95 protein-coding genes, 4 pseudogenes, 1 riboswitch and 1 other annotated feature (1 of these 101 only partly in view) are annotated in these 115,343 nt (G+C 50.1%); of the genes and pseudogenes, 66 read left to right on the top strand and 33 right to left on the bottom strand.

All coding sequences use genetic code 11. The annotated features are described in order from the left end of the window. Positions 1–5, top strand: the end of a protein-coding gene (locus ACFPYJ_RS03370; protein ID WP_379186625.1) for a hypothetical protein. Its footprint begins 601 nt before the window's first position; only the last 5 of its 606 coding nucleotides appear in the window; its start codon lies off the left edge, out of view; it ends in the stop codon at positions 3–5. Positions 6–124: 119 nt separating this feature from the next. On the opposite strand, the gene ACFPYJ_RS03365 is transcribed toward ACFPYJ_RS03370, so the two are convergent. Then, entirely contained in the window at positions 125–3,043 is a 2,919-nt protein-coding gene (locus ACFPYJ_RS03365) for an MMPL family transporter (protein WP_379186624.1), read from the bottom strand. 277 nt (positions 3,044–3,320) lie between these two features. On the opposite strand from ACFPYJ_RS03365, the gene ACFPYJ_RS03360 reads away from it, so the two are divergent. Next, positions 3,321–3,902 (top strand): TetR/AcrR family transcriptional regulator, encoded by a 582-nt coding sequence (locus ACFPYJ_RS03360; protein WP_379186623.1) that lies wholly within the window; start codon positions 3,321–3,323, stop codon positions 3,900–3,902. A 53-nt stretch (positions 3,903–3,955) separates the two neighbouring features. On the opposite strand, the pseudogene ACFPYJ_RS03355 reads toward ACFPYJ_RS03360, so the two are convergent. Then, positions 3,956–4,186: pseudogene (locus ACFPYJ_RS03355) on the bottom strand (transposase); the annotation flags it as partial. A gap of 159 nt (positions 4,187–4,345) precedes the next feature. Here ACFPYJ_RS03355 and ACFPYJ_RS03350 point away from each other — a divergent pair. Then, complete coding sequence (locus ACFPYJ_RS03350; RefSeq protein ID WP_379186622.1) at positions 4,346–4,657, top strand: hypothetical protein; 312 nt, start codon at positions 4,346–4,348, stop codon at positions 4,655–4,657. 334 nt (positions 4,658–4,991) lie between these two features. Further along, positions 4,992–5,956, top strand: a pseudogene (locus tag ACFPYJ_RS03345) (LacI family DNA-binding transcriptional regulator). Between the two features lie 179 nt (positions 5,957–6,135). Here ACFPYJ_RS03345 and ACFPYJ_RS03340 read toward each other — a convergent pair. From ACFPYJ_RS03340 to ACFPYJ_RS03310, 7 genes are all read right to left on the bottom strand, one after another. Then, positions 6,136–7,608, bottom strand: coding sequence for a methyl-accepting chemotaxis protein (locus tag ACFPYJ_RS03340; RefSeq protein WP_379186621.1), 1,473 nt, complete (start codon positions 7,606–7,608; stop codon positions 6,136–6,138). A 62-nt stretch (positions 7,609–7,670) separates the two neighbouring features. Beyond that, a complete protein-coding gene (locus tag ACFPYJ_RS03335; protein ID WP_379186620.1) occupies positions 7,671–7,973 on the bottom strand; it encodes a hypothetical protein in 303 nt (100 codons plus the stop codon). Positions 7,974–8,149: 176 nt separating this feature from the next. Beyond that, positions 8,150–9,022 carry an ATP-binding cassette domain-containing protein gene (locus tag ACFPYJ_RS03330; protein ID WP_379186619.1) on the bottom strand — a complete coding sequence of 291 codons (873 nt, stop codon included), beginning with the start codon at positions 9,020–9,022 and terminating at the stop codon, positions 8,150–8,152. Positions 9,023–9,039: 17 nt separating this feature from the next. Beyond that, positions 9,040–9,858, bottom strand: a complete 819-nt coding sequence (locus ACFPYJ_RS03325; protein WP_379186618.1) for a hypothetical protein — start codon at positions 9,856–9,858, stop codon at positions 9,040–9,042. Next, positions 9,839–10,429, bottom strand: coding sequence for an RNA polymerase sigma factor (locus ACFPYJ_RS03320; RefSeq protein WP_379186617.1), 591 nt, complete (start codon positions 10,427–10,429; stop codon positions 9,839–9,841). The genes ACFPYJ_RS03325 and ACFPYJ_RS03320 overlap by 20 nt, the downstream gene beginning before the upstream one ends. Further along, complete coding sequence (locus ACFPYJ_RS03315) at positions 10,426–12,663, bottom strand: ABC transporter permease (protein WP_379186616.1); 2,238 nt, start codon at positions 12,661–12,663, stop codon at positions 10,426–10,428. Before ACFPYJ_RS03315 ends, ACFPYJ_RS03320 begins: the two co-directional genes overlap by 4 nt. Further along, entirely contained in the window at positions 12,660–13,535 is an 876-nt protein-coding gene (locus ACFPYJ_RS03310; protein WP_379186615.1) for an ATP-binding cassette domain-containing protein, read from the bottom strand. The genes ACFPYJ_RS03315 and ACFPYJ_RS03310 overlap by 4 nt, the downstream gene beginning before the upstream one ends. 179 nt (positions 13,536–13,714) lie before the next feature. On the opposite strand from ACFPYJ_RS03310, the gene pxpB reads away from it, so the two are divergent. From pxpB to ACFPYJ_RS03285, 5 genes are all read left to right on the top strand, one after another. Next, entirely contained in the window at positions 13,715–14,464 is a 750-nt protein-coding gene (pxpB, locus tag ACFPYJ_RS03305; RefSeq protein WP_379186614.1) for a 5-oxoprolinase subunit PxpB, read from the top strand. After that, positions 14,465–15,547 carry a 5-oxoprolinase subunit C family protein gene (locus tag ACFPYJ_RS03300; RefSeq protein ID WP_379186613.1) on the top strand — a complete coding sequence of 361 codons (1,083 nt, stop codon included), beginning with the start codon at positions 14,465–14,467 and terminating at the stop codon, positions 15,545–15,547. Positions 15,548–15,605: 58 nt separating this feature from the next. Then, a complete protein-coding gene (locus ACFPYJ_RS03295) occupies positions 15,606–16,391 on the top strand; it encodes a LamB/YcsF family protein (protein ID WP_379186612.1) in 786 nt (261 codons plus the stop codon). 72 nt (positions 16,392–16,463) lie between these two features. Continuing rightward, on the top strand, positions 16,464–18,590 hold the full coding sequence (locus tag ACFPYJ_RS03290) for a putative bifunctional diguanylate cyclase/phosphodiesterase (RefSeq protein WP_379186611.1): 2,127 nt from the start codon (positions 16,464–16,466) through the stop codon (positions 18,588–18,590). 24 nt (positions 18,591–18,614) lie between these two features. Then, positions 18,615–19,025, top strand: coding sequence for a gamma-glutamylcyclotransferase family protein (locus ACFPYJ_RS03285; protein WP_379186610.1), 411 nt, complete (start codon positions 18,615–18,617; stop codon positions 19,023–19,025). Between the two features lie 77 nt (positions 19,026–19,102). On the opposite strand, the gene ACFPYJ_RS03280 is transcribed toward ACFPYJ_RS03285, so the two are convergent. The 4 genes from ACFPYJ_RS03280 to ACFPYJ_RS03265 form a co-directional block, all read right to left on the bottom strand. Then, on the bottom strand, positions 19,103–19,888 hold the full coding sequence (locus ACFPYJ_RS03280) for a hypothetical protein (protein ID WP_379186609.1): 786 nt from the start codon (positions 19,886–19,888) through the stop codon (positions 19,103–19,105). A 196-nt stretch (positions 19,889–20,084) separates the two neighbouring features. Continuing rightward, complete coding sequence (locus ACFPYJ_RS03275) at positions 20,085–20,723, bottom strand: metal-dependent hydrolase (protein ID WP_379186816.1); 639 nt, start codon at positions 20,721–20,723, stop codon at positions 20,085–20,087. A gap of 337 nt (positions 20,724–21,060) precedes the next feature. Continuing rightward, complete coding sequence (locus ACFPYJ_RS03270; RefSeq protein ID WP_379186608.1) at positions 21,061–22,098, bottom strand: ribonucleotide-diphosphate reductase subunit beta; 1,038 nt, start codon at positions 22,096–22,098, stop codon at positions 21,061–21,063. Positions 22,099–22,275: 177 nt separating this feature from the next. Continuing rightward, complete coding sequence (locus ACFPYJ_RS03265; protein ID WP_379186607.1) at positions 22,276–24,501, bottom strand: ribonucleoside-diphosphate reductase subunit alpha; 2,226 nt, start codon at positions 24,499–24,501, stop codon at positions 22,276–22,278. Between the two features lie 467 nt (positions 24,502–24,968). On the opposite strand from ACFPYJ_RS03265, the gene ACFPYJ_RS03260 reads away from it, so the two are divergent. The 7 genes from ACFPYJ_RS03260 (at position 24,969) to ACFPYJ_RS03230 (ending at position 36,850) form a co-directional block, all read left to right on the top strand. Continuing rightward, the gene (locus tag ACFPYJ_RS03260; RefSeq protein WP_379186606.1) at positions 24,969–26,558 is read left to right on the top strand and encodes a copper resistance CopC/CopD family protein; all 1,590 of its coding nucleotides are present in this window, start codon (positions 24,969–24,971) and stop codon (positions 26,556–26,558) included. Positions 26,559–26,579: 21 nt separating this feature from the next. Then, positions 26,580–27,437 (top strand): sensor histidine kinase, encoded by an 858-nt coding sequence (locus tag ACFPYJ_RS03255; protein WP_379186605.1) that lies wholly within the window; start codon positions 26,580–26,582, stop codon positions 27,435–27,437. After that, entirely contained in the window at positions 27,437–28,216 is a 780-nt protein-coding gene (locus ACFPYJ_RS03250) for a response regulator (protein WP_379186604.1), read from the top strand. The genes ACFPYJ_RS03255 and ACFPYJ_RS03250 overlap by 1 nt, the downstream gene beginning before the upstream one ends. A 114-nt stretch (positions 28,217–28,330) precedes the next feature. Beyond that, positions 28,331–28,969, top strand: coding sequence for a YcnI family copper-binding membrane protein (locus ACFPYJ_RS03245; RefSeq protein WP_379186603.1), 639 nt, complete (start codon positions 28,331–28,333; stop codon positions 28,967–28,969). A gap of 170 nt (positions 28,970–29,139) precedes the next feature. Beyond that, positions 29,140–29,390: a binding site (T-box leader), on the top strand. Positions 29,391–29,435: 45 nt separating this feature from the next. Further along, complete coding sequence (gene pheS, locus ACFPYJ_RS03240; RefSeq protein WP_379186602.1) at positions 29,436–30,467, top strand: phenylalanine--tRNA ligase subunit alpha; 1,032 nt, start codon at positions 29,436–29,438, stop codon at positions 30,465–30,467. Positions 30,468–30,482: 15 nt separating this feature from the next. After that, positions 30,483–32,927, top strand: coding sequence for a phenylalanine--tRNA ligase subunit beta (gene pheT / locus ACFPYJ_RS03235; RefSeq protein ID WP_379186601.1), 2,445 nt, complete (start codon positions 30,483–30,485; stop codon positions 32,925–32,927). 329 nt (positions 32,928–33,256) lie between these two features. Beyond that, a complete protein-coding gene (locus tag ACFPYJ_RS03230; protein ID WP_379186600.1) occupies positions 33,257–36,850 on the top strand; it encodes a hypothetical protein in 3,594 nt (1,197 codons plus the stop codon). 91 nt (positions 36,851–36,941) lie between these two features. Here ACFPYJ_RS03230 and ACFPYJ_RS03225 read toward each other — a convergent pair whose 3' ends face one another. The 3 genes from ACFPYJ_RS03225 to ACFPYJ_RS03215 all read right to left on the bottom strand — a co-directional run bounded on the left by ACFPYJ_RS03225 (position 36,942) and on the right by ACFPYJ_RS03215 (position 38,980). After that, entirely contained in the window at positions 36,942–37,622 is a 681-nt protein-coding gene (locus ACFPYJ_RS03225) for an SDR family NAD(P)-dependent oxidoreductase (RefSeq protein ID WP_379186599.1), read from the bottom strand. Between the two features lie 209 nt (positions 37,623–37,831). Continuing rightward, entirely contained in the window at positions 37,832–38,227 is a 396-nt protein-coding gene (locus ACFPYJ_RS03220) for a cupredoxin domain-containing protein (RefSeq protein ID WP_379186598.1), read from the bottom strand. 384 nt (positions 38,228–38,611) lie between these two features. Next, the gene (locus ACFPYJ_RS03215; RefSeq protein ID WP_379186597.1) at positions 38,612–38,980 is read right to left on the bottom strand and encodes a phage holin family protein; all 369 of its coding nucleotides are present in this window, start codon (positions 38,978–38,980) and stop codon (positions 38,612–38,614) included. A 249-nt stretch (positions 38,981–39,229) separates the two neighbouring features. Between ACFPYJ_RS03215 and ACFPYJ_RS03210 the strand changes: the two genes are divergently transcribed. The 5 genes from ACFPYJ_RS03210 (at position 39,230) to cysK (ending at position 45,118) form a co-directional block, all read left to right on the top strand. Then, on the top strand, positions 39,230–41,596 hold the full coding sequence (locus tag ACFPYJ_RS03210) for an endonuclease MutS2 (RefSeq protein ID WP_379186596.1): 2,367 nt from the start codon (positions 39,230–39,232) through the stop codon (positions 41,594–41,596). 35 nt (positions 41,597–41,631) lie between these two features. After that, entirely contained in the window at positions 41,632–42,030 is a 399-nt protein-coding gene (locus ACFPYJ_RS03205) for a DUF350 domain-containing protein (RefSeq protein ID WP_379186815.1), read from the top strand. A 167-nt stretch (positions 42,031–42,197) separates the two neighbouring features. Beyond that, entirely contained in the window at positions 42,198–42,746 is a 549-nt protein-coding gene (locus ACFPYJ_RS03200) for a hypothetical protein (RefSeq protein WP_379186595.1), read from the top strand. An 87-nt stretch (positions 42,747–42,833) separates the two neighbouring features. Beyond that, complete coding sequence (locus tag ACFPYJ_RS03195; RefSeq protein ID WP_379186594.1) at positions 42,834–44,156, top strand: MFS transporter; 1,323 nt, start codon at positions 42,834–42,836, stop codon at positions 44,154–44,156. A 44-nt stretch (positions 44,157–44,200) separates the two neighbouring features. Next, on the top strand, positions 44,201–45,118 hold the full coding sequence (cysK, locus tag ACFPYJ_RS03190) for a cysteine synthase A (protein ID WP_379186593.1): 918 nt from the start codon (positions 44,201–44,203) through the stop codon (positions 45,116–45,118). 3 nt (positions 45,119–45,121) lie between these two features. Here the strand turns inward: cysK and ACFPYJ_RS03185 are convergent, their stop codons facing one another. Further along, entirely contained in the window at positions 45,122–46,195 is a 1,074-nt protein-coding gene (locus ACFPYJ_RS03185; RefSeq protein WP_379186592.1) for a CotH kinase family protein, read from the bottom strand. 119 nt (positions 46,196–46,314) lie between these two features. Then, positions 46,315–46,557 carry a hypothetical protein gene (locus ACFPYJ_RS03180; protein ID WP_379186591.1) on the bottom strand — a complete coding sequence of 81 codons (243 nt, stop codon included), beginning with the start codon at positions 46,555–46,557 and terminating at the stop codon, positions 46,315–46,317. Between the two features lie 416 nt (positions 46,558–46,973). On the opposite strand from ACFPYJ_RS03180, the gene ACFPYJ_RS03175 reads away from it, so the two are divergent. From ACFPYJ_RS03175 to ACFPYJ_RS03110, 14 genes are all read left to right on the top strand, one after another. Next, entirely contained in the window at positions 46,974–47,783 is an 810-nt protein-coding gene (locus ACFPYJ_RS03175; protein ID WP_379186590.1) for a hypothetical protein, read from the top strand. Positions 47,784–47,853: 70 nt separating this feature from the next. Beyond that, the gene (locus ACFPYJ_RS03170; RefSeq protein ID WP_379186589.1) at positions 47,854–48,033 is read left to right on the top strand and encodes a hypothetical protein; all 180 of its coding nucleotides are present in this window, start codon (positions 47,854–47,856) and stop codon (positions 48,031–48,033) included. Continuing rightward, positions 48,026–49,384, top strand: a complete 1,359-nt coding sequence (locus ACFPYJ_RS03165; RefSeq protein ID WP_379186588.1) for an arsenic transporter — start codon at positions 48,026–48,028, stop codon at positions 49,382–49,384. The genes ACFPYJ_RS03170 and ACFPYJ_RS03165 overlap by 8 nt, the downstream gene beginning before the upstream one ends. A gap of 15 nt (positions 49,385–49,399) precedes the next feature. Next, positions 49,400–50,065: a DUF2642 domain-containing protein gene (locus tag ACFPYJ_RS03160; protein WP_379186587.1), complete on the top strand. Its 666-nt coding sequence runs from the start codon at positions 49,400–49,402 to the stop codon at positions 50,063–50,065. A 115-nt stretch (positions 50,066–50,180) separates the two neighbouring features. Then, complete coding sequence (locus ACFPYJ_RS03155) at positions 50,181–50,402, top strand: hypothetical protein (RefSeq protein ID WP_379186586.1); 222 nt, start codon at positions 50,181–50,183, stop codon at positions 50,400–50,402. Between the two features lie 176 nt (positions 50,403–50,578). Then, on the top strand, positions 50,579–50,995 hold the full coding sequence (locus ACFPYJ_RS03150) for a spore coat protein (protein ID WP_379186585.1): 417 nt from the start codon (positions 50,579–50,581) through the stop codon (positions 50,993–50,995). Between the two features lie 161 nt (positions 50,996–51,156). Further along, positions 51,157–51,648: an Lrp/AsnC family transcriptional regulator gene (locus ACFPYJ_RS03145; RefSeq protein WP_379186584.1), complete on the top strand. Its 492-nt coding sequence runs from the start codon at positions 51,157–51,159 to the stop codon at positions 51,646–51,648. 18 nt (positions 51,649–51,666) lie between these two features. Then, complete coding sequence (locus ACFPYJ_RS03140; RefSeq protein WP_379186583.1) at positions 51,667–52,884, top strand: aminotransferase class I/II-fold pyridoxal phosphate-dependent enzyme; 1,218 nt, start codon at positions 51,667–51,669, stop codon at positions 52,882–52,884. A gap of 114 nt (positions 52,885–52,998) precedes the next feature. Further along, positions 52,999–53,247, top strand: a complete 249-nt coding sequence (locus tag ACFPYJ_RS03135) for a Spo0E family sporulation regulatory protein-aspartic acid phosphatase (RefSeq protein ID WP_379186582.1) — start codon at positions 52,999–53,001, stop codon at positions 53,245–53,247. 103 nt (positions 53,248–53,350) lie between these two features. Next, positions 53,351–53,926, top strand: coding sequence for a cob(I)yrinic acid a,c-diamide adenosyltransferase (locus ACFPYJ_RS03130; RefSeq protein WP_379186581.1), 576 nt, complete (start codon positions 53,351–53,353; stop codon positions 53,924–53,926). Beyond that, the gene (locus tag ACFPYJ_RS03125; protein WP_379186580.1) at positions 53,923–54,903 is read left to right on the top strand and encodes an RluA family pseudouridine synthase; all 981 of its coding nucleotides are present in this window, start codon (positions 53,923–53,925) and stop codon (positions 54,901–54,903) included. Before ACFPYJ_RS03130 ends, ACFPYJ_RS03125 begins: the two co-directional genes overlap by 4 nt. A gap of 736 nt (positions 54,904–55,639) precedes the next feature. Further along, positions 55,640–55,999, top strand: coding sequence for an arsenate reductase family protein (locus ACFPYJ_RS03120; protein ID WP_379186579.1), 360 nt, complete (start codon positions 55,640–55,642; stop codon positions 55,997–55,999). A gap of 52 nt (positions 56,000–56,051) precedes the next feature. Next, the gene (locus ACFPYJ_RS03115; protein ID WP_379186814.1) at positions 56,052–57,218 is read left to right on the top strand and encodes an aminotransferase class I/II-fold pyridoxal phosphate-dependent enzyme; all 1,167 of its coding nucleotides are present in this window, start codon (positions 56,052–56,054) and stop codon (positions 57,216–57,218) included. Between the two features lie 54 nt (positions 57,219–57,272). Beyond that, positions 57,273–58,151, top strand: a complete 879-nt coding sequence (locus tag ACFPYJ_RS03110; protein WP_379186578.1) for a 5'-3' exonuclease — start codon at positions 57,273–57,275, stop codon at positions 58,149–58,151. 525 nt (positions 58,152–58,676) lie between these two features. Here ACFPYJ_RS03110 and ACFPYJ_RS03105 read toward each other — a convergent pair. From ACFPYJ_RS03105 to ACFPYJ_RS03095, 3 genes are all read right to left on the bottom strand, one after another. After that, entirely contained in the window at positions 58,677–59,927 is a 1,251-nt protein-coding gene (locus ACFPYJ_RS03105; protein ID WP_379186577.1) for an NAD(P)/FAD-dependent oxidoreductase, read from the bottom strand. Between the two features lie 177 nt (positions 59,928–60,104). Further along, complete coding sequence (locus ACFPYJ_RS03100) at positions 60,105–60,383, bottom strand: hypothetical protein (protein WP_379186576.1); 279 nt, start codon at positions 60,381–60,383, stop codon at positions 60,105–60,107. Between the two features lie 52 nt (positions 60,384–60,435). Next, entirely contained in the window at positions 60,436–60,708 is a 273-nt protein-coding gene (locus tag ACFPYJ_RS03095; protein ID WP_379186813.1) for a DUF3055 domain-containing protein, read from the bottom strand. Positions 60,709–61,211: 503 nt separating this feature from the next. Here ACFPYJ_RS03095 and ACFPYJ_RS03090 point away from each other — a divergent pair. Next, positions 61,212–62,204 carry an HRDC domain-containing protein gene (locus tag ACFPYJ_RS03090; RefSeq protein ID WP_379186575.1) on the top strand — a complete coding sequence of 331 codons (993 nt, stop codon included), beginning with the start codon at positions 61,212–61,214 and terminating at the stop codon, positions 62,202–62,204. A gap of 135 nt (positions 62,205–62,339) precedes the next feature. Here the strand turns inward: ACFPYJ_RS03090 and ACFPYJ_RS03085 are convergent, their stop codons facing one another. Next, entirely contained in the window at positions 62,340–63,341 is a 1,002-nt protein-coding gene (locus tag ACFPYJ_RS03085; RefSeq protein WP_379186574.1) for a zinc dependent phospholipase C family protein, read from the bottom strand. 153 nt (positions 63,342–63,494) lie between these two features. Here ACFPYJ_RS03085 and ACFPYJ_RS03080 point away from each other — a divergent pair, with 153 nt between their 5' ends. The 6 genes from ACFPYJ_RS03080 to ACFPYJ_RS03055 all read left to right on the top strand — a co-directional run bounded on the left by ACFPYJ_RS03080 (position 63,495) and on the right by ACFPYJ_RS03055 (position 69,928). Continuing rightward, positions 63,495–63,956: a chemotaxis protein CheX gene (locus tag ACFPYJ_RS03080; RefSeq protein ID WP_379186573.1), complete on the top strand. Its 462-nt coding sequence runs from the start codon at positions 63,495–63,497 to the stop codon at positions 63,954–63,956. Positions 63,957–64,066: 110 nt separating this feature from the next. Further along, complete coding sequence (locus ACFPYJ_RS03075) at positions 64,067–64,840, top strand: SDR family NAD(P)-dependent oxidoreductase (RefSeq protein ID WP_379186572.1); 774 nt, start codon at positions 64,067–64,069, stop codon at positions 64,838–64,840. Between the two features lie 29 nt (positions 64,841–64,869). Then, positions 64,870–66,366, top strand: a complete 1,497-nt coding sequence (locus ACFPYJ_RS03070; RefSeq protein ID WP_379186571.1) for a DEAD/DEAH box helicase — start codon at positions 64,870–64,872, stop codon at positions 66,364–66,366. 212 nt (positions 66,367–66,578) lie between these two features. Further along, positions 66,579–67,817: an S-layer homology domain-containing protein gene (locus ACFPYJ_RS03065; RefSeq protein WP_379186570.1), complete on the top strand. Its 1,239-nt coding sequence runs from the start codon at positions 66,579–66,581 to the stop codon at positions 67,815–67,817. Between the two features lie 108 nt (positions 67,818–67,925). Continuing rightward, entirely contained in the window at positions 67,926–68,681 is a 756-nt protein-coding gene (locus ACFPYJ_RS03060) for an ABC transporter ATP-binding protein (RefSeq protein WP_379186569.1), read from the top strand. After that, positions 68,681–69,928 carry an ABC transporter permease gene (locus ACFPYJ_RS03055; RefSeq protein ID WP_379186568.1) on the top strand — a complete coding sequence of 416 codons (1,248 nt, stop codon included), beginning with the start codon at positions 68,681–68,683 and terminating at the stop codon, positions 69,926–69,928. The genes ACFPYJ_RS03060 and ACFPYJ_RS03055 overlap by 1 nt, the downstream gene beginning before the upstream one ends. Positions 69,929–70,015: 87 nt before the next feature. On the opposite strand, the gene ACFPYJ_RS03050 is transcribed toward ACFPYJ_RS03055, so the two are convergent. Together ACFPYJ_RS03050 and ACFPYJ_RS03045 are read right to left on the bottom strand one after the other, a co-directional pair. Further along, complete coding sequence (locus ACFPYJ_RS03050) at positions 70,016–71,623, bottom strand: response regulator (RefSeq protein ID WP_379186567.1); 1,608 nt, start codon at positions 71,621–71,623, stop codon at positions 70,016–70,018. A gap of 1 nt (position 71,624) precedes the next feature. Next, complete coding sequence (locus ACFPYJ_RS03045) at positions 71,625–73,415, bottom strand: cache domain-containing sensor histidine kinase (RefSeq protein ID WP_379186566.1); 1,791 nt, start codon at positions 73,413–73,415, stop codon at positions 71,625–71,627. Between the two features lie 152 nt (positions 73,416–73,567). On the opposite strand from ACFPYJ_RS03045, the gene ACFPYJ_RS03040 reads away from it, so the two are divergent. The 3 genes from ACFPYJ_RS03040 to ACFPYJ_RS03030 all read left to right on the top strand — a co-directional run bounded on the left by ACFPYJ_RS03040 (position 73,568) and on the right by ACFPYJ_RS03030 (position 76,745). Beyond that, positions 73,568–74,446 (top strand): carbohydrate ABC transporter permease, encoded by an 879-nt coding sequence (locus ACFPYJ_RS03040; RefSeq protein ID WP_379186565.1) that lies wholly within the window; start codon positions 73,568–73,570, stop codon positions 74,444–74,446. Further along, the gene (locus ACFPYJ_RS03035; RefSeq protein ID WP_379186564.1) at positions 74,446–75,282 is read left to right on the top strand and encodes a carbohydrate ABC transporter permease; all 837 of its coding nucleotides are present in this window, start codon (positions 74,446–74,448) and stop codon (positions 75,280–75,282) included. The genes ACFPYJ_RS03040 and ACFPYJ_RS03035 overlap by 1 nt, the downstream gene beginning before the upstream one ends. A 131-nt stretch (positions 75,283–75,413) precedes the next feature. Continuing rightward, positions 75,414–76,745 (top strand): ABC transporter substrate-binding protein, encoded by a 1,332-nt coding sequence (locus ACFPYJ_RS03030; RefSeq protein WP_379186563.1) that lies wholly within the window; start codon positions 75,414–75,416, stop codon positions 76,743–76,745. 112 nt (positions 76,746–76,857) lie between these two features. Here ACFPYJ_RS03030 and ACFPYJ_RS03025 read toward each other — a convergent pair whose 3' ends face one another. From ACFPYJ_RS03025 to ACFPYJ_RS03005, 5 genes are all read right to left on the bottom strand, one after another. Further along, on the bottom strand, positions 76,858–77,163 hold the full coding sequence (locus ACFPYJ_RS03025; RefSeq protein ID WP_379186562.1) for a hypothetical protein: 306 nt from the start codon (positions 77,161–77,163) through the stop codon (positions 76,858–76,860). Between the two features lie 13 nt (positions 77,164–77,176). Continuing rightward, the gene (locus ACFPYJ_RS03020) at positions 77,177–77,638 is read right to left on the bottom strand and encodes a DUF2269 family protein (RefSeq protein ID WP_379186561.1); all 462 of its coding nucleotides are present in this window, start codon (positions 77,636–77,638) and stop codon (positions 77,177–77,179) included. A gap of 27 nt (positions 77,639–77,665) precedes the next feature. Beyond that, on the bottom strand, positions 77,666–78,256 hold the full coding sequence (locus ACFPYJ_RS03015) for a TetR/AcrR family transcriptional regulator (protein ID WP_379186560.1): 591 nt from the start codon (positions 78,254–78,256) through the stop codon (positions 77,666–77,668). Between the two features lie 182 nt (positions 78,257–78,438). Then, positions 78,439–79,227, bottom strand: coding sequence for a L,D-transpeptidase family protein (locus ACFPYJ_RS03010; protein ID WP_379186559.1), 789 nt, complete (start codon positions 79,225–79,227; stop codon positions 78,439–78,441). A gap of 255 nt (positions 79,228–79,482) precedes the next feature. Continuing rightward, a complete protein-coding gene (locus ACFPYJ_RS03005) occupies positions 79,483–80,787 on the bottom strand; it encodes an aminotransferase class I/II-fold pyridoxal phosphate-dependent enzyme (protein WP_379186558.1) in 1,305 nt (434 codons plus the stop codon). A gap of 304 nt (positions 80,788–81,091) precedes the next feature. Between ACFPYJ_RS03005 and ACFPYJ_RS03000 the strand changes: the two genes are divergently transcribed. After that, positions 81,092–81,877, top strand: a complete 786-nt coding sequence (locus ACFPYJ_RS03000; RefSeq protein WP_379186557.1) for a helix-turn-helix domain-containing protein — start codon at positions 81,092–81,094, stop codon at positions 81,875–81,877. Positions 81,878–81,955: 78 nt separating this feature from the next. Here the strand turns inward: ACFPYJ_RS03000 and ACFPYJ_RS02995 are convergent, their stop codons facing one another. Continuing rightward, entirely contained in the window at positions 81,956–82,585 is a 630-nt protein-coding gene (locus tag ACFPYJ_RS02995; RefSeq protein WP_379186556.1) for a pyridoxamine 5'-phosphate oxidase family protein, read from the bottom strand. Between the two features lie 224 nt (positions 82,586–82,809). Here ACFPYJ_RS02995 and ACFPYJ_RS02990 point away from each other — a divergent pair. Both ACFPYJ_RS02990 and ACFPYJ_RS02985 read left to right on the top strand, forming a co-directional pair. Next, positions 82,810–83,850: pseudogene (locus ACFPYJ_RS02990) on the top strand (glycoside hydrolase family 140 protein); the annotation flags it as partial. Further along, complete coding sequence (locus ACFPYJ_RS02985) at positions 83,824–84,153, top strand: putative collagen-binding domain-containing protein (RefSeq protein ID WP_379186812.1); 330 nt, start codon at positions 83,824–83,826, stop codon at positions 84,151–84,153. The pseudogene ACFPYJ_RS02990 and the gene ACFPYJ_RS02985, both read left to right, overlap by 27 nt. 89 nt (positions 84,154–84,242) lie before the next feature. Here ACFPYJ_RS02985 and ACFPYJ_RS02980 read toward each other — a convergent pair whose 3' ends face one another. Further along, the gene (locus ACFPYJ_RS02980; RefSeq protein WP_379186555.1) at positions 84,243–84,971 is read right to left on the bottom strand and encodes a GntR family transcriptional regulator; all 729 of its coding nucleotides are present in this window, start codon (positions 84,969–84,971) and stop codon (positions 84,243–84,245) included. Positions 84,972–85,137: 166 nt separating this feature from the next. Between ACFPYJ_RS02980 and ACFPYJ_RS02975 the strand changes: the two genes are divergently transcribed. The 3 genes from ACFPYJ_RS02975 (at position 85,138) to pdxR (ending at position 87,800) form a co-directional block, all read left to right on the top strand. After that, positions 85,138–85,299, top strand: coding sequence for a hypothetical protein (locus ACFPYJ_RS02975; protein WP_379186554.1), 162 nt, complete (start codon positions 85,138–85,140; stop codon positions 85,297–85,299). Between the two features lie 19 nt (positions 85,300–85,318). Beyond that, a complete protein-coding gene (locus tag ACFPYJ_RS02970) occupies positions 85,319–86,038 on the top strand; it encodes a 6-phosphogluconolactonase (RefSeq protein ID WP_379186553.1) in 720 nt (239 codons plus the stop codon). 259 nt (positions 86,039–86,297) lie between these two features. Continuing rightward, positions 86,298–87,800 (top strand): MocR-like pyridoxine biosynthesis transcription factor PdxR, encoded by a 1,503-nt coding sequence (gene pdxR / locus ACFPYJ_RS02965; protein ID WP_379186552.1) that lies wholly within the window; start codon positions 86,298–86,300, stop codon positions 87,798–87,800. Positions 87,801–87,876: 76 nt separating this feature from the next. On the opposite strand, the gene asd is transcribed toward pdxR, so the two are convergent. Continuing rightward, the gene (asd, locus tag ACFPYJ_RS02960; RefSeq protein ID WP_379186551.1) at positions 87,877–88,665 is read right to left on the bottom strand and encodes an archaetidylserine decarboxylase; all 789 of its coding nucleotides are present in this window, start codon (positions 88,663–88,665) and stop codon (positions 87,877–87,879) included. Between the two features lie 128 nt (positions 88,666–88,793). On the opposite strand from asd, the gene ACFPYJ_RS02955 reads away from it, so the two are divergent. The 4 genes from ACFPYJ_RS02955 (at position 88,794) to ACFPYJ_RS02940 (ending at position 98,194) form a co-directional block, all read left to right on the top strand. Then, positions 88,794–89,102, top strand: a complete 309-nt coding sequence (locus ACFPYJ_RS02955) for a hypothetical protein (RefSeq protein ID WP_379186550.1) — start codon at positions 88,794–88,796, stop codon at positions 89,100–89,102. A 127-nt stretch (positions 89,103–89,229) separates the two neighbouring features. After that, entirely contained in the window at positions 89,230–90,378 is a 1,149-nt protein-coding gene (locus ACFPYJ_RS02950) for a glycosyltransferase family 4 protein (RefSeq protein ID WP_379186549.1), read from the top strand. A 291-nt stretch (positions 90,379–90,669) separates the two neighbouring features. After that, positions 90,670–91,596, top strand: coding sequence for a copper amine oxidase N-terminal domain-containing protein (locus ACFPYJ_RS02945; RefSeq protein WP_379186548.1), 927 nt, complete (start codon positions 90,670–90,672; stop codon positions 91,594–91,596). Positions 91,597–92,272: 676 nt separating this feature from the next. Next, the gene (locus ACFPYJ_RS02940) at positions 92,273–98,194 is read left to right on the top strand and encodes a hypothetical protein (protein ID WP_379186547.1); all 5,922 of its coding nucleotides are present in this window, start codon (positions 92,273–92,275) and stop codon (positions 98,192–98,194) included. A 39-nt stretch (positions 98,195–98,233) separates the two neighbouring features. After that, positions 98,234–98,342, top strand: a riboswitch (TPP riboswitch). A 197-nt stretch (positions 98,343–98,539) separates the two neighbouring features. Here ACFPYJ_RS02940 and ACFPYJ_RS02935 read toward each other — a convergent pair. Beyond that, entirely contained in the window at positions 98,540–98,710 is a 171-nt protein-coding gene (locus ACFPYJ_RS02935) for a hypothetical protein (RefSeq protein WP_379186546.1), read from the bottom strand. 56 nt (positions 98,711–98,766) lie between these two features. Here ACFPYJ_RS02935 and thiC point away from each other — a divergent pair, with 56 nt between their 5' ends. The 11 genes and pseudogenes from thiC to ACFPYJ_RS02880 all read left to right on the top strand — a co-directional run. Beyond that, entirely contained in the window at positions 98,767–100,530 is a 1,764-nt protein-coding gene (gene thiC, locus ACFPYJ_RS02930) for a phosphomethylpyrimidine synthase ThiC (RefSeq protein WP_379186545.1), read from the top strand. After that, complete coding sequence (locus ACFPYJ_RS02925; protein WP_379186544.1) at positions 100,523–101,725, top strand: ThiF family adenylyltransferase; 1,203 nt, start codon at positions 100,523–100,525, stop codon at positions 101,723–101,725. The genes thiC and ACFPYJ_RS02925 overlap by 8 nt, the downstream gene beginning before the upstream one ends. Continuing rightward, positions 101,722–102,573 (top strand): thiamine phosphate synthase, encoded by an 852-nt coding sequence (gene thiE, locus ACFPYJ_RS02920; protein ID WP_379186543.1) that lies wholly within the window; start codon positions 101,722–101,724, stop codon positions 102,571–102,573. The genes ACFPYJ_RS02925 and thiE overlap by 4 nt, the downstream gene beginning before the upstream one ends. Before the next feature lie 5 nt (positions 102,574–102,578). Beyond that, positions 102,579–103,406 carry a thiazole synthase gene (locus tag ACFPYJ_RS02915; RefSeq protein WP_379186542.1) on the top strand — a complete coding sequence of 276 codons (828 nt, stop codon included), beginning with the start codon at positions 102,579–102,581 and terminating at the stop codon, positions 103,404–103,406. 2 nt (positions 103,407–103,408) lie between these two features. Then, the gene (gene thiO / locus ACFPYJ_RS02910; protein WP_379186541.1) at positions 103,409–104,566 is read left to right on the top strand and encodes a glycine oxidase ThiO; all 1,158 of its coding nucleotides are present in this window, start codon (positions 103,409–103,411) and stop codon (positions 104,564–104,566) included. Then, positions 104,563–105,480 carry a bifunctional hydroxymethylpyrimidine kinase/phosphomethylpyrimidine kinase gene (thiD, locus tag ACFPYJ_RS02905; protein WP_379186540.1) on the top strand — a complete coding sequence of 306 codons (918 nt, stop codon included), beginning with the start codon at positions 104,563–104,565 and terminating at the stop codon, positions 105,478–105,480. Before thiO ends, thiD begins: the two co-directional genes overlap by 4 nt. A gap of 201 nt (positions 105,481–105,681) precedes the next feature. After that, positions 105,682–106,701 (top strand): FecCD family ABC transporter permease, encoded by a 1,020-nt coding sequence (locus ACFPYJ_RS02900; protein WP_379186539.1) that lies wholly within the window; start codon positions 105,682–105,684, stop codon positions 106,699–106,701. 59 nt (positions 106,702–106,760) lie between these two features. Then, positions 106,761–107,729, top strand: a complete 969-nt coding sequence (locus tag ACFPYJ_RS02895) for a FecCD family ABC transporter permease (RefSeq protein WP_379186811.1) — start codon at positions 106,761–106,763, stop codon at positions 107,727–107,729. A 44-nt stretch (positions 107,730–107,773) separates the two neighbouring features. Continuing rightward, complete coding sequence (locus ACFPYJ_RS02890) at positions 107,774–109,489, top strand: ABC transporter ATP-binding protein (RefSeq protein WP_379186538.1); 1,716 nt, start codon at positions 107,774–107,776, stop codon at positions 109,487–109,489. A gap of 1,221 nt (positions 109,490–110,710) precedes the next feature. After that, a complete protein-coding gene (locus ACFPYJ_RS02885) occupies positions 110,711–111,532 on the top strand; it encodes a hypothetical protein (RefSeq protein WP_379186537.1) in 822 nt (273 codons plus the stop codon). Between the two features lie 133 nt (positions 111,533–111,665). Next, positions 111,666–115,343, top strand: a pseudogene (locus ACFPYJ_RS02880) (hypothetical protein); the annotation flags it as partial.

Below are 115,343 nucleotides of genomic sequence, written 5' to 3'. Positions count from 1 at the left end.
GTTAACAAGCAATAAAGGCTGTTTCCCTCCGCATCAGATGCTAGAAACGCATCTGTATGGAGTGGAAACAGCCTTTTATTAGGTGTGGGATCTGCTTCTTCTATAAGCAGAATCTCAAGCCGGATTAGGTTTGTTTGGCAAGACGAGGAGACTTCTCTTCCTGGCTGCCCATTGCATCCTGAACCTGAACGGCTTCCCGTTTGCGGAAAGGCCACCAGTTCGCTTCACCGATCAGGTTGGCGAGCGCAGGAACAACGAGTCCCATGAATACGGTGGAGTACAAGACAAGACCGATGACGATACCCGCACCTATCTGAAGCAGTGTATTAACGCCGGATAACATAAGAGCTGCGAATGTGCCTCCCATAATGACCGCAGCTGAGATGATAACGCCGCCCGTCGTAGACATCGCTTTGGACATCGCGTAAGAGATTCCGCCCGGGCGATATTCTTCCTTGAAGCGCGCCATTAAGAAGATGCTGTAGTCAACGCCCAGCGCTACGATGATCAGGAAGACAAAGAAGGAGGCGCTCCAGGATAATCCCGGTTTTCCCGCGAGCTTCACGAAGATAAACTCGACTATTCCCATCGTAACCAGGTAATTAAAGCCTAGTGAAAGCAGCACGTACAGCGGCGCGAGAATCGAACGCAGCAGAATCATCAGTACAATGAATATGCCGATCAGTACGAATGATCCTGTACGGACAAAATCGCTTCGTGATATATCCTTCAATTCTTCGATCTGCGCGCTCGTGCCGCTGACATACACTTTTGGAGCTCGGATCGCCGATCCGTTCAGGCTTTGCTTGAGCATGCTCCGCAGCTGATCAACCGTGACGAGCGCTTCAGGAGAGTAAGGATTGACAGATAGCACGACATCCAGCTTTGCTGTCCTGCCATCTTTGGCAATGTAGTAGTCCAGAGCCTGCTGCAGCTCTGGACTATCCAGTGCAGCCTTCGGCAAATTCCACCCTGGAATTTGGCTGTCCCCGATTGCCTGCTCGGCTTCCTTGACCGAGGTAAGGCCCATCGATATATCAGTAAGTCCTTTGGCTCCATCCTTGAGGCCGGCGGTCAGCCGGGATAAGCCGGTGCCGAGCTTTGCCGTACCGTCGGCTGCTTGCGATTGGCCCTCTGCTAACTGCCCAAGCCCGCCTGACACCTTGGATACGGAAGGATTAATCTGCTTGAAGCTCTGTGCAACAGTTAAAGCCCCCTTGGACAGCTGGCTCAACCCGTCTGTAAGTCCCTGCTGCTTGCCGAGTAATTGCTTCATGGCCGCATCGTCCTTCAGTTCAGGATGAGCCTTCAGGAGCTTCTGCAAATCTGCAGCCATTGAGCTGCTCAGCTGTGAGCTTTGTGAGAGTCCCCCGGCCACCTTCGAAGCGCCATTAGAGGCAGATTGCAGACCTTGATAAACGTGATCCAGACCTTGCTTAGCTTCTTTAGTTCGGGATGCCATCGTGCGCAGGCCTGCCGTCAGCTGATTCATTTCGCTTTGACCATTCACGATCGAATCGCTGGCGGAAGTCAGGCCGTTCCCGATCTTATCCACGCCGTACTTCATCTGACCGATCGCGTCGGCGGTTTTCGTCAGCTGATTCGTGACAGTTAGATCTGCCAGCTTCTCCCCAAGCGGCCTTACAGCACTCCGAACCTCTTTGACGCCGTTAATCTTCGATAAGCTTGCGCTTGCGGATTCCAATGCGGCTAATGCTTCCGGTGTCCGCATCGATTCCGAGGAGGTAAGAGCGATCGATACAGGGAATACTTCGCCGGAACCAAAAGCATGCTCGACCTGGCGGAAGCCCTGCACCGAGCCGAAGCTTGGATTGATTTCCGCCAAATCATCGAATGAGCGTTTGCCATGGAACAGCAGAGTCAGCGGAGCAAGCAGAATAACCGTAACGAGCAGTACGGCTACCGGACGGCGGGCAGCCAGGGATGCCATGCCGCGCCAAAGCTTCGATTCCCCGTGGCCTTGACCGCTTTTCACTTTGGAAGGCCAGAAGGTGTCTTTGCCAAAAATCATCAGCAGTGCGGGTGTGAGCGTTATCCCTGCGATAAGTGTCACGGCAACGCCGATCGATACGCCTACAGCGGACTGATAAAGACCAAATTGGGCGAATCCGATCAAGAAGAAGGCAACGAACACCGTACTGGCCGAGAATGCGACCGTCTTGCCTACAGTGCGCATGGTGCGAACGAGCGCCTCGACTTTATCGTCGGTAAACTTAAGCTCCTCGCGGAATCGCTGAATCAATAGGATGCAGTAGTCGGTCCCGGCCCCGAACAGCACGGCGATGAGAAAGGATTCGGTAAAGGAAGAGACCGTCATGCCGTAGTTCGTAGCGAATGCCACGAGTCCCCTTGTGATGAGCAGAGATATACCGATGGTGATAAGCGGTATGAAGGGGGCGATAGGAGAGCGGAAGACGATAAGCAAAATGACAAGCACGAGACCTACGGTGAGAAGCTCCGTCTTTGCTAATCCTTCTTCTGAGCTTTCTTGAAAGTCCTTTCCGATCGGTGCGCTGCCAGTCAGAGATACTTTGCTGCCAGCGGGAGCGCCTAACACATCATCCGCCAGTTTATCGACCGCTTCCAGAGTCATCGCATCGTTATCTGCACGCTCAAATCCAACGATGACCATTTCAGTCGTTCCATCTTTACTGCGGAATTTCGTGGCCAGCTCCGGCGTCCCGTAAGCGGATTGAACGGATTTGATGCCATCCTTCCCGGCTAGCTCTGACAGCGCCGCCGCTTTGCCCTTCAGCCATTCATGGTCCTGACCGGTTAATCCGGCATCACGGGAATAGACAATAATGGCGCTGGATTTGGTTGTCGTCTTGGGATCGATTTGCGCCATGATCTGTTTGGCTTCAACCGATTCGGAATCAGCTGGTATGAACTTCTGTTCGGTCTTTCTTACAATGGCCTGCAGATCAGGCAGACCCAACATCGCCGCGACCGCTATAGCAAGCCAGGCAATCAGCACAACCCACTTCAGCTTGGCTAAACCGCGAATAAAACGTTCCGTCATCGGTCGTTCCTCCCCTTGCAATAAATGTAATCATCTACGAATAGTTATAGCCGATCGGCAGCAGAAAAGTCAATAATATTGAACTCGTGGTCATAATTATTTATGTGAATTTTTGTTGAACAAACAAAGTAAGTCTTGCGTTCAGGAAATCAGTCTGTCGATTATTGGTTTAATATTATACTGGCGGTCATATTATATTTACGAGCGGGCCGTCCCTATGCTAAAATGAAATTAAAAAGGAACGGCTGACAGCGGAGAAAAGGTGGGAATTATCCGAATGAAGCGCGAGCAGAAGAAGGAACAAACACGAATACGGATCAAAGAAGCCGCGCTCTCTTTGTTTGCCGAGCAGGGCTTCGAGACGACAACCATCGAACAGATTGCGAAGCTCGCGGGCGTTGCCAAAGGAACTTTTTTCAACTATTTCACGTCCAAGGATGAGCTCATCTGTGATCTGCAGGGGGTATTCGTCATGAATGAAATCGTGAAGCTCAAGGACAAGCCGGGACCGCTGATTCCGCGGATGCAGGTGGTTGTATTCTCGCTTGTGCAGCAGTTTCCTCTTAACAAACCGGTGACCCGCGCGCTTTTTCAGGCGATTTTCAGAAGCGGGCCAGCTCTTGAGAGACATAACAAATTACTTAATGAGCTTATGAATGTGCTTATTCCGCTTATTGAGCAGGGACAGGAGAACGGGGAGCTGCGGAAGGATATGCCTGCGGCCATGATCGCACAGCTTTCTCTTCAGACGTATTTCGGAGCCTTGATCGTATGGTCAATGGATGATCAGGATGATCCGATAACCGATCAGATGGCGCTTACTTTTGATCTATTCTTCAAAGGGATTACAGTACAGTAAAGAGTGAGGGAATACCTTAAGTTGAGGGAGCTGCCCTCGAAAGTAAGTTAGGTTTACCTTTGCGCAGTTGAATAAATAAACAAACCCGGGAAGGGGCAGACGTTATTTCTGCTCCTTCCCGTTTGGTCGATTGCTGCTTTTTTCAGCAGACTATAGGCAAGCGAAAGCCACCTGATTTCTTGGCTTACTTTTGGCAACCCGCGAAGCAGGAACCGCTGGAATCCCCGGTTGTTCTTCAGTTGTCCAAATACACTCTCCGGCTCGATCGCCCTCCGAACCGAGAGCCGCGTTCACAACACGAACGAGGTGGCTTTCGGGGATATCTTCCGATAGATCCATCGGCAGAGTAAGTTGGTCCATGGCATATTGAATGTTACATAGAAACCTTCCTTTCTGAGATGGTTGGGTGGAACCTCCATTTTAGCGCAGGGAGGAACTTCAAAATGAATAAACGTTGGGTTTTCACAGGTTTGGGTGTAATTGCCGCAATCATACTGTTAAGCGGATCGTTATTTATCGTTCGGGAAGGCGAGTATAAGGTGGTTTTAAAGTTCGGAGTACCAGGCTGGTTTCTTTGTTTTTACAGATTTTCAAACATTGAGGAGCTAACCCTAAAGCCTTTGGCTTTTGGGACAGCCCCTTTTTTCTTTTTAGCATCTGATACCTGTTACACCCTAGCCTATACTGGAATTCGTACAGTTAAAAAGACTTCCATCCGATTAAAACTGTCTCTATACTGCATTCCATACAGCTAAATCGCCCCAAATGAACCTTTTAGAGCTCAATTCGGCATTTATAACTGGAAATTTCCAGTATAGCGCTGATTCGTACATCTAAAGCCCGAAATAGCTGTAAAAATCCAGTATAGATGTGCATGCATCATGCGGTTGACTGCCGACACCTATCGCCCCGCCACGCGCCGAGGCTCTGTGCAGAAGTAAACCGCGAATGCCGAACACGCAGCAAGTCGTTCACACAAGTGTATTACGAATGTGCCCCCAAATCTCTTTCGTTAAGATTTGGGGTATATAAACAGTAAATTATGCTATATTTATAGGAAATAATTGTCATAGTAAAGGAGCGTGTACCATGGCCAATATCAAAGATATTGCCAAACGAGCGGGTGTTTCAATATCGACGGTCTCTTATGCGCTCAACGGAAGCCCGAAAGTAACAGATGAAACTTCTGCCAGAATATTAGCTATTGCTAAAGAGATGCACTACGTACCGAACGCGGCAGCGCGGAATTTGAAGAAGCAGGAAACGAAAATCATTGGGGCTTTCTTGACCGATTTCAGCGGATCCTTCTATGGCGATCTGCTGCAAGGGATGAAAGAAGGAGTAAATCAGAGCGGTTATGATCTCGTCGTCTGCAGCGGCAGGCAGTCCCATCGGCTGCTTCCGCAGCGCATGTTCGACGGAGCTATCGTCCTGGATCAGACCTTCCCTAGTGATGAGCTGCTGAAGTATGCGAATCTTGGCCATAAATTAGTGCTCATGGACCGCGATCTAAACCACCTGAATATTAATCAAGTGCTGCTTGACAACAAAGCTGGAGCCACTCTTGCAATGGAGCATGTGATTGAACTGGGACATCGCAAGCTGTACGTGGTGACAGGGCCGCAAGGCTCGTTCGATGCAAGGCAGCGTATTCAGGCAGTTAAACAAACGATCGGCCGCCATCCGGACATCGAATATATTGAAATCGAAGGCGACTTTATGAAATCGTCAGGAGCGCTTGCCGTCTCAAAATCGCACAAGAATATTCAGGGCCGGCGGCTGTGTTTTGCTTAAACGACGAAATGGCTATCGGGATGCATGAATATTTGAAGACGACGAATATTCGGCTTGGCGAGGATATTCACCTGATCGGGTTCGATAACATCGGAATTTCCTCCTACATGCAGCCGCCCCTCGCGACGATCAGTTATTCCAAACGAAAATGGGGAGTATTGGCCTCTGAGCAGCTGCTGAAGTTAATTGCCGGGGAGGACGTCGATCACGAGCGTATTTACGTCACTTTGGTTAAAGGCAAATCGATAAACGCCATCTAGTGTTGTGAACATATATATTGCTCTATCATTATCCCCTTAAGGTACACAGCTTATGGATAGATGCCATACTGTCGACCGCAGGGGATTTTTTTTTTGCCAAGAAAGGCTGACGCTTGATCATTAAGTTGAAGATTTGAAAGAGATCAACCCGGGTAGTAAGGGGATTGTATAGGATTCCATCATTCCTTATTCATGGCCTGCAGTTCCTTCGTTAAGGATTCCAAGCGGCCGGCGCTCTCCGCAACCGAGCTGATCTTCGAATCCTGAGTCTCTATACCGGCTAACATTTGCTGAACGGAAGCCATGTTTTTCTCAGTTGCAGCAGCAATTTGAGTCATTTCAGAGGCTACCAGATGACTTATTCCCTGCAGCTCCTGTACAAGTTTGGCTAAACTTTCGGACTGCTCCTGTACCTCAGAGGTGTTACCTGCCGCATTACGGAAAGCATGATTAACCTTGCCTGTTACATCCATGCTGATCAAGGCCGCCTGCTTTCCAAGGGTTACCTGTTTAGTTACCTCCGCTGTACGTTCTTTGATGCTCTCCAATATCGCAGTGATGTCCTCGGCGGCCAAGCGGGATGTATCGGCGAGCTTACGGACCTCACCGGACACGACGGCGAAGCCTTTGCCATGCTCGCCCGCACGTGCTGCCTCGATAGCCGCATTAAGCGCGAGCAGATTGGTTTGGCTGGCAATGCCGGATATCTTGATTACAATTTCACTGATCTGTTCGTTCTGGACATTAAGCTCATCCATACGAGAGGCAGTTTCAGTGATTATGGCTTCTACACGGGACATTTCATCGGTCAGTACGGTCATTTCTGTGCGCCCGGCTGTAATGAGTCCCGAAGTTGATTCCGATAATCCGCGAAGAGCGTCTGCGCTTGCCGCTGCCTGCTCCACATGATGATCCATCTCTTGAACGGCGCCGCTGATGCCGCTGATACTCCGAGTTTGCGATTCAATGCTGACGGTCATTTCGGAGAACGAGGCTGTCATTTCATGCGAAATTTGCTGCGTGGTCTGCGTATTGTCTCTCAGGTCGGAGCTGAACTCATCCAATACGAGAATGGAGGAATGAACTTGCTTCAGCATGCGCCCGGACTTCTCATTAGCGATTGAGGTTTCGTTTTGCTGGCGCAGCACCTCGTTTTGGAGGCGTTGGCCAAATACAGAAGAGGTTAACATCGCAGCAGCTGTAAGGCCGAAGAACATATTAAAGGAAATAATGCTGTCATCTGCAAATCCGCCAAACATTTCTTGGCGGTAGCTGGCCCAGAACCAATTGGTAAAAATGATGCCGAGCACGCTTGAGAGCAGGATAGGGCGGTAATCGTTGTACAGCGAGGCAAGGCCGAGGCTGATATAAACCATCAGATAGGTGGTTAGAATCGGTCCCGTTCCGACGAGTACGTAAGTAATGACAGCGACGCTAATGACAATCAGGTACATGATATAATCGATCAGCCAGCGGCGCAGGACGAGAACCGTCATCGTTCCGGCTGTTGCCAGGCCCGCATACACGAGGGCCATAATCGAATCCATGCTGGTATTCGTTGTCAAATCCCCCACGAGCCCCAATCCCAGAAAGCACCAGATCAGCGTGACTAGCAGTTTATTCCTTTTGTGCAAAATCTCTGTTCTTGTCAAGTTGAGCTTCCCCCCCAATAAACGGATTGCGAACATGAATCAGTTCTCCCATTCTCTGATTCTTAAAATCCTTGCAATTCACCATCTCCGCGAATGGCTGCGGCTTGATGCATGACATTCGGATGAAAGTAGCCGACAGCGGCAAACGATTGACCGTCTCTTGTCAGGCCGGTCAGATCAACGCGGATATCCTCGCTCTCATTAAACATGTGAAGCAATGAAGACTGCGTAATACCATCAATATCTATGTACCAAAGCCGATACCCTGTGTCCGTGACAACGACGAGCTGGGCTTGGGTATAGTCAAGCTTCACGCTAATTCCGTTGTGGGTAACCGTCAGCTCTGCCAGTAAATAAGTATCCAATTGCGCGAACCTCCTTATGAAGTGGATGTCACATAATTTGTCGAAACCAGTCTGTTTCGATTGTAATGTCGAATGCAGTATTTTGCAACAAATACCAAATTAAAAAAACACCCGAGAGGGAAACCGGTATTTACGCGAGCAGCGCCGGTCCGTATCAGGTGTTTATGGATAATGAATCAGATGCTGTTAAGAAGTGTAGGATGGCTCCTGCAGCGAATGAAATAAGCATCTTCAAGGGTAGGTGATTGTCTTATGAACTGTGATCCGGGCGGCTCGCTTCCCAGATACCGCACGACATAGGCAAGATTATCCTCTCTTACATGAAGGACATGTTCCGGATTCAGATGATGATAATCCTTGATATCAATCCTGCCCTCCCATACAGACAGAGGGAGATCCTCACCCCATTCCGCTATCGTGCCATGGAAGAGCGGACGGCCTTCATCGAGCCATAATATCCGATCAGCCCAAGCTTCCCATTCGTTCAATTCATGCGTGGATATGACGACGGTCCGATTTCTCGCATTGGCCGCCACATATCGAATGAAATGAAGACGCTCCAAGGAATCAAGTGCATTTAGCGGCTCATCCATGAAGAGAAAGGACGGGCTGCCGATCCAAGCTTGGGCAAGTGCGATCCGCTGCCTGACCCCCTGCGCAAGCGATTTGATTTTATCGTTCTTGTACGGGGCCAGATGAAAGCTGTCCATAAGCTGATCAAGCTGAGCCGGGTTCGTATTGCCCTTCAGCTCCGCCAAATAACGAAGCAGCTTGGCAGCTTTCATTTCCTCGTATAGTTCCGCGCCGGTAGGCACAAAGCCGATCGACGAGCGAATGACCGCCAGATCGCGGCTTGTCGTCATTCCGTCATAGCGAATATCGCCTTCCAGCGGAAATTGGGCCGTGGCCATCAGCTTAAGCAAAGAGGACTTGCCGGCGCCGTTGCGGCCCACAATTAAAGTAATTCCTGACTTTACGGTCAGGCGGGGAATGAAGAGCCGGAAGTCAGAACCCGCCGACCGCCAAATGACACGCTGCAGCTCCAGCACCGGCTATTTCCTCCTCTCTAAGGCAGCAAACGTCTTCCGAAGCTTTTCTTGTAAGCAAGCATAAGCAGCGCAGCACCGGCAAACAGCGCGCTTATATAGATGATATGGGCATCATTTGAATTCGAAAGCTCTCCTGAAGCCAAATACCGCTGATCGACTCCGTTCCAAATTAGCCATAAGAAAGCGGAGCAGGCAAAGGCGGCTTTAAACCCTTTCCACATCAGCACATAAGCGGTAACTCCGCTGACAAGCAGCAGAATGGACAGCCACTGCAGCATAAATGGCAGAAGCGGGAAGGCGCGAACCTGCATGTTCATGTAAATGGAGCCGACGATACCGAACACTAAATTAAGTCCGATCACAATCATCGTCCGGACGATCAGCAGCAGCGCCGGCGGATAAGGCGTGATGCTCTCGATCATCCGCATTTCTTTGTTCCATGACCTGAAGCTGTAGGCCAGAGAGGCAAGAAGCAGGGCAGGCAGCACGAAGGTGAAAGTCTGTCCGACAGAGGTATAGGGGACATATTCATTCGTCGGCAATAACAGCATCAGCATCCCAAAGATCAACAGGCTCGCGACCCAGTAAACTCTGGAATAGGAGGAGAGCTGCGAATGAATGAGTCGCAGTAAAGAGGGTCGTTTGACAGGAGGCGCCTGTCTGAGCGAGAACCGTTCTTCTTCACCTGCTTCCCGCAGTCCGTCAAAAGCCGGCTGCAGCGCATGAATCAGCACAGCTGTCTGCTGCGATGAAATCGGATTCGTTATCATCTGCGATAACGGCTGGCGAAGCTCTTGTTCAAGCTGCTTTATTTCATCATCGTGGGGAATGCTCATGTTGTTTGCCTCCTTTACGAATATCTGAATCGCCCTTCTCGGGACGGAGCCGTGACTTCAGCTTTCGAAGTCCATTATACAAATGGGTTTTGACAGAGCCTAGGGGCAAGCTGACAATATCCGCAATGTCCTGAAGCTTCAGGTCTTGATAGAAACGCAGGGTGATGATTTCCCGCTGCACCTCAGGGAGCGATTCGAGCGATTGCTGAATTTCTTTGCGCGTTTCCTGACGCTCGGCCAGTTCAACGACCGAGGGGCTGACATCCCTCTGGTCCGGCGGCTCTGCGAGCGGGAATTGATCCGTTCGAAACTGAGCGCTTTTCCAATAATCACGGCACATATTTAATGAAACCCGGTACAGCCATGCCTGAACATTATCCGGGGTGCGCTTATCCCGAAGCTGTTTGATCAGCCGCAGGAATGTTTCCTGTACAAAATCCTCTGCTTTACCGCTGTCGTGCAGCTGTCGTTGTAAGAATCCGGATAAGGGGGCGTGGTATCGGTGAATCAAAGCCTCGAAGCTTGCTTGATCCCCTGCAGCCATTCCTTTCAGCAATTCTTCATCGCTCATTCGTTTTCACCTGCCTTTTCTTCATTCCATACTTGAAGCCAATCCCTCCAGGTGATGACTGGATAGATGTAACGCGCCTGCCTCGAAGCCTCGCCATTCAAATAGATCAGATTTGAATACCGGTCCTTGATGAATAACCCTTGTTTCAGAAAATGAAGCAGGACCCGTTTCACTATATCTCCCTGCCCGTTGATGAAGGCATTGTTGATCATTTTCTGCATCGAAACGGCGGCAGGCGCAGCATCGCTGTTCAGAGGAATCAGGAAAGATGAATCAAAGGGAGCCATTTGTTCGATTTGCGGCAGATTAAGGATGGCCATGCGGATTTCCTGTACCATCGAATAGCTGTCATAGGGATTAGTATAATCATTCCATTCATTAACATGCTCGAAAGAATTGACCGTATCTCCAAACAACAGCTGACTTAGAATTGAAGGCTCGTCACCCGTGATCGTCTGATAACGCATGGAGTTCACGAAGACCGTATGGCCGGATACATACAGGTTCTGACCAGACAACCCGGATAATTGATCGATATTCGAAATATAGGCGATTTGCTTAATCGTATCCAGACGCTGCTTGCTCCAGGACTCGAAGTACAGCCGTTTTTCGTGCAGGCTTTCCAGGAACAGCCGGCTTTCCTTCTTGTTGCCCGGCGTCGTAATGATAGTAATCGGTTCATCAGGACGCGTTACGCTGCTGAATGGACCGCCAAACAGCGTTGGTGCCGCCACCGAATGCCCGATGAAATGACGGATATCTGCTTGATCATCGGGAGCGGCCTCGAGGGATGCATATAAAGGCCCGTCGAAACCTCTTAAGGTAAGATTGAAATCGGCTCGCAAATTCTCGGTAAGATCCGCTCTGGAAACCAGTGCTTCCTTGTCTGTAAGCAGACTATATCCACCGGGAAGAGGGAACCAGCCGGCAAATCCTGGAAGCAAGGCAGAGCCGTCATGTACGAAAGCGGCATAGGATTCTGAGTTATAACGCAGCTTCCATTGGTTAATTACACCTCCATAGATGAAGGCAATGCGATGCCTGTCACTCGTGCTTGAAAGCGAATCTATGGGGAAGGAAATAAAGTCTCCTGAACGCTTCCAAGGAACCGAATTACCATCTACAGTGAGTGAATCCATCTGAAGTCCGGGATCAAGCAGGAAGGAAACTTGACCGGGAAAATGCTCTTTCACCCGCTGAATGCCGGAGGCAGCCGGAATGAGCAGCCCATCCCTGGTAGGAAGAGTGACCTCGGCTTTCATGTAGAGGTTATTATCCGGCAGCCGGGTCATATCCAGTCTCATGCTCTCCATCTTGAAGGTATACAGCTCCTGCTGCTGTGCTGTGTTCGGCTGGGGAGCAGCCGCCTCCATGCGGTGAAGGCTATCGAACCGGTCCAGCCACAGTTTACCGTAAGGTATGTAAGCGGCAGCGGATAGGACCAGGGTAAGACACATCATAACAAGCGGAAGCCGGGGGCTGTTGACCGGTCTTACACGCGCGAGAAGCGCATTGGCTGCGGCAAGCATGAACAAGCTGAACGAAGCGACGAATACCTGCATAAGCAAATATTCATGGTCATTGAGTGAAGATGTCCAGGTAAAGTCATTTATTTCATCTAAGAAGTGATTGAGACTGAACGCCTTGAGCGGATACAACCCCAGGCTCCTGACAAGGAGACCCGGCAGGAACAGCGTGCCGAATACCCATCCGCAGAAGCCGATCGCAAGCGAGAACCGCAGGGGCATTAATGCGCCAAGCACGATTCCAAGCGCTGCCGAAGCGGCAAAGGACATCTCATAAAAGATGGAATAATAGATGACGGTATTCCATATCAAGGAGGCCGGAAATTGGTCCTGCTGCCAAGCGATCAGGACATAAACAGCCTGCAGGAAGATTGTAAATAAACTTGCGTAGAGAAAAGCAGCCGTCCATTTGCTCGCAATAATAACCGCATTCGGGATCGGGAGGCCAAGCATCCATTCATAAGAAGCGTTCAAAGCGTCGCGTCGAATGAGCAGCACCCCGAGCAGGATCGGAACTGCGGGCAGCAGGATCATCAGCATTTTGTGTGCGTCAACAGCGAACAGATTGATGTCCGTGAGCGGAGAGTCGCTGATGCTGATGCACTGCAGCAGCATCCATGCTCCGGCCGGAAGCGGGAGCAGCAGAGGCCAGCGCATTTTATAAAGCAGCCGCAGCTCTAAGAACAGCTGCAAAAAGAACGTTCTCATCGATGTGCACCGCTTGTTAACTGGCTGATTAGAGTCAAATACCCGTCCTCCATCGTGGGGATTACTGCCTGCGCATAGGGATTTGGAGGATGATCCGCAATCATTCTGCAGCGGATACCGTCCTTCGTACGGCGTGCAGTAAGCAGCTGCTCTGCTGCTATGGCCCGCCATTCATGCTCCGAAGCTTCCCACTCCCACAGCTTGCCGGCCGCATACTCAGCGAGTCCGGCAAGCTGTCCCTTATATCGAAGCTTCCCGCCGCCGAGAACAATCACATTATTGCAGCTCATATCCACATCGCTGAGTACATGGGTCGAGAACAGCACAACGCTGGAGTAGGCAAGCTCAGCCAGCACATTGCGAAGGCGGACCCGTTCTTCAGGATCCAGTCCTGCGGCGGGCTCATCGACGATGACAATTTGGGGACTGCCGACAAGCGCCTGTGCGATACCGAGCCGTTTAATCATTCCATTGGAATAGGTACGGGCAGGGAGATCCGCTTTGGCCTCCAGATGAACGGCGCGCAGCAGCCGGGCGGTCTCGGCCTCGCGCTCTTGACGGGTTCCGATCCGTTTAAGGTGGGCGACATGGAGAAGCCATTGTCTTGCTGTAAGCTGAGGGAATAATTGAAAGGTCTGCGGGACGTAGCCGATTTGCCTCCTGACCCCGCTGCCGCTCCGAACGGAACTGCCGTGAAGGGTGGCATCTCCGGTAGTCGGTACGAGCAGGCCTGCGAGTAACCGCATCAGGGTTGACTTGCCAGCGCCGTTAGGTCCGAGCAGCCCGTGCATCCCCCGCTCAAGCTCCAGCTCAAGAGGTTCCAGCGCCCATCTATTTTTATATTTTTTCCCTAATTTGTTGGCGGTTAGCATAGAAATTTATCCTCCTGCTGCAATGACGATTATGGGTCGGGAAAAGTTTTGGAAAAGCGGGATAAAGAGGCTGGACAAGAGGCCTGCAATGGTACAAACTAGTATTGATTCGTTCAGCACGGAATAAGCTTCCATAACATATATTTACATTCGTTTTTGTGTAAAAGAAGGGGAATTTTGTGAATCCAATCCATGGAATAGGCATGTCCATATCCCCTCTGGGTGATCGGGCGCTTTCGATACGATTGTCAGCTTCCCCGGAGAAGTCTCTTTGGCGGTTCACAGCTGATTTGGCCGACAGGCTGCGGGCGGCGGATCAATCATGGATCATCGATGTGATTCCAGCTTACAGCACGGTTACGGTCGTTTATGACCCGCTTAGGCTGCTAAGGTACAGAAGCAGTGAAGAGCTGCAGCAAGGCGGAGATGCTCTTCCTTACGAGAGAGCTGCTGTGTACGTTCAAGCCCTGCTTAATCATTATACAGGAGATCCCGCAATGAACGAAGCGCGGGTCGTTGACGTACCCGTATGTTATGGCGGGGAGTACGGTCCGGATCTTAAGGAAGCCAGTGAACGAGCGGGGCTCAGTGAAGCTGATTTTGCCGCGCGGCATGCAGGCGGTCATTATCTGGTTGCGATGATTGGATTTATGCCGGGATTTCCCTATTTAACCGGCTTGCCTCAGGAGCTGTCCCAGCCCCGCCGATCATCACCCCGCAGTTACGTTCCGGCCGGCTCGGTGGGCATCGCAGGCGGTCAAACCGGCATCTATCCGCTTGCAACGCCAGGGGGATGGCAGATCATCGGTCGAACTCCGATTCTTCTCTTTGATTCACAGCGGGAACAGCCTTCCCTGCTGCAGGCAGGCGACCGTCTGCGATTCGTTCCGATTGATACGCAGCGGATGAAGAAATGGGGAGAGACGTAGATGGGTTTACTGGTGAAGAAGCCGGGCTTGTTCACGACAGTCCAGGACTTAGGACGGCCCGGCTGGCGTAAGGATGGCATTCCCGAGGGGGGAGCCATGGATCGTTATGCACTGCGGACTGCGAATTTGCTTGTCGGCAATGAAGAGGGAGCGGCAGGCCTAGAGCTGACGCTGGTAGGACCGGAACTACGGGCCGAGCGGGATCTGCTCCTTGCAGTGTGCGGGGCTTATATGTCGCCCCTCATCGATGGGGAGGAGCTGCCGATGTGGCGGCCCGTTTGGGTGGCTGCGGGCGCGCAGCTCAGCTTCGGCGCTGCGCTCAGCGGCTGCCGCGCGTATATCGCGGTAGCCGGCGGCATCGCCGCCCTGCCGGCGCTGGGCAGCCGCAGCACGGACACGCGCGCACGCATTGGCGGTGTGGGTGGACGCGCGCTGCAGGCAGGCGATGCGCTGCCCTGCGGCGGCGCATCGGCGCCGGCCGCCGCCGCGCCTGCGCCTAGCGGCGCGGCAGCGGCATGGCCGCCCTGGGCGGCCGCTTGGCGCGCACAGCTCGCCGCGCGTGCCGCCGCGCAGCCCGGGGGCCGCCGCAGCTTTGCGGCCCCGGGCTGGTTCGCACCGCCGCTCGCCTATGGCAGCGGTGCCAGCTCCGGCATCCGGCTTCGCGTGATGCCGGGCGCCGAGTACGGGCAGTTCCGCGAAGCGGCCCGTACGGCGCTGATGCAGGAGCGCTACCGCGTTGCTCCTGCATCCGACCGCATGGGGGTCCGCCTCGATGGCCCCCTGCTTCCAATCAGCGACAGCACAGAACTGCTGTCGCATGGCGTCATCCCCGGCACGATTCAAGTGCCTGCCGGCGGAACGCCCATCATTCTGGCCGCCGATTGCCAAACGACCGGCGGCTACCCCAAGCTCGCGCATGTCATTTCCGCGGACCTGCCGCTGCTTGCTCAGGTGAAGCCGGGCGATACCGTCCGCTTCACCCTCGTGACGCATGCGGAGGCTCAGCGGTTGTACATCGCCCTCGAGCAGCAAATGCGGATGCAGGCAGCCGCTATTTCCATCCGCAAGCCAATCGAACTTTAAGAGTATACGAACTGGATGCAGGACTATATACAACGATAGGAGCGCCAGACTAAACGCTATGATACATACAGGAAACGATGGAATATCCCGTTCAATCGATTTGAACTGTGATTTTGGGGAAGGCTACGGGGCTTATACGTTCGGACAGGATGAGACGCTTCTGAACTATGTGACGTCGGTCAATATTGCCTGCGGCTTCCATGCTGGAGATCCCCATACAATCCGGGAAGCGGTCAGCCGTGCTGTTCAGGCCGGCGTGGCAGTCGGCGCACATCCGGGATTGCCGGATCGGCTGGGGTTCGGCCGGCGTGAGATTGCGCTTAGCCCGTCAGAGGTTTATGAGATCACGCTTTACCAGATTGGTGCGCTCGATGCTTTTGTCAGAGCATCCGGCAGTAAGCTTAAGCATGTAAAACCCCATGGTGCGCTTTATCATATGGCCGGCGGGCAAGCTTCGATCGCCGAAGCCTTCGTTCAAGCTGTCAGAGCCTATGATTCACAGCTAAAAATTTACGGGCAATCCGGAAGTTTGCTGCTTGCTGAAGCGCAGAAGCAGGGCTTGAGTAAAGTATCGGAAGTTTTTGCCGATAGAGCATATATAAGAGGCGGACAGCTGGCGCCTAGAAGGTCACCGGGCGCAGTCTTGTCTTCACCTGAAGCCGCCCTGCAGCAGACGCTTTATATGCTGAAGCATAACAAGGTCAGGACGCTTGAAGGGGAAGAGGCCGCAATCACGGCCGAGACGGTTTGCCTTCATGGAGACGGGGAGCATGCAGGCCAATTCGCTGCCGCGCTGCGAAATGGCCTTGCTGGGGCAGGCATCGTGCTTCAGCCTCCAAGTTAGCATACCTACATCTATGATCCTCACACTAAAGCGCGTGGATATCATACGGCTTTCCTGCTGAAGGGGGACACCATGTCAATTAACAGAGCGGAAAAAATAACGATATGGACAGCCTCCATCGCCATAATCAGCTTTATTTTATCGCGAATTTTTCATGCTCAGCTTTACTATATGATACCGGACATGATTTATCTTTTTTTCCATTCCGGCGTAGAGTTTCTAAGCTTCGCTGTCAGTTTTACGATGCTTGTGCTCGGATGGCTGTTCTTCCTCAAGTCACTTTCCAGGCAGCGGCTGTATACTGCCGCTTTGTTTAGTGTTGTCGGATTATTCGATATGCTGCATGCGCTCACCATAGAGGGAATGCCTTTCTTCCGCTTTGTCGGCGATACTTCGCTGTCCGAATTATTTGATGCGACAGGACAGCTAATCGGTTCGGTAGGACTGTTCTTCATTTTCCGCAGGAATGATCAGCCGGTATCGGCAAGTAAACGGCTCCCGGCTGTGACTGTCGCGATTGGGATGGGAGCAGCCCTGGCTGCCCTGTATTTCTCGCTTGCGGATTTGCCCCCCCTTTATTTCATGACAGGTGAACCTTTGCATTATGTGCGTTCGGCTGTAGAGACGATTATCGTGTTTGCTTACATGGTTACGATCGGCACGATTATGTACCGCAACCGGAATGAACAGCCGGAGGCGCTGCTTACCATCGTGCAGTCGCTAGTATTCTTCTTGTTCTCCAATCTTCAATTCATTCTCGGCGGCAGTACGCATGATACCGATATGATGATCGGTCATATCTACAAGCTGGCCGGGTATTATTGCTTAATGAAAGGGATTTATTTCGTTACCATAGAAGAGCCTTTCAAGGAACAGAAGCGTGCCGAGTCCCGCATCAACTTCTTAGCTTACCACGATGAGCTGACGGGTCTTTCGAACCGCCGCCTGCTGACCGAACGGCTGAATTCAGAGATGCAGCGGGCGAAGCAGCAAAGCAGCCGGCTGGCTATTTTCCTGCTTGACATCGATCGCTTCAAAACAATCAACGACGCACTTGGGCATACGTTCGGCGATCAAATGCTGCAGGCCGTTTCCCAGCGTCTGCGCCATGCTGTAGGCAAGCCGGATCGATTATTCCGAATGGGCGGAGATGAATTTGTTGTCCTGCTTCCTGAGATCGGAGACACGGATCAGGTAACAGCCCAGAAACATGCTGAATCGTTAATGGGCCTGTTCGATGCACCGTTTGTGCTTGGTGAAGCGGAGTATCACGTCACGATCAGCTTAGGGATTTCCTTCTATCCTCAAGATGGGGAGAGCGTCGACCTGCTGCTCAAAAATGCCGATACGGCGATGTACAGCGCAAAGGTTCATCGTAACGAGTTCTCCAGCTATACACCGGATATGAATATGAAAGCTCATGACCGGCTGCGTCTTGAAAGCGATCTTCGCCGGGCGCTGGAGCAGGAACAATTCATGCTGACTTACCAGCCGCTCGTAAATTTACAAAGCGGCAAGGTTGTCGGAGTTGAAGCGCTGGTCCGTTGGCATCATCCGCAGCGGGGTCTTCTGCCGCCGGGTGAATTCATTCCGCTGACGGAAGAAAATGGTCTTATTCTGCCGCTCGGGGAATGGGTGCTCCGTGCTGCTTGCAAGCAGAACAAAGCCTGGCAGGACGTCGGTCTGCCGCCTATGATGATGTCGGTTAACCTGTCAATGCGGCAGTTTCGCCAGCACCAGCTGGCAGAACGTATCCGCAGCATCTTAGAGCAAACAGGCATGGAGCCCCGCTATCTGGAACTGGAAATCACGGAAAGTATGACAAGTGACGTTGAGTTTGCTACAGAGACGCTTGCCAGCTTGAAGAAGCTCGGCGTTCAAATTAGTATTGATGATTTTGGCACGGGTTACAGCTCACTTGTTTATTTGAAGAAATTCCCGATCGATAAACTAAAGATCGATCGTTCCTTCGTCAGCGAATTGTCCGAGAATGGGAGCGATGCTGCGATCGTTACAACGATAACCTCAATGGCGAAACATCTGAAGCTGAAGGTAACGGCAGAGGGTGTGGAAAATGATGAACAGATACAGTTCCTTCGTGAGCGTAATTGCGAAGAAGCGCAAGGATTTTATTTTACGAAGCCGATCCCGGCTAATCTGTTCGAGCATTGGTACAGGCTTCGCAGCCAGACCGCATAATCGGCGAGAAGGGAGTCATCTATCATGAAAGCCAGCCGGCATACCGTATTTATTTATGGCTCATTGCTGCCGGGCCACAGTAACCATGAAGTGGTTTCAGCATCTATTCTGGCCTCCAGACCGGGGCGGATTGCGGGCAGGCTCGTAGACTACGGGCCATATCCCGCACTGCTTCGCGACCAGGAAGCTGCGTTGAACAACCGCTCGGTAAGAGGGCTGTGGATTGAGGTGGATGCACCCGGATTGATTCATATGGATGAGCTTGAAGGGTTTTTAGGGATTGAAGAAAGTAATGATTATCATCGGGTGTGGGTAACGGATCTTGATGTCCCTGAGCAGCACGGTTGGGTGTATATTTGGGATAGCGCAAGAGATTGCATATCTATTGAAGATGATTATTGGCCTGTTTATTACGCCCGCAAGAATGGTGCTTAATACGGTATGAACCTAAATGGCTGACCCTTTCATTCAAACAACGAAAGGGTCAGCCATTTAAGTTGCGGGTATTTCTATTAATGATCGATCTTGATCCATCCATGATCGAGCGGACGACTTGAATCTATGGATATATGCTTAATGTTTGCACCGTTGTTATGCTCGCTTGAGTAGGCGATTTCACTATTCAATTTCACATAAGAGACTGTATGCATGACACTGACCGATAGCACAATGACGGCTGTCGCATACACGCTGACTCGTTTCAGCCAGTGATAGACCGAGGTACCGTCATCTCTGTGTATATGTCTTCGCCTGATGCTCTGCCTCCAAGCTAATACTGCCGCGGTGAGAAGAATAACGAATGCGACTGTTACAAGCTCGCTCCGAAACGATATCGGCAGAGAATAGAGGTTCTGATAAGCATACAGCAGAGAACCGATCTTCATCACCTGAATAGGTACGACCAGAGCCACTTCAGATGCGCTGCGGCGTTTCGTGCGATTGGCCGGTTCATATTCGCGATTAGGTTGCAAATGAATGATTTCCAATAGGCGGGGTATCGAGAATATGGCAACGGTAATTGCCGGAAGGGCAATCAAAAGCGCAAATAACAGCAGATTCTCCCAGGCAGCAAGCATGCTGTACGTGTTTAAGTAGTTTAAGTAGATAAGGATGGTTAATTTAGCTACTCCCAGCAGTCCGATCAGAGCAAGCAAGGAGCCATTCACCTTTGCATAGCGGCGCATGCTGACAATGGTTTTGCAATAAGCAAGGCTGCCAGCAACATGACCGGCAAATAAGGCAATTAATAAAAAAGATACAGCAAGCACCGCATTTAAAATGAGTATGTCTTCAGACATGATTTAATCCCCCGTTCAAACGTTCTACACTTATTGTAACTGGGAGAGGGATTGCAGATTAATTGGCTGCAGTCTAGTTTGTGTGCCGGACTTAAGTCCAGCTTGTTCCCCGTCCGCAACCGAACATTGATGCTGTCCAGTACATCTATTGTATCACGTTAAAATGAGAGAGGGATTAAAATCAATCAATAGGAATTTATATTTTTATGGATTTCTTGCTGATCGGATAGAACCATTTGACACCTGCCGGTGTCAGCGTATCGGCAACCAAATGGGAGGCATATCCGATAACAGACACAATCATGACGCCGTCTACATGAATTTGATTCTCAAGCCCATACCCAATTGTGCCCCAGATCACGATTGCCCATACCGTATGAGTCATTCCTCTGTGATTGAGCCAAGGCGCCCACGCAATGAATAAACCAAAGCCCATTAACCAGTTCAGCTGCCAGTACCAGCCGGCACCGATAATTGCAGCACCCACAGCACTGACCAGGGCATTGCGCATTACGCCTTCCTTCGTAATAAAGCCGATCAGGAAACCCATGACCGCAACTGCACTTAAATTTACATTGAAGTAATCACGTGCAAAATACAAGTATACAACAGCTGCAGCAAGCAAAATACCGCCCCAAAGCAGGAGCTCTCTAAGCAGCTTAGAAACTTTATTGATCTTGCTGCTGAGCATGCTTGTTCCATCGAGATCTGCACTCAAGGCTGAGAAGGAAGCAACCGTTATGTATAAGGCAGCGTTTTGAAAGGTAAACGGATAATAAGCCGCGGAAGCCACGCCGATCGCAGCCCCAATGGCAAGATGTGTAGAGCCTTTGATAATGATTCCTCCTAAAAGTTTTTGCGGGGTTTTACCTCATCGTGCCGATGAATCGGCTGATCAAGCAAAAACTTACTTCGTAAGCAAGTGCTTAGCTTTTTATGATGATATCCGTCCCATAAGCAAACATATGTTTGCTTGATGATTATACCTACACATTCCTGATATGACAACCATTTTGAAGGATTTCATTCAAAAGTCATAGGCAAATGAGCGGTTTGGGATGAAATTAGAACCTTTTCCCGGAACAAAAAAACCAACTACCGCAGGGGAGTTGGTTTATGAACCAGTGTCAGCTGTTTCTTCGTACGTATGCAATTCATTTGGACTGAAGGTCTTACAGGTCGCCCCAGTTCAAATTGGAGGATTTACTATAGTTAGTTACCTTTTGCTCGAAGAAGTCTGTTTTCATTCCGTTCATGTTGCTGAAGCTCTCGACCCATTTCATTGGATGTTCAACAACTTCCGGATATAGGATATCCAGGTTAAGCTTCTTCAAACGCTCATTGGAGAGGAACTTGATGTATTGGTCGATAATTTCGTTTGTAATACCCGGAATTTGGTTGTTCGTAATGTACTGACCCCACTCGATCTCATGCTCAACTGCTGTGCGCATCATTTGGCGAAGATCTTCAATCAGCACCGGTGTAAACAATTCCGGATTTTCTTTGCGGACCTCACGGAAGATGCCTTGGAATAAAGCGAGATGCGTAAGCTCATCACGCTGGATATATTTGATTTCTGAAACCGTACCGAGCATTTTACCTTGACGACCCAGGGCATAGAAGAAGCTGAAGCCGCTGTAGAAGTAAATGCCTTCGAGAATATAGTTCGCCATAATCGTCTTGATCAGGTTCTGGGACGAAGGCTCAGCGATGAAGTTTTCATACAGGTCCGTAATGAAACGATTCCGTTTCAGCAGGTTTTTGTCTTCGCGCCACAGGTTATAGATTTGATCCCGAACATCTGCTTGGCATACACTGTCGAGAATATAGGAGTAGGATTGGCTGTGAACAGCTTCTTGGAACGTATGCACGGTAAGACAGAGGTTCACCTCTGGAGCCGTAATATACTCGTTTACGTTCGGCAGATTCGCTGTCTGCAGCGAATCGAGGAAGATCAGGAAGCTGATGATTTTATCGTAACTGTTGCGCTCTGAGAGCGACAGGTTTTTGTAGTCTTTCGCATCCTGGGAGAGAGGGATTTCCTCTGGAATCCAGAAGTTGTTCATCATTGTGCGGTACATCTTGGTAGCCCAGTCGTATTTAACGTTATTCAGTTCAATGAGGTTCGTCGTGTTGCCGCCGATCATGCGCCGTTTACCCCAGTCGCGATCGCCTTCCTCATTAAATAATTTCTTTTTTTGTAACTCCATTGCTGAGTGCCTCCTTGTAATACGTTCATGAAAGTAATAAGTGATAATCGTTCTCAGGGAGAGGGAAACGTCTGACGCCCTTGCAAGCCCCTGCATGGATGTTCCTGGCAGAGACTTGGGTTCGGCGCCATCTGTTCCTTCATATCCTTTGGAATTGAGGGTAAAAACTGCAGCGCTTTACGCGCTGCAGCTTACACAATCCTCAACTTCTAAGCTTTTGTTTCGGCAGTAGTAGACGGTTTTTAAGCCGTTCTCCCATGCAGACATGTACAGGTCCATGAATTCTTTAGCCGTGTAATTCGGCGTGATGTAGAGATTAAAGGACTGCGCTTGATCGATATGGCGTTGACGGCGACCCGCAGCGCGGATGCTCCAGTGCTGATCGATGTGATGGGCTTCTTTATAGAACCAGAACGTTTCATCATTCAAATTCGGTGCTGTTTGCGGGATAACGGCGTTCTTCTTCTCTTCGACGAAGAACTTATTGAAGATCGGATCGATTCCAGCCGTCGAACCGGCAATCAGTGAAGTGGAAGCAGTTGGCGCGATCGCGAACATCCAAGCATTGCGGACGCCGTTCTCTGCTACATCCTTCTTCAGTTTCTGCCAGTGAGCCGCTTCGTAACCGCGTGAATCGAAAAACTCGCCGGTTTGCCATTCACTGCCTTCAAATACGCGGTAAGCGCCTTTTTCCTTGGCGATTTCCATCGATGCTTTGATGGCGCAGTAGCTGATCCATTCATAAAGCTCGTCCGCTTGATCCAGATGCTCTTCGGACTCCCATTGAATTCCGTTAAGCGCAAGCCATTGATGATAACCGCTTGTTCCAAGACCGACAGCGCGATACTTCTGATTCGTAATCTCCGCTTGCGGAATTGGATAGTGGTTCAAGTCGATAACGTTATCCATCATCCGCATTTGACAAGTAACAACTTCCTCGATTTCCTCACGGGTCCGTGTTCGGCCAAGGTTAAGGGAAGATAAGTTACAAACAACGTAATCGCCGCTTTTCACTTGTGTTGTAATCATGCCGTCTTCATGAGTTGTGGATACATATTCGGTAGGGCTCATGTTCTGGCAGATCTCTGTACAAAGATTGGAGCAGTAGATGAGGCCTTTATGTTTATTCGGATTCGCACGGTTGACCGTATCGCGGAAGAATACGAAAGGTGTTCCTGTCTCAAATGAGCTTGTCAGAATACGCTTCATGATATCAATTGCCGGTACTTCATCACGGGATAATGTCGGATGATTGACGCACTCTTCATAGCGGCGTTCCCATTCTTCACCCCAGGAATCTTCGATCGCATAGCCCATAACGGAGCGGACCTCGTGCGGATCGAATAAATGCCAAGTATCGCGCTCCTGCACCTTGCGCATGAAGAGATCGGGAATACAAACGCCAGGGAAAATATCATGGGCTTTCATCCGGTCGTCACCATTATTGGTCTTCAGGTTCAGGAAGTCCAGAACGTCTTTATGCCAAACATCTAGGTAAACAGCGACAGCACCGGAACGAACGCCGAGCTGATCCACTGCGATTGCCGTATTGTTATAATTTTTAATCCACGGAACGACGCCGCCTGCAACACCTTTATAACCACGGATGTTGGAGCCGCGGCTGCGGACTTTACCAATATAGATTCCCATGCCGCCGCCGAATTTGGAAACTTGAGCGAAGCTGGAATCCACGTTGTAAATGCCCCAGAGGTTATCCGGAACGGTATCAATAAAGCAGCTTGAGAGCTGATGGAATGGTTTACGCGCATTTGCAAGTGTTGGTGTAGCTACCGTCATTTGGAGACGGCTGAGTACATCGTAGAATTTGCGGGCCCAGCCAAGCTTGTCATCTTCTTTCATGGCCAGATGCATTGCTACGCCCATGAACAGCTCTTGCGGAAGCTCCAGGATGTCGCCGTTGAAGCTCTTAATCAAGTAACGGTCTGCAAGTGTTTTGAGTCCGATATAATTGAAGAGGTAGTCGCGTTCTGGAACGATATAATTGCCCAGCTCGCGAATTTCATCGCGTGTGTAATGCTCCAGTATGTATTTACCGTACAAACCTTTGTCCGTCAAATACGTAATGAGGGAGTAGAAATCACCGTAGCCGAAGTAACCGTATTTGCGGTTGATTGCGGATTCTTTATAAAGATCGTACACAAGCAGCTTGGCTGCAACGTACTGCCAGTTTGGCTGTTCGATGCTAGTTTTTTCTACGGCTACTTGGGTGAGTGTACGTTGGATTTCTTTCGTTGTAATGTTGTTTCGGAAGTACGGCAGCAGGGCCGTTTCAAGCTCGAGGGGATCGCAGTCGTTATAGCCGACACACGAGAAATCTATGACTTTTTTAAGCTTAGAGAAAATAAGTTCTTCTTTCTGACCGTTCCTCTTAATAATGTCCACGAGTAGAGCCACTCCTTGTCGAAGGCTGTCGTCTGACAAGCCGTAATACACAATATGTTGATGACACTTACCTAAATTACACCAATATATAGTGTCTGTCAAGGCAAATGATTCGACATCCAGGAGGTAGATAAAGGGTTGCAAGCAGTGTGAAAAATCGATGAAAACGTGTAGATACGGGCTGTTTTGGCGAATGGCAACGCTATCTTGCAAGGCGAGAAATGGGGATATAAAAGTTAGTTTCTCAAAAAAAGTTCGCAATATTGTTATTGGTATATGGGGGAGCATTTTAGTAAACTAAAGCTTGAGATTATCGTTCACTGAATACCGTTTCATGTGGAATGCCGCAATATGCAGTCGTGCGAAAGGTGCGATAAGAGGAGAGGAAGTGTCTTAACCGTATCATGATGCCTATATATCGGATGATTAGTCGTACACGCATGTTATCTTTATTAGGGGCATGTGTCATGCTGCTTGCAGTGCTGGCAGGAAATCCGGGAGTCGCAAGCGCGCACTCTGAACTGGAAAGCTCTGTTCCTGAAGTGAATTCACAGATGGACAGCAGCCCTGCTGAAATTACGTTGAATTTCAATGAAGCCATCGAAGCCAAGCTTGGATCGTTAGAGGTGCTGGACAGCAAATCCAATTCCGTTACGAAGAACGAACCGGTCGTAAGCAATGGCAGCAGGACCCTCAAGCTTGAGCTTCCGAAGCTGAACGAAGGGCTTTATACTGTTTCTTATTCTATTATATCGGCTGACGGTCATCCGGTCAGCGGATCCTATGTGTTTGTCGTAGGCAATCCTCCCGAGGGAATCGATGCATCGGCATTCAATCCGCATGAGGAGCTTGGCCATGAGGGACACACCGCTTCAACCCAGCTGACGACGAATCAGTTTATCATCTACGCGGTACGGGTTCTTTACTATGCTTCACTGCTGTTAGCCGCAGGCATTATGTTCTGGTCCGTGGCTGCACGTAATCGAAGTGATATGATGAAGGAAATCCTGCGCAGCTATGAATTAATCACGATGCGGATTCTGCTTGTAGGCGCGCTTTTGTATGTGTTCGTGCATGCACGCGAGATCATGTCCGGATATGCGGGCAATGAATACAACAAGCTGTTCTTCGATACTTCTGTCGGACGCGGCTGGATTGTACTGCTGGTGCTTGCCCTGGCCGGATTTGTTGCGATCCGCCTAGGCAGCGTGGTGAAATTGATCTGGGCTGCGGCGCTGCTGGCGGTTGAAAGCTGGAGCGGACATGCTGCAGTATTCAAGCCAGAGGCAGCAACGGTGGCGCTGGACTATATTCATCTAGCGGCATCATCCATATGGGTTGGAGGGTTCATTCTGCTTTTGTTGGTATGGACCCGTGACCGTAAAGAAGCTGGGAGATTCACCGCCCAGTTTTCCCGGGCAGCCCTGATCTCGCTTGCAGTGCTTGTGCTCAGCGGCATAGCCATGACGCTGTTATTTCTCCCATCGCTTCAATATTTGCTCTACACGGCATGGGGAACCCTGCTGCTGGTCAAAACAGGGCTTGTGCTTCTGGTGGTGGTTGTTGGCGGACTGCTGCATCTGCGGGTTCGCCGGGGCGATCTTCCTACATTGAACCTGCTTAGAATGGATGCATCGCTTATGGCGCTGCTTATTGTCGTCGCGGCACTCTTTACCTATATTAGTCCCCTGCCGGTTAATGAACCGGTTACGTATCATAAAATGGGCGAGGATATGCATTTCTCTCTTCGGGTAACGCCTAATAAGCCCGGAGTGAATGAGTTTACCGTTAAGGTTTGGCTGCCGGATCGGGTTGGCGCACCGAAGTCCGTTGTGCTACGCCTGCGTTCGGACGACCGCAAGGAGCTGGGTCCAATCGACATTCCTATCGTTCCTTATAAAGATACGGAAATGACGACTTTTGACGGCTACGTGAAGGCGACTTATCGGGCGGAGGGGCCCTATATTCCTTTCGCAGGGCGTTGGACTGCTGAAGTTCGCGTGATGAATAAGCAAGATGATGAGCTGGTAGAACGTTACGATTTCCGTAACTATTAATGGCAGAGAAGGGGGTGCGGGATGCCTTATAAACGGATAAAGTGGCTGATTCTCTGGACGCCGACTGTCACGATAGCGCTGTGGGAATATATCAGGCATACGTTCCTGCTGCCTTATTTGTCCATGGATCTGGGAAATGCCTTAGCTCCAGTTATCGTGCTTACCGTAACCGTAACCCTTGTCTATAAACTGTTTCATTTACTTGAACAGACAAGCGATTCCCTACAGCGCGAGAGGCTGGCAAAAGCCGCTTTTGTAGAGAGGGAGCAGCTCGCCAGGGAGCTGCATGACGGGATTTCTCAATCGCTGTTTCTTTTATCCGTTAAGCTCGACAAGCTCGAACATACGCAGGATAAGGAGAGCGTTCAAGCGACCGCACAGCAGATCCGCAAAACCGTCAAGCATGTTTATGATGATGTCAGGCAGTCGATTGCCAGCCTGCGCAGCGAGCCGTCGATGACCGAGGTGCAGTGGATGCAGTCGGTGGAGGAGATGGCCGTCGAGCTCCGGCTCGGGGGGCTGCAGGTGGAGCTGGACTGGCGTCTGACAGACAGCGATTTAACGAGTAAAGAAAAGATTGAACTGCTCGCCATTGTCCGTGAAGCGATGCTGAATGTGCAGAAACATGCGAGGGCTAAGAGGCTAATTGTAAATGCTTTTAAGGCCGAGAACATAAGCGCCGGAGGGTTCAACTGCACAATTATGGATGATGGCATCGGCGTGGATGATCCGGCTTTAGAAGCCAAAGGGCGGTATGGGGTCCGGATGATGCGTGACCGCGCGAATGCAATGGGGTGGCAGTTTGAGGTGGGCCGCAATGACAGTAAGGACAACAATCAAACCGTCGGCACGGTTGTAGCCGTAACTAAAGGGGGCTAATGGATATGAAGGTTTCATCGCCCATACGTGTGCTGCTGGCAGACGATCATCCGCACGGCAGAGAAGGAATGCGTGAAATCGTCGGCATGGATGCTTCCTTTGAGATCATTGGCGAGGCGGTAAACGGGGAACAGGCGACGGTCATGGCTGCTGAGTTAAGACCGCACCTGGTTCTGATGGATATCAACATGCCTGTTATGAACGGAATGGAAGCCACGCAGATTATCAAATCCCTCGACCCGCAAATTAAAATCATCATGGTAACGGTCTCGGACGATATCTCGGATTTATTTGAAGCGATTAAGCGGGGGGCGCAAGGGTACCTGCTCAAGAACCTGTCGCCTTCCGCATGGCTCGAATATTTGCGAGCGGTGGCTGTCGACGAAGCCCCAATGTCCAAGGAGCTTGCTTTCCGGATGCTGCAGGAGTTCAACAGCGGAAGAGGAGAACCGGCCGTTCATTCTAAAGGCGCGGATGATAAACGAAACGGCAAGCCGGGAGCTGCTGCGGGCGAACCCGTCAAAGGCGCAGCCCGGGAGAACAACCGAAGCGCAGGCAGGGAATCGGAAGAGTCCGGCAAGACGCCGCTTACCCAGCGTGAACGTGAAATTCTCGAGCAGGTGGCTGCCGGCCATTCCAACCGCGCGATCGCTGAAGCCTTTGAGTTATCGGAGCACACGGTGAAGAATCATTTGAAGAACATCCTGCAGAAGCTTCACCTTGATAATCGCGTACAGCTTGCCAGGTATGCAATGGAAAAAGGATTATGCGATCTTTAATGAAAGAAGCCTCACAATTCGGACACATATGTATAGCCCTAAGGAGTCATGGCAATCAACTATGATCAGGGTATACTAGCTATTATGTGAGAAGATGAGAGGGGATATATCCAAATGAACCACATGAAAAAATGGTCAATGATGTGCATGACCGCATTGTCACTATTCATGTTTGCCGGCATCGCCAGCGCGCATGTAACCGTTCAACCCACAGAAACGACACAGGGCAGTTACGAGGTATTCACCGTCCGTGTTCCGAGCGAATCGGAGAATGTTTCGACGACCAGTGTTAAAGTAACCGTTCCGGGCAACGTTAAGGTTAGCCGCGTACAGCCTAAAGCAGGCTGGAAATACGTGCTGGAGAAAGACAGTGAGGGCTCGATTACTTCCATTACATGGACTACCGAAGGCTCAGGTCTCAGCCAGACCGAATTCGATGAGTTCCGGATTTCCGGTAAAGTAGCGGATGATGCCAAGGAGCTCACCTGGAAAGCCTACCAAACCTACAGCGACAAGAGCATTGTGGAATGGACCGGAGCACCTGATGCGGATCACCCTGCTTCTGTAACGGCTGTTTCGGCGGGAACCGGTGAAGGCGATGGTCACGGTGCTGCCGCTGCAGCGCCTGAAGCAGCAGCGGATAGCATGGACAGCGGTGACAGCAGCGACAAGCTGCCGCTTGTTCTTTCCATTATCGCTGTTGTTCTCGGTGCTGCCGCATTGATCGCAGCGCTTGCCCGCAAGAAACGCTAAACAAGAGGCCATTCCGAGGCTGATGACTCGGAATGGCTTTTTTAATGGGCAGAAAATGATGAAATTATGGGAAAAAGGATTTAAATAGAGCTTTTTATTAAAAAAATGCCATTTTTCAGCGCCAAAGCTTGCGAACTGGCAGGGTAATTATTTATAATAAAAAACATAAACGTAACGCGATGAGGAAGATAAGTACACAGTGCTTTTTTACAGGGAGAAGATGCCGTAGATTGAGAGCGTCTTTAGGAAATCAGGCTGTCGAAGTTCACTTCCGAGCAGTCTCTTGAAGACAGGCTTCCGCTTAAGGAGCTTGGGGTAGGGAGTACCGGTCATCCGGCCGATATCCGGATTAAGAGGAATTACGGGAAAGTAATACCGTAATTCGAATTTAGGGTGGTACCACGGTTCTTTCGTCCCTTTCGGGGAGAAAGGCCTTTTTTTATTTATAGAGAAGGGAATGGATGGAATGAAAGAGCGATTGGAAGCACTGCGGACAGAGGCGCTGCAGGAGCTGCAGCAGGTAGAGAATCCGCAGCAATTGAATGATCTTCGCATCAAATATTTGGGCAAGAAGGGCGCATTGACGGAGATTTTGCGTGGAATGGGCGCGCTTAGCGCAGAAGAGCGTCCGGTTATCGGTCAAGTGGGCAATGATGTAAGGGCTGCAATTGAAGAGGTCATCGAATCCAAGCAGTCCGCATTCCAGCAGGCCGAGACCGAGAACCGTCTTCGCGCGGAGACGATTGATGTTACGCTGCCGGGCAAGCCGCTCCCGAACGGGGCTGTTCATTCGCTCAATAAGGTTACACAGGAAATTGAGGATATCTTTATCGGGCTTGGCTACTCGGTCGCAGAAGGACCGGAAGTAGAAACCGACTACTTCAACTTCGAAGCTTTGAACCTGCCGAAGGACCATCCCGCGCGCGATATGCAGGATTCCTTCTATATTACCGATGAGATTCTGATGCGCACACAGACTTCTCCGGTTCAGATTCGTACGATGAAGGCGATGAACGGCAAGCCTGTAAAAGTGATCTGCCCTGGTAAAGTGTACCGCCGCGATGATGACGATGCGACACATTCCTTCCAATTCAATCAAATTGAAGGTTTGGTCGTTGGACCGAATATTCGCATGAGCGATCTGAAGGGTACGCTGCTGCAGTTCGTGCAGCTGATGTTCGGCAAGCAGGCGCAAATCCGTCTGCGTCCAAGCTTCTTCCCATTCACAGAACCGAGTGCGGAAGTGGATGTTACGTGCGCGCAATGCGGCGGATCCGGCTGCAAAATGTGTAAACAAACCGGCTGGCTGGAGATTCTCGGCTGCGGTATGGTTCACCCTCGCGTGCTTGAAATGGGCGGCTACGACCCTAAAGAAGTGAGCGGTTTTGCTTTTGGTATGGGTGTAGAGCGTATTGCGCTGCTTAAATACGGCATTGACGATATCCGTCATTTTTATACGAACGATCTGCGCTTCCTGAGCCAGTTTGTCCGAATGTAGAAGGAGGCAAAGACGATGAATGTTTCTTATAAATGGTTGAGTGAATATATCGATTTGAGCGGCTATACCGGCGAGCAGCTGGCAGAGCTGATGACTAGCGGCGGTATTGAGATTGACGTTGTTGAATCCCGTAATAAAGGGGTGACCGGCGTTGTCGTCGGCCATGTGTTGACGCGCGAGAAGCATCCGGATGCGGATAAGCTGAGTGTTTGTACGGTGGATGTAGGGGAAAGCGAGCCGCTGCAGATCGTTTGCGGAGCGAAGAATGTCGCTGCTGGACTGCTCGTACCGGTTGCTGTAATCGGCGCGAAGCTGCCAGGTGATTTTGCAATCAAACGCGCGAAGCTTCGCGGCGTAGAATCTCAAGGCATGATCTGCTCAGCCAAAGAACTGGGAATTAATGATAAGCTTCTGCCTAAGGAACAGCAGGAAGGTATTCTCGTGCTTCCTGAAGGTACGCCAATCGGAAAATCGATCCTGGATGTCCTTGCGATTGACGATGAGGTGCTGGAGCTGGATTTGACCCCGAACCGTTCCGACTGCCTCAGCATGCTCGGGGTGGCTTACGAGGTTGCCGCATTGACAGGCCGCCCGGTGAAGCTTCCGGCTAGCCAAATCAATGACTCCGCAGAGCAGGCTTCCGCACATATTTCGGTGCAGATCGATGCCAAGGAGCAGTGCACGCATTATGCGGCGCGTTACATTAAAGGTGTGAAGGTAGGTCCTGCTCCGCAGTGGATGCAGAACCGTCTGATCGCAGCCGGCATTCGCCCGATCAACAATGTGGTTGATATTACGAACTTTGTCCTTCTGGAGTACGGTCAGCCGCTGCATGCATTCGATGCAGACAAGGTTGCGGGCGGCCGCATCGTGGTTAGAATGGCTCATGAGGGCGAAACGCTGCTGACACTGGATGATCAGGAGCGTAAGCTTGAACCGCATATGCTGGTAATCACGGATGGCAAGCAGCCGATAGCTCTTGCTGGCGTAATGGGCGGAGCAAACTCGGAGGTTACCGATTCAACAGTTAATATTTTGCTGGAATCTGCTCGCTTTGACGGCGCGACGGTTCGCAAAACCTCTCGTCAAATTGGGCTGCGTTCTGAAGCGAGCATCCGTTTTGAGAAGGGTGTTGACCCGGCTCGCGTCGTGCCGGCGCTTGATCGTGCAGCATCCTTGCTGGCAAGCTGCGCAGATGGACATGTGCTTGAAGGCATCGTACAGGAAATAGCTGCGCTTCAAGCGGCAGCTGATGTGAAAGTGTCTTTGGATAAAATCAACCGTTATCTCGGAACGGAGCTCTCCAAGCTGGAAGTGGAAACGATCTTCAGACGGTTGCAATTCCCGTACGAGATGTCCATCGATGAGGTATTTACCGTGAAGGTTCCTTCCAGACGCGGAGATATTACGAGAGATGTGGATTTAATTGAAGAAGTGGCCCGTTTATTCGGCTACGACAACATTCCGACGACATCGATTGAAGGGGCGGCAACGGCAGGCGCACTTACCAAGCCTCAAGCTATCCGCCGCGAGCTGCGGGGCCGTCTCACAGATGCCGGTCTGCACGAGGTTATCAACTATTCGTTCACGCATCCGGACCGCACCAAGCTGTTCCCGGCACTGTCCGATGCTTCTGTACGGCCTGTCCGCCTTGCACTTCCTATGAGTGAGGATCGCAGTGTGCTTCGCACAAGCTTGCTCCCTCAACTGCTGGAAACAGCTTCCTATAACCGTAACCGCAAAAACGATGACGTGGCGATTTTTGAAATCGGCAGTGTTTTCCATACAGATGAAGAAGAACTGACCCGCTTGCCGCGTGAGAAGCATCGTCTTGCGGTGCTGCTCACAGGCAACCGGATTGCCGCCGGCTGGAACCGCAAAGCCGAAGCAGTCGATTTCTATGATGTAAAAGGGATTTTGGAGACCGTCGCGGATCTGCTCGGTGTAAGCAAATCCCTTCACTATGCGGCGGCTCAGCCTGAGCACATGCACCCGGGACGTACGGCTGCTGTTCAAATCGATACGGAGCGCGGCCGCGTAACAATCGGGTATATCGGTCAGGTGCATCCGACCGTTCAGATCGAGAATGATTTGAACGATGTCTATGTGCTTGAGCTTGAGCTTGAACCCCTCTATGATGCGGCTAATTTCCACATCGAATACCATGCGCTTCCTCGTTATCCGGCTATTCAGCGTGATATCGCAGTTGTGCTTGGGCGCGAGGTTGAAGCGGGTAAGCTGCTGGAGTCTGTTCGAGAGACGGCAGGCGAGCTTCTGGAGTCTGTTCAAGTGTTCGATATCTTCATGGGAGAGCGGCTTGGCGCTGATAAGAAAAGCGTCGCTTTATCCCTTGTGTACCGACATGTTGAGCGCACATTGACAGATGAAGAAGTAACAGAGCTTCACAGCCGTGTTGTAACAAAATTGGAACAATCTTTTGCCGCAGAATTGCGTAAATAGGCAGGAGATAACTAAAGCCGCATCGAATAAGTTCCTTGCGAACCGATATCGATGCGGCTTTTCCTTTCAGGTATGAAAACGTACGGTGCGGCAGCAGGAATTAATTGTAAATTAAAACTAAAATATCATTTATACGTAATGATTGTTAAAATATCAATGAAGCCTAGGCTTCCAGAATCGTTCTTCTGCTGCTGCCGATTATTTTGCAGGATCAGGAAGAACATACCAGAACAATGATTAGGCTTCCGAAGTAAGTTTTTGCTTGATGCTGCCGATAAATCCGCATCATCAGGCAGAGCCACGCAATAACTTTTAGGAGGAAATGCCCCATGGATGCTGCCGAACGGACACGTGTAACGGTTGATATATATGGTAATCAATTTAAGCTGACAGGGCATAACAACCCTGAATATATTAAACGGATTGCCGCTTTAGTTGATGAGAATATGAAGAAGCTGGCTAAGGGCTACCCCAGGCTGGATCTGCCCAAAATTGCTGTTCTAGCTGCTGTACATATGGCCGAGGACTGTTTAAGACTGAATCGTGAGAACGAGCAAATGCATATTACGGAGGAGCGCCGGATCGCAGCTGTTGCTGAATTGGAGCAAGCGATGCTGGTCGTAGACGCACTTCGGGAACAATTAGACGAGAGTCTGGTTCGCGCGGAGGAAGAGCTTGCACTTGAGCGTGAGTCTTCCAGGGAAGAGCTGGAGCTGATCAGCGCCGGCCTGCAGGGTAGAATGGAGAAAGCACTGCTTGAAGCAGAAGAGACTCTCTCAAAAGAAAGAGAGAGAGCGGTTGCAGAGCTGGAAATGCAGCGCGAGGAGCATCTTCTCGAGCTTGAGATCTATCGTGAAGAGCATAATGCAGAATTAGAGCGGGTCCGCGAAGAGCAGATTGCAGCAATTGAGCGCTTGCGGCAGGAACAACATGCAGCGCGTGAAGCTGCAGCAGCCGAGCTTGCAAGGGTCCGTGAGGAGCTGGGTGCGGAGCTCGCGAAAGAGCAGGACGCGGCAGCTGCTAACCTGGCGCGGGCGCTTGCAGATCAGAGTGCTGAACGTGAAACTGCAGCAGCGCTGCTGGTACAAGTCCGTGAAGAATATGATGTTAAGCTTGCAAGCGCAGATGAAGAACAGAAAGCTGCAATTGAACGAATACGCGAAGAACAGAATGCAGAGCTGGAACGGGTACATGATAAGCATCTTGCGGAGCTGGAGCATGTCCAAAGACAGCTAAGCGGGGAGCTTGCGCAGCTGCAGGCCGAGCAGGATGCTGAGCGGGCATCGGCGCAAGAAGCGCGGGAAGCGTTGCTTGCTGAGCTTGAACATGTACGTGCGGAGCTAAGCGCGGAGCTTGATATGGAGCGTGAAGCGGCGAAGGAAGCGCGCGAAGCCGCGGCAGCTCAGTTCGAGCAGCAGCGAATCGAGCGTGAGCAAGAACGTGATGCAGCAGCAGCTGAGCTTATGCGTGTACGCGAAGAGCTGAGGATTGAGCTGGAGCTGGAGCGTGAAGCGGCGAAGGAAGCGAGCGAAGCCGCGGAAGCAAAGCTCAGCCAGCTGCTTGGCGAGCAGGATCAAGAGCGTGCAGCGGCAGCTGCTGAGCTTACGCGTGTGCGCGAGGAGCTGAGGATCGAGCTGGAGCTGGAGCGTGAAGGGGCGAAGGAAGCGAGCGAAGCCGCGGAAGCAAAGTTCAGCCAGCTGCTTGGCGAGCAGGATCAAGAGCGTGCAGCGGCAGCTGCTGAGCTTACGCGTGTACGCGAAGAGCTGAGGATCGAGCTGGAGCTGGAGCGTGAAGGGGCGAAGGAAGCGAGCGAAGCCGCGGAAGCAAAGCTTAGCCAACTGCTTGGCGAGCAGGATCAAGAGCGTGCAGCGGCAGCTGCTGAGCTTACGCGTGTTCGCGATGAATTAAGCTTGGAGCTGGAACTGGAGCATGAGGCGCTGAAAGAAGCGCAGCAAGCTGTGATCAAGCAGGCCGAACAGCATGCGAGGGAGCAGGCGCAAGTTCGGGCTGCAGTGGCTGCAGAGCTTGCTCGCGTCCGCGCGGAGTTGAATGCGGAACGTGAGGCAGAGCGTGCCGAAGCTAAAGCTGAACTCGAGCGGGTCAGCGGAGCGTTATGCGAGGAACTGGAGAACGAGCGCGGAGCCGCTTATGCAGAGCTTGAACGCTTGCGGGAAGAACATGATTCCGAGCGTGAGGCGGCTCGATTCGAGCAGGAAAGAGCGCTTAACGAACTACAAGCGGAGCTTGAGCGCCTGCACAAGGAGCAATTGGCGGAGCGTGAAGCGGGCGCCGCTCAGCTGGAGCAAGTGAGCACAGATCTGCGGGCGGAGCTGGAACTCGAACGTGAGCTGCAGGCATTGGCTGCTGCTGAGGCAGTTGCGGAGCGCGAAGCGTCGCAGGCGGAGCTTGCTCGCGTGCGGGCGGAGCTGGAAGCGCAGCGGGACAGCGAGCGCGAAGCGTCGCAGGCGGAGCTTGAGCGCATGCGAGCGGAGCTGGAAGCGCAGCGGGACAGTGAGCGCGAAGCGTCGCAGGCGGAGCTTGCTCGCGTGCGAGAGGAGCTGGAAGCGCAGCGGGACAGCGAGCGCGAAGCGTCGCAGGCGGAGCTTGCTCGCGTGCGAGAGGAGCTGGAGCTGGAAAAAGAGCTCCAAGAGCTTGCTGCAGCTGAAGCTTTGGAGGAACAAGAGCGCGTGCGCACAGAGCTGCGTGAGCAGCTTGAAGCCCGTTCTTCTGCTGAGGCTGAGCTGGAGCGCGTAAGAATTGCTGCTAGAGAGCGGCTGGATCGATTGCGTAACGAAGCGGAGCGTGCAGCAGCTCAGGCAGTTGAGGCTGAGAAGCAGGCTGCAGCAGCGGCTGCTGAGTTAGCAATCAGTCAAGCCGAAGCGGCTGAGGAGCTTGAACGCACTCGTGCAGAATGGAATGCTATGCTGGAGCAGGAGCGAGAGTCAGCTCAAGCGCTGCTCGTACAAGCAAAACAAGAGAGCGAGGAAGCTGCCGCGAGTGCTGCTAAATTAACCGCTGAGCTGGCAGACTACCAAAAACAAGCGGCGCAGCGTAAACAAGCTTACCGTGATGAGCTTGACCGGCGTGCGGAGCTTTGGGAACAGGAACGTGAACAGCTCACACAGCAGCTGAAGCAGGCGCAAAGTGATTTCGATGCCGTTCAAACGCGGCTTTCCTCTCAATTAGAAGAAGCGGAGTTTGCTGTGCTCGAATCTTCCGAGCAAGAAGAAGAGCTTCGTGCAGCGCTGGAACGGGTGGAGCGAGATATGCGTGAGCAGGAAGCCCAGGCTCTGAACGTACAGCGTCAATTTACGGAGCTCAGTCAGAAGGAAAATCGTCATAAGCAATCAATGGAACAGCAGGAGAAGCTGATTACCGAGCTGAATGATCAGCTTGCCGATGCGAAAAGAATGGCAGATGAATCCGATCAGCAGCAGCGTCAAATAGCCAAGCAGAGCGAGCGTCTACTGGAAGAGTATGAGAAGCTGAAAGCAGAATCGGCCGTGCTGGGTGAAAGACTTCAATTGGCAGAAGAACGTTCGGCTGATTTAATGAACGAAGCCAAGTATCAGATGGCAGAGGCGGAGCGGACAGCACAAGAAGCTGCAGAGCAGGCTGATCAAAGGGTGAGTGAAGTTTTTGCGGAGATTGAACTGGCGAAGCGTGAAGCTGCGGCACATGCAGAAGCTGAGGCAGGAATGCTCGAGCAGCTGCTGCTGAGCGAACAGGAAACAAGTGAGGCAAGGGAGAGAGCGCTGCAAATCAGCGGACGTATCACGGAGCTTGAAGCGGAGCTGGCAGACGCTGCTGCGCTTAAGGAATTCCACGATAAGCTGCAGATTGAGCATGGGAAGCTGAAGATCGAATATTCCAAGCTGCAAACTGAATATAATGAGTGGATTGAACTAATGGAAAAGAACTGATAGCCCTTATTCGAAATAGATTTCACTTATCAGATTAAAAGGCTGCCAACTTCAACGGAAGTTAAGCAGCCTTTTACTGTGTCTACCTGCATTAATAATTAACCAGCGTACCAGTCTCGCCATCTTGAGGCAAAGATGCAAGTCGAATCAAATGAGGTGTGACGACTAGCGGATCTTTTCCGGTTGCATGCATTTCAGTACGCAAAGTTCCTGGATTAAAGCTATTAGCAAGAATGCCATAATCATTTTCTTCATCTGCTGTTGTGCGCGTTAGTGATTCTAACCCGGCTTTTGAAGCGCTGTAAGCTGCGTACCCGCCAGCCCCATTCCAGGCCAGCCCGGAGGTAATGTTGACAATGCGCCCATAGCGCGCTCTGCGCATGACGGGAAGTACCGCTTTCGTCAATAAGAAAGGTCCGGTCAAATTGGTAGCAATTTGACGTGTCCACTCCTCAATCGTTAATTCAATGACCTGTCCGGGCTCGAAGGATGCTGCGTTATTAATCAATATGTCCACTTGTCCGAATGTACGTACGGCTGTCTCGACTGCATAATCAATTTCTTGAGGAACGGCAACATCTGTCTGGAGCGCCAATACCCTTCCAAGCCCTTGTTGTTCTTCAATTATTGCCGCTGTTTCGTCAAGCTTATTCTGTCGTCGACCAAGGAGTACGATGTTTGCGCCTTGCTGTGCGAAAGAGATGGCTGCTGCCCGGCCAAGCCCAGTTCCTGCGCCGCTGATTATAGCGGTTCTTCCATCTAGAACACCCATGGATCCCGCCTCCGTTTCATTTGACGTCGTTGTTAATATTGTAACAAACATACGACTTAGCGGGGAATAGGCGGGCCATAAGTCTTTCTTATGCGATTAATAAGCTGAACCCACAAAAGAATATCCGGGCAGAAATAATGGTAAAAGTTGATAGGTAAAAAATAACCCGCTTGTGAATTTGATTCACAAGCGGGTTTGAACGGTTGGTATTATTCAACGACGATTTTGGCTACCATTTTAGAGTGGCCGGTGCCGCACATCACATTGCATTGAAATTCATATTCACCGGCGTCATTAATTGTGACAACCTCTGATTTGCCGGCATCCAGTTTAACATTCAGGTCAGGTATTGAAATACCATGAATGCCATCTGACGAATCGAGGGTGATCTTGGTTGCTTCGCCTTTTTTGATCTTGTAGACAGGCTGATCAAATTTAAATCTCGAAGCTTCAATTACCAGCTCAGTCGATGCGGCTGTTCCCGGCTCTTCCACACCGCTGTTATTCGCTGATGCAGGAGCTGCATCATTATTCTTCGAACCGCATGCGGCTAATACAAGCACAGTAGCTGCCAACAAGAAGACAAGCAGTAAACCTTTTTTCATTTTTGAATCCCCCTAAAAGTTTTTGCGAGGCTTTGCCTCTTGTGCCTGTACAGGGCACAATACAGTAAAAACGGACGCCTTAAGCATATGCTAAGTTTTTGCGAGGCTTTGCCTCTTGTGCCCGTGCAGGGCACAATGCAGTTAAAACGGACGCCGTAAGCAGATGCTAAGTTTTTGCAAGCACTTAAGCATGTCTATTATACCGTTAATTGGATAAAATTACTGTGTCGAACTCATGAATCCTCTTGAACCATTCATGAACGGCGTGTGCCGGATCCTTATCGGTAAGCAAGGAAAAACCGGGCGGAACGCTGCGTTCCATTCGCCCGGTTCTCGTATTGCAGCTTGCTGAACACCTTACTGTCCAGTAGGAGGACAGTCTGCTTAGTCACGGTTACGATGGTCGCTCCTGCCTGCCTCATACGGGGTGCTCACTGGAATGAACAAGTCAATTATACCGATGACTAACGCTGCCAGGATGGCCCCAAGCCATGTGACAGATACGCCGCCGACGATAAATTGAGCAATCCAGATGACGACGGCGCTTGCCAGGAAACCAACAATACCGCGTCCGAAAGGACTCACCCGTTTGCCGAAGATCCCTTCGACAATCCAGCCCAGCGCGGCAATGACAAGTGCAAGGAACAATGCGCTCCAGAAACCGCCAACGCTGAACTGAGGAACAATATAACCGACGATCATAAGCACAATCGCTGCAACGATAAAACGAACTACGTGACCTAAAAAATGCATGCATAAACCTCCTTAAAGTTCTCCAAAGGAAAACGTAATTAAACCGTGATTCCTGTATGGTGTCTCTTCGGGCCATACAAAGAATCTAACCGGACAGCTAATCGACAGATTGCAATCCTCGCATTGCTTTCCTTCTTAGCTGCAACAATTATTGTTTCCTGCTTTTCATTCGTCATACATGGGAGCTTACGGCATGGCATACGTTGTATGCATCGGCTATAATAAGGAACGAGAGGGGTTGTACTCACTGTGGATGACAAAATATTACAAACATTAGAATATGCGAAAATTGTATATAAATTAACTCAGCACGCAGCAACATCTCTTGGTAAAGCCGCGGCTGAGGCTGTACGTCCGAGCTCGGACCTGGAAGAAGTAAAGCGGCTGCTGCAAATTACGGATGAAGCCTACAAGGCGGATCGTCTGAAAGGCAGTGCACCGTTTGGCGGCGTTGTCGATATTCGCGCTTCTGTGCTTCGTTCCCGGATCGGCGGGACCCTTAGCCCGTCCGAGCTGCTGGAAATTGCAGAAACGGTACGCGGCGGAAGACGTTTGAAGCGTCATGTTCTGCAGCTACATGATGATGACGCCGTTCCTATGCTTGCTGCAATGGCAGAGCAGCTTACAGAGCACAAGACGCTCGAGGATGCGATATTAAACTGTATTGATGAACAAGCAGAGGTGATGGATAGTGCAAGCTCCGAACTCGCTTCCATTCGTCGTGAGCTCAGGGCCGGCAGTGCACGTGTAAGGGAGAAGCTGGAACAAATGATCCGCTCTTCTTCCGTACAGAAAATGCTGCAGGATGCTATTGTTACTATACGTAATGATCGTTTTGTTATACCGGTGAAACAAGAATACCGTTCTAACTTTGGCGGTATCATTCATGATCAATCCGGCTCCGGCGCAACGTTATTTATTGAGCCGGAAGCGATTGTGGTGATGAACAATAAGCTGCGTGAGCTGCGGCTGGCCGAAGTAAGGGAAATCGAGAAAATTCTTCAAAAGCTCACGGCTCAAACAGCCGATTATGCCGAAGATTTGCTTATGGACAGCGATCTGCTGGGTGCGCTCGATTTTGCTTTTGCCAAAGGTCGTCTGGCTCATCAGATGGGAGCGACTTTGCCGCGCATGAATGACCGCGGTTATTTGAAGCTGCGCAGAGGACGCCACCCGCTGCTTGCGCGGGAACAAGTTGTTCCAATTGATGTGGAGTTAGGTAACAATTATACAGCAATCATCGTGACGGGTCCGAATACGGGAGGGAAAACCGTATCGCTCAAAACCATCGGCTTGCTTAGTTTGATGGCGATGACAGGCATGTTCGTTCCGGCCGAGGATGGCAGCCAGCTTTGCGTCTTTGATGCGATATATGCCGATATCGGCGATGAACAGAGCATCGAACAGAATTTAAGTACGTTTTCCAGCCATTTAACGAACATCATCCGCATATTAAACAATATGACGCCAAAAAGTTTGGTTCTCCTAGATGAGCTTGGCGCAGGGACGGATCCAGCCGAAGGCTCGGCGCTTGCGATTGCCATGCTTGAGCATATGCATAGTCTCGGCTGCCGAATCGTAGCGACGACTCACTATAGTGAACTGAAAGCCTATGCATATAACCGCAAAGGCGTCATCAATGCCAGCATGGAATTCGATGTCCAGACATTAAGCCCAACCTACCGCCTGCTTGTCGGTGTTCCTGGCCGGAGCAATGCTTTTGCGATTGCTGAGCGGTTGGGGCTTCAAAAGTCGATTATTGATCATGCCCGCGGTGAGGTAAGTGAAGAAGATCTTCGCGTCGAGACAATGATCGCTTCCCTGGAGGAGAACCGGATCGGAGCGGAGACGGAACGTCAGACGGCAGAAGCGCTGCGAAAAGAAATGGAAGCGCAGCAGGCCCGCCATGAAGCGGAGCACGAGCGCTTTAATGAACAGCGTGATAAGCTGATGGCCAAAGCGCAGGAGGAAGCTCGCGAAGCGATTGTTAAGGCCAAACGCGAAGCCGAGCAAATTATTGCGGAGCTGCGCCAGCTCGCCAAAGAAGAAGGCGGAGCCGTTAAGGATCATAAATTGATTGAAGCAAGGCGGAAGCTGGATGAAGCCGTTCCTGAGCTTCACAAGTCAACGAAAACGGCCAAATCCAAAGCAGCCAAACAGCAGCGTATCGAGAACGGCGATGAGGTTATGGTATACAGCTTGGGTCAACGGGGTCATGTCGTCGAGCTGAATGGCAATGATGCGCTGGTGCAGCTTGGGATTTTGAAGATGAAGGTATCCGTTGGAGATTTGGAGCTGGTTAAGCGGGCGGAGACGGCAAAGGCACAGCAGCCTAAGCTGGCCGCCACCTTGAAGAGAACACGTGATGAGAACGTCCGGATGGAACTCGATCTGCGGGGAGCCAATTTAGAAGAAGCGATTGTAGAAGTGGATCGATTCCTCGATGAAGGGTTTCTTGCCGGACTTGGCCAAATTTATATCATTCATGGCAAGGGAACGGGTATCCTGCGAACCGGCATCAGTGATTTCCTCAGACGGCACAAACATGTGAAGAGCTATCGTCTGGGAAATTACGGTGAAGGCGGCACAGGGGTTACTGTTGCAGAGCTGAAATAAAGGGGAGATTTATAGTGGAGCAAGAAATTGATACTATGCTTAGCAATCATTTTGCTGCATCGCTTGTTTATGTATCGGTAGCTGTTCTTGCGCTCATTATCTTCTTGTATTTGTTCGAATTTGTAACTCGGTACAAATGCTGGCATGAAATAAAAAAGGGGAATCTTGCGGTTGCGATGGCAACGGGAGGTAAGATATTCGGGATATGCAATATCTTCCGATTCTCCATTGAGGCCAATGAAACGGTATATGCGAGCTTGACGTGGGCAACATTCGGATTTGCCCTGCTGCTCGCTGCTTATTTTTTATTCGAATTCCTAACGCCCGTTTTCCGGATTGATGATGAAATACAGAAGGATAACCGGGCGGTAGGCTTTATTGCAATGGTGATTGCAGCAGCCCTTTCCTATGTGATCGGTGCAACGGTCGCTTAGCAATAAAGATTGGAAATGTGTAGCGAAGGGAAGGGCAGCCGCCGCTTATGAAATATTTATGGGGAACTTTATTCGTGCTAGCCGCACTTTTTGTTGTGCTTGGCGTTATTTATTTACTACAATAGATGTCAATATCTATAAGTCGTACGGAAGCGGAGGAAACGGTAATGGATGAGGAGCAAACGATTTGTCCGTGGTGTCATACGGAAATTAGATGGGATGAGGAGCTCGGACCGGAGCAGCATTGCCCGCACTGCGGCAATGAACTTTCCGGTTATCGTACGCTCAAGCTGGGGCTCGATGACGAGGATGAAGAAGAGGTAGAAGAAGTAGAAGAGGAAGTCGATTGGGAAGAAGAAAAGTCGTACCGTACGCAGCGTGAAGCTGTGCTTGGCGATGTATCGGAATTAAGACAATACAGCCGTGATCGCCTTGCGCTTGATGAAACCATGGAGCGGATTCTGGATGATCAGCTCGAAGCTCCGGAATGTCCGTCTTGTCAGGAGTATATGCTTGATATCGGAACGAATGATGTAACAAGCGATCAATTTACACCACGAATTCCGGAAGCCCTTCAGGCACCGCTGCTGTCACCTCCGTTCAAGGTTGTGATGTATGTCTGTCCGTCCTGCTTCCATTCCGTCAATCGACTCAGCCCGCAGGATCAAGAACGTCTAGTACGATCACTGGCAAAGGCCGCAGCCGATAATCAATAACTTCTCTTTCCAGCATGCAGATGCCGCTTTGGGGGTAACTTACTTGAAGAAACTTCGCAAAGTGCGGTGCTGATGGGAGGATTTAGCTTGGAAAAAGGTAAACATTCGGTAAAATCCAGATGGGCGGCAGCAGGAGCGGATACCGATAAACTGCGTACAACTTCATTTGGCAAAGATGAAGGCCGTCGATCACAAGGACGAGCTTTAGACAGTCAAGCCATACTGCTGCTTGCGGTACAAGGACTTCTCGGAATTGCCAACGCTTTATCCGGAACTTTTCTGCCGATCTATCTCTGGAAGGCCAGCCAGTCGCTTGCTTTAATCGGGTGGTTCAATTTTAGCCAGTATGTAGTCAGCGGTTTAACCTTTTGGCTGGCCGGCAAGTGGGTAAAGGAACATAATAAGATGAACAGCCTCCGGCTCGGCGTCGCGCTGTCCGGAGTTTTTTATTTTATCGTGCTTTTGCTCGGCAAGTCCGCGGTTGCGTACGCGATACCGCTGGGTATGTTTAATGGACTTTCACTTGGACTCTTCTGGGTTGCTTTTAACGTCGTTTATTTTGAAATTACAGAGCCGGGCAATCGCGACCGCTTTAATGGGTGGGCGGGGCTGCTGGGTTCAGGTGCGGGTATTATTGCGCCTTGGATATCGGGCTTTCTGATTACTGCTAATAAAGGGGAACGCGGTTATACCATTATTTTCACGATATCCGCCATCACTTATGCTATTGCTGCTGTATTAAGCTTCTGGCTGAAGAAACGTGCGGCAAATGGACATTACGAATGGCTTCACGGGATTAGACAGCTGCGGCAAAAGGGAAACCCCTGGCGGCTAGCCGTGCCCGCTATCATTGCTCAAGGGGTACGCGAGGGCGTGTTTATGTTTCTGGTCGGTCTGCTGGTCTATATGGCAACCACGAATGAACAGAAGCTGGGTAACTTTTCTTTGCTTACATCGCTTGTAGCGCTTATCAGTTTCTGGATCATCGGAAAGGTGTTGACTCCGCCGCGGAGAAAGACAGCTATGATGCTCGGTACCTTTGCGATTACGCTCGTTATTCTGCCCTTGTTTTGGCCTTTAAGTTACGGTACTTTACTCTGGTTTGGCCTTGGAACGGCCTTATTCATGCCGCTCTATATCATTCCCATGACGTCAACCGTATTTGATCTTATAGGCCGAGACGAACAGAGCGCGAAGCAGCGTGAGGAATTTATTATTCTGCGTGAAGCTGGACTGACAATTGGACGAGTGATTGGCATTTCTGCTTATTTGGTGGTACTTCCATTTGTCAGCCACTCACCGCAAACGGTACCTTGGCTCATGCTGGCCGTGGGGGCTTTTCCTATCGTGAGCTGGCTGCTGATGCGCAATTTCTTGCGGCCGCAGAGCCGGGAACCATTGAAGCGGTAATGGGATGCATGTTGATATGAAAGAATGAAAGTGAGGGGAGCACTGTGGCCCGAATTGTGAATCAAATAACAGAGCTGATTGGTCAAACACCTGTGTTCCGCCTCCAACGGCTTGTTAGGCAGGGAGATGCGGAGGTACTCGTGAAGCTGGAGAGGTTCAATCCAAGCGGCAGTGTCAAAGACAGAGCGGCCTCCTCCTTGATAAGTGCCGCTGAACAGCAGGGCCTCATCAAACCCGGGGATACGATCATTGAGCCGACAAGCGGCAATACGGGCATCGGTCTTGCAATGAACGCCGCTGCAAAGGGCTATAAGCTTATTCTGATCATGCCGGATAACATGTCGAAGGAGCGAATTGGTTTATTGAAGGCCTATGGTGCTGAGGTTGTTCTCACTCCGGCAGCAGAACGAATGCCGGGAGCGATTCACAAGGCAAAAGAGCTGCAAACACAGCTTCCGGGGAGCTTCATTCCTAACCAATTTGAGAATGCAGCGAACCCCGATATTCATCGTGTGACGACTGCTCCGGAAATATTGGAGCAGACGGATGGCAGGCTCGATGTTTTTATCGCAACTGCAGGAACGGGTGGAACGATTACAGGTACAGGGGAATCGTTGAAAGCAGCTATACCCGGATTATATGTAGTTGTGGTAGAACCTCAAGGCTCTCCGGTTCTCTCTGGGGGTAAGCCTGGGCCGCATAAGCTTGTTGGAACCAGTCCCGGATTTATTCCTTCTATATTGAATACCTCCGTCTATGACGAAATTGTTCAGGTTTCTGATGAGCATGCACTGGATACGATGCGGCAGCTTGCCAGATTAGAAGGTCTCCTTCTTGGTCCATCCTCCGGTGCCGCGGTATGGGCGGCCTTACAGCAGGCCCGCCGCATTGGAGCAGGCGGGCGTGTGTTATGCATTGCACCAGATAGCGGAGAAAGATATTTAAGTATGGGTATCTTCTAAGAGCTAATCGGTCCACTTTTTCAGTTCGTCTTTAATAATAGCCCGGCGTTCCTGAACGTAGGTCTTGAATACGTCCGGTTCTTCTTCGAACGAATAAAACGGCCATTTGCGTGTAAAATCATCTTGAATGGCCGGAGTAATTTTCTTATATAGCTCTGAAATTACCGGTTCAATGACTTTCCATCTGAATTGAGTTGATAATAGATTGGTTAAAATTTTACGGTAGGCCTGCCGGTAGGTTTTGTAAGCAAGCACTTTCTGTGTCAGCATATTGTAGCCCTTTACATCGACCAAGTCACTGCCGCACAGCCTGCCGTAGCAATTTCTCCCCCATGTTCCCTCATAATCCCAAGGAATGATCCTGTATTTACCGCTGGATGTGTGCTCATAGAGAGCGTAGTTTTGATCAAAACCATCATAATTTCCTGTAAGCACAGCGCCAGCCAGCCATTTCAAATACAGTCCCACATCTAACCGATTTGCAAGATACGATAAATGGTTTTTCCCGGTGGAACGATTAATCCGGCGCACGAATTGGATCATCCGCGTTTTTGTGTCGTCATCCCCGCGCATTACCCGATAGCCGTCAAATAATGATGATTTATCCATCCCTGTGTCAGAATCAATTAATCTGAAGTCAGCTCTGTCATTAACAGCATAAATTAGAGATTTGCTTGAGATCCCGCGTTTGGAGAAGAAAGTCCGGTCCACTGCTTCAAGCTCCAGGTATACGCCGTGAGGCTGCCCATTCCACTCTAACCAGATATGCCTGGTTTTTGGAGACGGAACATTGATCATGTTAAAGAATTGAAAAGAGAGCGCGTTGCGGATCATAGACGGATCGTCAAACTCTGCGTTCCAGTGGAGGGTTTGATTGCTGCCATATCGGATCTCATACGATTTTTTGGGATAGTTTCGTGTATGGCCTCCGCGAAATCGTAACTGCGCTTCATATGGTGTCCCATCTATCTCAAGCTTTATGGGAGCAAACTGATTGCTCCATACATTTGCTTGCAGTTCCTTAAGGTCTTCGGTTTGAATCGTGATTTTACGGCTCGGTAGTCCTTCCCCGGACAATAGGACCCACTCCTTTAAGCAAAAGATAAAGCCTATCGGTATACGATAGGCTTTTGCTTATTTACCTTATGCGGCGGGAGTTCTACTGGTCACTGCCTAGCTGGAATAAGTCTTTTTACTTACGCTACACCGGGTGAACCGTTGCTGCCGCGAGTTCCTTGCGAACCGTTGCTGCCGCGAGTCCCTTGCGAGCCGTTACTGCCGCGAGTGCCGCGAGTTCCTTGCGAGCCGTTACTGCCGCGAGTGCCGCGAGTTCCTTGCGAACCATTGCTGCCGCGAGTGCCGCGAGTTCCTTGCGAACCATTGCTGCCGCGAGTGCCGCGAGTTCCTTGCGAGCCATTGCTTCCATTTGATTTTGGCATTTGTAAATCTCCTCCTTTAATAGTGTTAATACAAGCTATGTTGCGAATCTAGTAATCGGACTAGGTTATTGAGCAATGTTATGGAAAATAGATAACAATCTAGTACCGCGTAGCTACGAGATACATATAAATATAGTATAAATTGTCTCCCATGATAGATATCACCGGGGCAAGTAATGGAGGGATGAGAGCCGAAGCGAGATGGATGAACCGTAAATCAGGTAGTCGCGATCGTATTTGTGCCGGTCGTCCTTGTGAAATGGCATTTATTTATTACATGGAGGGATTATTAAATGAGAGATTGTTGTAACAGAAGTAGCAACCAATCATGGAGTAACCAAGTGAGCTACAAACCGTATGGTATGCACGGTAGATTCTACGACCACAATTCTAACAACACGGGGGTATCACCTACTATGGAACAGCATAAAAGTGACAAGCATGAGAAGCATGATAATTATTTGAACAGCAAAATCGGCATGTTGGTTAAGATTAACCGCGGCGGTCCTGAATCGTTTGATGGTGTATTAGTTGGCGTTCAAGAAGGGTATGTCGCATTGCGTACTTCTACAGGCCTTGTTTATGTCAATGCAAGCCACATCAAAAGCGTAACGGATCTGCCGGGTCAAAAAAGCGGACGCTCGAAAGCGAACAACTTTATCGTTGCTGATAGCTTCGTTGGTGTCCTTCGCAAATTGACTCAGCAATTCGTTCAAGTCAACTGGGGCGGCCCAGAGAAAATTGATGGCTTCATAGCTGAAGTAGGCAGTCAATCTCTGCTGCTTGTTGTCGGACAAGAAAAAGTTCAAATCCCGCTCTACCATATTAAAACCGTTAAGCATACTGGCCAATACGCAAGCAACGGAAGCAAAGGCAGCAAAGGCAGCAAGGGATCCGGCGGCAGCAACGGCTCTGGCGGAAACAAAAGTTCAGGCGGCAGCAACGGTTCCGGCGGAAACAAAAGTTCAGGCGGAAGCAAAGGCTCAGGCGGCAGCAAAGGCTCCGGCGGCAGCAAAGGCTCAGGCGGCACAAAAGGCTCAGGCGGAAGCAAAGGCTCAGGCGGCACCAAAGGCTCAGGCGGCAGCAAAGGCTCCGGCGGCAGCAGAGGCAACAAAAACAGCAGCAAAAACAGCAGCAAAAACAGCAATAAAAATAAAAACAGCAGCAAAAACGGCAGCAAAGCATCTTCAAAAATGAACTCCTTGCGCGCAGGCAACAGAGGCTGATTTTTGCCGGGTGACTAGAGCTCATAACGTCACCCGGCAGCAGCCCAATCACTGACAAGGGGGGAGAATAATGATTATCGCTTTGATTATCGCTCTAGCAGGTATCTTACTCTTTCTGCTTCTCTCTCCCGTACCCCTATCTCAGGCGGCAGCAGAAACTGTCCTGCAGCGGAATGAAATAGAAGAAGCGGGCTTAGAAACGATCGCTCACGAGCTTCAGCTCCGAGGCGAGGCGCATCAGCATGGCTGATGCAAAAACAACGATTGTTATCCTAACCTTCCTACTAACGATTGCTCTCATTATATGGCGGCCCAAAGGTTTAAATGAGTCAATCCCGGTATCTGCGGGAGCAGCTATTTTTCTACTAACCGGCATTGTACCGCTTACGAGTCTTAGTTCGATCGCAGAAACCGTAAGCGGTGCAGCCATTACAATTTTGTCTACAATCATAATGTCCATCATTCTCGACAGTATCGGTTTTTTCCGGTGGGCGGCATTTAATATGATTGAATACGCACGCGGTTCGGGCATTCGGTTATTTTGCTGCGTTATTGCTCTATGTTTTCTAATGACGGTTTTCTTCAATAATGACGGAAGCATTCTCATTACTACACCTATTATTCTGAAAATGACCAATCTGCTTCAGTTCAAACTGCATCAGAAAATTCCTTATCTAATAAGCGGGGCGATAATCGCCACAGCAGCCAGTGCTCCAATCGGCGTAAGCAATATCGCTAATCTCATTGCTCTGCGAATTGTCGGACTTGACTTAAATGAGTATGCTCTTCGAATGCTCGTTCCATCTATGATTGGTATAGTCGCGATCGCATTTTTCCTCTATTCCTATTTTCGCAAACAAGTTCCCAAACGCATTCAGACGGTTCGGCCTGGATGGATAAACCCCTCCGCACAAGATAGGAAACGCGAGTTTCATCCACTGATGGACGCCCAAGATAATCCCCCTGTCGATTGGTGGCTATTTCGGATATGCATGATTATTGTCGTCGCCACTCGAGCTGGGTTCTTTATCGGATCCGGCTTTGGAGTGCCGATGGAGTGGATCGCCATTACAGGTGCAGGTATATTGATTGCACTTAGATGGTTTCGAACCGGCACCGGTGTGCGGGATCTGCTTATTAAGACCCCGTGGCATATCCTCTTATTTGCGTTCGGTATCTATGTGCTCGTGGAAGGCTTGCAGCAGATCGGTCTCACTCGTTTCCTAGTTCGTGAGCTTGCCCCACTCCTCAATTCCGGCGATTTGAACGTCGTTATCGTTACTGGTGGACTGCTGACGATCATGTCGAACATGATGAACAATCTGCCCTCGGTCATGATTGGAACGTTATCGCTGACTGAAATGAATTTGGATCCGCATACGCTCCAGCTTGCCTATTTGGCAAACATTTTAGGTAGTGACATCGGTGCTCTCCTTACTCCTCCGGGTACTTTGGCAGCGCTGATATGGTTATTCATTTTGCGTCAACATCAAATCAAACTTTCGTGGAAAATGTATATGAAGGTTTCAGTGGTCATCATTCCAGCGGGGCTGCTCATAAGTCTGCTCAGTCTCTACGCTTGGACGCAATTAATAGGATGAAAGGAGGTCGATTCCATGAAAAATCGTCACCCTTTATTGGATCAATACGTTGAACTTGATATTTCGGGCAAGACAATGCCCATTCGAGGTAAATTAATTGATCTAGGACAGGATATTCTTGTACTTCACAATGGAACCCAGTTTCTTTATGTCCCGCTCATCCACTTACAGCAGCTTCGTTTAGCTACACGCGAATATCAGGAAGTGGATGCGCCGGAGATTCTTTTTGAACCGACAAATGATCCAATTTCATACCGCAAAGTGCTCATGAATGCCAAGGGGATGTTCTCCGAGCTTTATATCGCCGGCAATCAATCTATTCACGGCTACTTAACGAGTGTCATGAATGATTTCTTTGTATTCTACTCACCCGTGTATCATTCCGTCATCGTATCGCTTTCTCATCTGAAATATTTAATTCCGTATAATCCCAATGTGACGCCGTATACCCTTACACCTGAGCAATTTCCGCTGAAGCCTTCGCCAATTACATTAGCGCGTACGTTTGATCAACAGCTTCGTAAGCTGATCGGCGAATTCGTCATCTTGGATCTGGGAGAAAATCCGAATAAAATCGGCGTGCTTAAAAGCATCGACCAGAACATGATTGAACTGTCAACCGCAGGCGGGAATGCCGTCTATCTGCACTTCGATCATGTGAAGACGGTCCATCTGCCATGAGTCCCGAACACCGGAAATATCCTCCACTCTGGGGGAATTCCCGGATACATAAGCAAACGATTGTCAGGGTAAACTACATGAGGTTCAAATAAATTGGAAAAAAGGTGGGATTTCCATGCAGCCAATAACTGCAAAAGAACTGGAATATGTGGTTGATTCCATTTCAAATGAAGATTTGCTGATTAAGCAGTGCGCCGTGGTCGCAGCATCGGCCAGTAACCAAGCGATTAAGCAGGTTTGCGGACAAATGCTCCAAACACATCAACAGCATGCCCATATGCTGCAGCAGGCTCTGCTGCATCATCAACAGCTAGCACCGACACAGCCGGCAAATTAATCAGGTAACGTGAAAGTATCGCAAAAACTTAGCGTATGCTTTCGAAGCAAGTTTTTGCTCGCAGAGAAGTTAATTCAAGAAGTACCGCAAAAACTTAGCGTATGCTTTCGAAGCAAGTTGTTGCTCGCAGAGAAGCTAATTCAAGAAGTATCGCAAAAACTTTTAGGAGGAATAATATGTACCAGCAACAAGGACAAGCCCAGCATCACCAGTCGTTACTGCCTGATGAGGATTTAGCTTATACAGTGCTTTCCGACCTGAAGCGGGTCGTGCGTGAGTATGCCACTGCAGCGACGGAGTCGAGCTGTCCGCAAATCCGCCAGCTGTTTACGAATTTGCTTAACAGCACGCTGCAGCTTCAAGGTCAGCTCTTCAAGGCGATGGAATCGCAAAATATGTACAGCACCGCATCGCCTGCACTGCGTCAAGAAGTTGACAAGCAAATCAAGCAGAACCAACAAATGGAGCAAAAAACAGCGCAATTGCTGCAGCAGATCGGTGCTGGCCAACAGCAGTTCCAGCCATTCATGCAGAATCAGCAGCATCAACAAATGGCTGGTCAGCAGCAGAATCAAAATCAATTCTACAGCTAATCGGTTACAAAAAGGCCCTCCGGGGCCTTTTTCTTATGGATAGGGACGTGTCTGAATTGTCTGCACTTTGCAGGAAGCCTGTATTCGTTGTAAGATAGTCATTATAACTAGCGCAGTTTAAGAGGCGCTTGCGGACCGTTTACTTGAGGAGGGCTTTGACCATGAATGAACGTAAGATTAAAATATTAGAGCTGCTGAAAGAAGATGCAAGGCGAAGTGCGGAGCTCATTGCAACGATGCTGGATGAGCCCCTGGAAGATGTAAAACAGGAGATTGCTGAAATGGAGCAGGATCATGTCATCGTCAAATATGCGACTGTAGTCAACTGGAGCAAAGTCGATGACGATAAGGTTACAGCACTCATCGAAGTACAAATTACACCGGAACGCGGCCGCGGGTTTGAAGGCATAGCGGAACGGATTTATTTATATCCAGAGGTAAAATCAGTTTATTTAATGTCCGGCGCTTACGATCTGCTTGTTGAGGTTCAAGGAAAAACACTTAAAGACGTTGCGTCTTTCGTCTCTAATAAACTGTCGCCGATTGATGCCGTGCTTTCAACGAAAACCTTCTTTATTTTGAAGAAATACAAACAAGATGGCATTATATTCGAAGAGCATGAAGACGACCACCGTCTTCTGGTCTCACCGTAAAGTAAAGGGTGACTGACAATGATTAAAGACGAAGAGAAACAAGCCGGTTCCCGAGCTCAGCGGACATCGATGGCTGATTATTTGTCCCCGCAGGTACGAGGAATTAAGCCGTCGGGCATTCGGCGTTTTTTTGATTTGGCTAACGGTCGTAAGGATATCATAACGCTTGGAGTGGGCGAACCGGATTTTGTTACGCCATGGCATGTTCGCGAGGCTTGCGTCTACGCGCTTGAAATGGGCAAAACCCAATATACCTCCAATGCAGGTACGCCTGAGCTTCGAGAAGAAATCGGATCGTATCTTCATACGCAATTCGATATTACTTACGATCCGGCTAACGAGATTCTGGTTACGGTCGGCGGCAGTGAAGCGATCGATCTTGCACTGCGTGTTCTTATTTCTCCTGGAGATGAAATTCTTGTTCCGGAGCCCTGCTATATTTCATATTCTCCTATAACTTCGCTTAGCGGCGGTGTTCCGGTTGGTATCGAGACGTATGCGAAGGATGACTTCAAGCTGAAGGCGGAATCGTTGAAGGCTGTCCTCACACCGCGTTCCAAGGTGCTGGTATTAAGCTATCCGAGCAATCCAACCGGAGGCATAATGACTTACGAGGATTGGCTGCCAATTGCCAAGGTTGTAGAAGAGAATGATCTCATTGTTATCTCTGATGAAATTTATGCAGAGCTCACCTATGGATCGAAGCATGTCAGTTTTGCATCCATGCCCGGCATGAGGGATCGTACGATTCTGGTTAGCGGCTTTTCAAAAGCTTTTGCTATGACAGGGTGGCGGATTGGATACGCTTGCGGGCATCATGAGATTATCGCGGCGATGCTCAAGGTTCATCAATATACGGTGATGTGCGCTTCGAATATGTCACAGGTTGCAGCGCTTGAAGCTCTCAAGAACGGGCTGGAGGAGAAGGATCGAATGACCGAATCCTACAACCAGCGCCGCAGACTTGTTGTGCAGGGTTTTCGTGAAATTGGGCTTGAATGCCGCGAACCTCAAGGGGCCTTCTACGCTTTTCCTTCCATTCAAGCATCCGGACTGACCTCCGAGGAATTTGCAACCCGGCTGCTGATGGAGCAGAAGGTTGCCGCTGTTCCGGGAGATGTATTCGGTTTGGGCGGAGAAGGACATTTGCGCTGCTCCTATGCGACTTCCGTTAGTCAAATTACAGAGGCGATCGAGCGAATCGGGATCTTTGTTAGGAGACTCAAAGGAGTATGAAAAAGAAAAAGATATATTCATATTTGTAATTCTTTGTTATAATTTAATAAATCTTTAACAAATTCGTGTTGCCTAGCGTGATGAAGCTAATTCGCTGATTGATGACAGGGAGGGATGAAATTGGCTTATGCGGATTGTGGTTTCACGTTTCGGAAACATTCGAGCACCCCTTTTGCAAAGCGTACGTCCTCGACCATGCAGATATTGGAAGAAGAAATTTATACGCTAAGAACGAAGATGGAACAGTCTTATTTGGAAGAGTTGACCCTTAATTCCGAAAAGGTAATTGATCTGAGTCGGAAACTCGATGCTAAGATCAATGAATATATGTACTTCATAAGAAGACGGACGACGGTGCAGTAATCTTCTAAGCCCAATAAAGGAGCCCTACCGGGGCTTCTTTTCTGTTTTGAAGCCTGGTTTTATGCTATATTTGAACGTAGTTATTGAAGGAGATGATCAAACGATGAAACTATATACACGAACCGGGGACGAAGGAAAAACGTCGGTTATTGGGGGGCGTGTCCGCAAGGATGACAGCCGGGTCGAGGCTTATGGGACGATCGACGAGCTTAATTCTTTTGTCGGTCAAGCGGCAGCGGCAGCTCTGTCAACCGGTCAGCTGAATGAGCTGAACGTCCAGCTTGTTGAAATCATGCAGGAGCTGTTTGACTGTGGATCCGATCTCGCATTTGCTGATCCGGAAGGGCGCTCGTTCAAAATGTCTGCAGAACCGGCTTCCCGCCTGGAAAGCTGGATTGATGAGCTGACTGATGCAGCGCCGGAGATTACACGGTTTATTTTGCCGGGGGGCAGCGAAGTGTCCGCTCTGCTTCATGTTTGCCGGACCGTCTGCCGCAGAGCAGAACGCCGTATTGTGACTTTGTCGGATGAGCTGGCGATTAACCAAGAGGTATTGAAATATATGAACCGCCTATCCGATTATTTCTTTGCCGCTGCTCGGGCGGCAAATGCGAAGCTCGGCGTGCCGGATACCGAGTACGTTAGAAGCGCGGAAGTTTTCCGTAAAAGCAGCAAATGAGCGAAACCCTCTATTATGAGCCGTTGACTATTCAGGTGACGGCAGAAGATGACGGCAGAATGGTTCGAAAGGTTCTCGAGCAGCGGCTTGGCGTTTCGCGCAAGCTGCTTTCGCGGGTTAAGGTTACGGAGAAGGGAATAACGGTCAATGGAGAGCGTGTGTATACGAACGATCGCCTGAAGGAAGGCGATCTTCTTGAGGTGCGGATGGAGCAGGAGCAATCCAACGATATTTTGCCGCAGCCTCTTCCTCTGGATATCGTCTATGAGGATCGTGATCTGCTGATCGTCAACAAACCTCCCGGCATTGTGGTTCATCCTACTCATGGCCATTACACAGGAACGATCGCAAACGCAGCTGTCTATCACTGGCGCGAACAAGGGGAGAAGGTTCGGTTCCGCCCTGTTCATCGACTGGATGAAGATACCTCAGGACTAGTCGCCATTGCCAAAAACCCATATATCCACCAGCAGTTGTCCGAGCAGCTGCAGGCCGGTGAGATCGAGAAGCGATACTGGGCCTATGTATATGGAGCCCCGACAACCGCAAGCGGAACGGTAGACGAGCCGATCGACCGTGACTCAGAGGACCCTCATGTTCGGGTCGTACGGCAGGACGGGTATCCTTCGGTAACTCATTATGCAACGGAAATGACCTTTGGGGAAGGTATGGCAGCGAAGGTAAGCTTGAAGTTGGAAACAGGGCGAACGCATCAAATCCGCGTCCATATGAAGCACATCGGCTGTCCGCTGATTGGGGACAAGCTCTATGGCTACGCCATAGCGCCTAGTGAGGACGGAAGCGAACAAGGAACGAAGGAAGGCGGATCAGCGGCACTAGAAGCAGCGGTATCCCGCCAAGCTCTGCATGCGGCGATCCTCTCCTTCACGCATCCGATTACCAGGGAACGCCTGAGATTCGAAGCCGCACTCCCCCAAGATCTCCAAGATCTAGAAGCCCAGCTTCGCAAGCTATAAGCGTATAATAGAGAGGATAGAGTTGAGCGCTAAAATGAAAGTGTGTCCAAAGGCACACTCGTTCCAAGCCATAGCAGCTAAGTTCCGCCTCTAAGACACTCACGTTCATTAAACGGAGCGCCAAAATGAAAGTATGTGCCAAAGGCACACTCGTTCCACGCTCCTAATCGTCAAAGTTCCGCCTCTAAGACACACACGTTCATTAAGGAGCGCCAAAATGAAAGTATGTGCCAAAGGCACACTCGTTCCACGCTCATAAGCAGCAAAGTTTCGTCTCTCTAACACAGCCGTTACACGGATCGCCAAAATGAAAGTATGTGCCAAAAGCACACTCGTTCCACGCTCATAAGCGCAAAGTTCCGCCTCTCTAACACAGCCGTTACACGGAGCGCCAAAATGAAAGTATGTGCCAAAAGCACACTCGTTCCACGCTCATAAGCGCAAAGTTCCGCCTCTCTAACACAGCCGTTACACGGAGCGCTAAAATGAAAGTATGTGCCAAAGGCACACTCGTTCCACGCTCATAAGCAGCAAAGTTCCGCCTCTCTAACACAACCGTTATGTAACGGGAGTCCAGAGGGCAGGCCCTCTGGGGTCCCCCTCCTCGGGAGGGGGATTTAGGGGTAGGGCTCTTCTTAGGGCGATGGCTCTTCCTAGGGTGAGGGCACTTTAGCCTCTGGGCGCAGCCCAATCAATAAATAAAAATAAGCGCTATGCAATAGAATGGAGATTTACGATGACACTCACCATCTACGAATATCCCAAATGCGGTACATGCCGCGCTGCTATCAAATCGCTTAAATCCAAAGGCCATGAGCTGGAAACGCATAACGTCTATGAAACGGCGCCTTCAGCCGAGGTTATCGAAGAGCTGGTCAAGCGCAGCGGATTAGAGATCAAGAAATTTTTCAATACATCCGGCGAAGTATATAAGGAAATGGGTCTTAAGGATGTGCTGCCGGGCATGTCGGATGAGGAGAAAATCAAGCTGCTTGCCTCTAACGGCCGATTAATCAAACGCCCGATCGTAACGGATGGCAAACAAGTCACGGTTGGCTTCAAGGATGAAGAATACGACCGCGTCTGGAGTCGTTAAGGAAGGAGTTATACCGGTGACAACAAAATCATGGCGTGCCAAGCGGCTTTCGATGCTGGGATCGTCTATTTTTGCCGAAGTAGCGCAGTGGAAGCAGGAAGCGCAGCAGCAGGGACGAGATGTAATTGACTTGAGTATAGGCAGTCCGGATTTGCCGCCATCCCAGTCTATTCGACAGACATTGAGTGAAGCGGTTCTTCGTGATACTGCGTATGCCTATCCGGGATCCAAGGGAAGCGGGAACTTTCTTCAAACGGCTTCTCAATGGCTGCAGTTCCGATTTGGCGTCCAGGTCGATCCCGAAACAGAGCTGCTTTCGTTGATGGGCTCTCAGGATGGCCTTGGCCACCTCGCGCTGGCGCTCTGCGATCCTGGAGATATTGCGCTGGTGCCCGATCCGGGATATCCGGTCTATGCAGCTGGACTTGCACTGGCTGGCGTGGAGCCGTATTATATGCCTCTTCGTCCAGAGAATGATTTCTTGCCGGACTTTGCTGCTATTCCAGCGGAAGTTTGGAGCAAGGCCAAATTCATGCTGCTCAATTATCCGAGCAACCCTGTCTCAGCGGTGGCTGATTTAGCCTTTTTCACTAGGGCGGCAGCGGTTGCCAAACAGCATGGCGTTCTAATTGTGCATGATCTGGCGTATTCGGAAATGGCCTTCGATGGTTACCGACCGCCGAGCATTTTGGAAGTCGAGGGTGCGAAAGATATCGCGGTAGAATTTCATTCCTTATCCAAAAGCTTCAATATGGCAGGCTGCCGGATCGGCTTTCTGGCAGGCAATGAGCAGGCGGTAGGTGCTCTAAGAGAGCTCAAGGCAAATATTGATTACGGGGTGTTTCTTCCCGTCCAAGAAGCTGGCATCACTGCGCTTCATCAGGATATGGCGGGAAATCATGCAGCAGTCGGTTTATTATATGAACGGCGGAGAGATGCTTTTTTGAATGCTTTGCGTGAGCAAGGATGGGATGTTGCGAATCCTAAAGCCACCATGTTTGTCTGGGCGCCGCTTCCAGCCATGAAATGGAGTCTGTCTGATCCTTGGAATTCACGTCGAATTTCCCGGGAAATGTTAAATCGATGCGGTGTTGCAGTGATACCCGGCGATGCTTTTGGCGCGGAAGGCGAGGGCTATGTTCGCATTGCATTGGTAGAAGATGAGAGCAGACTGATTGAAGCGGCACAGCGAATCGGTCGATTTATACGAGGCGAATAGAGGATCCGATAAAGTCACATGAACATGGAATAACAGAGAGGGAAGGTATAATAAATGATTCAGGAAGAGAATACCAATAAGCTGCTGCTGGTCGATGGAATGGCGCTTTTGTTTCGGGCGTTCTTTGCAAACTCCTACGGCGGCAGTGTGAGACGTACGAGTGCAGGCGTTCCGGTTAATGCTATTTATGGATTTGTTAAATATTTTATGGACGCCGTACAAAAGTTTGAACCCACTCATGTTGTATGCTGCTGGGATATGGGGAGCACGACCTTCCGGACCACGCAGTATGAAGGATACAAAGCTAACCGGCCTTCAGCGCCGGAGGATCTCATTCCCCAGTTTGATCTTGTCAAAGAGGTCGTTGAGAGCTTCGGTGTACCGAACGTCGGACTGGCAGGATATGAAGCGGATGATTGCATAGGAACGCTGGCCAAACGGCACAGCAGCGAAGCGCATGTCTATGTGCTCTCAGGTGATCATGATTTGCTTCAGCTAGTGGATGACCGGATTACGGTTGTCATAATGAAGAAGGGCCAAGGCAATTATGCCGTTTATACGCCTGAATTCCTGCATGAGGAACGCCAATTGACGCCAGAACAGATCATTTGCGTAAAAGGGCTGATGGGCGATACGAGCGACAACTATCCGGGCGTAAAAGGGATCGGCGAGAAGACAGCCTACAAACTCGTTCAGGAGCACGGCTCGGTTAGCGGTATTCTGGAGAACCTCGATCGTTTATCGAAGACCATTCGGGCCAAAATAGAAGCCGATATCGAGATGCTTCACATGTCCCGCGATCTGGCGACAATCCGCTGTGATGTCCCGATTGAGATCGAATTCACAAGCTGCGGCTGGCAGGTGAATCGCGCACAAGTAATGAATAAATTCGAAGAATTGGAATTTAAAAGCCTCATGGCACTCATCAGCTAATTGAATAGAATAATGTCATAGAAAACGAGACCTGTAATCAGGCTCGTTTTTTTAATTGCACGCCTGGCATCATATAAAAGCCTGGTTAACCTTTTGGAACCGCCGTATGCGGACCCGGGCTGTGTGAAGCAGAGGGATGCCAGGGCGGTATATAAGCGCTTTCCCACCTGATGTCTTTTGGGAGAGAGCCAGAGAGACTCGCAATTTAAACCTGCTCGGATTGCTTATTTGCTGTTTGATCGGCGGCGGCGTAATTACATACTTCGCCCGCAATAACTATAATCCGGTTCGTGAATTGCTCGGCATATTTCCTGAAAAGGTGAGGTAGGGAGTAACGGACGAATACACTTTTATCCGTGAGAGCGTATTGGCGGCTATACAAGAGAGGGATGACATGAACAACCATCCGGCGCCTCTTTGATGTTTGCCGTGTCTTGAAGCATGCATTAAACCGGGATAGTCATTTGCGGAGCGAATTACACTTCCTGCTTGGCACGAAGCTGAAGGGGAAGCCTTTAGTCTATATTAAGAATGTTGTCCAATGAACTCGGCTACCGCTGCTGCGATTGCTTCGGGTTCATTGGCATAGTTATAGATGCCGAGAAAAGCTTGTGTAGCCTTAGGATCGCTGCCGATCAAATGATTAACGGCATTCTCTTCCTTGCTTATCGGGATATTTTTCGTGAACTTGCAGGCTAGGCCGAAACGAGTCATCATTTTGGATTCGAGAGCGGACTGATAGGCATCTCCCATCCCGCTCCAAGAGGAGCTCCAATCTTTATTTGCAGTTAATAGACCCGACAGGATTCGGCTGCTATAGATGGCATCATGCATTCCTTGTCCAACCGCGGGATCTTTGAAGGAAAGCGCATCGCCGAGCAAAGCCCAGCCTTCGCCCATCTCCTCGTACCAATCGTTATCATAGCCAAGCATCCCCTTAACTTGACCGAAGAGCTCCGCTTCCTGGAGCCGGCTGGAAAAAGAGGAGCCCGGAAGACCCGCCGTAACGAGATCGCGGAACCCGGTCTCTGAACCGGCTGCGAACCGCTGAATCCATTCCTTATCCTCAAGCGGAAACATAACGCCGACAACGAACAAATGATCACTTGTCGGAAAGGTTATAAATAGCTTGTCGCCTTTCTTATATAATTCCGCGCAGCGCTCACCCTCTTGACGGAAGCCGGAGAAATAGCCGACAAAGGAAGCGAAGTCAGAAGGCACGTATAATTTTCGCTTACTGTTCACCAGCTTGCGAATTGTCGATTGGCGCCCATCCGCACCAACGACAAGCTTTGAGCTGAACGATCTGATTACGCCATCCTTCGCACGGCCGATAATACCGGTTATGATCCCGTTTTCACTGGTAACATCCGTTACTCGAAAGCCTTCGATCGTTGTGACGTTCGGCTGCGCGGAGGCATGTTCGACTAGAATACGATCCAGATGCGTTCTGCGGATGCAGAAGCAGTCCGAGCTGCCGTCGACCTCGGGAAAATGTCCATCAATAACGGCATTTTCGAATTGAATATAAGCCCGGTTATAGAGCGGCGTTCCGGTTTGAAGCAATCGATCCATGATACCCATTTCTCGGAGCATCGCGATTGAATTACTGTATATATTGTGGGTAGAGAGCGTATCGCTTGGGAAAGTCGCACGATCCAGCAGCAATACCTTATAGCCCGACTTAGCCATTTCGTAGGCAAACACGGACCCGGCCACTCTTGCTCCAACAATAATCACATCATACTCACTTGTTTGATTTCCTTGGCGTGTCATCTTGATCAGCTCCCTGTTATACTTTCCTTCATCGTAGGTCTTGAAGGCGTCATATGACCAGTTACCGGAGTCATAAGGAAGGTCATGAAAAAAGCCTTCATCTCTGATTCAGTCAGAAAATGAAGGCTTTAAATGGAATTAACAAGGTTATTTCAGAAAGAGGGTGATTTGATTCGTCTAAGGCTCATCCATAGCATCCGGAACCGCGTTCTCATAACTGTCTTCACCTGGGTATTCGCGGTCGATACCCGAGTGCAGCTCACGATTCTCATAGTCAAATCGATTCGATGACCGCTGATCGACTCGCCACGGTTTGCTTTTGCCAAGGGATTCCGTTATTTTATCTGATCCATAAGGACCTTCCGGAAACTCTTCTGCAGTCAGATCGTTGCGCTGCGATTCAACCGTCGCTAAATCCGTATCAGGCTGTTTATCTTCCTTAATGAAACCGCTCATTATGGTTACCTCCTGTAACTGGCTATTGATTTACCGTTACAGTGTACCCTGATTAGTCGGTAAAATTCACCGTTCCTACCACAAGTTCTAAAAACTGGCTTAAATCAGCGGCTTCTTCTTCCGTCAGCTTATAGGTGAATTCCAAATATCCTTCTTGTTCCAGATCATCCTGACCAACGATAGCGGTACGGCCGCTCTGTAAATCCGTAATCAGCTTCTTGCCGTAAAACCGGCCCGTTGTCATAATAGCAAGATCAAACCTTTTCAAATTCGGCGTAATAAAAGTAACGAAACGCGTCGTTGTTTCTTCAGTCATATCCGACATAAAATCATAATCAGGCAGCAGCAAAATGATTCCTCCTTAAAGTTTTCCGAAGGAAAACTCGCTTCGGAAGCATAAACGTTGGTTTTCCGAAGGAAAACTCGCCTCGGAAGCATAAACGTAGGTTTTCCGAAGGAAAACTCGCTTCGGAAGCATAAACGTTGGTCACCAGTCGTTCTATCATATCACTCGATTCCGTGAAGGGGCAATATAGTGAACAGATGTTAAAGCTGTTCCTATTGTCAGTCTCTTCCTGTTATGCTATGATGTGAGCAATCAAATCATTGAACGTGAGGAAGCACCTCCTGAGCCATAAGCTGGCTTGGGGGGTGCTTTTTTTGTTTTGAAATGGCATGGGGAGCGAGTTCATTGACCCTTACCCCTGGTATTTCTGTGGAAGAAGCTTGAGCCGCCATCAGAGAATGGCGTTCACAGCTGCTTCTTATAAGCTCACTATTCGCGTTCTAATATTTGACCAATCAGATCCATGTCGGAGGTGCAGTTCGATGCAGGTTGTATTTTTAAACACGTTTGAGAAAATCGGACAAGAAGGACACACGGAACAAGCTCAGCTTTCAATTTGTGAGCAAAATGGGCTTTGGTCTGTCATTTGGACTGCGGAGGACAGCAAGAAATCGGATCAACAGCTGTTATGGTATGAAGGCGGGTCATGGGAAGAGATGATGACAGCTTTCCGTCACGGCATTGCCGTCCAGATGGGAGAGGGCTATGCACCCCTTATCAAAGACATGCTGGATGAGCGCCGTGCGAATGACGGAACGGGCAGTATGTTTTCGATGGTGCAGTGTTATGGGGAAATGAACGCAAACAGCGAATTGTTTGAAGCACTTCGGGAATGGCGGCGAATGAGCGCTATTGCCGATAAGAAGTCAGCCTACCTCGTAGCCACGAATCGGATGCTGTGGATGATTAGTGCTTTTGTGCCGCATCAGCTGGAGGAACTTCTTCAAATTCCGGGTTGGGGTGAAACGAAGCAGGCCTCCTATGGAGAAGCGGTGCTGACGATAACGCGGGCATTCGAACGCACGACCTCATTCCCGCTTAATTGGGTAGCGGACACCCTCGATCCGAAGGTGTATACCAAATGGCTGTACAAGCTAAAGGAGAGCAAATATAAATCGATGATGGACAAGCAGCAGGAGAAACGTCAGCTGTTAAGTGCGATTTCGGATGGCATTTCTCTTGATGAGATGCAAACGAAGCTTGAGCTGCCAAGACGTGATCTCATGGAAAGAATCGAGAAGCTTGAGACAGAGGGGTATGATATTGAGCCGCTCATTGAGCGTGAGCTTGAGAAAATGCCCGAATCCGAGCAGCAGATGGTATGGGATGCGCTCCATTCTGTCGGGGACCGCTATCTGAAGCCGGTGCTCTACAAAGTTTATGGCGAAGATGCCGTTCAAGGTAAACCACTTGATCTATTGTACGACCGGCTCCGCCTAATCCGTCTAAGGTTCCGGCGCACCAAAGCGGTCTAGCGCTTTTCGGGGGAAACCTGCCGCTGCTGAGGGCTTATCTGAGAAAGCCGGCAATGGAAGGGCTACCTTAAGCTTTTCGGAGAAAAGCCAGCACTGAAAGCACCACCCGGTTTTTCCTCATAAGAGCCTGCACTCCTAATGCGGATCCGGCCAAATCGGATCCGCATAACGGATTTCCGCTCTGCTGTCGCAGAAGAGGCCAGTTTCATAAGAGCGGTTGCCAATAAGCTCGGCAGCCGTCTCGCGGAGCTGATAAGTCAGATACATCTCATCCTCAGACAGGACGCCTTGTTTGTGTTTGTACTGATTGTTCAGCCATTTCATAATAGCCGTGAGGACAGCTTGTCCTTCCTCCATCGCCTTATCCCACATGATCCAAATACTCTCGTTACGCGTACGTTTGCCATCAGTGGGATCAAGCCAATCTGTACCGGATTCATTAAGGAAATCAAGCTGCGGCACCTTGCATTTATAGACGAAAGGTTCAATTTGACGGAAGGTAAATATACGTTTTAAGCCAGTCGGATCATAGAAAAGACGCTGGGCACGTATCATATCGAGCACAGCGTTATTCCACGATTCCCTCCTGATCCGGGCTGCCAATTCAGGATAATGAACAGCAGCGATTTGCTCGAAGGCATCCACAGTCTTATCAGGCAGCCGTCCTTGAGTATTAATCTCACGCCAAACTGCCGTCTTCCAAGTTTCGATACCCAGAAGCTTGCGGACGATCAGTGTATCCATAATGACCTCAAATCGCTGGTGATCCCATTTGCGAAAGCCTGAACGGCTGAACACATACGGATGCATGATGCGGTCTAATATATGATGCAGGACAAAGCCAAGTGCATACACAACTGCCGGATCTGGCGAATCTTCATGCAGGGAGCAGCCGTCCAGAACATCAAGCAGATCCATGATGACCGGACCGCAATGTTTGCTGTGCATTTCACTGCCAAGCAGATTCATTGTTTTGTCCTTCTGCCAGGGCAGAAAGTGATGGTAGAATAGGAAATCAGGTCCTTGACAGCCCAAATTGAACATCCGAAGAAGCTCTGGACTAACGATCAGCCGATCTTCTCCGATAGATTTTAAGCACTGCTGCCCAAAAATAAGATGTGTCCAAACATTCGGCATGTTGTTCCTCCTAGGACTATTGTTCGATAAAATAATACAACTTTTGGATCATATCATAAAAGGAATAGTATACTTGTCCTAGCAAATTTAGTATAATGGGAAAAATAAAGACGGATATAATCGAATTTAGTCGAAAAGGGGCGCTACCTCACGATGCAGGCCGAATTAATTAATCCCTTCCTGGAGTCCGCGAGAATTGTCATCGAGCAAGTTATTCAAATCAGGCCATCTACAGGACAACTTGGGGTAAAGGACATTAAGTTCGTCGAGAACTATATATGGATTCAGATCGGCTTGAATGGTCAAATGAACGGTGATATCGTTTTTGGCTTGAGTGAGGAAGTAGCGATGAAAATGATTTCCGCCATGATGGGCGGCTATGTAATTTCAGAAATCGATGATATGGGCAAAAGTGCGATTTCAGAGCTGGGCAACATGATCAGCGGCAATGCGAGTACCATGCTTTTCAATCAAGGAGTCAGAGTCGATATAACCCCTCCTAAAGTCATGCAATCTGCACAAGCTGCTGGCTTCAAGGCTGGAAAAGCACTCACAATCCCGCTGATTATGGACGGAATTGGCGAATTAGATATTCAAGTCCTATTTGCATCGTAACATAAATTAAGGCTCCTGAGGGAGCTTTTTTTCGTTTATATCCCGGTATTTCCCTGTATGTTTTGCCTAAATGTGCCGGTTGAAGTAAACTAAAAGACAGGTGATTCGAAGTGATTAATGGGAAGATTGTACTGATTACAGGAGCAACGAGCGGAATTGGCGCAGAGACGGCCAAGCTGCTTGCAGCCCGTGGAGCCATACCCCTATTAACAGGGAGAAACGAGCATAAGCTGCGTGAAATAGCAGCAGCATGCAGCGGGCGGTTCGGCTGCTACAAGCTGGATGTGACTGATGATGCGGAAGTCTCAAAAGTGATTGCGCAAGCTGCCGAGGATTTCGGCAGAATCGATGTATTGCTCAATAATGCGGGATACGGCGTGTTTGAAACGTTCGCGGAGGCCCCGCTTGAACGATTCGCTGACATGATGGATACGAATTATATGGGGATCGTTCGCTGTGCCAAAGCGGTTCTTCCGATCATGCAGAAGCAGGGAGCCGGTCATATTATTAACGTTGCATCAATGGCAGGCAAGCTCAGTACGGCCAAATCATCGGGCTACGCGGCAACGAAGCATGCGGTGCTCGGGCTGACTAATGCGATGCGGACGGAGCTTGCTCCATGGGGGATAACTGTTTCTGCAGTAAATCCGGGGCCGATCGATACGCCTTTTTTGTCGATTGCAGATCCGGACGGGACGTATGCAGATAAGGTGCGCGGCTACATGCTTAAGCCCATGCAGGTGGCGGAGGCCATTATCCGGGTTATAGACCGCCAGAGCGCAGAGGTAGATCTTCCTTTGTCCGCTTCAATCGGAATACGGATCTATGGGTTATTTCCACGGTTAGCGGATCGGATTGCCGGCCGCTGGTTGAATCGAAAATAGATAGGAAACTTATGAAATGAGGGCCATCAATGAACGTTACTTGGGAATCTTTCGGGCTTCATCCACAGATCGTGGAAACGCTCGGCAAGAATCAAATTGAAACACCGACTCCCGTGCAGGCGGCAACGATACCTGTTCTTCTGGCGGGACATGATGTAACAGCCAAATCCCAGACGGGAACAGGAAAAACACTAGCTTATATGCTCCCCGCCCTGCAGGCTGTGGACACCTCAAGCTCTGCGGTACAGGTTATCGTGCTTGCGCCTACGCAAGAGCTTGCGATGCAGATTTATCGCGTAGCCGAATCTTACGGGGAGCCGCTTGGTATTAAATCGCAGCAGCTAATCGGCGGAGCCTCGATGCAGCGGCAGGTAGAGAAGCTCCGTCTTCATCCGCATGTCGTCGTGGGTACACCTGGACGTATGCATGAGCTGGTGAAATCAGGCAAGCTCAAGCTTCATCAGATCCGGTTTGCTGTTGTGGATGAAGCGGATCAGGTGTTTAGCCTCGGTTCAACAATGGAAGTGGATACGCTGCTCAGAGGTATGGCCAGAGATCGCCAAATTGCCTTTTTCTCTGCAACTCGCCCTCGCGAGATGGAGGAGCTTGAAGCGAAGTGGATGAAGGATCCGCAGTCTATTGACGTCAGCTCGGATCAGAGCACGGCAGGTCAAGTGGATCATTATTACCTCGTCTGCGATAAAAGGGATAAAGCAGATACAGCAAGGCGGCTAATCAGGCTGCTCAAGCCTGCAGCGGCTCTGCTCTTTATCAACGACACAGACGAAATAGCCAACTATGAAGCGAAATTCGGCTATGAAGGCTTCACGGTAGAGACGCTCTATGGCGATGCAGACAAGCAGAAGCGTGCGGCGACGCTGGCACGTTTTCGTGATGGACGCTGTCAGCTGTTAATTGCAACCGATGTTGCGGCCCGCGGTCTTGATATTGCAGCATTGCCGCTGGTTGTTCATTTGGATCCTGCGCTTGATGCGGACCACTATGTTCACCGCTCCGGAAGAACGGGACGGATGGGCAAGTCCGGCACGGTCGCATCGATCGTAACACCTCAGGAGCTGTTCATTATGAACAAGTTCAAGAAGCAGCTTGGTATTGATTTGCAGGAGAAAACGATGTTCAAAGGTAAGCTGTGGGATCCCAAGGAACAGCAGCAGTATGCGCAGGAGTTTGGCCCTGGCAGCGCTCCGAGGCGCGGTGAGGGCAGGGACGGAAAAGGCGGATTTCGTGCAGCGGTGCGAACCGGCGAGGTTCGGGACTCAAGCGGCCAAGAGAGCGGAGGTTTGACAGTATCCGGTGGAATTAAGGGATCCGGGACAGCTCATCCGGCACAGGCTGCAGGCCAGCGAACAACTGCTTCAGCGGCAGCTTCCAAGCCTGCCCGGACAAGCGGTGCCAAGCCCATTCAACCGGCCAAATCGAAAAAAGATCAGGTGCGCGACCGTAAGAATAAGGGAGCGCCGAAGTGGCTGAAGGCAAAGCGTGAAGGCGAGCAGCAGCAGCCATAGCGTGTGAGGCAAAGGCAGTACAGGACGGGATTTTTCCGTTCTGTGCTGCCTTTTTTTAATGCATGCCAATTTCGCCCGTGAATCGGCAATTCCTCGCAAGAGGAGATCAAATCTTTTTACGTCACCCCCTCAAAGAAATCGCTACCAACCGAACGTTATTGGCGAAAGTAAAAAAGCGGTACGGACCGCATTCATGAGGAGAGTGGCAGCATATGAATAAAGCCATGTTGAAGAAGGCGGCAATTACATCAATGGCGGTACTGACTCTTGTAGGTGGAGCAACAAGCGCGTTTGCAGATGGTAAAGGACATGATGATAAAGGCAACCATCAAGATAACGGAAAACATAGCGGCAAGGACGATAATAAAGGCAAGAACGATGATAATGGCAGAGATCATGCAAAGTCAGATATCCGCCTGCAGTTTAAAGATGAGAAGGAACTCAAATGGGCTTTGGAATATATTATCCGCCTTGCTTCCAAGGGCGTGTTCAACGGTTATGAAGATGGAACCTTCAAACCGCAGCAAAAAATTACCCGTATCGAGTCGATCGTTGCAGCTGTTCGATTGATGGGCTTGAAAGAGCAGGCTGAATCGCAGGCAGAGATGAGCACGAAGCTGAACTTCAAGGATGCCGATGAGCTGGCTCGCAAATATCCATGGGCGGTTGGTTATGTAGCCGTTGCACTTGAGAAGGATCTGTTCTCCGAGACGGATGCCGTCCTTCAGGCTGACAAGCCTGCAACTCGCCTATTTGCCACTACACTGCTAGTTAAAGCGCTTGGACTTGAGGCAGAAGCCAAAGCGAAAGTAAACACACAGCTTACTTTCAAGGATGAAAATAAAATTCCCGCAGGCTCGGTTGGCTATGTGGCTGTCGCACTGGAGAAAGGTGTCATTACAGGATACAATGACAACACGTTCCGTCCGAACCAACCGGTTACCCGTGCTGAGCTTGCAGCGCTGCTTGACCGCACGGATACACAGCTCCCGAACAATGATGCTCAGGCAATTACCGGCAAGCTGAAGGCAGCTCCTGCAAACGGCGCTGTAGTTGTTGTAAAACCGGACAACACAGAAGTGTCGGTTGTACTTGATCCGAATATTTTCATCTTCCGCGATAATGTGAAAGCATCCGTTGCAGCGCTCAAGGCTGGCGACGAAGTACTGCTTCGCACTTACCTGAATAAGGCGGTCTTCATCGAAGTAACCAAAAACGCTCCGGTACAGCCGGCTTTAACGATCGAAACAGGCGAATTTAATTCGGTGTCTCTGAATGCAGAAGGTAAAATTGCGACTCTTTCGATTACAAAAGAAGTGAACGGAAGCACGCAAGCGCTGATATTGAATGTTTCTCCAACTGTCGTTATTATCGGTGACGCATTGACTGCAGGACGAGCTATTGAGCTTACGGTATTGAACGGAGTCGTTCAAACCATTAAAGCAATCTAAAATAGCGATATCTTTGATTTCGAAAGTCCTCTCTTGCTGCTTTTGCGGCAGGGAGGACTTTTTCGCATCCCGTGGAAATTTTCGGTATAATGGTTGTCAGCGAGGTGAATGAGGATGAACCCAGTCCTAGAGGTCCGTCAATTAACGGGAGGCTACAGTCCGCGGAGGCCTGTCCTTCATGATTTATCATTTGAGGTTGGAGCCGGCGAGATGGTCGGTTTAATCGGCTTGAACGGTGCAGGCAAAAGTACCGCTATTAAGCATATTCTCGGATTAATGCAGCAGCATCAAGGTGAAATACGCATTCAGGGGCATACCCTGCAGCAGGAGCCGGAGAAATACCGCAGCGCGCTTGCATATGTGCCGGAGACGCCGCTGTTATTCGACGAACTGACGGTCGAAGAGCATTTGCGTTTGACCGGAATGGCTTATGACGTTGAGGAGAAACTCTACGAAGCACGGACGGAGAGTTTGCTTGATGAATTCTATATGTCGCCCAAACGGCGCTCGTTCGCTGCCCATCTATCGAAGGGGATGCGGCAGAAGGTCATGATCATGAATGCTTTGCTGGCAAGACCGGCGCTTTATGTCATTGATGAGCCTTTTTTAGGATTGGACCCGCTGGGGATCCGATCCTTGCTTGATAAGCTGGTAGAAGTGACAAGAGAGGGCTCGGCTGTTTTTATGAGCTCCCATATCTTATCGACCGTAGAATCCTACTGCAGCCGGTTTATTGTCCTGCATCAAGGGGCCATTATCGCTCAGGGTACGCTTGAGGAAGTATGCGCAGCAGCGGGAATGAGAAGCGGAAGCGGTTCGCTTGAAGAGGCGTTCTACCGCTTGGTGACGGGCGGTGCGTCCTGATGGACCGCTCGGTGGATTCTTTATGGAGCTCTAGATCCAGAGCATTCTGGCGGGACTCTCTCCCTTATATCCGTTACATGGCGCAGAGCGGGCTGCCAGGCGTAACCATCATGCTGCTGTTCGCCGGATTAGCGGGCTATGCGAGACTGCTGCATCATTTGCCGGAGGCGTTTCCCTATACGCTGGTTGGTGTCATTTTCTTAACGCCGATTGTGTGCTGGAGTCCGCTGCGGACGTGGCTGCGGGAGGCGGATATCGTCTTCCTGGTGCCGCGGGAGTCCCAAATGGACCGGTATTTGCGGCGCTCGTTTCGATATAATGGCTTGGCAGGTGCCGCAGCTGCTGCTCTGTTCTGTGCGATCTACCTCCCGCTCTACGTCCATGGCCCGGGAAAGCTTCAGGCACTGCCGCTGCTGGCGGCTGTTCTGATTCTTAAGCTGATCAACACCGCCGCTGCATGGCGGGAGCGGGTGCTTGTCAGCTCAAGCGCCCGCCGCGGGTTTCGCATCCTCCGCTGGATCGTCACCGCTGTTGGCCTGGCGGCACTGCTCCAAACAGAGGTCTGGAAATCTGCGATCTATGCTGTCATCGCTGTGATGTTCTTTGCCCTGCTATACAGCCGTTCAGCGCGATATCGATTTCCCTGGCTGACTCTGATCGGGGAGGAAAGCCGGACTAGGCGCAGATACAATACATTCTTCAGCTCGTTCACCGATGTTCCTTCAGAGTCGAATCCTGTGGTGAGAAGACGATATGCCGATTGGATGGCTTCAAGGATCAGCTACCGAAATCAGCACGCATTCGTTTATTTGTATGCACATACGCTGATCCGTACGGAGCTTGGCGGAATTGTATTGCGCCTTTTGGGGCTGGGCGTGGTCTCCGGCTCGCTCGCAGCCGAGTCTGGCTTATTCCTTGGCTGGGGGGCTGCGGCTGTATGCTTGTTATTCGTCTGGCTGACGGGCATCCAGCTCAGCTCGCTTGTGCAATCGCACCGGCATTCGGTTTGGCGGCATGTGTACCCGCTGCCTGACCGGTCGCGTCTATCCGCACTGCTTAAGGTGGACCGCACAGCATCATTGCTGCTTACTGTGATTCTGTGGCTGCCCCATGCGATTCTCCTAACCGCCCAAGGCGATATGGTACAAGCGGCGGCCGCGATTCTATTATCACTGGTGTATGTGCTCGGATTAAGGCCTAGAAGGATAAAACGTTATTTCTCTTCCGGTGCCGACGATGAGGATTAATGTCATACACAGCAAACGTCATCCGCAGCTTTGGCCACGGATGACGTTTTGTTGTTTGCCTCGCGCAGCTTTTACCGTTAATCCGCCTTATTTGAGCTTCTTCCGGTATTCATTCGGTGAAACACCTTCCTGCTTCTTGAATACCTTGCTAAAATATTTCTCATCCTTGTACCCGACCAGCTCAGCGATCTGCACGATCCGATATTGGGGGTTCATGAGGAGCAGCTTGGCTTTATCCATCCGGATGCGTTCGATGTAATCGGAGAGATTTTCTTGAAACTGCTGCTTGAATTTACGGGAGATGTATTCCCGGCTCAGATAGAACCGCTCCGCGATATTCTGCAGTGTCAAATCATCCGCATAATGGGAGTCCACGTATTTCACAATGTCAAAAATGATATGCTCATCCTGCCGTTTATGTTCGGTCCAAAGCTGTGATAAACGGAGTAAACCTTCCTCAAGCTCAACGCCCCACTGCTTAATCGACAAGCAGCCGTCCGGATCCAGAGGCACGATGAAGAAAGCCGATTCGGATGGGAGCGTCAGCGAAATCGACAGATCACCGAACAATTCCTTCAGCCATCTTGCTTTAATGACCCCCAATTCATGCCTCCACAGCTCAAGCTGCTCCATATTGATATAGCTCATCGCTTCAACCTGATTGATCCACAGCTGAACGGCATCTTTGATGACTTTCTCCCGGCCGCTCCGGATGGCAAGCAGCAGCCGGTCTTCATATTCAGATAGATGCACCGTAGGTTGACGCGGATTCTCACTCGGATCATAGCAGCTGATACGCGGCCTTGCTGCACGCATATTACGCTGGCGCAGCACTAGTATGGCTTCATGATACGACTGCTTAAAGCCTGCAGGCACCAGTCTTTCACTGCCAACGCCAAATTCAAGCCGGCTGCCGAAGGCCTGTTGAATGCCGTTATTCATCGTATCAAGCAGGGCGGCCGCACGCTCTGTCTGCTTCCATAGAATAACAACGATGTCGCCGTGATCATGCCGGAAGGCAACGCCCTGATTATGTGTCCGGACAAACTCATTGCAAATATTCAGCAGGGAAAAATAAAGCAGGTCTTCGCTTCGGGCAAATTTGCTGCGGATGTTCGCATTAATGGTATCGGTAGCCAATACCGCAATGCGGCATGGCAAGCTGCCGCCCGGCATACCGAATTCAGTCTGAAGAGTCTCGTCGATAGACGAATAGTAGGATGGATCCTCCAAGAGATGTGTGAGCATCTTGTTCCAGTAAACGGGCTTCAGCTGATTGATTTCGATTGATTTTCGCTGCTCCTGCTCCGAGCCTTCATCGTCCTGCTTGCGGCTGGCGACCGCCTTGCTCACCGCTTCATTCAACTGCTCCGGATCGATAGGCTTAAGAATATAATCGACTCCGCCGTACATGACCGTTTTACGGACAAAATCAAAATCATCATGGCCGCTGATCACGATGGTTTTCGTTCGCGGCGCGTGCTGTTGAATCCAAGCCAGCAGCTCGGACCCCATGATCCCCGGCATCATCATATCGGTGAAAATAATTTGCGGACGTTCCTGTTCAATTAGATCTATAGCGGTCTTTGCATCCTGTGCTTCCAGAATGGTCCCGATTCCATAGGTGTTCCAATCAACCAGCATGCGGATGGCTTCCCTCACATGCCGTTCATCATCGACGATCAATGCTTTCATCCTAATCTCCTTCTTGTTCAATCGGAATCCACAGTACAACGCTGAAGCCGCCCAGCTTGCTGTGCTCCACCTCAAGATTAGCTGTCTCATTATAATAAAGCTTTAACCGGGATAGAATATTCGGCAAACCAATCCCGGATTCGCCATTTCCAATTGCAGACTTCGAAATGGCAAGCCGCTCGCGCAGCGCCTTTAAATGTGCCGGCGTTATGCCTTTTCCGTTGTCGCTTACCTCCAGGCGCAGCCACCGGCTGTCTGCGGAAATGGCCCCCGAGATTTCAATCGCACCTGTCTCTGTATGGACATCGAAGCCATGCTTGAAATAATTTTCGACCAGAGGCTGAAGGATCATCTTCGGTATTTGCAGCTGCAGCAAGGGTTCATCGATGTGTACGGCATATTGAAGCTGCTTACCGAACCGCTGCCGCTGAAGGGCAAAATAAGCCTTCACATAGTCAAGCTCGCGTGCAATCGATACGATCGGTTCTCCTGCATTCATGCTGTAACGCATCATTTTACCCAAGGACGTTATTAAATGATAGATCTCGGGCTCCTGCTTTTGCAGCGACAATGTACCGATGGACTGCAGGGCATTATTCATAAAATGAGGATTCGTCTGCACCTGCAGCACCTGCAGCTCATTGCTTTTACGCGCCAGCTCCAGCTCATATTCACGTATGATCATTTGATTAATGGTATTCATCGCCTGCTGGAACCGTCTGGCCAAGATCCCGAACTCATCCTTGCGGTTCACATCGATATGAATCTGCAGATTGCCGCTTTGAATTTGATTCAACGAGCGGATCAGCTTCTTAATCGGCGCTGTCAGCTGAAAGGCGATAAACATTGTCGCTATAATCGTCAGAATGAGGAAGAGGACGACAATTCCGCTGTTAATGAGTGCGACTTCACGAGCAGTCTTGTGAAGCGTCTCATTCGGAATCCGTTTAATCAAGGTCCAATTTAAGAACGGATTGACCATTTTATCATAAATAATTTCACCCGAGAACCCGTCCTGATGAAGGGCGAAGCTGCCTGTATCGGAGGCGGTCTTCATGACCTGCTTGACCCAATTCGTTGTCAGAGGCTCGGTGCCTACCGTCTCTTGCTCAGAGCTATAGATCAGGCGCTGACTCTCGTCGATAATATACAGCTCTTCTTGGCCATGAGAGAACAGCTGTTCACAAATCTCCTGAATGCCTTCCAGGCTGATATCTATCGATAGGATGCCCAGCTCTTTTTTGGCTGCCAAATAATAAAGCGAGCTGTTGATCGTGAGAACTTGTTCTGAATTTGGCTTGGGTATGCTCACGATACCGTAATTATTCGGTTTATGCGGCGGCTCGATGGAAGAGCGGCCTTTGAATAGATCAGAGGGAATATCCCTGTTCCCGAGGAAGCTTCGCTTCGACCGGTCGTTTACGAGTAAATAATGGACTTTGTTTTTACGAATATAGAGATGAGCTTGCTCGAAATCTTTGGCTGTGTAGCTTAACAGCTGCATACCCCGGTAGATTTCCTGCTCGTCCCGGAAATTCGCAATACCGTCGTCCAATATGGAGAAAAGCTTACTGTCATTATAAAAAATAAACGTGGATTGATGAAGCGCGTTCATATAGTTGAGCAAATTCGTTTTCCCTTGGAACAAGAGGTCGGTATTCGTTTTCAAGGTTTCTTTGGTCACTCTGCTAGTCGTTAAGCTGTAGGTGATGACAATTGATGCAAGAATCGGAATCAATGTAGCTGCGAGTAAGAAAACAATCATTTTATTGCGGATACTGTTAAAAAGCATCAATGTTCACCCCGTTTTGATTCCCAAACTTTGTTCCCATTGTAGCATGAAATCAATAATTTCCCCCTCTTTGATCATCAGAATCGGTGGGAGCCTGGTATGAATGGCTCTATACTTGTTGTATCAGCTTAGTTTGAAGGGGTGAAACCACCATGGAAACGACCGGAAAAAAATGGATTCATCAGCTCGTATTTATTGGGCCTGCCGTATTCTTCTTTACACTCATCCTCGTCATCCCATTCTTCATGAGCATTTATTATTCGTTCACGGAATGGAATGGTGTCAGTACAAAGGTAACATGGATCGGTATCGACAATTACAAAAAAATATTATTTCATGATCCTGACTATTTCAAGGCTTTCTGGTTTACGTTCCGCTATTCCATAGTGGGAGTCCTGTTGACCAACCTCGTCGGTTTTCTCTTGGCGCTGCTGCTGACGCAGGCATTAAAGACGCGAAACATACTGCGAACCATCTTTTTCATGCCGAACGTGATCGGCGGATTGCTGTTAGGGTTTATCTGGAGCTTTATTTTTGTTAAAGGATTTGCCACTTTAGGGGAGCATACGGGACTGGCTTTCTTTAATCTCCCTTGGCTGGGCGATGCACCTACGGCATTCTGGGGCATAGTCATTGTAACCGTCTGGAAGGGCGCAGGTTATGTGATGGTCATTTATATTGCGGGTTTAACAAATGTACCGAAGGATATGATTGAAGCTGCCCGGATCGACGGAGCAACCAGGCTGCAAATGCTCTCCAAAATCACGCTGCCGATGATCATGCCGGCAATTACGGTATGTCTGTTCCTTACCATTTCCTGGGGCTTCAAGGTATTTGATTTAATTGTCTCCCTGACTAAGGGCGGTCCGTTTAACTCGACGGAATCGGTTTCCCTTAACATTTATCAGGAGGCATTCCGGAATAACGCATTAGGGCTCGGGAGCGCCAAAGCGGTTATTTTCTTCCTGATCGTCGCTCTAATTACCGTCATTCAAGTAACGGTTACGAAGAAACGGGAGGTGGAATCGTAATGGAAACTGCAAAACGATATTCCTTCCGGTTGTTTTCTCTGGAATTCATCGGTATCATCGTGGCTTTGGTCTTTCTCGTTCCGTTTTATTTTGTCCTGACGAATTCGTTTAAGCCTTTCGCTGAGCTGCTTGCGAATACAACCAGTCTGCCGAAAGCTGCCAGCCTCCATAATTACATCGAGGCTTGGAAGATCATGAAATTTCCGACCGTATTCATGCATTCATTGATCATTACAGTTGCCAGTAATTTGGGGCTTATTATCATCAGCTCCATGGCTGCGTATCGAATGGTGCGCGTCAACAGCCGCCTGAATCAAATTTTGTTCTTACTGTTCGTCTCGGCGATGATCATCCCATTCGAATCCATCATGATTCCTTTGGTTAAATTAGCTGGTAATATTGGGTTTCTGAACCATATATGGGGTGTCGTTCTCTGTTATTTCGGCTTTGGCGTTTCGTTGAATTTGTTTTTGTACCATGGTTTTGTTAAGTCCATCCCGCTTGAAGTTGAAGAAGCGGCCATTGTAGACGGATGCTCGACCTATGGTGTATTCTGGCGAATTGTCTTCCCGCTTCTCAAGCCGATGACAGTTACCATTGTGCTGCTTAACAGCCTGTGGATATGGAATGATTTCCTGCTGCCTTTACTGATTATCGGCGGACCGGAGACGCGTACGATTCCGCTTGCAACCTATTCCTTCTTCGGTCAATACATGAAGCAGTGGGATCTCGCTCTTGCCGCACTCGCGCTTGGCGTGCTGCCGATCATCGTTTTCTTTCTCGCAATGCAAAAACATATTATCGAAGGCATTACGGCAGGTTCGATTAAAGGGTAAAATATTGATCTGATCTACGAATGACAATAAGTTACCCCTAATCGTTCAATTTTCTCAGTGATGTTATCGTTAGTATTTCTTTAAACTAGGAATTGTAACAACGCAAACATAAAAAGGGAGGCACTTCAAAAATGAAAAAATTACCTATGCTCGCTGTATCATCCGTACTAGGTTTATCAATCGCCCTCACAGGCTGCGGTTCGAATAATTCGAATAATACAAACACGGCTGAACCTTCAAATGCAGGAAATACTTCAACGACAACCAATGAAACAGCACCGCCTAAGAAAGACGTCACGATTAAGATGTTTCAATTCAAAGTTGAAATTGCCGAGCAGCTGCAGCTGATGGTTAATGAATACGAGAAAGAAACCGGTGTGAAAATCCAAATTGAAACCGTCGGCGGCGGAGCGGATTACGGCGCGGCGCTTAAGGCGAAGTTCAACTCCGGCGACAAGCCCGATATTTTCAATAACGGCGGCTTCTCCGATCTCGATCTGTGGGCTGAGAACCTGGAAGATCTGTCCGATCAGCCTTGGGTGAAGGATCTCGTCAAAGGTACAGATGAGCCAATGACCAAAGACGGTAAAATCTACGGCATGCCAATCGGCGTTGAAGGCTACGGCTACATTTATAATAAAGACCTGTTCGCTAAAGCGGGCATTACAGAACTGCCGAAGACAATAACGGAGCTTGAAGCTGCTGCGCAGAAACTGCAGGCTGCAGGCATCACGCCTTTCGAGAACGGCTATGCGGAATGGTGGGTGCTAGGCAATCATTTCGTCAATCTTCCTTTCGCTTATCAAAAAGATCCGAACGCCTTCATCGACGGTCTGAACAAAGGCACGGAGAAAATTGCCGGAAACGCGGTATTTGAAAACTGGACGAAGCTGTTTGATTTGACGGTGAAATACGGTAACAAGAACCCGCTGCAAACGGATTACAACACCGAGGTTACTGATTTCGCTAACGGAAAAGCAGCGATGATGCAGCAGGGTAACTGGACTCAAGTGCAAATTACAAAAACAAACCCGGATGTGAACATCGGCTTCCTGCCAATGCCAATCAGCGATGATGCGGCAGCCAATGATAAGCTCTTCGTCGGTGTACCGAATAACTGGGTAATCAATAAGGATTCCAAGGTGAAGCAAGAAGCAAAAGACTTCCTGAACTGGATGGTTACTTCCGACACAGGTAAAAGCTATATTACGAAACAATTTAAATTTATCCCGGCTTTGACTACGATTGCAGCAACAGAAGAAGATTTGGGCGCATTGGCAAGCGATATTATGAAGTACAGCAAAGAAGGCAAAGTGCTTTCCTGGAACTGGTTCAAATTCCCGCAGGGCGAAGCTTCAAGCAAGAAATTCGGCGACGCTATGCAAGGTTACGTGGGCAAGCAGCAAACCAAAGAGCAAATGCTTGAAACGTTCCAAACGACATGGGACAGCTTGAAAAAATAATCCCAAGCAGCAAACAGAATCGGGCTATCCCCAGTCAGAAATGACGGAGGGATAGCCCGTTTTTGTCTAGGAAATTTCATAACTCCGCCTGCCTTTGGACTGTGCCATCTTCTTAAGCTTGCAAGCTTTTATCTACCCGGCCCAGAGAACAGCCGCTATGAAAATAAATTGCAATAGGGTTCGGATGAACAAAGTCGGTGTCGGTTTGCCGCCAATCCGCCCTGGGAAGGGCAGCAGGAACCATGCGAATCAAATCCTTCCGCTTATTCCCCCAATGAGCGGTAGCGGTAAGCAGAAACATAGCGGCAACTGCACCCTGGAGCGATGTATGCCAATCATCCATATGATGCGTCCAACCGGCCAATCCTAACACCCGAAAGAACAGGAATGAAACCAGAAGCGCGATTAAAGGAGCCATAGATAAGCCCTCCTTAGAGCGGTTTAGAAACCATCAGATACAAAATAACGATGGGCAGCAAAGTAGCGGCTATGCCGAAGACCGCCCAATAGCTCGAGATGCGGCGATAGGCGGCACAGATGTTCCCGCTATCGATGGATGCAGCGCTATGGCGGATCATTCCTCGCTGCAAAGGCAGCAGCACAGCCAGCCAGATAACGCCTGTTACCGCAAACAGCAGAACGGAAAGGCTCAGCCAGTTCATCCCGCCCATGGGCAGATCTGCGCGAACAGCCATTGTGATGCCTGATCCGACGATGAGCACAAGGCTCGGGAGCGTGAACACATAATCTGCAAGCATGACATTCTTAACTGTGTTGTGAATGATTACAGGGTCCTTCTGTATATCCGCCCGAACCTTCCAGAAGGCAGCCGTAATAATATTGCCGACGAATATGACGACTCCAATCAGATGCATTGTTAACCAAACGTTCATGCAGCATCTCTTCCTTTCATGCCCGATTTATCGGGGCTGTAGAATATGAATGATGAATGAGGTGAAATCTTGGGATTTGAAAGCTGCAGGAGCAGCAGAAATCGTAGAGCGTACGCGCAGACCGAGCGATAAGAGCATGAACAGCTCTCCGATTTTGTCTGCATCTACCGTTTGCGGAATGACCCCGTGCTGGTGGCCGGTCATGATCCACTGCTTGGAGAAATGCAGCGATAAATCATAATACTGCTGAAGCACCTCTGCAACGGCTGGCTGATCCTCCTTGCCAAACAAATACATAAGCACTTTGTTCGTTACATCCTTGGGATTCTCAAGCGCAGAGAAACTCTCTGAAATTCTCTGCATCGGTCCGTCAAATGTCGGCCCTTGCTCCACTTGGTTGATGAACCGCTCGTTCGTTTCCTTGAGGCTCTCCTGCAGCACCCAAGCGAAGATCTCGTCTTTGCTCTTCACATGATGAAAAATAGCGCCCTTGGATAATCCCGATACGTCCATGATGTCCTTCAGAGTGATGGAATCACAGCCTTTCTGCGCAATGAGCCCTTTGGTTGTTTCCAGCAGCAGCTGGATCGTTTGCTGTTTACGTTCTTCTTGCTTCAAAGGAAAACCCTCCATTATCTTGGTAGCTCTTCTAAGGCAGGTAGTTAAGTCATTTGGATATATTTATTATATAAACCGACCATCGGTTTGTAAATAGGTTATGGAAAATATTTCTGTCCCTCTAACGTTATCGTTTAGAAAAGGAGGCAGGCTGTCAATTGGCAGCCTGCCTCTACCGCTTATTATTTCTGTGAATGATTAAGCGCAATGGTGTTGTCCGTTCCATCCCATATCACAGAATAACCCGTTAACTCCGCCATATTGCGCAGCGGAATCATGACAGTATTATGCTCTAACCGGGAGGCTGTGATGTCGATTGTCTTCCCATTGACAGTGGCTTGCTTCGTTAGAACTTGGTGTATAAGGGTACGATTTCCGATAGTTGCTGTAACCGTCTGTGTTCGATTGCTCCATTCAACCCGGGCTCCAAGCAGTTCGAAGCATTCTCGAAGCGGCAGGTAAATGCGTGAATCTGCAATCAGCATGCTGTGTTCTAAGGTTTGAAGTTTCCCGTTAAGGAACAGCTTTCCTGCAAATTCGTCCAAGCCGACCAGGTATCCGTGTTTCTCTGCGACTGCTTCAAATGTCAGCGCTGACGAGGTGATAATGACCGCCGTATCAATCTTTACTTGCGGATAGAGCCAGTGGATCTCCTCATTCTTCATCCGTATACAGCCGGCACTCACATACTTGCCTATCGATTTCTCATTGTTGTTGCCATGTATGGCATAAGTCGTTCCATGAGTACCGTTGACATCCAGGCCCAGCCACCGGTCTCCAAGCGGATTACGAGGATCCCCGCCTGGGATTTTCTCTTTGTAGTAGGGTCTATTCTTAATCTTGTTAGCAATGGTGAAGCTTCCCTCGGGCGTTAAATCCTTGGTTTTACCGGTGGCTACAGAGAAGGTCTTAACGAGCACCCCATCCTTGAAGAAAGCCAGCTGATTGGTTTTCTTGTTCACAATAATCATGTCTTTGCTGCTCGCCGTGGCAGCTGCCGCAGAGGAAAACGGAATTAGCCAGATCAGTAGAACTGCTAGAATAATGACCATATTACGAGCATAACGAGGATTCAGTTACAGACAACCTCCCTAATCGATCGAATTACTAATCAATATATTGAGGGAGCGTTAGTCCTACGACAAAATCAAAAAAAATCTGCAGCACCGGAACCTGGACGGCTCGATGTGCTGCAGATTGTTCGTTTCACTCTATGACCGGCAAGCTTATTTGCTCAATACGGCAACTTCCTGAACCGCTTTGAAGATGGTATCGAACAGCTCTTCCAGGTTCGGTTCTTCAATGCAGGAGAAAGCAACACGAAGGTCTGTTTCTCCCAGTGCAATCGTACCGATCTGGTATTCGTCAAGCAGACGTGTGCGAACGGTCTCAGCATCCGCGTTGTTCAGCTTCAGACACATGAAGTAGCCGGAGTTGAACGGATAATAGGACCATACATCGCCATAACGGCCGCTGTCGAGCAGGCTTTTGACATGGTTAGCACGGTTCTTCATAATCTCATACTTCTCAGCCTTCTGCGCTTCGAAGTCAGGGGATTGCAGCGCATGCAGCACGAATGTCTGCGAAGGATGCGGTCCGCTTGAGATTGTAGCACGGATAATACCAAGCGTCTTCTGTTCCAGAGCGCTCAGCATCGCATCGGAAGGAGATGCATAAGTGATGAACCCGACACGGAAGCCCCATACATATTCTTCTTTGGTTGCTCCATCGATCTTAACGGCAAGCACGCGCGGATGAAGATCAGCGAGTTTACCGAATAAGGACTCATGCAGCGAGTCTTCGAAGAATAGTCCGAAGTAGGCATCATCGGTTACAGCGACAACATTTACGCCTGCCTCGGCAGCATCGCGAATCGCAGCGACAATCTCGTCGCCTTCCTGCGGACCTGGTGTGTAGCCAGTCGGGTTGTTCGGGAAGTTTAGCAGCACGATCGCTTTTCCTTTGCCCTTCTGAGCGAGCAGTGCTTCACGCAGGCCTGCGCTGTTAAAGCGCTGCTGATCATTATATAGCGGATACTCGGCGATCACTGCGCCGCGGCGCACGCCGAATGTAAGTTCATAGTTTTCCCAGTTCTTGTTTGGAATAATAACCGCATCGCCTGCATCGGCGAACAAATCAGCGACAATACTCAGTCCATGCGTTAATGCATTCGTTACAACGGGGTTGCCGAATGACCTGCCTTCAAGTGCCGGATTCTCCTTGAGCATCTTGGTCCGCCATGCTGCACGCAGCTCTGGCTTACCTGCCGGTGGCGCATATTCATAGATATCCTTTGGCTTGTAAGCGGACAAGGTATCTTGAATAACCTTCAAATGCATAGGCTGGCCGCCTTCGAGGGCGATACCAATGGTGGCATTGAATTTCTTAGCCTTCGCTTTAGCTTCAGCCGATTGGCTCAATATGCCTTCCTTCGGAAAATAAATCTCTTTACCGAGTGTGGACAACATGGCAAAAACATTCGCATTTTCTCGCTCAATCGTAACATTCAGCTGCTGGGCAAGTGGGTTCATGGACTTCATACATCCTTCCAAATAATCATTCGTCTATTTTGGTCTCATTAGGAGAACCGATTAGGTGATATTATAACACTTATTGGGAGCCGAAGGCCATTAAACCTGACTATTTTTTGAACAAATATTTAAGGAAGCTGTCTGCGAAGCAGTGGATATCATGGAGCGGTGCTATCAGCCGGCCGTAATGCCCAGGCATACGGACAAGCTTGCGTACTGATTTTCGGCTGGTGTATGATGACAACGATGGAAACAGCTTGTGACGGCTGTTTCGCTAGGCTATAACGGGGGGAGGAAGCTGTTAATGCTGCATTGTGCGCCATCTTCATTTCAATTATTGAGCGCGTTCGCCAAAATCGTCTGTGAACCGGGATGGAAGTGGCAGAAGCGTGAGAAGCCGCTCGCTAATTACGATTTGTTTTATGTCTGGAGCGGAGAAGGCGAGGTTCTGCTCAATGGCAAACCGATCCCGGTCGGGAAGGGAAGCTGTTTTCTGTTTCGGCCAGGGGACTTCACAAGCGCGACGCATAACCCTCAGAAGCCGCTCGTGCTCACCTATATTCATTTTGATGTCAGTGAGCCGCTCGGCACCATACCGCAATCCTATCGGGTGCTCAATGAAACGGTTGATTTTGAGCATCTGCTCTCCCGTTATGTGCGGCTCTTCCTGGTGAAGCTGTTTGCGGCGGAAGAGGAAGCCCAGCTTATACTCAAGCAGCTGATGATCTATCTGCTTCGCGAGGATTTGGAAGGGCCGATTGAGCGGAAGGCAAGCAATCAGCAGACAGAGGCGGTTCATGAGGTTGCGAACTTCATCAAGCAGAATCCGGGGATCGCGCACCGGGTCGAGGATTTGGCGCAGCGTGCGCAGCTGTCTCCCCGATATTTTTCCATTAAATTCAAAGAGCTAATCGGGATCTCGGTTCAAACCTATATGATAAGAATGCGAATTGAGCGCGCGCAGCATCTGCTTATGCATGCGGGGATGAATGTGACTGAGGTTGCCGACGCGCTGGGCTACCGCGATATCTTCTTTTTCAGCCGGCAGTTTAAGCAGTATACGGGCAAGAGTCCGTCAGAAATCCGATAATATCACATGCATCTTAAACAGCTCGAACCGCGCAAGGTCAATCGCCTGCATGGTTCGAGCTGTTGTGCTGTGTATTCGTTAATCTCCTAAAGCATGGGGGCAATAACGCCGCATGAGCTCTATCGTTTCTGCGTCCATTGATCCGTTTCGGCTGGATAACCCTTCCTGGATGGCAGCTCTGGCAGGTTCCTTGGCATTCTGGCCGAACTTGAACTTGGCGCTGATCTGCGAAGCGTCGATCCGCACGACGGCAACGCCCTTCAGGCGGGGAATGTAATCCGGGTCGCCGGCATCAATGGTTTTGTAGCCGCCTTCGGGTTGAAGCTTGCGCATAAGCGCTTCAAGCGCCGACGCTTTCTCCTGGGGATCATCAACCAAGGCGGCATGTCCATCGATTCGAACGGACTTAAAGTAAGCCGTCGCAGGGCAGGCCAAGAGGGGGTCGGTAAAATAAGAGGGAATGACGGCATATTCTTTGGCTACCGCGAAGGTTACGGATTCATTGGCCTTCAGCTGAGTCATTTTCTCACCGATGCGGCTGCCGTGAAAATAAATCGCCCCGTTCACATAAACAAAGTTGAGCGGCGTAACTGCAGGATGTCCATCTTGGCTTACGGTGCCGAGAAAACCGAAGCTCATTTCACTTAAGAAGGCTTCGATCTCCTCCAGATTGTGTTCCTCGTCGATTTGAAATTCTTTTCTGCGCATGGCTTACTCCTCCTTCTATCTGTTATTACGAGCATAACGTGCCAATTGACAATTAATAAGATCCAATTATTCATAAAATCGGTGTACCGCTTTTTTCGCGTGCATAAGAGATCGTTCACTGCTATTCTTGAGGAGATGCAAGTCGGGAAGATCCTTCCAATCTTTCGTGTATGCTTGAGAAGACCGTTTCCCGTATACGCAGAAACCTGTGAGGAGGAAGGTCAATGAAGATCGTTTTCAAATGGAGCAAGGCACTGCCTCATCTCAAAATCAGCGATAGTCAGCGATTCATCGTGCAGGAGGACGGAACGCCTTTCTTCTGGCTTGGGGATACGGCTTGGGAGCTGTTTCATCGGTTGAACCGGGAGGAAGCGGAACAGTATCTGGAGATCCGGGCGCAGCAGAAATATAACGTCATTCAGATCGTTGCCTTGGCGGAATTTGAGGGACTGACAGCCGGTAATGCTTACGGGAGCAAGCCGCTTCTGCTTGATAGGAATGGTGCGTAAGACCCGGCACAACCGGATACTGATGGGGAATACAGCTATTGGGATCATGTTGATTTTGTCATTAATAAAGCTGCGGAGCATGGATTATATGTTGCCTTTCTGCCTACCTGGGGGGACAAATATCATTTGGCTTGGGGCAAAGGCCCGGAAATCTTCAACGCGGAGAATGCCCGTGCTTATGGGCGGTGGCTTGGAGAGCGGTACCGCGACAGATCCAATATCATCTGGGTTCTCGGGGGTGACCGCGTACTTGCGAAGCGCAGGCATTTTGAAGTCACTGAGGCCTTGGCGGCGGGGCTTAAGGAGGGTGATCTGGGCAAGCATCTGATTACGTTTCATCCGAGTGGGGACGCTTCTTCTTCGCAGTATGTCCATGAGGAGACATGGCTGGATTTCAATATGATACAGTCGGGACATGATCATAAAACAAGAGATAACTATGCCAAAGTGAGTGTTGATTATAATCTGCTTCCTGTGAAGCCGACGATCGATGCAGAACCTTGTTATGAAGATCACCCTAGGGGCTTCAATGCCGTCAATGGGTACTTCGATCAAGCGGATGTAAGAACAGCAGCTTATTATGCGGTGTTGGCAGGCGCATGCGGCCATACCTATGGCCATCATTCTGTCTGGTCGATGATGAGGGAGGGGCTGGAGCATGATTGGCAGCCGGAGTATTTTCCCGTTGTATCCTGGAAGAAGGCTCTATTGCGCCCGGGTGCCATGCAAATGCAGCATGTCAGGGCATTGATGGAATCCCGCAGCATGCAGACGCGCATTCCCGATCAGAGCTTGATTGCAGGCAACCTGCCGGGTGCGAATTACGCAGTCGCAGCTCGCGGAGATGAATATGCGTTCTTTTACAGTCCCAATGGACTACCTATTCATGCTGTTCTGGGCAAAATCAACGGTTCCCATATTAAAGCCTCCTGGTATAACCCGCGTAATGGGGAGTACAGCGCAATCGGCATATTCGCTAACAGCGGAATAAGTCCATTCATTCCTCCGACAAGCGGCAGGGGTGAGGACTGGGTGCTGGTGCTCGATAGCGTGCAATAATGGATGAAAGAAATCAAGATAACTAAACCGGCGCATGCGTTCCTCTGTGAGAGAGGCAATCATGCGCCGGTTTTAGTTTGGGGAGCTGCTTACCGGAATGCACGATCAATGACGAACTTCAGCCGATCCCCGCGAACAATCAAATGGGCATACTCCAGAGGGACTTGGTTCTCGGAATAGGTGATGGACTCGATTAGGAATGCCGGCGATCCTTCGGCGATGTTCAGAAGCGAACTGTAGGTGTCGTCGATCACGATGGGTTCTATCGATTCGGTAGCCCGATGAGGAATAAGCTTATATTTATTGCTGAGCAGCTCGAACAAGGAACAGGTGAGATCATCCTGCATAAGCTCAGGAGCAAGCCGCCAAGGCACATAGGAAGTGGAGTGCTGCAGGGGTTCATTATCTGCATGGCGCAGCCGGGCAAGCTTGATGACAGGATCCTTGTCTGCGATATGAAGCACAGCCGCAAGATGCGAAGTCGCCGGAATCAACTCTACGGATAGGACGGTTGAGTGGGTCTGCAGCCCAAGATCCTTCATCTGCTCAACGAAGCTCTTCACATGGTCGGTCAGCTCATCCTCGATCTTCGGCGAGCTGATGAAGGTTCCTTTTCCTTGAATGCGGTGGATGAGTCCTTCCATTTCCAGCTGTTGAAGGGCTAGACGCACGGTTGTACGGCTTACTGTATATTGATCGCCTAATTGTGACTCAGTCGGCAATTGATCACTTGGCATATACTTTCCGGAACGGATGAGCGCTTCAATATTTTCTTTCACCATGTAATAGAGCGGTGCTCCAGGCCTTGCTTCTATCATAAGTCTGCCTCCTTCAAAATCATCATCATTGTAGCATAAGATGAACGTGGAATGTTATAACAAACTACGCATATTTAAGTGTTGACTATGTAAAATCGGAGCCATATACTTAATTTGTAGTAACAACATAATGATATTCATCTATTGTTATAGGGGAGGGTTCGGAATGGCGAGCATTAAACTGGCTTACTTAGTCGGAACAAGGCGTAACGCTATTCGCGCGCTGGCCAGCAATCCGCTTGTCTATTCTCTGAATAAAGCAGAAGCCATCTATGACGAAATGGCAGCCGCGCTGAAGGATTACCTTCCAGAGCGGCTGCTGCGATAGGAAGCGGGGGCAATCAATCATGGAGCTTATAATCGTTGAGGATTATAAAGAGTTAAGCCGTACGGCTGCGGAATGGGCGAAAAAGTTAGTTGCAGACAACCCGCACGCTGTCCTGATTCCGGCAATGGGCAATACGCCTATGGGCATGTATGAAGAGCTGACAGCAATGAGGAAAACAGGGGCATTGGACACGACGGGGCTGCGCATCTTCCAATTAGACGGTTATCTCGGACTGGAACCGGACGATAAGCGCTCGTTAGTCGGGTGGCTGAGGCGATCGGTGCTGGAGCCTTGGGGCATTGACGATGAGCGTACCGTGCTGTTGCAAGAGGATGGAGAGGATGTCGAGGCGGTTTGCCGCAGCTATGACCGCCGGATCCATGAAGCAGGAGGCGTCGATATCGCCATACTGGGGTTGGGGCCGAACGGTCATCTCGGATTCAATGAGCCGCCTTCCACTGCGGCTTCACCGACCAGGGAGGTTCCCTTATCGGCGGAGAGCATTCGCAGCAATGCCGTGTATTGGGGAGGGGAAGAGAATGTTCCCCGCTCCTCCATTACAGCCGGTATGGATATTTTATTATCGGCCCGGCATATTCTTCTGCTTGTCAGCGGGGAGAATAAACGGGATATTTTGAAACAAACGCTTCAGGGGCCTGTAACTGAGCTCGTGCCTTCATCTTTATTGCAAACACATCCGAATGTGACGATTATCGCCGATCAAAGCGCGTGGTCCTAAACGGTACAGCCAGCCGAAGCGGCTGCGGAGATATCTATGGAGCGGGACGCCGGAGAACGCTTTACGGAATGTCAATACTGACTTGGAGGGGGACAGATGTCCTTCTCTTTTTTTGTTTAATAATGGAGAGGGACGTTAGAGGGAAGGGGTAAATTGACAATGTAAAATATCAGGTTTAGATTATTTTTATTAGTCCAATTATGGAGGTTGTGAGCTGGCCGAGCGCATTGCGGCAGCTGCGGCGATCGGTCAGGGGGTTATGGAAATAGATTTGCATATTGGTTATGACCGTTATTATGCGGAGCTTGGCAGGAAGACTGAGGCGCTGTACGCCGCTATGCGGGAAGCGGTTATCGGAGGTCAGCTGCCGGAAGGGACGAGGCTTCCTTCCAGCCGCAAGCTGGCAGATTTGTATGGGATGTCGCGGGGCTCGGTAAATCAAGTGTATGACATGCTGGTGGCTGAAGGGTTTGTGCGAACAGCGGTTGGAAGCGGGACATTCGTGGCTTATCGAGCCGGAGAGCTTGGGGGCAGGCGGATTGTTGAGGAGGGTACGGGCTCATCTCCTGTAACCTTCTCAGATTGGGCGCTTCGGCTTATGCCTGCCGGTAATCAGGCGGTGGCAGAGCGGGGCGGAAGAAGAACTTCACAGGAGCAAATAGATAATCCCACAATGATCAGCTTCGATATTCATCTTATTGATCCCTCTCTATTCCCGGTTGAGGAATGGCGTTCATCGTTATACAGCGAAGTGCGGGAGATGATTCAGCCTTGGCCGGCAGCTGCTGCTCCGGTTGAGGGATATTTGCCGCTTCGGGAAGCGATTATCTCCGATCTGCGGAGGGATCGAGGCATTCATGCTGAGCCGTCCCAGCTGTTCATTACGAACGGCTCCATGCAGGCGATTGCACTGCTCTCGATGCTGCTGATTTCGCCGGGAGACAAGGCTGTGCTCGAGAACCCGGGTTATCCCGGTACTTGGCGTGCGGTTCATGCCGCTGGGGGAACGGCATTGACGGCTTCCATAGATGACAGTGGAATTGTGCCTGAGGATTGGAATGCGAAGCTGCTGTTCGTCACTCCGACCCGGCAGTTTCCGAGCGGAGCTGTCTTATCTTCGGATAGGAGGCTGGAGCTGCTGGAATGGGCTTCGCGAAGAGGCGCTATTATCGTGGAGGATGATTATGATAGCGAATTGAGATGGGGAGGACGGCCTGTGGAACCTCTGAAAGCGCTGGACCGGGATCACCGCGTCGTCTACGTAGGGACATTTTCCAATACGATGTTCGTCAATCTGCGTATCGGTTATGTGGTGCTGCCGGAGTCGCTTGTGGAGACTTTTCGCAGGGCGAAGTCGCTGACAGAGCCGCGGCCTTCCGGTATGGCGGAGCAGAGGGCGCTGGCGCATTTCATGACGACTGGCTCCTATGCGAGACATTTGAGAAGAATGCGGCGTGTGTGCGGACGCAGATTGATCCGTTTCCGGGCGGAGATGCAGCGCCTGGAACGCTGGTTCCGATTCGTGCCGGCTGATGCCGGACTTCATATGTATGCGCAGTGGATCGGACCTGAGGAAGAATATGAGCTTTTTCAAGCGGCTTGTCTCGCAGATGGGGTGACTTGGTCAGGTGGCAGCCGCTTCTGGTTCGGCCAGCCTCAAATCCTTACAGCGTTGTTCGGGTTTGCGCATTTGGACGAGGAGAAAATACGAGCAGGCGTGGACATTATGGAAGCTGCTGCTTTGCGTTTGTCTGGACATTAAAAAACGCCGTGCCGCTGCTATCCCTGAAGGATGTACAGCTGCATGGCGTTTGGTGTGTAAGGATCAATTTGGACCTTTATTGAGCGGTTATAGTTCCGAGCTTCTCGCCCATTCTGACCTTTAAGCCGGGTTTCATGTCGCTGCGAGGGGTGAAAGTGCCATCTTCAGTGAGCAGTACGACGGTAGAACCAAACTCGAAATAAGCAAGGTCCTGGCCTTTCACGACTTTATCGGGCAGAGGCTCAACATACTTGATGCTGCTCACATTCATCGCACCGACCTTTACGACTGCGGTTTCGGCTCCGGCATGTCTGATATACGTAATTAATCGTTCATTACGGCTCAGCACTCTGCGCATATGGCGCAAGCCAAAATCATTTACGGGATAGACTTTACCTGGTACATGCTCGCGCTCCACAATGGTTCCCTCTACCGGCGTATGAATCCGGTGATAATCGGTGGGGCTCAAATACAGGACCATGTAAAAACCGTCTTTGTAATTCTCTGTCCGCGGCGAACGGTTAAGCAGCTCTTCCACCGTGTAATCCTGTCCTTTGACGTTCAGGATCGTACCTGCTTTAATCGGTCCGGCTCCGGTAACAAGCGCATCTACAGGGCTGACCAGAGCTGCAGGGTCGGTATCGATGGTGCGCATCCCCGCCTTCAATCTTCTGGTGAAAAACTCATTCAAGGTGCTATATTCCTCAAGCCGTTTCTCGGCCTCTTCAATTCGAATACCATACATCCGGGCAAATCTCGGGATGAAGCGCCGGCTAGCGGGCGACTGGGCAAATCGACCGGTTATTCGCGAAATCCATTTGCGCGAGCTAAGCTCGGTCATGGATCGGAGCAGCCATTTGGTCATGCCGGTAGTTCACGTCCTCTCTTCATTTACGGGTCCATCTTGCTGGTCTGTGAACTAGTGTGACATATCAGGACTTATTTATCAATAGAGTACATTTCCAGCAGGTTTAACCGGGGTATATGTTGCGAATGCTGGCTGATGAGGTGATCGACGTGATTGGTTATATTTTGGCGGGTGCGATTGTCGGCGGCTTGGTTCTCTACCTGCTGCGAGTGAACAGCAGAATAGCTCAAATCGGGATTGACAGCTTGGCTGTGCTTGCTTATTTGGGCTTCTTTGCCGAGGCTGCGAGCAGTGTTGTGAAGACATTGGCGGACGATACCGTGTTCATGACACAAGTACATGATGTGCTGCTGAGTCCAGTGTTTCTGATCAGCGGCGGATATTTAGGGCCATATGGCTTGTGTTTCTTGCTTAGTTTGGTAAGAGGCCGGTAAAGAGGCTCAACAGGAGCGGAATAGGCTGGCGGAGATGCGGCTGCGTGGGGAGTTGGCGGGTTCACGGCGGACTTATTCGGCGTAAGCTATGACAACAAGCTTAAGTAGAGAAGGGCTGGTGGTTGAAATGGCGCGACCGAGGATCGCGTTTGTGACGCCGGGTGCTTTTCCATTGCCTTCACCGAACAGCAGCTCCGTCGAACGCGTGGTGGAGAAGCTGGTGCCGCTGCTCGTACCGACCGTTCAAGCACGTATCTATGGCCGGTTAGGCGGTAAGCTTCCGCGTACCGGTATGCTTGGAGGTGCGGAATGCCAGCGATATCCAGCAGCGAATAAACGTCTTTACCTGCAGCGCGTCGGGGAGTCTATTGCGCGCTATAAACCGGATGTGACAGAGGTGGAGAATCGTCCGGCAACCGTCCTCAAGCTTAAGCGGCTGCACCCTGGAAGCAGAGTTTGGCTTCATTTGCACTCCTCCACTTTCATTGGAGCAAAGTCCATAAAGCCTGCGACACTCGTGCGAAGTTTAGGTGCCGCAGAGAAAATAATTGTAAACAGCGAGTTTTTACGAGATATTGTGGCAGCCCGTGCGCCTCAGTACAGCCAAAAGCTGAATGTGGTTTATCCGGGGGTAGATACGGATCGCTTCATTTCGCAGCACTCTACCGAAGGGGCAATTCGTCGTGAGCAGCTCCGAACGGCCCGAGGTTGGACAGGACGCAGTGTCATTCTCTTTATGGGCAGGCTGATTGAGATAAAAGGCGTTCACCACCTGCTCCGAATGATGCCGGAGCTTGTGAAGCAGCATCCTTCGGCGCTTCTTGTCATTGTGGGCGGGGCATTCTACGGTTCGACTAGAACGACTGCCTATGTCCGGCAGTTATATCGTCTGGGACGTAAGCTGCCCAGGCATGTGCGGTTCGTCCCTTATGTACCTTACTCCGAAGTGCCGGATTGGTTCCTTGCAGCAGATGTCGCGGTTGTTCCGTCCGGCTATCGGGAAGCGTTCGGTTTGGTCAATGTCGAAGCGATGTCCTGCGGCCTTCCGGTTGTTGCCACCCGGGCAGGAGGAATGAAGGAGATCATTGAGCACGGGGTGACCGGTTATTTGGTTGAGCCCAGCCACGTAGAGGCCGAGCTGCGAAGCTATCTGCTGAATTTGCTTGGCAACGATCAGCTAAGACAGACGATGGGCATGAAGAGCCGGGAGCGCGTCGAGCAGAAGTTTACTTGGCGGCATTCCGCGGCACGATGGCTGGATTTGCTGAAGGAATGATTGGTTCACACTGCGTCGGAAACGGAATTCGCAGATTGTAAATATTTAGGTTGAAATTTGTCGTATAAATGAGTATTATTGAAAATAATCAAAGAACGGCATTGTATCGGACTACTAGCAGGAAGCACCTGCTTGCGGGCTAATTTTAGCTTGCAGGCAGGTGCTTTTTTTGTTGCTGCAAAGCAGAAAGTGTTCGTCGATTTATAGCGAAGGGTGGTAGAATATGTTAATTGTTAGACGCGGATTAAAATAATAATGACAGACTAGTACCTATAAAAGGAGATCTATAGGATGAAACTTAAATTAGCGTTAGCAGCGGGTATGGCAGCGGCGATGTTACTGCCGGCAGGGGTGGGTAATGCCACGACTTCATCTAACGGGATGCGGAGTAACCTTTCTATTGAGGTCTTGTACAATGCCAGAAAAATCGTATTTGATACGAAGCCAAAAATGATAGATGGGACTGTTCTTGTTCCAATTCGGTTTGTCGTGGACAAGTTGAACGGGAAAATAGATTTACAAGGAAAATCTGTAACGGTTACTAAAGGGAGTAAGACAATTAAGCTGACCATTGGATCGAAGGCAACGGCTATTAACGGTAAATCGGTCACGCTGCTGCAGCCGGCGATAGCCGAAGGCGGACGTACGCTGGTACCTTTGCGAGTGATCAGTGAAGGGCTGGGCGTGCCAGTGGAGTGGGATTCTGTTTCTCAGTTTGTTTGGATTGGCAATAAGGATGTGCCGAAGCTTGAGGATGTGGTTAAGGCGGTTGATATTAAACCTTACGCTTCGTTATTTAAAGGGAAGCAGGGGGAGTTAGTAATTAATGATGGGTTTTCACCACGAAAAACAAAAGTTCGGATTATTAAAGAACAGGATTTCCCGTTAATTATCGCTAATAATATCTACTATAGAATGGACTTGGCACACGATGCGGATGGAAAAGAATTTACGAGATCTGTGACTAATGATAAAGGTGTAATGGGCAGTTCTTTTTATCTACTGGAGACAGGCCAATCAGCTAAATTAAGAAGTGAATTCTCCGGGGGGCGGGAATCAATCGGAGATTTTAGAATTCACTATAATAGAATTGTATCTAGCAATGATGAGTTTAATTTGGGAATTAAAGATTATAAAAGTTTATCAATTAGTGAGCTCAATTATATTGGTATTTACGCAAACTCTGACTCTGCGATACTAGTTGAAAACTATTTTTAAAAATAAACTATCTAGGGAGGCATGTGTTCTCTATAGTATGAGGATGCTAGATAATTGAATGAAAAGATATTGGATATCTTACCTATTAATTCTATCATTATTCATTCCGCTCATTTTACCTATAATATATTTAACTCCGGCGCAAGCGGAAGAATTGAATTTTGGGAACTCAACAGTTTTGCCATATAAAGATCCCTTGGGCCAACCATCTAAACGTTATGCTGTAGGATTCATGTCTTATGATATTTGGAGTAATTAAATAGGGGAATGGACAACAAAAGCTCCTGGCGATCTAATAAGTAAAAATGAATTAAAATGGACCTATTCCTTCTCTTTTCCAGGTCGAACTGTTAGGAATATTGAAATTAAACAATTTATCCCTTCAGTTAAAAATGGAGAATTCTTTAATAAGTCTAGATTAACAGATGCATATGAACTATATACACCCTACTTTTCAACTGTATTTGATGCACCAGTTAAGAGTAATGTATTCGGAATTGGTACAAATAAATTGTCTTTTACTGCAGCACTAGCAGGGAAATTAGAAGCGACTAACGTTTTTAATATTAGAGAAGTAATATTCCCTGATCCATGTGCAGGGTGCAGCCCAAACGTAAAAGGATTCCGTTACTATTACCCGCTACTATTCGAAATTGAACTAGACGGGCTCCTCGAAGTGCATCACTTTGATAAAGCGACGGGCGCCAACATCGATTCTTTATTTCCTGATCAGTCCAAGTCAATGATTAAGGGAAATACATACACGACTGTGCCGGGAACAAATGTGAAATACATGTATACCGGATATAAAGAGAGTAAAGCGGGGCCAATCAGTGGAGGGAGCGAAACGTCAGGAAACCCGCCTCCGGTTACTTTTGATGGGTCCTATGATACCTATAATCTAAACCTGTATTACGATAAAAAAGCCGATGGCACAGCCACCATCAAACACTTTACAACTGACGGCCAAAGCCTGGACAATGTGTTCCACGATCACACAGATAACCTGACAAAGAATCAGAACTATTCGTCGACCCACCCTGCAAATGCAGACTTTCAGTATGTCGGGTATAAGAAGACGACCACAGGAACTGCACCAACGCTAACAGCCCCATACACCGCAGGCGAGTTCCCGGCACTGACACCCTTTATAGGTGATTTCAATAAGCTGAATCTTTATTATTTCTATAATGTAATAAGCTCTGGCGAAATTCATGTCCGTCATATGGTGAGGGCAGGGCCGGCGGGAACGTTCAGTAAGCAGGGTGAAAGTTTGATTCCAGTCAGCTCGCTGCCAAACACACAGACTTTAATGCCCGAAGGCACCTATGGGACTATACTAGGGAAAAGCGTGGGGAATAACGCTTATATCAACACAATGTCAAGTGGGACAAGTGCAGCCGTCAGTTTAACTACTGCACAGAAGACGACATATGTAACTTTCTTTTATGAACAGGCGGGTTCATTTACGGGGGACTTCGACGTTTTCCCGGATACGATTCCCTATAGAAACAGCTTTACCTTGCATCCGAAAAATTTTCAAATGAATGGCTGCATCTATCAGGGGCATTATTTCAGAATTGATCGCAGCGGCTCTTGGACCGGGAGTCCGGTTTATAGTAAGACAGCCGACTCGACCTTTTCGTTCAGCACTTACCCTTGGGTTATTGGTGTTGGCGTGCATGAGGTTTATATGAAGATCAAATCCAGCTGCGGGGAGTCCGAATGGATTGGTCCCAAACCATTAACGGTTACAGGCCCATCGAGCAATCGTCCGCCAAACTTTGAAGTTGGCTTTGTTGATCCTAGTGCACCAACAATTGCACTCCACAAAGTTGTTGTCGGTACTGAACTTAATCTTGTCGTTATTTATGATCCAGCCGTTCCGACACCGACAGATCCGGATGGTGATCAGGTGTATTTAAATGGTTTCGATTATTCAACGGGCTCCAGCTTTGTTCAATCGATTTACTCGAAAAGCGTCGAGTACGGGGATGGGCAGCATTTTCTGACCATGGATACTTTAGGCTATCATTCAATCTGCGGATCGATGCGGGATGAGTATGGAGCAACGGCTAAAGCCTGTACCTACATTGATGTTGTATCCAAAAACCCTGTTCCGATCATAAAATGCCCGGCAGCTGTTATTGCGAATCATCCAATCGCTAACGCAGCTTTCGATTCGAGTCGAAGCTACAGTCCCCTTGGAATCGATATCGACCATAGCCGAGATGAGTGGGCCAATAAACAAACAAGCTATCCCAATGACACAGGTATGGATATCACGGTACAAGTTTCCTTGCATGTCTATGATGTTTATGGGATGAAATCTACGAATCCGGCGACATGCGATATTATTGTTCAACCTGACCTGCCTCCGATCGCCAAACTAAGCGTTCCGTCTCTTTCCGTTCGCGGCGTGAAGCTCGATATGATCAATAAATCGGCTAGTCCTGACGGAGATACGATTGTTGCGGCCGAATACAAATACAAATACGACGCGAATAACAACGGTTTCGCTGATGATCCATGGACAGGTGCATCAGGAACTCTAGTTCAAATGCAGCTCACCCCGACGAAGGTGGGTAAGTATTATTTCTATCTCAAAGTGACTGAACAATTTGGCCAGTGGGACGATACTTTATCGGATCATACAGCCACTTTGACTCTGAATGTGGTTAATCTTGCACCGGAAGTTTCATTTGATATGGAAGGGAAGAATCCGCAGCCGGATCTTAATCCACAAGAAACCATATCCGCTGCAAAGATGCTTTCTGACTTCAATCTATACCATACCGACAGCTCGGTTCCTGTCCCCAACCGCAACCATTTATGGTCGATTAACCATAACCGTTTGGTAGCCGGATCAGGTGCAACCTTCCATGCCCAGCAGCAATATTTTAGTACCACCAAGGACTGGAACACAGGAGATTATCAAGATATCGCCCACTACGCCGATCATGGCTATGGAGCGAATTCCATGTCTCCGTGGCGCGCCATGACAAGTGTAACCACAATGGGGGATTTGGGCGTACCAGGTATAACATTTGGTCAAGGCTGGGATGCCGATGCAAGCTTTCCCGACTGGGATACGCACAATTGGTATGACAATCCGGTTCCGAGTATAAAGGCCAATAAGAAATACATATTTGTTCATGCGAATTCGGAGGTTTGGGCGATTAATAAGAGTAAGATCGATCAACCGAATCCTTTTGAATGGCATATTGGAAATAAAAAAAACGGGAGAAAAGTGCAGTGGTTTGATATGTCGGATCGAACGATATATGCGCTTATAAAGACGGGGACATCTTCATTTACATTAGAGAGTTACGATATCGTGACGGGAGCATTCCTTGCATCGAAACCATCATCCTGGTACATGAAAGACGTAACGAAAAATGATAACATCGTTCTCCTGCAGGAGGATCAACAGAAGCTTACCGAGTATGACCGAAATCTGAACATTGTTAACCAGGTAAGTGTGCCGAGCCTTGGACCCTATCCTTGCATGGGAGGCAGCACGGTGAATTATTCCCCCTTATATGCAGGGGAGAACGGGGAATTCTATGTCTCAATGAATTACCAGTACTGGAACTCTCAATCTGGTTGTCCCGCGGATCGGGATGATTTTCAAACAACCAACGTTTATCGGTTTAATTCTGATTTAACTGTAGGCTGGGAAAGAGAAATTCTTGGATATCCAATCCGGAATTATAGCGATAATTGGTTCGCCCCGCAAAAAATTGCGCCCATGACTCTGGATCCGATGAAACATGAAATTATCGTACGTTCGGTTTCCAAAGAAAAAATGTATACGTTGAGTACCCAAACAGGTGCTATAAAAGCTTCAGCAGCCATTAATCCGGATTATTTCTTATTCAATGCCGGTTCGTATGGATGGAATGGTGTGGACAACAGCAAGCGGCTGACCGTTGTTCATCCTGATTTATACACGACCTACTTTAAGACCGAGGGCTATTATTCTGGAAATGACCAAGTTCTCAATCCTTCGGGGGCGGTTGTCACCACGATTCCAAGTCGGTTAAGCAGCTATGACGCACCTGGATTAACTTTGATACAAGGTTACTTCGGAGACGGCATCTACCTGCAAGCCAAATATAATGACAGCTGGACCTTCACGCCGCGTGAATATATCGGACTGGCTTATGCCAAAGGTACACCTACAACGAATCAACTAAACGGGCCGATTCAGCCGTATCAGCTTGGGCAATTCGTTTCTGCCAGTAAGAAGGATAATGCTGAATTCACATTCAGCCTGGAAATGCCTTACACGGATGAAGACCGCGATTTAGCCGGGTTTTCATTCCGCATGACGAATCCGGCATACCGGTATGCTGTGGAAACCGACGGAGAGAAACTGTATCTGGCCAAATACAGCTCTGGTATTAGGACCGTATTAGCCGCACAGGCGTATAGCTTTCAAGCCGGCTCTACGTACAGCTTCAGACTTAAAGCCGTAGATGACAGTTTAAAAGTCTGGATGAACGGCGTTCCATTCTTTGATATTACGGATACGGCCTACACCGATGGCTTCTATGGATACACGGCGGTTAAAGCGTACGTCAGCTTCGGGCCGGTTACGATCAAGTCCGCAGGAAGCAATCTTGAAATGTCCAATCAGTACGCAATATGGGATACGGGTACAGCCAGGGCGGAAGTTCAATACAAGAACGTTGTGTTTGATGATCCGGAAGGTGATCCGCCAGCAGGGGGGCTTTATGACTGGACTCTCAAGCATACCGTCAGATTTATTCATAACCAAGGCCTATCTGCGTTAGATGGACAGATCTTCCATTATGCACAGCTAAGCTTTGATAAAGTTGGAGATTATGTTGTTAAATTGAAAGCCAGGGATGATCCGAATCCAGGCCATGTCTATCCAGACAATACCTTTGAGGAATACCGGAAGTCCTCCAATGAATTCATGAAGAAAATCATCGTCCACCGCCGCCCGATTGCAGATTTCTCTGTGCTTCAGGGAGTAGACGCCAAGGTGCAATGGACCGATCGCAGCCATGATCCGGACCGTTATATGAGCGCAGCGGATTACTCAACGGAAGCTACCGGAATCGATTATAAACAAACGAAAGGTGTGCTTGAGAAGAAATTTTATTACATCACGCCAAGCGGGCAATATGTCGCTCAGAAGCTTGTTGCTCCGCAGGAAGTCGGTACGTATGAGATTGGCTTGGCGGTCAGAGACGAATATGGGGCATGGAGTGACTGGGATGTCGTGCTGCTGCCGGTCGGAAGCATCTCGGCTCCCAATAACCCTCCGGTGCCAGGGTTTACGGCCAGCTATGTGAATACGTTTCGCGGCGTGCCCGTTACAATAAATTCGGCTGCTTATGATAAGGAGGATGGCAGCCGGGAGAATTTAGCTCATGAGTATTACATTCGCAATGCTTCAGCAGTTGGTGGTGGGGAATCCTTCCAAGGCAGTGTCCGAACGAATTGGAATAAGACCTTCAACTCGTTAGGCATCTTCAACATCAGGCATGTTGTTGAGGATGCTGACGGGGCGACCGCCCAGTATGAGCTGCAGGTCACCGTCCACAATCGGAAGCCCGGTGCGGAAATCACGATGCCGACAAGCACGGATCAATTAAACCCGACCAAGCTTACGGTGCTGAGACCTGATTTTACTTGGAGCTATTGGGATCCTGATTATGATAGGCAGACCCTGTATCAAGCCAAGATTTATAAGTATGGGGGAATTCTGCAGCTTGACTCGGGAGTGAGAAACGGGGATATGCTGGATTGGATTCCGCAATCCGACTTGCCGGAGAACGTCAGTATGTTCATTATCATTCGCGTGTTTGACGGTTATGATTGGAGTGATTACAGTGCGCCTAAGTTCTTCTATATCGAGACGAATCATCCGCCTACAGCGGATTTTGACTGGTCACCAAAGCCTCTGTATGAAGGCGATCAAGTAACCATTAGTCATGACATAGACGACCTGGATAAAGACGTTCTGAATGTTGACTATGTCATCCAAGATCCAGACCATGTCTCAAAAGCATATACCAGCACGCTTTCATTCCCATATGGCCTGAATGGCCCGGCCTTTCAAGCTTTAAAGGCTGGAACCTATATCGTTCAGCTAACGGTTTCGGATGCGAAAGCGCCGCCTGTCGTTGTGCGTAAAAATATCGTTGTCCTACCGCTTTCTGTACTAGGTCAAGTCAATCATACGGCATTGTGGGATCAACGCCGCAAGGAGCATAACGTAAGCGAGAGCGGAGACGAGGAATTGCCGCGTAGTTATGATGTGTACTGGGCAGGGGAGAAATTTATACTTCACGCTCTGACAACAGATACAGGCACATTAACGGCGGCAAACCGTGTTGAGGTGATCATGAACGGCTTCAAGGTTGATCTGGCAGCGGAAAATGCCATTCATACTCGATGGAGCGGAGAGCTGTGGGATGGGAGCTTCGAGAAGTTTCCAGATGGACCGCTTATCTTTACTTTCAAGGCTTTTTACAACAATGGCACAGTGAAAATAACGACGGTGACCGTCAAGATAGCAGGTAACGTTCAGCAGGTTTATGGCGTACACCGCAGGAATTAACATTGACAAATCACACATGCAGCGGTATAGTCGTACCATGAAATCCACTAGGGGCGCCCGTTATTGGGCTGAGATAAGGCGAGCTTGCCTTGGTCCCTTCGAACCTGATCTGGGTTATGCCAGCGTAGGAAAGTGGGATTGTACGTGCGACTCGGGATTGTTCGTAGCTGCCGCCTTTGTAAGTTGGCATTACGACAAACCTGCGCCCTGACTTGGAAGCTATCAGATGCTCCATGTTATGGGCGGCAGACCGCGACATCCACCGCTTCCTCGCCGGAGCGGTTTTTTTGATATATAGAAAAGTTTTTTTTCTATATATCAAAGAGATGAAACTCTTGCTGCCGCTTAGGACAGCATGGATTGTTTCATCCTGCGCATCGGTGATGAACGGAACATGATGTCGTGCCTGAGTGAGGACGATTGACCTGCGAGCTCCTCATCGAGCAGCAAGCCGCTATCTACGGCTTCTCCAAGGTCAATGCCAAGCACATTCACAACCCATAATCTTATACGCACGCCTCCTAGTGGTTTTCGAGCTTAGCTTCACACAAAACTCTAGGAGGTTTTTCTGTATGTCTATATTAACTACGCCACTGCCAGGCAGCCGAAAAGTGTATGTCGAAGGGAGCCGCGCTGATCTGCGTGTGCCGATGAGAGAGATTGAATTGTCAACGACTACCACCCGGAGCGGCGAGGAACAAGAGAACGCCCCTATTCGAGTCTATGATGCTAGCGGCCCTTATACAGACCTTAATTATCAGTCAGATGTAAGACGCGGTTTGCCGGCGCTTCGTCAGACATGGATTGAAGAACGCGGTGACGTAGTGTCTTACGAAGGACGCGAGATTAAGCCGCTGGATAATGGTTTTCACTCTGAGGATACAGCTGCCACGCGCGGTGCAGAGCTGTTTCCGGCTTTGGCACGCAAGCCTTTCCGGGCTAAGGAAGGCGCGAACGTAACGCAGCTTCATTATGCACGCCAAGGAATCATTACACCGGAGATGGAATATATTGCGATCCGCGAAGGAATGGAGCCTGAATTTGTGCGTAACGAAATCGCAGTCGGACGCGCAATTATTCCGGCGAACATCAACCATCCGGAGAGCGAACCGATGATTATCGGACGGCATTTTCACGTGAAAATCAATGCAAATATCGGCAACTCCGCCGTTGCCTCCTCAATCGAAGAGGAAGTCGAGAAGATGACTTGGGCGACACGTTGGGGCGCGGATACGATTATGGACCTCTCTACGGGCAAAAACATTCATACGACGCGCGAGTGGATCGTCCGTAATTCGCCGGTTCCTGTCGGCACGGTGCCGATTTATCAAGCGCTTGAGAAGGTCGATGGCAAAGCGGAGGATCTCACTTGGGAGGTTTACCGGGATACGCTCATCGAGCAGGCGGAGCAGGGAGTCGATTATTTCACCATTCATGCGGGTGTGCTGCTTAGATACATACCGCTCACAGCCAAACGTGTGACAGGGATTGTTTCCCGCGGCGGCTCTATCATGGCAGCTTGGTGCCTTGCGCATCACAAGGAGAATTTCCTCTATACGCATTTTGAAGAGATTTGCGAGATTATGAAGAAATACGATGTATCCTTCTCGCTTGGCGACGGCCTTCGTCCGGGATCGATTGCGGATGCGAACGATGAAGCGCAATTCGGGGAGCTGGAGACGCTCGGCGAACTGACCAAGATCGCTTGGAAGCATGATGTTCAGGTCATGATTGAAGGTCCCGGCCATGTGCCGATGCATCTCATTAAAGAAAATATGGACCGCCAGCTGGAGGTGTGCCAAGAGGCGCCTTTCTATACACTGGGACCGCTGACGACGGATATCGCGCCAGGCTATGACCACATTACCTCGGCAATCGGTGCGGCCATGATCGGCTGGTTCGGTACGGCGATGCTTTGCTATGTAACGCCGAAGGAGCATTTGGGTCTGCCGAATAAGGAAGATGTCAAAGAAGGTGTTATCACCTACAAAATCGCAGCGCATGCAGCAGATTTGGCGAAAGGCCATCCGCGCGCACAAATTCGCGATAACGCGCTATCTAAAGCCAGATTTGAGTTCCGCTGGCGCGACCAGTTCCATCTCTCGCTCGATCCGGAGCGTGCGATGTCTTATCACGATGAAACACTGCCGGCAGATGCGGCTAAATCCGCCCATTTCTGCTCCATGTGCGGACCGAAGTTCTGCAGCATGCGCATCACGCAGGATATTCGCGACTATGCGGAGGAGCACGGGCTTGACACGCAGGAAGCGATTGAGGCGGGCATGAAAGAGAAGTCCGATGCGTTCAAATCGTCGGGCAGCTCGATCTATGCCTAAGGAAAGAGAATCTGCTTTGCCCGGGCAAGAATCGGGGCCGGAACCGGAGCTTGCGCCAAGGCCGAAGCCTTGGCCAGAGCCAGATTCAAGGCACGAGGATGTTCATGCCGGCAGGGAACAGGCTGACTGGTCTGATCGCTATTCCAGGCAAATGAGATTTGCGCCAATCGGACCGGCAGGCCAAGGCAGGCTGGCTGCGGCGCGCGTTCTGATTGTTGGCTGCGGCGCGCTTGGCGCTTCGCTCGCCCAGCACATGGTTCGTGCCGGAGTCGGCGAGGTTCATATTGCCGACCGGGACTTCGTTGAGCCGAGTAATCTTCAGCGCCAGATGCTGTTTGACGAGGCGGATGCGCTGGCCGCTCTGCCCAAGGCTGCCGCTGCTGCGGATAAGCTAAGACGAATCAATAGTGAGATTCGTATTGAGCCTTATGTCATCGATGTAACGGAGGACGCGGCAAGCAGGCTCGCTGCAGGCGTCGATCTCGTGCTCGATGGAACGGATAACGCAAAGACCAGGCTTCTGCTGAGCGATGTCTGCTATCGATACGGAATTCCTTTTCTGTATGGAGGGGTTGCCGGAGCTCAAGGGATGAGCGCCATGCTCGTACCCGGGGAGACGGCATGTCTGCGCTGTTTGATCGGCAGCGATGAAGAAGAATCCGGTGAAACCTGCGATACACTCGGTGTGATCTCCCCTATTGTTGAGCTTATCGCCGCTATGCAGGCAGCGGAAGCGCTGAAATGGCTGAGCGGCGATAAGAATGCGCGAAGGAGAACGTGGGTGACTGCCAATTTATGGCCGTATGGGGTGACGGAGGCTGTACTTCCGAAGCCGACAGCGAGCTGCAGGCAGTGCGGATCAGCCCATCACGGAGAAAATATAACCGCAAAACGGGCGGAGCAAGGAACCTATTCGCCCCGGGCAGCAAGTTTATGCGGGCGAGACACGATTCAAGTGACATTGGAGCATTCGCTTAATTTGACAGCCATGCGGCAAACCTTATCCTCGCTTGGCTTCGAAGTGACGGCGAATCCGTATTTGGTTCGTGCGCAGCTCCCGGGCGGTGAACGGCTTGTTCTGTTTTCGGATGGCCGTATTCTTGTTCAAGGCACGCAGGATGCGGAGCATGCATTAGCGCTATGCGCTCTGTATGTTCAAGAAGGTTACGATACGGAAAGGAGCAGTACAGGATGAATCGTTGGAGCTGGAGTGATTTTCAGCTTTATGTGATTACTGGAGAGAATTATCATCCGGGCCGCAGTATGCTGGAGGTAATGGAACAGGCGATCATAGGCGGGGCGGATATCGTTCAGCTTCGCGCCAAAGATACCCCCAAAGAGGAGCTGCTTGCACAGGCTTTCGCCCTCCGCGAACTGACAGACCGCTATCATGTACCGCTGATCATCAATGATCATCTGGATGTGGCGATCGCCGTTCAGGCTGACGGCGTCCATCTGGGACAGGAAGATTTGCCGCTCGCAGAAGCAAGGCGGATTCTTGGCCCGGCCGCTATTATTGGGATTTCTACGCACAGCATTGAGCAGGCCATCGAAGCTGAGGCAGGCGGTGCGGATTACATCGGGGTAGGTCCGGTATTCCCGACCGGCACTAAGCCGGGACGGCAGGCAGTCACGACGGAATATGTGCGATCGGCAGCGGAGAGAGTGAAGATTCCCTGGGTAGCTATCGGAGGCATCACGCTGTCCAATGTGGATGAGGTTATCGCTGCCGGTGCAGCTCGGATTTGTGCCGTTTCTGCGATTGTCGGAAGTGACAATGTAGCGGATGCGTGCCGGGCTTTTCGCGAGAAAATCAATCAGCAGCAGATCTCACAGAAGGAGAAGCTCAGCATTCGAATCAACGGCAGGGAAGAGCAGACGACTGCCCAATCTGTGAGTGAGCTGATCGAGCTGCTGGGCTTTGCTGGTAAAAGAATGGTCGTGGAGCTGAACGGTACGATTATCGCCAGGGAAGCATGGCGGGAAACAGAAATTGAACAGGGTGCGTCGCTGGAGCTTGTTCATTTTGTCGGAGGAGGCTAAGCGGGATGTCAGTGGTTCCACATCAAGAAGATGCTCTAATAATTGGAGGGAAGGTACTGCGGTCAAGGTTCTTTCTTGGCACAGGCCGATTCCCAAGTCCGGCGGTTTTTCAGCTTGCTCTGGAAAGCTCGGCTGCGGAAGTTGTAACGTTCGCCGTCCGGCGAGTAAATTTGGATTTTGCCGAGGACGACTCGATATTGCAGCATCTAACAGGCAGGGAGTTGACCTTTCTGCCGAATACATCGGGTGCCGGCAATGCTGATGAAGCGGTACGGATCGCCAAGCTGGCAAGAGCCGCGGGGCTTGGCAATTGGATTAAAGTGGAGATCAGCGCGAATTCACGGACGCTGCTGCCTGATCCGATCGAAACGCTGAAGGCGACGGAGCTGCTTGTAAGGGAAGGTTTCGTTGTTCTCCCTTACACCTCCGATGACCCCATTCTGTGCAAAAGATTAGAGGAAGCCGGTGCTTCCGCTGTCATGCCTGGGGGGGCGCCAATCGGCACTGGACTCGGATTGTTGAATCCGTACAACCTCGGCCTGATTGTTGAGGATGCGAAATTGCCGATTATCGTGGATGCCGGCATTGGTTCGGCGGCGGATGTCGTGCAGGCGATGGAGCTTGGCGCGGACGGGATTCTTGTGAACACGCCTGTTGCCAAAGCGCAGGACCCGGTAGGGATGGCGTATGCGATGCGTCTTGCCGCTCAAGCCGGACGCGCATCGTATCAGGCAGGAAGAATCCCTAAACGCCGCTATGCTTCGGCAAGCAGTGAAACGGAAGGGATTTCTGTCTCATCGGCGGCATCAACGATACCTGAAGGAAGTGCTTGAGAATGTCCGAAAGTTTACTCGTATTAGGCGGTGGAATCATTGGACTGTCCTGTGCGTTCGAGGCAGCGCGTAGAGGCGCAGCGGTGACGGTTGTAGAACCGGGTGCAATCGGCGGTCAGGCTTCAGGTGCGGCAGCCGGAATGCTTGCGCCATATACGGAGAACGGAGAGCAGCCGGATGCTTTCTTCCGGCTGTGTCTGGACAGCTTGCACCGATATCCGGAGTGGGTGAAGCAGATTGAAGAAATATCGGGTATGAAAGCTGAGCTCATGTCCACCGGCAGCTTGACAGTTGCCATGCATGAGGCGGATCTGCTGCCGCTGCAAACCCGTCTTGCTTGGCAGCGAAGCTTTGGCTCTGAAGCAGAGCTGATCACGGGGGAGCGGCTGCGGCGGATGGAGCCTAGATTGTCGGAGGCGGCAATAACTGCTATTTATACTCCGGACGAGAGCCATGTTCATGCGCCGAAGCTTGTTGCTGCCCTTCAAGCCGCATGCCTTAGACTCGGTGTAAAGCTGCTTGCCCACGCAGGTACGATAACGATGCCGAATATGAACGGCAGCAGTACGGGCATCGGGATTGAAACGAGCGGGCATGGCCGGATCACTGGGGATAAGCTGATCGTCGCTGCGGGTGCATGGGCGAATCAATATGCGGAGTTATTCGGATTCCCAATCCCGATTCACCCCATTCGCGGACAAATCTGTTCCTTTGGCAGCAGCCGTGAGCAAACGTCTGAGAAATCCGTCAATCATATGGTGTTCTCCAGTCAGGCTTACTGGGTGGAGAAGCAGGACGGCTCACTCATCTGCGGGGCTTCTGAAGACGTTGCCGGTTATGAAACTGCGGTGACGGAGCGCGGAATAAACCGGCTCATCCGCTGGGGGCCGCGATTATTTCCATTCCTCGAGGGACGGGAGCCGTCCTTACGCTGGGCCGGCTTAAGACCTGCGACCAGAGATGGCTGGCCGTTAATAGGTACAGTCCCTGGCAGACCGGATATCATCATCGCCGCCGGCCATTACCGGAATGGTATTCTCCTGAGCCCGGCTACTGCAGCATTGGCGGACGGCATGCTGACAGGACGCGAGAGCGGCAGCAATAACAATCCCTTCGCGCCTGACCGGTTCGCGCCGGTATCAGGCAGGGCAGTGCGATGAGCGGGATCAGAATGAAGAATCCGGAATCTGAAGCAGCGGCAGAAGCAGGATCGGTTCTAACCGATCCGCCTCCAAGAGTCTTGACGATAGCGGGCTCGGATTCAGGCGGAGGCGCCGGCATACAGGCCGATCTCAAAACCTTCCAGGAGCTTGGCGTCTATGGGATGAGTGCGATGACCGCGGTCACTTCACAGAACAGCCTGGGTATCCAGGCTATCTACCCGCTGCCGGAGGAGACGGTGGAGTCACAGATCGAGTCAGTGCTTAGCGATATCGGTGCCGATGCGGTTAAGACCGGAATGCTGCTTACACCAACCAATGTATTCCTGGCCGCATCCGCGATTGACCGGTATTCGATCAAGCATGTCGTGATTGATCCCGTTCTGCATGCCAAGGACGGTTCCGCTTTACTGCGGCAGGAAGCGATTGCGGCGCTCAAGTCCGAGCTATTCCCGTTTGCTGAGGTCATTACTCCCAATGTTCCGGAAGCCTGTGAGCTTCTAGGGTGGCCCGCCCATTCCATCCGCACGCTCGAGGATATGGCTTTGGCAGCGCAGGAGCTGCTTCAGCTGGGACCGCAGTATGTCTTCATGAAAGGGGGGCATCTGCCTGCTGATCCAAGCCCCTCCGATGAGATAGAAACGCAGAATTTGTCCATTGACGTGCTTGTCGGACGAAAGGGCAGCGAATACTTTCGTGAGTTCTATCATGCCCCGCGTATACCAACGAAGCACACACATGGTACGGGCTGCACGACTGCATCCGCAATTGCGGCGGGTTTAGCTCATGGTTATCCGTTGGTTGAAGCTGTGAACATTGCCAAAAGCTTTGTGACCGCAGCTATACAATCAGCAGTTCCTCTTGGCTGCGGCATCGGATCGCTTTGGCATGCTGCACATCGGAACAAGCACTAATAAATACAATCCGAATCAGAATAATGGAAGAGAGAGCTGCCATCCAAGATGAGCGGTCTCTCTTTTTTTGCTGTGATCCGATCTATCCTGTAATCACAATTTAATCATTGATAATGATAACTATTATCAACTATAATGATATAGTATTTTTGTGGATGGCGTATCATTCAACATGTACATAGTGATTGCAGGAGGATCGAGATGATTGCAAAAAAGGATCAAAGAGCGCGTCCGCTGGCTGCGTCTTTTATTTTGGCAGGAGGCGTGGCAGCGCTCATATTCAGCTTGGCGTTATCCATTTCAGTTGGTGCGGCGGACATTAGTCTGTCTACGGTTTGGGGATCGGTGCTTCATTTTAATGCGGATAATCAATCTCATCAGATCATTCGGGAGCTCCGGATGCCGCGGGCGCTTGCAAGCGCGATAGTCGGCGCCTGTTTTGCCGTTGCAGGTGCAATCATGCAGGGGATGACCCGAAATCCGCTGGCAGATTCAGGCTTGCTGGGCATTAACGCCGGCTCCGGTCTCGTGCTGGCATTATGCTTTGCTTTTTTTCCGGGTCTGCCTTATCTCTATCTCATTCTATATTCCTTCCTCGGTGCTGGTGTGGGGGCAGGTCTCGTGTTTGGTATCAGCTCTCTTGCCAGAAACGGGCTTACGCCTGTTCGGCTTGCTCTGGCCGGTACATCGGTTGGAATGCTGCTGGTTGCGCTTAGCGAAGGCATTGCGCTCTATGCCCATGTCGGGCAGGATCTGGCCTTCTGGTTTGCAGGTGGAGTTGCGGGTACCAAGTGGATTCAGCTCCAATTCATGCTGCCTTTTATCTCTGCCGCTCTGCTTGCAGCCATTATGTTATCCCGTTCCATTACGGTTCTCAGCCTGGGAGATGAAATCGCATCTGGGCTTGGACAGCGCACCGGACTAGTGAAACTAGCCGGTATGATTATTGTGCTCATGCTCGCGGGAACATCCGTTTCCGCTGTAGGACCGATTGGGTTCATCGGACTTATTATCCCGCATATCGTAAGATTCCTGGTGGGCGTGGATTATCGCTGGATCATTCCCTGCTCAGCCGTAGTTGGAGGGTTGTTCGTCGTATTGGCGGATATTGCCGCACGTCTTGTCAATGCTCCTTCCGAAACGCCAATTGGCTTGCTTATTACCATTATTGGGGTTCCTTTCTTTCTCTATCTAGCGCGAAAAGAGAGGAGAGAGCTATAATGGGAAAAGTGAATCCTTTATCAAAAGAACGCCGCAGCACGAGCAGGTCAGCAGTGATTATGGCTGTGATCGGACTGCTCATCATCGCCGTATTCATCATCAGCATGAACACGGGCTATATTAAACTATCGCCGGCAGTGGTTCTCAAGACCTTGTTCGGCGGCGGAACGGCCAAGGAACATCTTATTCTCTTTGATTTCAGACTGCCGCGTATCGTGATTTCAATTCTAGTTGGAGCGGGCCTTGCGGTATCGGGCTGTATTTTACAAGGAATCACAAGAAATGGATTGGCAGATCCCGGTATTCTCGGTATCGTCTCAGGTGCAGGCTTAGTCGTTGTGCTGTTCATCTCCTTTTACCCCAGCACGGCAAATGCGCCTGTCTTTTTGCTTCCATTCCTGGCTTTCATGGGAGCTGCACTTACAGCTGCACTTATTTATTTGCTGTCCTTCAAGAAAGGGGAAGGCATCTCGCCGGTTCGGCTGTTGTTGAATGGAATTGCAGTGTCCGCAGGCATCAGCGCGGCTATGCTTGTCCTAACCTTGCGGATGAGCCCTGAGAATTACCAGTTCGTCGCTGTTTGGCTGGCAGGATCGATTTGGGGCACAAGCTGGAAGTTCGTGGTTGCTCTGCTGCCATGGCTTCTTCTTCTTCTTCCTTTATCCTTCTACAAAGCGCGTATCCTGAATGTGCTGAACCTAAGTGAACATACGGCGGTTGGACTCGGGGCCCCGATCGAGCGGGAAAGACTTATCCTGCTTGCAGCAGCGGTTGGTTTGGCCGGTTCCTGCGTTGCGGTCAGCGGCGGAATCGGGTTCGTCGGACTGATCGGTCCCCATCTCGCGCGCAGGCTGGTCGGTCCGAAGCATCAGCTGCTGCTGCCCACCTCTGCGCTTGTGGGGTCGCTGCTGCTCATCGTGGCCGATACGCTGTCGCAGGTCATTATGGATGGTTTACCTACAGGCATCATAGTTGCCGTTATTGGCGCACCCTATTTCCTGTTTTTATTGGCCCGGTCCAAAGCTTAAAGCGGCTACCCTTATCAAGACAGAATGCTGAGGTGCAACTGATTATGCTTCGTCGTTTCTTTTCTTATTACCGGCCTTACAAACATTTATTCTTTCTCGATTTTACCTGCGCTGTCATTGCCGGACTGCTGGAGCTTGGGCTTCCGCTTGTCGTGAATCAAGTTGTAGATAAACTGCTCCCTAAAGGGGACTGGAAACTGATTCTGCTGGCTTGTGCCGGTCTTCTTGCCATCTATGCTTTGAATACGGTTCTCAACTTCGTCGTCACCTATTGGGGACATATGCTGGGGATCAATATTGAGACAGAGATGCGCAGAAAGATGTTCAATCATCTGCAAAGGCTGAGCTTCCGGTTCTTCGATAATAATAAGACCGGCCAGCTGATGTCCCGTATTTCCAACGATCTTCTCGAAATCGGCGAAGTCGCGCATCACGGTCCCGAGGATTTGTTTATCGCGGTTATGACATTGATTGGAGCGCTAATCTTGATGCTCTCTATTAATGTAAAACTCGCCCTGCTGACGTTTACAATTGTACCTTTTCTGCTGTGGATGGCTGTATTTTTTAATCGGAAAATGGTCGGCGCCTTCCGCGGTATGATGTCGAGTCTGGCGGATATTAATGCGCGTGTCGAGGATAATATTGGCGGTATTCGCGTCGTACAGGCTTTTGCTAATGAGAGCTTTGAGAAGAAACTGTTCGCCGAGAATAACGGCCGTTTCCGGCTGATTAAGCTGTTATCGTATAGAATCATGGCTTGGAATATCTCGATCAGCTACATTCTGATGCGTCTTGTAACGGTGTTCGTGCTGATCTGCGGCACTTGGTTCGTTATTCAGAAGCAGCTCTCCTACGGGGAGTTTATCGCGTTTATTCTGCTGACTAACGTATTCCTGGTACCGATTCAGAAGATTAATACGGTGATTGAGAGCTACCCGAAAGGCATTGCGGGTTTCAAAAGGTACGTCGAGGTTATTGATACAGAGCCGGATGTAGCGGATAAGCCGGATGCGGTTGAAGCAGGCCTGCTCCAAGGCGATATTGCGTACAGAGGGGTTACTTTCCGATATGAGAATGAAGCGGACATTCTGACCGATATCCATCTATCGATTCATGCGGGGGAGACGGTTGCTTTCGTAGGGCCTTCCGGTGCGGGGAAAACGACGCTTTGCAGCTTGCTGCCCAGGTTCTACGACATTGCGGAGGGAAGCATCACGATTGATGGAACGGATATCCGCTCCTATAAATTAACCTCGCTCCGCAAGCAGATCGGTATCGTGCAGCAGGATGTGTTTTTGTTCGCGGGCACGATTCGGGAGAATATCGGCTACGGAAATTTGGAAGCAGACGAAGCCGCGATTTGGGAAGCGGCACGCCGTGCAAGGCTGGAGGACTTTATTAAAGCACAGCCAAAAGGATTGGACACCATCATCGGCGAACGCGGCGTTAAGCTGTCCGGCGGACAGAAGCAGCGGCTTGCAATTGCGAGGATGTTCCTGAAGAATCCTCCGATTCTTATTCTGGATGAAGCGACCTCGGCTCTCGATACCGAGACGGAGGCAGCCATTCAGCAGTCGCTTGCCGAGCTGTCGGAAGGGCGTACGACGCTCGTCATTGCCCACCGTCTTGCAACCATTCGCAAAGCAGACCGAATTGTTGTTGTTACGGAACAGGGAATCGAGGAGCAGGGCGGACATGAGGAACTGCTGGCTCTGAACGGCGTGTATACGCGCCTGCATCATGCGCAGTTTAGAACTTAAGGTAAGGATTAGAGGCAAGGTTCAAAGCCATAACTATGGCTTGAATCTTGCTTTTTTTTGTGGTTTGCTGCTTTGGCACCGACAGCAACGGCAGTAACGGCAGGAACGGCAGGAACGGCAACAGCCATAGCAAGAGCAACAGCAACATAGCAAGAGCAAGAGCAAGAGCAAGAGCAAGAGCAAGAGCAACAGTAACAACAAATGCAAGGGCAAGCGCAGTAACAAGAGCAACCCCAACCCCAACCCCAACCCCAACCCCAACCCCAACCCCAACCCCAACCCCAACCCCAACCCCAACCCCAACCCCAACCCCAACCCCAACCCCAACCCCAACCCCAACCCCAACCCCAACCTACATCATTACACCACCAGAAACGATTTTTTTTTGAAAACTATACTGGATATTTACAGGTAAATAGAGCTGTTTTCTTCTAAACGACCTCTATACTGGATATTTCCACTTCAATAAGCTGATTTAGTCCGAAAACACTATTTAGAGGTTGATTTAACTGTATGGAATGCAGTATAGCTGCCGCTTTGAGCAAAATTCGCTCTTTTAACTGTATGGAATCCAGTATAGGATTTCACTCGTAGACATCTGTCTAGCTGGCAGCCGGTTATTGAGGTAACGATTGCGATTGAGCTGAATTGGCACCTAATGAAGTCACTGTATTATGGCCTCTGGCCAAAATGCTCAAAGTCGAAATTGAAATAAGGAAAATTGAGTAACCAAAAACTAAGCCAGCATAGAGCTGACCAGCTTAGGGAGCTGCAATTAGAAAAAAGATGGAATTCAAAGGATTAAATGCAACCATCTCCTTCTTGCTGCGTCTAGAAGGTAACATCGCCATTTCGAGCAGAAGGCGGGCAGCCATCGACGACGATTACGGTTGATTTTATAACTGGTCAGGCAGCTGTTAATAACAAGGCCATTCAATCACAGACGAAGCCCTTTGACATCAATGGCACGTCGTATCTGCCGCTGCATTTGATAAGCTAATCACTGGGTCGAAGGTGGACTGGAAGCCAGCAGGAAAGTCAGATTTCGATCACGATGAATGAATTGGGCGGAGCAGAGTCATCAAGCTTGTATAGAGAAAGGAGCAGCGCTGCTTTTTTTTCTGTGAAAGTTGACATTGATAATCATTATCACTTAAACTAAAACTAATTAATCCCTATCAAGTTTAAAGTTTATTTAGCAAGGAGCTGAGAGTTGAAGTCATGTTACCCGATTCCTATAAAAGCTGGCAGTCGAGTCCGATCCATTTTTCTTCAGTAAAGGTAAAGACTGACCGTTCTGTTATTGCTGCTTCTCCCGGAAATGGCATCTTTCATAAATCCGAGTATGGGGAATGGATTGGTATGTCCAAGGGCCTGCCGGAGCATACGAATATTAATCGCCTGCAGCTCGTAGGTGATTCCCTCTTTGCCTGCACGAATAAAGGGCTGTACCGGCTGGAACAGCAAGAATGGACATGTGCTGAAATGAACCAGCCCTGCTACCAGTACAAGGAAGAATGGGGATACGGCTTTGCAGCCACGTCCTCGGGACTGCTCTACAGATCCACTAATCCGTGGAAGAGATCCGCGTATGAGAACGCAATCGTTTATGATTTTCTGTTCACTCCCCAGTATCTATACATAGGGCTTGATCAAGGAATCGGGATGTCCGATCGAATGACCGACCGCTGGGCTTCCTTCCATCTTGAATCCGGCGTCACCTCCTTAGCGGCTTCCCGGGAGTATTTGGTTGGTGCTAACGAGAAGGGCGCGCTGATCGTAAGTAACGGAGAAGGCGGATTCAGCACGATTCAATTCGGTGATATTTTTATATTCTCGGTAATTGCCAAGCATGCTCAGGTGTACGTGTGTACAGATAAAGGATTATTTCGAATCTCTAAGCTTAGGGAAAGATTGACCTTATACCCGGTAAAATCTGGCGTTCCCGTCACAGATATTGATTGGCTGGGACCTGAGCTTTATATGGCAACCTTGTCCAAAGGCATTCAAACGATGCAGACAGAGCCTTGGTGTTCGTACTAACGGACCCAGGGTTTTTCTTTTTTTACAAGACGTTATTAATCACTTCGGAACAATTAGCCTTCTTTCGTGTGACCTGCCTGGGCATTCGTGCATATGATACCAATGACATTCTAGGTGGAAGAAGGAGAGGGCTATGGCGAAGAGCAATAAAGGGAAAAGCCCCAAGGGGCGGAAGCCGTTATTTTACGTAGATAACCCGAACGCTTCGGAATTGAAATGGCTCGAAGAGGTGAGGAAGAAGAAGCCGGTGACGGCACAACAACTTGACAAGAAAGCGGTCCAAGTCAACGCGTTTGCGCCTGTTGAAGACGTTATCGAGCAGCCCAAGGAAGCTGCACAGGTAGAACAAGCAGCACCGCAATTATCAGCAGATACGGCAGTCATTGAAACGATTGAGGCTGTTTCGGAGACCATCCTTACCGATCAGCCTTTGACGAACATAGAATCTGTTGAGGCTGAAGTTCAGACTGAAGAAGAAGTGCAAATTATCAGTGATATAGTGCCTGTGGAGACCGAGCAATTGGAGCAGCCGGAAGAGCTGCTGGAAGAGCTGCCCGAATTACCCGAATTACCTGAATTACCTGAGTTAGATCCGATTCATAAAGAAGAGCTCTTGGAAGAAAAACGGCTGCCGGAGTCAACGCTTCCTTTCCTGTTTACAGACGACCTCGCAAATGAAGCCGTTACTTCGGAGAAAATCGCTCCCGGAGCCATCGATTCGCCGCATCTGAAGGCGGACTCGATCAACACAAAGGCGATTGCCGATTACGCTGTGGAGAGTATTAAAATCGCTGATGGAGCGGTTACTTCTTCAAAAATCGCATCGGAATCAATTACCAGCGACCATCTAACGAAAAACGCAATCTCCGGCAGCAAGATCCGCGACCGTTCCATAACCTCAGAAAAGCTGCGTGATAACAGTGTTACATCCGAGAAGCTCGCGGACCGGACGATCAGCGCCGATAAGCTGGCGGAAGGTTCAATAGAAGCGAAACATCTGAAGCCTTTTATCGTTACATCCGAGCTGCTTGGCGATCAATCGGTTACCTCCAGTAAGCTGAAGAGTGCGGCTGTTCAAAGCGAAAGTATAGCTAATGACGCTATTCATACCTCCAAGCTTGCTGAGGGTTCGGTTACAACTTCCAAGATCCGTGATCAATCGATCACCGGTGAGAAAATCAGCGCCGGAGCGGTGGATTCCGTACATCTGAAGCCGGGCTTGCTGCAGGCGGAGCATGTAGCCCCCGGTGTCCTCCTGGGAAAGCATTTGGCCCCAAGCGAAATCACCGGAAACCATTTAAGCGAAGGAGCGGTAGGGGCAAGAGAACTGAAGGCTTCATCAGTAACGACAGAAGCCATCGCGCAGGGGGCAGTAGGACCGGAGCAGCTGCAGGACGGCGCGGTAAACGGCGTACACATCGCCGCAAATGAAATAAACTCAAGCCATATCATTGATTATGCGGTAACTTCACCCAAAATCGCGGATCTAGCGATTACCACGATCAAGCTGGTCGATCATGCCGTTACAGCATCCAAAATAGCCGATCAAAGCATTACGGCAGCCAAGCTTGTTGATGGTTCGATAGCAGGCCGACATTTGGGACGGCAGAGCGTCAGTTCAGACATTCTTGCACCGGGCAGCGTGGAGGAAAACCACTTAACCGCTGATTCCGTTACTTCGAAGCAGCTGGCTGATAACAGCGTACAAACCGCTCATATCGTAAACGGGTCAATTACAGCTAAGAAGCTTGCAATCGCAGCGGTTCAGCAGGCTCACATCAGTCAGGCAGCGGTTGGTGAAGCCCAGCTTGCAAACAAATCGGTAAGCGAAAATAAACTGGCGGATTTCAGCGTCAGCAGATCGAAGATAGCTGAGAATACAGTTGGAACGAAGCATCTCGTAGATGAATCCATTACCTTTGACAAAATTGCGCCGGAAGCCATTCGCGCGTTTCACTTGTCGCAGGGTGCGGTAACCGAGGAATCCGTTTCGGCTGAAGCCATCGGGTCGCAGCATCTGCAGCCGGGATTGATTCATCACGATCATCTTGCTGTTGATTCGGTTGCTACTGAGGCTCTGCAGGAAGGGGCAGTTAAATCCAGCAAGCTTGCAAGCGGTGCTGTAACAGACCGCCATCTCTCAGCCGGAGCTGTTTATTCGCATCATCTGGCTGACCATGCGGTAAATTCATTAAAGCTGTCTCCGGAAAGCGTATCGACAGATAAGCTGACTGATCTGGCAGTCACGACGAGCAAGCTTGCAGATGGCAGTGTAACGGCGTTTAAGCTGGCGGCTAATGCTATTACAGGTAAGCAGCTGTCAGTGAAATCCGTTCTTAGTGAGCATGTGGTGGAAAAGGCAATTACAGCAAAGCACGTGGCCGACGGTGCAGTTGTGGAACGGCATCTGTCTGAGGGAGCTGTTAACACGACGGCAATCAGCGATGCTGCAGTGACGGGTGCGAAACTGGCGTCAGGTTCTGTTGAAGGGATTCATCTTACCAAGGAATCGGTCGGCAGTCAGCATTTGCAGGAGCAGTCCGTATTCGGTGTCCATCTTTCTAACGAAAGCGTGCGGGAACAGCATCTAAGCAAGGAATCGGTAACGGCCGAAAAATTAGCCGGCGGCAGCATTGCAAGAATTCATCTGCAGCAAGGTTCTGTCGATTCAAATGCGATTCAGCTTGGTGCGGTGCAGGCGGCGCATATAGCGGAAGGTGCAATCGGCCCGGCTCAATTGGAAGAATCCGCAATTGGCAGCACACACCTGCAGCCGAAGAGCGTTCATGAGCAGCATTTGGGAGAACAGGTTGTTGGAACCGTTCAGCTATCGGACTCATCCGTAACCGGAGCGAAGCTGGCTTTCGTATCTGTGAATGGTGACCATATCGCACTGGAAACGATTGCGGGTAAGCATCTGAAGCCGGAGTCCATTCAAGGCTATCACATCCGTAAGGGCACTATCACACAGTCACATTTAGCTTCGGAGATCTTTACGTTTGATAAAGCGCCGGATGGAATTTTGCATGGGAGTAAGATCAAGGGCGGAACGATTAGTTCGGTTCATATCCAACCCGGCGGTATCGGCAGCAAACAGTTAGCTAACGACGCAGTTGGTGAAGCGCAGCTGAAAGCCGGCTCTATTACACTAGGTAAAATCGCTCCGCGGTCGATTACGACAGCGAATTTAATTGCAGGCTCCGTAGAGTCGGAGACGCTTAGTGAAGGTGCTGTCGATTCGAGAGTATTACGTGACGGAGCTGTTGTGAAAGGGAAGCTGGCAGCTGGAGCGGTAAGTGAAGAAGCGCTGAATGATGGAGCGGTGACGAGCGCAAAGCTGGGAGCTGGAGCGGTAGGCACGGAAGCGCTGAGCGATGGCGCAGTGACGGACGCGAAACTGGCAGCTGGAGCGGTAAGCGAAGAAGCGCTGAATGATGGCGCAGTGACGAGCACAAAGCTGGGAGTTGGAGCGGTAGGCACGGAAGCGCTGAGCAATAACGCAGTGACGAGCGCGAAGCTGGACGCAGGAGCGGTAGACGCGGAAGCACTGAGCGATGGCGCAGTGACAAGCGCGAAGCTGGCGGCAGGAGCGGTAGGCTCGGATGCGCTGAGATATGGCGCAGTGACGGGCGCGAAGCTGGCCGCTGGAGCGGTAAGCTCTGGAGCGCTGAGTGAAAGCGCAGTGACGAGCGCGAAGCTGGCCGCTGGAGCGGTAGGCGAGAAAGCGCTGATCGATGGCGCAGTGACGAGCGCGAAACTGGCCGCTGGATCAGTAGGCAAGGAAGCACTGAGCGAGGGTGCAGTGACGGGA

The organism is Paenibacillus solisilvae (genome assembly GCF_042656405.1).
GTDB lineage: Bacteria > Bacillota > Bacilli > Paenibacillales > Paenibacillaceae > Paenibacillus_Z > Paenibacillus_Z solisilvae.
This window is presented reverse-complemented; position numbering and strand designations above follow the sequence as displayed.

Coding starts and splice junctions, on each gene's coding strand:
- ACFPYJ_RS03050 (WP_379186567.1), bottom strand. CDS start 71,623: ATGAAAGCATTGATCGTCGATGATGAACGGCATGTGAGGGAAGCCATC.
- ACFPYJ_RS03350 (WP_379186622.1), top strand. CDS start 4,346: ATGAATAAACGTTGGGTTTTCACAGGTTTGGGTGTAATTGCCGCAATC.
- ACFPYJ_RS03115 (WP_379186814.1), top strand. CDS start 56,052: ATGCTGGGATCGTCTATTTTTGCCGAAGTAGCGCAGTGGAAGCAGGAA.
- ACFPYJ_RS03080 (WP_379186573.1), top strand. CDS start 63,495: ATGCAGGCCGAATTAATTAATCCCTTCCTGGAGTCCGCGAGAATTGTC.
- ACFPYJ_RS03005 (WP_379186558.1), bottom strand. CDS start 80,787: ATGAACCCACTTGCCCAGCAGCTGAATGTTACGATTGAGCGAGAAAAT.
- pdxR (WP_379186552.1), top strand. CDS start 86,298: ATGGAAATAGATTTGCATATTGGTTATGACCGTTATTATGCGGAGCTT.
- ACFPYJ_RS03315 (WP_379186616.1), bottom strand. CDS start 12,663: ATGAGAACGTTCTTTTTGCAGCTGTTCTTAGAGCTGCGGCTGCTTTAT.
- ACFPYJ_RS03245 (WP_379186603.1), top strand. CDS start 28,331: ATGAACCACATGAAAAAATGGTCAATGATGTGCATGACCGCATTGTCA.
- ACFPYJ_RS03175 (WP_379186590.1), top strand. CDS start 46,974: ATGGAACAGCATAAAAGTGACAAGCATGAGAAGCATGATAATTATTTG.
- ACFPYJ_RS03105 (WP_379186577.1), bottom strand. CDS start 59,927: ATGACACGCCAAGGAAATCAAACAAGTGAGTATGATGTGATTATTGTT.
- ACFPYJ_RS02900 (WP_379186539.1), top strand. CDS start 105,682: ATGATTGCAAAAAAGGATCAAAGAGCGCGTCCGCTGGCTGCGTCTTTT.
- ACFPYJ_RS02950 (WP_379186549.1), top strand. CDS start 89,230: ATGGCGCGACCGAGGATCGCGTTTGTGACGCCGGGTGCTTTTCCATTG.
- ACFPYJ_RS03100 (WP_379186576.1), bottom strand. CDS start 60,383: ATGAGCGGTTTCATTAAGGAAGATAAACAGCCTGATACGGATTTAGCG.
- ACFPYJ_RS03225 (WP_379186599.1), bottom strand. CDS start 37,622: ATGGGTGTTCTAGATGGAAGAACCGCTATAATCAGCGGCGCAGGAACT.
- ACFPYJ_RS03320 (WP_379186617.1), bottom strand. CDS start 10,429: ATGAGCGATGAAGAATTGCTGAAAGGAATGGCTGCAGGGGATCAAGCA.
- ACFPYJ_RS03170 (WP_379186589.1), top strand. CDS start 47,854: ATGATTATCGCTTTGATTATCGCTCTAGCAGGTATCTTACTCTTTCTG.
- ACFPYJ_RS03065 (WP_379186570.1), top strand. CDS start 66,579: ATGAATAAAGCCATGTTGAAGAAGGCGGCAATTACATCAATGGCGGTA.
- ACFPYJ_RS03360 (WP_379186623.1), top strand. CDS start 3,321: ATGAAGCGCGAGCAGAAGAAGGAACAAACACGAATACGGATCAAAGAA.
- ACFPYJ_RS02915 (WP_379186542.1), top strand. CDS start 102,579: ATGTCAGTGGTTCCACATCAAGAAGATGCTCTAATAATTGGAGGGAAG.
- ACFPYJ_RS03090 (WP_379186575.1), top strand. CDS start 61,212: ATGCAGGTTGTATTTTTAAACACGTTTGAGAAAATCGGACAAGAAGGA.
- ACFPYJ_RS03200 (WP_379186595.1), top strand. CDS start 42,198: ATGGATGAGGAGCAAACGATTTGTCCGTGGTGTCATACGGAAATTAGA.
- ACFPYJ_RS03295 (WP_379186612.1), top strand. CDS start 15,606: ATGATACATACAGGAAACGATGGAATATCCCGTTCAATCGATTTGAAC.
- ACFPYJ_RS03365 (WP_379186624.1), bottom strand. CDS start 3,043: ATGACGGAACGTTTTATTCGCGGTTTAGCCAAGCTGAAGTGGGTTGTG.
- thiE (WP_379186543.1), top strand. CDS start 101,722: ATGAATCGTTGGAGCTGGAGTGATTTTCAGCTTTATGTGATTACTGGA.
- ACFPYJ_RS03215 (WP_379186597.1), bottom strand. CDS start 38,980: ATGCATTTTTTAGGTCACGTAGTTCGTTTTATCGTTGCAGCGATTGTG.
- ACFPYJ_RS03140 (WP_379186583.1), top strand. CDS start 51,667: ATGATTAAAGACGAAGAGAAACAAGCCGGTTCCCGAGCTCAGCGGACA.
- asd (WP_379186551.1), bottom strand. CDS start 88,665: ATGACCAAATGGCTGCTCCGATCCATGACCGAGCTTAGCTCGCGCAAA.
- ACFPYJ_RS02995 (WP_379186556.1), bottom strand. CDS start 82,585: ATGCGCAGAAAAGAATTTCAAATCGACGAGGAACACAATCTGGAGGAG.
- ACFPYJ_RS02925 (WP_379186544.1), top strand. CDS start 100,523: ATGCCTAAGGAAAGAGAATCTGCTTTGCCCGGGCAAGAATCGGGGCCG.
- ACFPYJ_RS03205 (WP_379186815.1), top strand. CDS start 41,632: ATGCTTAGCAATCATTTTGCTGCATCGCTTGTTTATGTATCGGTAGCT.
- ACFPYJ_RS03110 (WP_379186578.1), top strand. CDS start 57,273: ATGATTCAGGAAGAGAATACCAATAAGCTGCTGCTGGTCGATGGAATG.
- ACFPYJ_RS03310 (WP_379186615.1), bottom strand. CDS start 13,535: ATGCTAACCGCCAACAAATTAGGGAAAAAATATAAAAATAGATGGGCG.
- ACFPYJ_RS03000 (WP_379186557.1), top strand. CDS start 81,092: ATGCTGCATTGTGCGCCATCTTCATTTCAATTATTGAGCGCGTTCGCC.
- ACFPYJ_RS02955 (WP_379186550.1), top strand. CDS start 88,794: ATGCTGGCTGATGAGGTGATCGACGTGATTGGTTATATTTTGGCGGGT.
- ACFPYJ_RS03160 (WP_379186587.1), top strand. CDS start 49,400: ATGAAAAATCGTCACCCTTTATTGGATCAATACGTTGAACTTGATATT.
- ACFPYJ_RS03180 (WP_379186591.1), bottom strand. CDS start 46,557: ATGCCAAAATCAAATGGAAGCAATGGCTCGCAAGGAACTCGCGGCACT.
- ACFPYJ_RS03040 (WP_379186565.1), top strand. CDS start 73,568: ATGGAAACGACCGGAAAAAAATGGATTCATCAGCTCGTATTTATTGGG.
- ACFPYJ_RS02885 (WP_379186537.1), top strand. CDS start 110,711: ATGTTACCCGATTCCTATAAAAGCTGGCAGTCGAGTCCGATCCATTTT.
- ACFPYJ_RS03220 (WP_379186598.1), bottom strand. CDS start 38,227: ATGAAAAAAGGTTTACTGCTTGTCTTCTTGTTGGCAGCTACTGTGCTT.
- ACFPYJ_RS03165 (WP_379186588.1), top strand. CDS start 48,026: ATGGCTGATGCAAAAACAACGATTGTTATCCTAACCTTCCTACTAACG.
- thiC (WP_379186545.1), top strand. CDS start 98,767: ATGTCTATATTAACTACGCCACTGCCAGGCAGCCGAAAAGTGTATGTC.
- ACFPYJ_RS03055 (WP_379186568.1), top strand. CDS start 68,681: ATGGACCGCTCGGTGGATTCTTTATGGAGCTCTAGATCCAGAGCATTC.
- ACFPYJ_RS03025 (WP_379186562.1), bottom strand. CDS start 77,163: ATGGCTCCTTTAATCGCGCTTCTGGTTTCATTCCTGTTCTTTCGGGTG.
- ACFPYJ_RS03010 (WP_379186559.1), bottom strand. CDS start 79,227: ATGATTATTGTGAACAAGAAAACCAATCAGCTGGCTTTCTTCAAGGAT.
- ACFPYJ_RS03150 (WP_379186585.1), top strand. CDS start 50,579: ATGTACCAGCAACAAGGACAAGCCCAGCATCACCAGTCGTTACTGCCT.
- ACFPYJ_RS03030 (WP_379186563.1), top strand. CDS start 75,414: ATGAAAAAATTACCTATGCTCGCTGTATCATCCGTACTAGGTTTATCA.
- ACFPYJ_RS03135 (WP_379186582.1), top strand. CDS start 52,999: ATGAAATTGGCTTATGCGGATTGTGGTTTCACGTTTCGGAAACATTCG.
- ACFPYJ_RS03280 (WP_379186609.1), bottom strand. CDS start 19,888: ATGTCTGAAGACATACTCATTTTAAATGCGGTGCTTGCTGTATCTTTT.
- ACFPYJ_RS03045 (WP_379186566.1), bottom strand. CDS start 73,415: ATGCTTTTTAACAGTATCCGCAATAAAATGATTGTTTTCTTACTCGCA.
- ACFPYJ_RS03130 (WP_379186581.1), top strand. CDS start 53,351: ATGAAACTATATACACGAACCGGGGACGAAGGAAAAACGTCGGTTATT.
- ACFPYJ_RS02975 (WP_379186554.1), top strand. CDS start 85,138: ATGGCGAGCATTAAACTGGCTTACTTAGTCGGAACAAGGCGTAACGCT.
- ACFPYJ_RS03060 (WP_379186569.1), top strand. CDS start 67,926: ATGAGGATGAACCCAGTCCTAGAGGTCCGTCAATTAACGGGAGGCTAC.
- pheT (WP_379186601.1), top strand. CDS start 30,483: ATGAATGTTTCTTATAAATGGTTGAGTGAATATATCGATTTGAGCGGC.
- pheS (WP_379186602.1), top strand. CDS start 29,436: ATGAAAGAGCGATTGGAAGCACTGCGGACAGAGGCGCTGCAGGAGCTG.
- ACFPYJ_RS03145 (WP_379186584.1), top strand. CDS start 51,157: ATGAATGAACGTAAGATTAAAATATTAGAGCTGCTGAAAGAAGATGCA.
- ACFPYJ_RS02895 (WP_379186811.1), top strand. CDS start 106,761: ATGGCTGTGATCGGACTGCTCATCATCGCCGTATTCATCATCAGCATG.
- ACFPYJ_RS03125 (WP_379186580.1), top strand. CDS start 53,923: ATGAGCGAAACCCTCTATTATGAGCCGTTGACTATTCAGGTGACGGCA.
- ACFPYJ_RS03020 (WP_379186561.1), bottom strand. CDS start 77,638: ATGAACGTTTGGTTAACAATGCATCTGATTGGAGTCGTCATATTCGTC.
- ACFPYJ_RS03155 (WP_379186586.1), top strand. CDS start 50,181: ATGCAGCCAATAACTGCAAAAGAACTGGAATATGTGGTTGATTCCATT.
- ACFPYJ_RS03250 (WP_379186604.1), top strand. CDS start 27,437: ATGGATATGAAGGTTTCATCGCCCATACGTGTGCTGCTGGCAGACGAT.
- ACFPYJ_RS03070 (WP_379186571.1), top strand. CDS start 64,870: ATGAACGTTACTTGGGAATCTTTCGGGCTTCATCCACAGATCGTGGAA.
- ACFPYJ_RS03095 (WP_379186813.1), bottom strand. CDS start 60,708: ATGTCGGATATGACTGAAGAAACAACGACGCGTTTCGTTACTTTTATT.
- ACFPYJ_RS03285 (WP_379186610.1), top strand. CDS start 18,615: ATGAAAGCCAGCCGGCATACCGTATTTATTTATGGCTCATTGCTGCCG.
- ACFPYJ_RS03255 (WP_379186605.1), top strand. CDS start 26,580: ATGCCTTATAAACGGATAAAGTGGCTGATTCTCTGGACGCCGACTGTC.
- ACFPYJ_RS03300 (WP_379186613.1), top strand. CDS start 14,465: ATGGGTTTACTGGTGAAGAAGCCGGGCTTGTTCACGACAGTCCAGGAC.
- ACFPYJ_RS03270 (WP_379186608.1), bottom strand. CDS start 22,098: ATGGAGTTACAAAAAAAGAAATTATTTAATGAGGAAGGCGATCGCGAC.
- thiO (WP_379186541.1), top strand. CDS start 103,409: ATGTCCGAAAGTTTACTCGTATTAGGCGGTGGAATCATTGGACTGTCC.
- ACFPYJ_RS03325 (WP_379186618.1), bottom strand. CDS start 9,858: ATGAGCATTCCCCACGATGATGAAATAAAGCAGCTTGAACAAGAGCTT.
- ACFPYJ_RS02970 (WP_379186553.1), top strand. CDS start 85,319: ATGGAGCTTATAATCGTTGAGGATTATAAAGAGTTAAGCCGTACGGCT.
- ACFPYJ_RS02945 (WP_379186548.1), top strand. CDS start 90,670: ATGAAACTTAAATTAGCGTTAGCAGCGGGTATGGCAGCGGCGATGTTA.
- ACFPYJ_RS02980 (WP_379186555.1), bottom strand. CDS start 84,971: ATGATAGAAGCAAGGCCTGGAGCACCGCTCTATTACATGGTGAAAGAA.
- ACFPYJ_RS03290 (WP_379186611.1), top strand. CDS start 16,464: ATGTCAATTAACAGAGCGGAAAAAATAACGATATGGACAGCCTCCATC.
- ACFPYJ_RS03085 (WP_379186574.1), bottom strand. CDS start 63,341: ATGCCGAATGTTTGGACACATCTTATTTTTGGGCAGCAGTGCTTAAAA.
- ACFPYJ_RS02985 (WP_379186812.1), top strand. CDS start 83,824: ATGCAGCATGTCAGGGCATTGATGGAATCCCGCAGCATGCAGACGCGC.
- ACFPYJ_RS03230 (WP_379186600.1), top strand. CDS start 33,257: ATGGATGCTGCCGAACGGACACGTGTAACGGTTGATATATATGGTAAT.
- thiD (WP_379186540.1), top strand. CDS start 104,563: ATGAGCGGGATCAGAATGAAGAATCCGGAATCTGAAGCAGCGGCAGAA.
- ACFPYJ_RS03035 (WP_379186564.1), top strand. CDS start 74,446: ATGGAAACTGCAAAACGATATTCCTTCCGGTTGTTTTCTCTGGAATTC.
- ACFPYJ_RS03260 (WP_379186606.1), top strand. CDS start 24,969: ATGCTGCTTGCAGTGCTGGCAGGAAATCCGGGAGTCGCAAGCGCGCAC.
- ACFPYJ_RS02890 (WP_379186538.1), top strand. CDS start 107,774: ATGCTTCGTCGTTTCTTTTCTTATTACCGGCCTTACAAACATTTATTC.
- ACFPYJ_RS03120 (WP_379186579.1), top strand. CDS start 55,640: ATGACACTCACCATCTACGAATATCCCAAATGCGGTACATGCCGCGCT.